Source organism: Candidatus Omnitrophota bacterium, assembly GCA_028715965.1.
GTDB lineage: Bacteria > Omnitrophota > Gorgyraeia > Tantalellales > Tantalellaceae > JAQUQS01.
This window is the reverse complement of sequence record JAQUQS010000002.1, coordinates 115,344-214,570: the sequence shown is the minus strand read 5'-3', so window position 1 is coordinate 214,570 and position 99,227 is coordinate 115,344. Positions and strand designations below refer to the sequence as shown.

General features: G+C 52.4%; 103 protein-coding genes and 1 pseudogene (1 of these 104 only partly in view). 93 read left to right on the top strand and 11 right to left on the bottom strand.

Translation table 11 applies throughout. The features are described 5' to 3' along the window. Positions 1 to 330 (top strand): hypothetical protein (locus tag PHH49_02230; GenBank protein ID MDD5487764.1); only part of this gene is annotated, 330 nt, incomplete at its 5' end. 262 nt (positions 331 to 592) lie between these two features. On the opposite strand, the gene PHH49_02225 is transcribed toward PHH49_02230, so the two are convergent. Beyond that, positions 593 to 1,072 carry a transposase gene (locus tag PHH49_02225; GenBank protein ID MDD5487763.1) on the bottom strand — a complete coding sequence of 160 codons (480 nt, stop codon included), beginning with the start codon at positions 1,070 to 1,072 and terminating at the stop codon, positions 593 to 595. 233 nt (positions 1,073 to 1,305) lie between these two features. Between PHH49_02225 and PHH49_02220 the strand changes: the two genes are divergently transcribed. The 15 genes from PHH49_02220 (at position 1,306) to PHH49_02150 (ending at position 13,143) form a co-directional block, all read left to right on the top strand. Beyond that, positions 1,306 to 2,148, top strand: a complete 843-nt coding sequence (locus PHH49_02220) for a lysophospholipase (protein MDD5487762.1) — start codon at positions 1,306 to 1,308, stop codon at positions 2,146 to 2,148. After that, a complete protein-coding gene (gene glpK, locus PHH49_02215) occupies positions 2,145 to 3,623 on the top strand; it encodes a glycerol kinase GlpK (protein ID MDD5487761.1) in 1,479 nt (492 codons plus the stop codon). The genes PHH49_02220 and glpK overlap by 4 nt, the downstream gene beginning before the upstream one ends. Beyond that, entirely contained in the window at positions 3,620 to 5,059 is a 1,440-nt protein-coding gene (locus tag PHH49_02210) for an NAD(P)/FAD-dependent oxidoreductase (GenBank protein ID MDD5487760.1), read from the top strand. The genes glpK and PHH49_02210 overlap by 4 nt, the downstream gene beginning before the upstream one ends. After that, the gene (locus tag PHH49_02205) at positions 5,046 to 6,023 is read left to right on the top strand and encodes an FAD-dependent oxidoreductase (protein MDD5487759.1); all 978 of its coding nucleotides are present in this window, start codon (positions 5,046 to 5,048) and stop codon (positions 6,021 to 6,023) included. The genes PHH49_02210 and PHH49_02205 overlap by 14 nt, the downstream gene beginning before the upstream one ends. Continuing rightward, positions 6,020 to 6,373 (top strand): DUF1667 domain-containing protein, encoded by a 354-nt coding sequence (locus PHH49_02200; protein MDD5487758.1) that lies wholly within the window; start codon positions 6,020 to 6,022, stop codon positions 6,371 to 6,373. Before PHH49_02205 ends, PHH49_02200 begins: the two co-directional genes overlap by 4 nt. Positions 6,374 to 6,388: 15 nt before the next feature. Continuing rightward, positions 6,389 to 7,207 (top strand): methyltransferase domain-containing protein, encoded by an 819-nt coding sequence (locus PHH49_02195; protein ID MDD5487757.1) that lies wholly within the window; start codon positions 6,389 to 6,391, stop codon positions 7,205 to 7,207. Between the two features lie 75 nt (positions 7,208 to 7,282). After that, on the top strand, positions 7,283 to 7,675 hold the full coding sequence (locus PHH49_02190) for a metalloregulator ArsR/SmtB family transcription factor (protein MDD5487756.1): 393 nt from the start codon (positions 7,283 to 7,285) through the stop codon (positions 7,673 to 7,675). Further along, complete coding sequence (locus tag PHH49_02185) at positions 7,666 to 8,844, top strand: permease (GenBank protein MDD5487755.1); 1,179 nt, start codon at positions 7,666 to 7,668, stop codon at positions 8,842 to 8,844. The genes PHH49_02190 and PHH49_02185 overlap by 10 nt, the downstream gene beginning before the upstream one ends. Positions 8,845 to 8,855: 11 nt before the next feature. Then, positions 8,856 to 9,638 carry an arsenite methyltransferase gene (gene arsM / locus PHH49_02180; protein ID MDD5487754.1) on the top strand — a complete coding sequence of 261 codons (783 nt, stop codon included), beginning with the start codon at positions 8,856 to 8,858 and terminating at the stop codon, positions 9,636 to 9,638. Positions 9,639 to 9,650: 12 nt separating this feature from the next. Next, positions 9,651 to 9,884, top strand: a complete 234-nt coding sequence (locus tag PHH49_02175) for a thioredoxin family protein (GenBank protein MDD5487753.1) — start codon at positions 9,651 to 9,653, stop codon at positions 9,882 to 9,884. A gap of 14 nt (positions 9,885 to 9,898) precedes the next feature. After that, positions 9,899 to 10,321, top strand: a complete 423-nt coding sequence (locus tag PHH49_02170; protein MDD5487752.1) for a nitrophenyl compound nitroreductase subunit ArsF family protein — start codon at positions 9,899 to 9,901, stop codon at positions 10,319 to 10,321. Beyond that, positions 10,321 to 11,007, top strand: coding sequence for an aromatic aminobenezylarsenical efflux permease ArsG family transporter (locus PHH49_02165; protein MDD5487751.1), 687 nt, complete (start codon positions 10,321 to 10,323; stop codon positions 11,005 to 11,007). Before PHH49_02170 ends, PHH49_02165 begins: the two co-directional genes overlap by 1 nt. A 14-nt stretch (positions 11,008 to 11,021) precedes the next feature. Next, entirely contained in the window at positions 11,022 to 12,101 is a 1,080-nt protein-coding gene (arsB, locus tag PHH49_02160) for an ACR3 family arsenite efflux transporter (protein ID MDD5487750.1), read from the top strand. Between the two features lie 102 nt (positions 12,102 to 12,203). Then, positions 12,204 to 12,533, top strand: coding sequence for a DMT family protein (locus PHH49_02155; protein ID MDD5487749.1), 330 nt, complete (start codon positions 12,204 to 12,206; stop codon positions 12,531 to 12,533). A 22-nt stretch (positions 12,534 to 12,555) separates the two neighbouring features. Beyond that, a complete protein-coding gene (locus PHH49_02150) occupies positions 12,556 to 13,143 on the top strand; it encodes a MarC family protein (GenBank protein MDD5487748.1) in 588 nt (195 codons plus the stop codon). A gap of 111 nt (positions 13,144 to 13,254) precedes the next feature. Here the strand turns inward: PHH49_02150 and PHH49_02145 are convergent, their stop codons facing one another. Next, positions 13,255 to 16,032: a PAS domain S-box protein gene (locus PHH49_02145; protein MDD5487747.1), complete on the bottom strand. Its 2,778-nt coding sequence runs from the start codon at positions 16,030 to 16,032 to the stop codon at positions 13,255 to 13,257. Next, entirely contained in the window at positions 16,029 to 16,565 is a 537-nt protein-coding gene (locus PHH49_02140) for a chemotaxis protein CheD (protein MDD5487746.1), read from the bottom strand. Before PHH49_02140 ends, PHH49_02145 begins: the two co-directional genes overlap by 4 nt. Positions 16,566 to 16,776: 211 nt before the next feature. Between PHH49_02140 and msrA the strand changes: the two genes are divergently transcribed. Then, a complete protein-coding gene (gene msrA, locus PHH49_02135) occupies positions 16,777 to 17,256 on the top strand; it encodes a peptide-methionine (S)-S-oxide reductase MsrA (protein MDD5487745.1) in 480 nt (159 codons plus the stop codon). Beyond that, complete coding sequence (locus PHH49_02130) at positions 17,253 to 19,049, top strand: hypothetical protein (GenBank protein ID MDD5487744.1); 1,797 nt, start codon at positions 17,253 to 17,255, stop codon at positions 19,047 to 19,049. The genes msrA and PHH49_02130 overlap by 4 nt, the downstream gene beginning before the upstream one ends. 7 nt (positions 19,050 to 19,056) lie before the next feature. On the opposite strand, the gene PHH49_02125 is transcribed toward PHH49_02130, so the two are convergent. Next, positions 19,057 to 19,443: a response regulator gene (locus tag PHH49_02125; protein ID MDD5487743.1), complete on the bottom strand. Its 387-nt coding sequence runs from the start codon at positions 19,441 to 19,443 to the stop codon at positions 19,057 to 19,059. Between the two features lie 160 nt (positions 19,444 to 19,603). On the opposite strand from PHH49_02125, the gene PHH49_02120 reads away from it, so the two are divergent. The 28 genes and pseudogenes from PHH49_02120 (at position 19,604) to hypE (ending at position 47,980) form a co-directional block, all read left to right on the top strand. Beyond that, entirely contained in the window at positions 19,604 to 20,617 is a 1,014-nt protein-coding gene (locus PHH49_02120; protein ID MDD5487742.1) for a diguanylate cyclase, read from the top strand. Positions 20,618 to 20,628: 11 nt separating this feature from the next. After that, on the top strand, positions 20,629 to 21,354 hold the full coding sequence (locus tag PHH49_02115) for a tetratricopeptide repeat protein (GenBank protein ID MDD5487741.1): 726 nt from the start codon (positions 20,629 to 20,631) through the stop codon (positions 21,352 to 21,354). A 33-nt stretch (positions 21,355 to 21,387) separates the two neighbouring features. Next, entirely contained in the window at positions 21,388 to 23,223 is a 1,836-nt protein-coding gene (locus PHH49_02110; GenBank protein MDD5487740.1) for an amino acid permease, read from the top strand. A 91-nt stretch (positions 23,224 to 23,314) separates the two neighbouring features. Further along, a complete protein-coding gene (locus tag PHH49_02105; GenBank protein ID MDD5487739.1) occupies positions 23,315 to 23,923 on the top strand; it encodes a redox-sensing transcriptional repressor Rex in 609 nt (202 codons plus the stop codon). An 8-nt stretch (positions 23,924 to 23,931) separates the two neighbouring features. Continuing rightward, positions 23,932 to 24,276, top strand: a complete 345-nt coding sequence (locus PHH49_02100; protein ID MDD5487738.1) for a hydrogenase maturation nickel metallochaperone HypA — start codon at positions 23,932 to 23,934, stop codon at positions 24,274 to 24,276. Positions 24,277 to 24,317: 41 nt separating this feature from the next. Beyond that, entirely contained in the window at positions 24,318 to 24,995 is a 678-nt protein-coding gene (gene hypB, locus PHH49_02095) for a hydrogenase nickel incorporation protein HypB (GenBank protein MDD5487737.1), read from the top strand. Positions 24,996 to 25,143: 148 nt separating this feature from the next. After that, positions 25,144 to 26,955 (top strand): NAD(P)H-dependent oxidoreductase subunit E, encoded by a 1,812-nt coding sequence (locus PHH49_02090; GenBank protein ID MDD5487736.1) that lies wholly within the window; start codon positions 25,144 to 25,146, stop codon positions 26,953 to 26,955. Between the two features lie 15 nt (positions 26,956 to 26,970). Then, complete coding sequence (locus PHH49_02085) at positions 26,971 to 27,678, top strand: 2Fe-2S iron-sulfur cluster-binding protein (protein ID MDD5487735.1); 708 nt, start codon at positions 26,971 to 26,973, stop codon at positions 27,676 to 27,678. A gap of 23 nt (positions 27,679 to 27,701) precedes the next feature. After that, positions 27,702 to 28,253 (top strand): NADP oxidoreductase, encoded by a 552-nt coding sequence (locus PHH49_02080; protein MDD5487734.1) that lies wholly within the window; start codon positions 27,702 to 27,704, stop codon positions 28,251 to 28,253. Between the two features lie 19 nt (positions 28,254 to 28,272). Continuing rightward, complete coding sequence (locus PHH49_02075) at positions 28,273 to 29,712, top strand: Ni/Fe hydrogenase subunit alpha (protein ID MDD5487733.1); 1,440 nt, start codon at positions 28,273 to 28,275, stop codon at positions 29,710 to 29,712. After that, positions 29,709 to 30,179 carry a hydrogenase maturation protease gene (locus tag PHH49_02070; protein ID MDD5487732.1) on the top strand — a complete coding sequence of 157 codons (471 nt, stop codon included), beginning with the start codon at positions 29,709 to 29,711 and terminating at the stop codon, positions 30,177 to 30,179. Before PHH49_02075 ends, PHH49_02070 begins: the two co-directional genes overlap by 4 nt. A gap of 22 nt (positions 30,180 to 30,201) precedes the next feature. Then, positions 30,202 to 30,573 (top strand): response regulator, encoded by a 372-nt coding sequence (locus tag PHH49_02065; protein ID MDD5487731.1) that lies wholly within the window; start codon positions 30,202 to 30,204, stop codon positions 30,571 to 30,573. A gap of 114 nt (positions 30,574 to 30,687) precedes the next feature. Then, positions 30,688 to 30,861, top strand: coding sequence for a hypothetical protein (locus tag PHH49_02060; GenBank protein ID MDD5487730.1), 174 nt, complete (start codon positions 30,688 to 30,690; stop codon positions 30,859 to 30,861). A gap of 241 nt (positions 30,862 to 31,102) precedes the next feature. Then, positions 31,103 to 32,938: a cache domain-containing protein gene (locus PHH49_02055; GenBank protein MDD5487729.1), complete on the top strand. Its 1,836-nt coding sequence runs from the start codon at positions 31,103 to 31,105 to the stop codon at positions 32,936 to 32,938. Between the two features lie 21 nt (positions 32,939 to 32,959). Then, positions 32,960 to 33,322, top strand: a pseudogene (locus PHH49_02050) (response regulator). A 51-nt stretch (positions 33,323 to 33,373) separates the two neighbouring features. Next, positions 33,374 to 33,850, top strand: a complete 477-nt coding sequence (locus PHH49_02045; protein MDD5487728.1) for an NAD(P)H-dependent oxidoreductase subunit E — start codon at positions 33,374 to 33,376, stop codon at positions 33,848 to 33,850. Next, complete coding sequence (locus PHH49_02040; GenBank protein ID MDD5487727.1) at positions 33,847 to 34,200, top strand: (2Fe-2S) ferredoxin domain-containing protein; 354 nt, start codon at positions 33,847 to 33,849, stop codon at positions 34,198 to 34,200. The genes PHH49_02045 and PHH49_02040 overlap by 4 nt, the downstream gene beginning before the upstream one ends. A gap of 25 nt (positions 34,201 to 34,225) precedes the next feature. Next, positions 34,226 to 35,956, top strand: a complete 1,731-nt coding sequence (locus PHH49_02035) for an NADH-ubiquinone oxidoreductase-F iron-sulfur binding region domain-containing protein (protein ID MDD5487726.1) — start codon at positions 34,226 to 34,228, stop codon at positions 35,954 to 35,956. Between the two features lie 3 nt (positions 35,957 to 35,959). Next, positions 35,960 to 37,705: an NADH-dependent [FeFe] hydrogenase, group A6 gene (locus PHH49_02030; protein ID MDD5487725.1), complete on the top strand. Its 1,746-nt coding sequence runs from the start codon at positions 35,960 to 35,962 to the stop codon at positions 37,703 to 37,705. Between the two features lie 153 nt (positions 37,706 to 37,858). After that, the gene (locus PHH49_02025) at positions 37,859 to 38,122 is read left to right on the top strand and encodes an iron-only hydrogenase system regulator (protein MDD5487724.1); all 264 of its coding nucleotides are present in this window, start codon (positions 37,859 to 37,861) and stop codon (positions 38,120 to 38,122) included. Next, the gene (locus PHH49_02020) at positions 38,119 to 39,495 is read left to right on the top strand and encodes a lyase family protein (GenBank protein MDD5487723.1); all 1,377 of its coding nucleotides are present in this window, start codon (positions 38,119 to 38,121) and stop codon (positions 39,493 to 39,495) included. Before PHH49_02025 ends, PHH49_02020 begins: the two co-directional genes overlap by 4 nt. Next, on the top strand, positions 39,479 to 40,756 hold the full coding sequence (gene hydF, locus PHH49_02015; GenBank protein ID MDD5487722.1) for a [FeFe] hydrogenase H-cluster maturation GTPase HydF: 1,278 nt from the start codon (positions 39,479 to 39,481) through the stop codon (positions 40,754 to 40,756). Before PHH49_02020 ends, hydF begins: the two co-directional genes overlap by 17 nt. Before the next feature lie 14 nt (positions 40,757 to 40,770). Next, the gene (hydG, locus tag PHH49_02010) at positions 40,771 to 42,252 is read left to right on the top strand and encodes a [FeFe] hydrogenase H-cluster radical SAM maturase HydG (protein MDD5487721.1); all 1,482 of its coding nucleotides are present in this window, start codon (positions 40,771 to 40,773) and stop codon (positions 42,250 to 42,252) included. Continuing rightward, on the top strand, positions 42,230 to 43,300 hold the full coding sequence (hydE, locus tag PHH49_02005) for a [FeFe] hydrogenase H-cluster radical SAM maturase HydE (GenBank protein MDD5487720.1): 1,071 nt from the start codon (positions 42,230 to 42,232) through the stop codon (positions 43,298 to 43,300). The genes hydG and hydE overlap by 23 nt, the downstream gene beginning before the upstream one ends. After that, the gene (gene hypF / locus PHH49_02000; GenBank protein ID MDD5487719.1) at positions 43,251 to 45,575 is read left to right on the top strand and encodes a carbamoyltransferase HypF; all 2,325 of its coding nucleotides are present in this window, start codon (positions 43,251 to 43,253) and stop codon (positions 45,573 to 45,575) included. Before hydE ends, hypF begins: the two co-directional genes overlap by 50 nt. 18 nt (positions 45,576 to 45,593) lie before the next feature. Next, entirely contained in the window at positions 45,594 to 45,845 is a 252-nt protein-coding gene (locus PHH49_01995) for a HypC/HybG/HupF family hydrogenase formation chaperone (protein MDD5487718.1), read from the top strand. After that, positions 45,832 to 46,932 (top strand): hydrogenase formation protein HypD, encoded by a 1,101-nt coding sequence (gene hypD / locus PHH49_01990; protein MDD5487717.1) that lies wholly within the window; start codon positions 45,832 to 45,834, stop codon positions 46,930 to 46,932. Before PHH49_01995 ends, hypD begins: the two co-directional genes overlap by 14 nt. After that, the gene (gene hypE, locus PHH49_01985; protein ID MDD5487716.1) at positions 46,922 to 47,980 is read left to right on the top strand and encodes a hydrogenase expression/formation protein HypE; all 1,059 of its coding nucleotides are present in this window, start codon (positions 46,922 to 46,924) and stop codon (positions 47,978 to 47,980) included. The genes hypD and hypE overlap by 11 nt, the downstream gene beginning before the upstream one ends. A 6-nt stretch (positions 47,981 to 47,986) precedes the next feature. Here the strand turns inward: hypE and PHH49_01980 are convergent, their stop codons facing one another. After that, entirely contained in the window at positions 47,987 to 48,430 is a 444-nt protein-coding gene (locus tag PHH49_01980) for a CBS domain-containing protein (GenBank protein ID MDD5487715.1), read from the bottom strand. A 153-nt stretch (positions 48,431 to 48,583) separates the two neighbouring features. On the opposite strand from PHH49_01980, the gene PHH49_01975 reads away from it, so the two are divergent. The 43 genes from PHH49_01975 (at position 48,584) to PHH49_01765 (ending at position 89,012) form a co-directional block, all read left to right on the top strand. Then, positions 48,584 to 50,794: a cellulase family glycosylhydrolase gene (locus PHH49_01975; GenBank protein MDD5487714.1), complete on the top strand. Its 2,211-nt coding sequence runs from the start codon at positions 48,584 to 48,586 to the stop codon at positions 50,792 to 50,794. Positions 50,795 to 51,104: 310 nt separating this feature from the next. Then, positions 51,105 to 53,207 carry a glutamine synthetase III gene (locus tag PHH49_01970; protein ID MDD5487713.1) on the top strand — a complete coding sequence of 701 codons (2,103 nt, stop codon included), beginning with the start codon at positions 51,105 to 51,107 and terminating at the stop codon, positions 53,205 to 53,207. 65 nt (positions 53,208 to 53,272) lie between these two features. Then, positions 53,273 to 53,974, top strand: coding sequence for a GAF domain-containing protein (locus tag PHH49_01965; protein MDD5487712.1), 702 nt, complete (start codon positions 53,273 to 53,275; stop codon positions 53,972 to 53,974). A gap of 146 nt (positions 53,975 to 54,120) precedes the next feature. After that, a complete protein-coding gene (locus tag PHH49_01960) occupies positions 54,121 to 54,648 on the top strand; it encodes a sigma-70 family RNA polymerase sigma factor (GenBank protein MDD5487711.1) in 528 nt (175 codons plus the stop codon). Positions 54,649 to 54,802: 154 nt separating this feature from the next. After that, complete coding sequence (locus PHH49_01955) at positions 54,803 to 55,729, top strand: hypothetical protein (protein ID MDD5487710.1); 927 nt, start codon at positions 54,803 to 54,805, stop codon at positions 55,727 to 55,729. 24 nt (positions 55,730 to 55,753) lie between these two features. Continuing rightward, positions 55,754 to 57,100: an ammonium transporter gene (locus PHH49_01950; GenBank protein ID MDD5487709.1), complete on the top strand. Its 1,347-nt coding sequence runs from the start codon at positions 55,754 to 55,756 to the stop codon at positions 57,098 to 57,100. Positions 57,101 to 57,162: 62 nt separating this feature from the next. Beyond that, positions 57,163 to 57,504, top strand: coding sequence for a P-II family nitrogen regulator (locus PHH49_01945; protein MDD5487708.1), 342 nt, complete (start codon positions 57,163 to 57,165; stop codon positions 57,502 to 57,504). 211 nt (positions 57,505 to 57,715) lie between these two features. Beyond that, the gene (locus PHH49_01940; protein ID MDD5487707.1) at positions 57,716 to 59,062 is read left to right on the top strand and encodes an ammonium transporter; all 1,347 of its coding nucleotides are present in this window, start codon (positions 57,716 to 57,718) and stop codon (positions 59,060 to 59,062) included. A 21-nt stretch (positions 59,063 to 59,083) separates the two neighbouring features. Further along, entirely contained in the window at positions 59,084 to 59,425 is a 342-nt protein-coding gene (locus PHH49_01935; protein ID MDD5487706.1) for a P-II family nitrogen regulator, read from the top strand. Between the two features lie 6 nt (positions 59,426 to 59,431). After that, positions 59,432 to 60,205 (top strand): type 1 glutamine amidotransferase, encoded by a 774-nt coding sequence (locus PHH49_01930; protein ID MDD5487705.1) that lies wholly within the window; start codon positions 59,432 to 59,434, stop codon positions 60,203 to 60,205. Positions 60,206 to 60,513: 308 nt separating this feature from the next. Further along, the gene (locus PHH49_01925) at positions 60,514 to 60,741 is read left to right on the top strand and encodes a helix-turn-helix domain-containing protein (GenBank protein MDD5487704.1); all 228 of its coding nucleotides are present in this window, start codon (positions 60,514 to 60,516) and stop codon (positions 60,739 to 60,741) included. Positions 60,742 to 60,764: 23 nt separating this feature from the next. Further along, entirely contained in the window at positions 60,765 to 65,312 is a 4,548-nt protein-coding gene (gene gltB / locus PHH49_01920; protein MDD5487703.1) for a glutamate synthase large subunit, read from the top strand. Further along, a complete protein-coding gene (locus PHH49_01915; protein ID MDD5487702.1) occupies positions 65,305 to 66,750 on the top strand; it encodes a glutamate synthase subunit beta in 1,446 nt (481 codons plus the stop codon). The genes gltB and PHH49_01915 overlap by 8 nt, the downstream gene beginning before the upstream one ends. Positions 66,751 to 66,914: 164 nt before the next feature. After that, the gene (locus PHH49_01910) at positions 66,915 to 67,505 is read left to right on the top strand and encodes a peptidoglycan-binding protein (protein MDD5487701.1); all 591 of its coding nucleotides are present in this window, start codon (positions 66,915 to 66,917) and stop codon (positions 67,503 to 67,505) included. Between the two features lie 54 nt (positions 67,506 to 67,559). Further along, positions 67,560 to 68,405 (top strand): sulfide/dihydroorotate dehydrogenase-like FAD/NAD-binding protein, encoded by an 846-nt coding sequence (locus tag PHH49_01905; GenBank protein ID MDD5487700.1) that lies wholly within the window; start codon positions 67,560 to 67,562, stop codon positions 68,403 to 68,405. A 25-nt stretch (positions 68,406 to 68,430) separates the two neighbouring features. Then, positions 68,431 to 69,798, top strand: a complete 1,368-nt coding sequence (gltA, locus tag PHH49_01900) for an NADPH-dependent glutamate synthase (GenBank protein MDD5487699.1) — start codon at positions 68,431 to 68,433, stop codon at positions 69,796 to 69,798. Positions 69,799 to 69,965: 167 nt separating this feature from the next. After that, a complete protein-coding gene (gene gdhA, locus PHH49_01895) occupies positions 69,966 to 71,303 on the top strand; it encodes an NADP-specific glutamate dehydrogenase (protein MDD5487698.1) in 1,338 nt (445 codons plus the stop codon). A gap of 521 nt (positions 71,304 to 71,824) precedes the next feature. After that, entirely contained in the window at positions 71,825 to 71,965 is a 141-nt protein-coding gene (locus PHH49_01890) for a rubredoxin (GenBank protein ID MDD5487697.1), read from the top strand. Positions 71,966 to 72,002: 37 nt separating this feature from the next. Further along, positions 72,003 to 72,515, top strand: coding sequence for a ferritin (locus PHH49_01885; protein ID MDD5487696.1), 513 nt, complete (start codon positions 72,003 to 72,005; stop codon positions 72,513 to 72,515). Positions 72,516 to 72,524: 9 nt separating this feature from the next. Beyond that, positions 72,525 to 73,700: an FprA family A-type flavoprotein gene (locus PHH49_01880; GenBank protein MDD5487695.1), complete on the top strand. Its 1,176-nt coding sequence runs from the start codon at positions 72,525 to 72,527 to the stop codon at positions 73,698 to 73,700. After that, the gene (locus tag PHH49_01875; protein ID MDD5487694.1) at positions 73,697 to 74,074 is read left to right on the top strand and encodes a desulfoferrodoxin; all 378 of its coding nucleotides are present in this window, start codon (positions 73,697 to 73,699) and stop codon (positions 74,072 to 74,074) included. The genes PHH49_01880 and PHH49_01875 overlap by 4 nt, the downstream gene beginning before the upstream one ends. Before the next feature lie 50 nt (positions 74,075 to 74,124). Further along, the gene (locus tag PHH49_01870; protein MDD5487693.1) at positions 74,125 to 74,700 is read left to right on the top strand and encodes a rubrerythrin family protein; all 576 of its coding nucleotides are present in this window, start codon (positions 74,125 to 74,127) and stop codon (positions 74,698 to 74,700) included. Between the two features lie 21 nt (positions 74,701 to 74,721). Further along, positions 74,722 to 75,204: a ferritin family protein gene (locus PHH49_01865; protein ID MDD5487692.1), complete on the top strand. Its 483-nt coding sequence runs from the start codon at positions 74,722 to 74,724 to the stop codon at positions 75,202 to 75,204. Further along, entirely contained in the window at positions 75,201 to 75,434 is a 234-nt protein-coding gene (locus PHH49_01860; protein ID MDD5487691.1) for a glutaredoxin domain-containing protein, read from the top strand. The genes PHH49_01865 and PHH49_01860 overlap by 4 nt, the downstream gene beginning before the upstream one ends. A 34-nt stretch (positions 75,435 to 75,468) precedes the next feature. Then, positions 75,469 to 76,383: an FAD-dependent oxidoreductase gene (locus tag PHH49_01855; GenBank protein MDD5487690.1), complete on the top strand. Its 915-nt coding sequence runs from the start codon at positions 75,469 to 75,471 to the stop codon at positions 76,381 to 76,383. Positions 76,384 to 76,387: 4 nt separating this feature from the next. Then, complete coding sequence (locus PHH49_01850; GenBank protein ID MDD5487689.1) at positions 76,388 to 76,630, top strand: hypothetical protein; 243 nt, start codon at positions 76,388 to 76,390, stop codon at positions 76,628 to 76,630. Next, positions 76,620 to 76,808, top strand: a complete 189-nt coding sequence (locus PHH49_01845; GenBank protein MDD5487688.1) for a hypothetical protein — start codon at positions 76,620 to 76,622, stop codon at positions 76,806 to 76,808. Before PHH49_01850 ends, PHH49_01845 begins: the two co-directional genes overlap by 11 nt. Beyond that, the gene (locus PHH49_01840; GenBank protein ID MDD5487687.1) at positions 76,805 to 77,437 is read left to right on the top strand and encodes an N-glycosylase/DNA lyase; all 633 of its coding nucleotides are present in this window, start codon (positions 76,805 to 76,807) and stop codon (positions 77,435 to 77,437) included. The genes PHH49_01845 and PHH49_01840 overlap by 4 nt, the downstream gene beginning before the upstream one ends. Positions 77,438 to 77,495: 58 nt before the next feature. Continuing rightward, on the top strand, positions 77,496 to 78,557 hold the full coding sequence (locus PHH49_01835) for an SO_0444 family Cu/Zn efflux transporter (GenBank protein MDD5487686.1): 1,062 nt from the start codon (positions 77,496 to 77,498) through the stop codon (positions 78,555 to 78,557). Further along, positions 78,554 to 79,255, top strand: a complete 702-nt coding sequence (locus PHH49_01830; GenBank protein ID MDD5487685.1) for a cytochrome c biogenesis protein CcdA — start codon at positions 78,554 to 78,556, stop codon at positions 79,253 to 79,255. Before PHH49_01835 ends, PHH49_01830 begins: the two co-directional genes overlap by 4 nt. 38 nt (positions 79,256 to 79,293) lie before the next feature. Then, the gene (locus PHH49_01825) at positions 79,294 to 79,782 is read left to right on the top strand and encodes a TlpA disulfide reductase family protein (GenBank protein ID MDD5487684.1); all 489 of its coding nucleotides are present in this window, start codon (positions 79,294 to 79,296) and stop codon (positions 79,780 to 79,782) included. Then, positions 79,779 to 80,726 (top strand): prenyltransferase, encoded by a 948-nt coding sequence (locus tag PHH49_01820; protein MDD5487683.1) that lies wholly within the window; start codon positions 79,779 to 79,781, stop codon positions 80,724 to 80,726. Before PHH49_01825 ends, PHH49_01820 begins: the two co-directional genes overlap by 4 nt. 31 nt (positions 80,727 to 80,757) lie before the next feature. Then, positions 80,758 to 81,153, top strand: a complete 396-nt coding sequence (locus PHH49_01815) for an Rrf2 family transcriptional regulator (protein ID MDD5487682.1) — start codon at positions 80,758 to 80,760, stop codon at positions 81,151 to 81,153. Between the two features lie 43 nt (positions 81,154 to 81,196). Then, positions 81,197 to 81,511, top strand: a complete 315-nt coding sequence (locus PHH49_01810; GenBank protein MDD5487681.1) for a cupin domain-containing protein — start codon at positions 81,197 to 81,199, stop codon at positions 81,509 to 81,511. Between the two features lie 55 nt (positions 81,512 to 81,566). After that, the gene (locus PHH49_01805) at positions 81,567 to 82,286 is read left to right on the top strand and encodes a hypothetical protein (GenBank protein MDD5487680.1); all 720 of its coding nucleotides are present in this window, start codon (positions 81,567 to 81,569) and stop codon (positions 82,284 to 82,286) included. Between the two features lie 49 nt (positions 82,287 to 82,335). Continuing rightward, positions 82,336 to 83,226, top strand: coding sequence for a DUF481 domain-containing protein (locus PHH49_01800; protein MDD5487679.1), 891 nt, complete (start codon positions 82,336 to 82,338; stop codon positions 83,224 to 83,226). 22 nt (positions 83,227 to 83,248) lie between these two features. Then, complete coding sequence (locus PHH49_01795; GenBank protein MDD5487678.1) at positions 83,249 to 83,740, top strand: zf-TFIIB domain-containing protein; 492 nt, start codon at positions 83,249 to 83,251, stop codon at positions 83,738 to 83,740. A gap of 188 nt (positions 83,741 to 83,928) precedes the next feature. Further along, positions 83,929 to 84,936, top strand: coding sequence for a class II fructose-1,6-bisphosphate aldolase (locus PHH49_01790; protein MDD5487677.1), 1,008 nt, complete (start codon positions 83,929 to 83,931; stop codon positions 84,934 to 84,936). Between the two features lie 95 nt (positions 84,937 to 85,031). Further along, positions 85,032 to 86,117, top strand: a complete 1,086-nt coding sequence (locus tag PHH49_01785; protein ID MDD5487676.1) for a mechanosensitive ion channel family protein — start codon at positions 85,032 to 85,034, stop codon at positions 86,115 to 86,117. A 52-nt stretch (positions 86,118 to 86,169) separates the two neighbouring features. Then, on the top strand, positions 86,170 to 86,850 hold the full coding sequence (locus tag PHH49_01780) for an HAD-IA family hydrolase (GenBank protein MDD5487675.1): 681 nt from the start codon (positions 86,170 to 86,172) through the stop codon (positions 86,848 to 86,850). Then, positions 86,819 to 87,211: an OsmC family protein gene (locus PHH49_01775; GenBank protein ID MDD5487674.1), complete on the top strand. Its 393-nt coding sequence runs from the start codon at positions 86,819 to 86,821 to the stop codon at positions 87,209 to 87,211. Before PHH49_01780 ends, PHH49_01775 begins: the two co-directional genes overlap by 32 nt. A gap of 24 nt (positions 87,212 to 87,235) precedes the next feature. Beyond that, on the top strand, positions 87,236 to 87,742 hold the full coding sequence (locus PHH49_01770; GenBank protein MDD5487673.1) for a TIGR00725 family protein: 507 nt from the start codon (positions 87,236 to 87,238) through the stop codon (positions 87,740 to 87,742). Beyond that, a complete protein-coding gene (locus PHH49_01765; GenBank protein MDD5487672.1) occupies positions 87,705 to 89,012 on the top strand; it encodes a B12-binding domain-containing radical SAM protein in 1,308 nt (435 codons plus the stop codon). Before PHH49_01770 ends, PHH49_01765 begins: the two co-directional genes overlap by 38 nt. Here the strand turns inward: PHH49_01765 and pabB are convergent. From pabB to PHH49_01750, 3 genes are read right to left on the bottom strand one after another with little or no spacing between them, the layout of a single operon-like run. Continuing rightward, positions 88,984 to 90,399 carry an aminodeoxychorismate synthase component I gene (pabB, locus tag PHH49_01760; GenBank protein ID MDD5487671.1) on the bottom strand — a complete coding sequence of 472 codons (1,416 nt, stop codon included), beginning with the start codon at positions 90,397 to 90,399 and terminating at the stop codon, positions 88,984 to 88,986. The two genes, PHH49_01765 and pabB, sit on opposite strands and share 29 nt — an antisense overlap. A 17-nt stretch (positions 90,400 to 90,416) precedes the next feature. After that, positions 90,417 to 91,292, bottom strand: coding sequence for a 4-hydroxy-3-methylbut-2-enyl diphosphate reductase (gene ispH, locus PHH49_01755; GenBank protein ID MDD5487670.1), 876 nt, complete (start codon positions 91,290 to 91,292; stop codon positions 90,417 to 90,419). Between the two features lie 4 nt (positions 91,293 to 91,296). Beyond that, a complete protein-coding gene (locus PHH49_01750) occupies positions 91,297 to 92,379 on the bottom strand; it encodes a polyprenyl synthetase family protein (protein MDD5487669.1) in 1,083 nt (360 codons plus the stop codon). A gap of 200 nt (positions 92,380 to 92,579) precedes the next feature. On the opposite strand from PHH49_01750, the gene PHH49_01745 reads away from it, so the two are divergent. Genes PHH49_01745 through PHH49_01735 form a run of 3 tightly spaced genes read left to right on the top strand, consistent with a single transcriptional unit; the run spans position 92,580 to position 95,738 of the window. Continuing rightward, a complete protein-coding gene (locus PHH49_01745) occupies positions 92,580 to 93,407 on the top strand; it encodes a methyltransferase domain-containing protein (GenBank protein ID MDD5487668.1) in 828 nt (275 codons plus the stop codon). Continuing rightward, positions 93,404 to 94,843 carry a coproporphyrinogen-III oxidase family protein gene (locus tag PHH49_01740; protein ID MDD5487667.1) on the top strand — a complete coding sequence of 480 codons (1,440 nt, stop codon included), beginning with the start codon at positions 93,404 to 93,406 and terminating at the stop codon, positions 94,841 to 94,843. Before PHH49_01745 ends, PHH49_01740 begins: the two co-directional genes overlap by 4 nt. After that, entirely contained in the window at positions 94,827 to 95,738 is a 912-nt protein-coding gene (locus PHH49_01735; GenBank protein ID MDD5487666.1) for a hypothetical protein, read from the top strand. Before PHH49_01740 ends, PHH49_01735 begins: the two co-directional genes overlap by 17 nt. Here the strand turns inward: PHH49_01735 and PHH49_01730 are convergent. From PHH49_01730 to PHH49_01720, 3 genes are read right to left on the bottom strand one after another with little or no spacing between them, the layout of a single operon-like run. Next, a complete protein-coding gene (locus PHH49_01730) occupies positions 95,735 to 96,502 on the bottom strand; it encodes an ABC transporter permease (protein ID MDD5487665.1) in 768 nt (255 codons plus the stop codon). The two genes, PHH49_01735 and PHH49_01730, sit on opposite strands and share 4 nt — an antisense overlap. Beyond that, positions 96,499 to 97,317, bottom strand: coding sequence for an ABC transporter ATP-binding protein (locus tag PHH49_01725; GenBank protein MDD5487664.1), 819 nt, complete (start codon positions 97,315 to 97,317; stop codon positions 96,499 to 96,501). The genes PHH49_01730 and PHH49_01725 overlap by 4 nt, the downstream gene beginning before the upstream one ends. A 14-nt stretch (positions 97,318 to 97,331) precedes the next feature. Beyond that, positions 97,332 to 98,231 carry a DMT family transporter gene (locus PHH49_01720; protein ID MDD5487663.1) on the bottom strand — a complete coding sequence of 300 codons (900 nt, stop codon included), beginning with the start codon at positions 98,229 to 98,231 and terminating at the stop codon, positions 97,332 to 97,334. 195 nt (positions 98,232 to 98,426) lie between these two features. Here PHH49_01720 and PHH49_01715 point away from each other — a divergent pair, with 195 nt between their 5' ends. Further along, positions 98,427 to 99,227, top strand: the 5' portion of a protein-coding gene (locus tag PHH49_01715) for a PP2C family protein-serine/threonine phosphatase (GenBank protein MDD5487662.1). Its footprint extends 615 nt past the window's final position; 801 of the gene's 1,416 nt are visible here — the first part of the coding sequence; its start codon is at positions 98,427 to 98,429; its stop codon lies off the right edge, out of view.

The window sequence follows — 99,227 nt, the reverse complement described above, 5'->3', positions numbered from 1 at the left end:
CAGGACAAAAAAGAAGCCAGGTTAGACAAAATGGACAGGAATGACGACGGTACGGTGGATAGGAAAGAAAAAATGATGGAAAGAAAGTGGGATAAAGAAAATAACCCTCCGGGGCCGAAAGGCGGCCCGGGCACCAATTGGGAGAACAAGCCGGGACCACAGGGCGGTCCGGGTGCCAGTCCGGATGTGAGGAAGCGAGATAACGACAATAACCCTCCGGGGCCGAAAGGCGGCCCGGGCACCAACTGGGAAAATAAGCCGGGACCACAGGGCGGTCCGGGTGCCAGTCCGGATCGGGGAAAGAAGAGGTCCGGGAAAAGATCTAAGTAGAGGAAGTAAGATAGCTGGACCGGATCGAAGGATAATAGCGGCAGTAACACCGGTGGATATAAGAGCACAACGCAAAGCGGCCGCAAAACTAAAAGCGGAAGATAATATAACGTTCAATAGGTAACGCGAAAGAGGAGGGGTTCTACCCCCTCCTCTTTTTTAAAACCGTTTCTAATATCAAAGCTAAATCCGTCACGGTTATTGAACTCAAACCTGTACCAAGAATCAAAGCTAAACCTGTACCTTGAAAGCGCTTTATGTCTTAAAATAAAATATCGTCAAGTAGGGGACTCGGAACTCCAAGAGTGCGACTGGAATAACTGCTCCATGGATATTCTTCGGCTCTTTGGCATATCTTGGCCCTGACCGGGTTAAATTCTACGTAAGTTATACAATTTACAAGATATTGATCCTTTTGCACTATGTAGCTCTTGTACCGTCCTTGCCATAAATGTCCGGATTGTTCGTATCTGGAGTTGTGCCATTTGCAATAAGATAGATTGATACAATGCATGATATTTTTTAGCGAATATTTGTCGTGAGGATCGATCACTAAGTGAACATGATTGTTCATTAGACAGTATGCATAGAGCCTAAACCCGTACCTATTTTTATATTTCCGTACAGTTTTAAGATATCGAACAAAGTCATCCTGGTGAGAAAATATCGTTTGTCCATGATTGCCTCTTACAATAATATGATAGACAACGTTATCGATAAGAACACGGGCTTTTATTGGCATGACAGCTCCTTTCTGGGGGCGTTTGACATAAATTTTCAAAATTCATTCCATGAAATGGCTACAATAGTGAGACAGAAAAAAAGACATGATTGCTGCAAAAAAATGTGAAGGGTACAGTTTTGAGAACGAAAACGGGAGCAGGTTTAAGATCGGAAGAGAAACAGGTTTAGCTTTAGGAATAGAAACGGTTTTGCTTCAATAACAAAAACGGTTTTTTATGATATACTTTAGTGATGCGGCATATTGAGGAGAATAAAAGCGCGGGGATAATGTATCGCAAGTGGCTTGCCCCTATACCGGAAGCTGTGGCGCTTCTTGTCCATGGGATGGGAGCCCATACCGGCCGCTGGGAAGCGTTCGGAGAGTATTTCAGGGGAGAAGGTATATCGTCTTACGCGCTTGAACTCAGGGGATTCGGCGCCACCCCTCCACCGAAAGGCCATGTCCGGTCCTTTAGGGTCTATCTGGACGATATAGATCCACTTATGGACATCATAAGTGCCGAAGCTGCCGGGAAAGATGTCTTTATCGTGGGTGAAAGTATGGGGGCGCTTATAGCGATGCTTAAAGTAATGGAACATCGCCGCGCGTTCAGCGGGCTCGTCTGTATGTCCCCGGCCTTCAAGGATATTATGCATGTTCCACTTTCTATGTATATGGCCATATTCGCCGCGCTTGCCTACAACCCCGAAAAGACATTCAGGATGCCTTTCGATTCGCATATGTGCACGCGCGACGAAAGATACAGGACGGCTATGGACGAGGACCATCTGGAAACCAGGCATGCTTCCGCGCGTTTGTGTTTCGAGCTATTGAAGGCACAGATTAAATGCGTGCGTGAGGCCGGATCCCTGGAACTACCGGTCATGTTCCTTTCCGCGGGGCAGGATAAGCTGGTGGATACGAAGGTGATCGGAGAGGTCTTCAAACGGGTGAAAAGCGGGAAAAAGACACTTTTGGCATATCCCGGCATGTATCACTCCTTATCCATCGATAACGGCAGGGAACAGGTCTTTAGGGATATACGGGAATGGATGCGGAGCGTAACGCGATCGGACGGAATGGAGAGGGGATGAAGTATATACTCGCGATAGACCAGGGGACCACGGGGAGCCGCGCCATCATATATGACAGGAAAGGCAGGGTGGTCGCGAGCTCTTATCGTGAATTCAAACAATATTTCCCGAAACCCGGCTGGGTGGAACATGACCCGCGTGAGATATGGGCAAGTGTAGATGGCTCCATACAGGATGTGCTGCTGAAAGTACCACCGGGATCGATAACCGCTATAGGGATAACAAATCAAAGGGAGACCACTGTTCTGTGGGATGCCCAGACCTCAAAGCCTGTTCATAGGGCTATAGTGTGGCAATGCCGGCGGACCGCGGAAAGGTGCGACCACATAAGAAAGAGTATCGGAGCGGCGTTTTTCCGGGAAAGAACGGGACTTCCGGTCGACGCGTATTTTTCGGCGACGAAGATAGAATGGATACTCAGGAACGTCAAGGGCGCCAGGGAAAAGGCAAGGCTCGGTAAGATACGTTTCGGGACAACGGATACGTGGGTGCTTTGGAACCTGACCGGAGGCAAGGTACACGCTACAGATTTCACCAATGCTTCCAGGACGATGCTTTTTAATATAAATAAAAAGGCGTGGGACGGCGGGATACTGAAAAAGCTGAATATACCCAGGAGCATCCTTCCAGAGGTAAGAACGTCCTCAGGGGTGTTCGGTTATACGGTCAAGAGAGGTCGTTTGCCTGCCGGGATACCTGTGTCCGGGATAGCGGGGGACCAGCAGGCGGCCCTTTTTGGCCAGGCGTGTTTCTCTCCCGGCAGTGTTAAGAACACGTACGGTACGGGTAGTTTTATACTTATGAATGTCGGGAAAAAGAAAGTTCGATCGGAACACGGGCTTATACTTACGCTTGGATGTGGCAGGCGCGGAGAACCTGTATATGTACTGGAGGGCGCGGTGTTCGTGGCCGGAGCGGCCATACAATGGCTTCGCGACGGGTTGAGAATAATAAGGAACGCAAGGGAAACGGAAAAGATGGCCGCGGGACTCAAGGACAATTACGGGGTGTATTTCGTTCCAGCGCTTGTTGGGTTGGGCGCGCCTTACTGGGACCAGGACGCCCGCGGGGCCATATACGGGATAACAAGGGGGACGACCGGAGCGCATATCGCCAGGGCCGCGATCGAGGCCATATGTTACCAGACCCGTGACGTCCTTGACGCCATGCGGAAAGATTCCGGGATAAAGATAAAAGAGCTCAAGGTCGACGGAGGCGCCGCGGCCAATTCGTTCCTGTGCCAGTTCCAAGCGGATATAACCGGTACGAAAGTGGTACGTCCACGTATCATTGAGACGACATCTGCCGGAGCGGCATACCTGGCGGGTCTCGCGGTGGGGTATTGGAAGAACGCGGATGAGATCAGGAAATTCTGGAGGGAGGACCGGGTGTTCACGCCTGCTATGGGCAAGGCGAAGGCCGGAACGCTCTATAAGGAATGGAAAGGCGCGGTCGGAAGGACGCTTACGAAATGAAAGAATACGATCTTGTTATAATAGGTGGAGGAGTATCCGGGGCTGCCATTGCCCGTGAAATGTCGAAATACCGACTTTCCATAGCTTTGCTGGAAAAAGAGGAAGAACTCGGGTTCGGTGTGTCAAAGTCCAATAGCGGGATAATACACCCCGGTACGCAGAATGATCCTTCTTCCATAAAAGGCCGCCTTTGTGTCCGGGGCAACAGGCTGGTGAGGAGGATCGCGCGGGAACTGGGAGTAGACCTCAAGGAGGTCGGTGAGCTTATTGTCGCGTTCAATGATGAGGAGGTCCAGCGTCTTTACGCGCTGAAAAAAGAGGCGGGATCTCTAGGGGTCCCCGGGTTAAAGATCGTAGACAGGAAATGGCTGGCGAAGAACGAGCCTAACCTGAACCCGGACGTAAAAAAAGCCCTTTACGCCCCGACCGCGGCCATAATCAGTCCATACAGGCTGGTATATGACCTTGCCGAGAACGCCGCGCGTAACGGCGTGGAAATATTCGCGCGCACATGTGTGGAAAGTATAGGAACGACCAGTAACGGTTTCAGGGTACATACGACCAGTGGTGAATTTCCCGCGAGATACGTCGTGAACGCCGCCGGGCTTTACGCGGACAGTATCGCCGCTATGGTCGGGATAAAGGATATATCCATAAAGCCACGGAAGGGGGAAGAGTTCCTGTTGGACAAGAAAAGGCAGGGCATTACCCGGCACCTCATATTTCCGTTGCCGACACCCTCCAGTAAGGGTGTCCTAGTTATCAAGACCGCTGATGGTAACCCTATGATAGGACCCACCGCCGACGATACGGAAGATAGGGAGGATCTGGCGACGACGAATGAGGGGTTAGCGAAAGTGGTTGACGCGGTAAGGAAGATGGTGCCGTCCATCGAGCCGGACGATATTATCGCCTATTTTGCCGGGGTCAGGCCGGTGGCTGGAAAGGATTTCATTATACGGCATGAGGATAGCGTGCCGGGATTCGTGAACGTGGCCGGGATACAGTCGCCGGGGCTCACGGCCGCTCCCGCCATCGCTGAAATGGTGAGGGATATCCTGCGCTCGTCCGGTCTCAGAACAAGACGCAAGCTTTTCTTCCATGGAAAAAGGAAGAGGACCACCCATCTTTTCGCTATACCGCTCAGGGCGGCCGCCGGTCTTATCCGGAAGGACCCATCTTACGGGGATATCGTATGTAGATGTGAGATGATATCGGCCAGGGAGATCAAGGACGCCATTGCCCGGGGGGCTCGTACGCTTGACGGTATAAAATTCAGGACAAGGGCCCAGGCGGGAAGATGCCACGGGAGTTTTTGTACAACGCGTATAATGAGGATATTGGCCGAAGCTACGGGCCGTAAGATGACGGATATCACAAAGCGCGGCGAAGGGTCGTGGATAGTCATGAAGGACAGGGCGGATGACGCGACGTGAGCTTGTTATAGTGGGGGGTGGACCAGCGGGGATGGCCGCGGCCGTTTCGGCGCGGGATCATGGCGTTGAGGATATACTTATCGTCGAACGGGACCAGTTCCTGGGCGGAATACTTAACCAGTGCGTTCATACGGGGTTCGGAATAGAATATTTCAAGGAAGTGCTTACCGGTCCGGAATACGCCGGGAGGTTCATTGAGATGGTGAAGAAGGCTCCCGGTATCGAAGTAAGCCTCAGGTCGTTCGCAGTTGACCTGTCAGCGGATAGGGTGCTCACGTATCTTAAGCCCGGGCGGCTTGAGAGAGTAAAGGCAGGAGCGCTTGTAATGGCCACCGGATGCCGGGAGAGGACGCGCGAGATGATACACATACCGGGGACAAGGCCCGCGGGTATATTCTCGGCGGGGCTCGCGCAAAAACTTATCAATATCGAGGGACTTCTTCCCGGCAATAGTGTCGTAATAGTGGGGTCCGGGGATATAGGGCTTATTATGGCCAGGAGGTTCACGCTGGAAGGGGCGCAGGTAAAAGCCGTGGTCGAGATACAGAACAGGGCTTGCGGGCTTGTACGTAACGTGGTGCAATGCGTTGAGGATCTTGATATTCCGTTCTATCTGCGTCATAAGATAAAGAAGATATATGGCAGGGATAGGGTAGAGAAGGTGGATATAGTTATGGTCGACGACGATTTCAACGAAGTTAGCGGTACGGGGTCCAGCATTGAATGTGATACGCTCCTGGTGTCAGTAGGCCTTATTCCCGAGAACGAGCTCATAGAGATGGCGGGAGTCAAGATCGACAGGAGGACTAATACCCCGGTATCCGATGGACGCGGGAAGACGTCCATACCGGGTGTTTTTGTCTGTGGGAATTCGTCGAAGGTATATGATATCGTGGACCGGGTCACACATGATAGTGTTGAGGTCGGGCGCGTGGCCGCGGAATTCCTGAAAAGGCGGATATGATAAAAAGAATGATCTGCACAGAATGTCCGGTCGGATGTGCCCTTACGGTAGATATGGAAGGTTGCGAGATAAGGGAAGTGACGGGCAATAAATGCGCTAAGGGTCAGGTATACGCCGTACATGAAGCGGTGAACCCCGAACGCGTCCTGACCACTACAGTGCTTACCCTGGGAATGCCGCTCAAGATGCTGCCGGTGAGGACGTCACGACCTGTCCCGAAGGACAGTATGCTTGAGCTCATGTCAGTGATCAGGAAAATGCGTGTTACTGGCCCCGTCAAGGCCGGTGACGTGATCGCTGGGGACCTTCTCGGTATGGGGATAGATCTTGTCGCCACGCGGGATATGTAGGCCGGCCATTTTTTTATGGCGGCGGAAAGGAATGAAATGGAATATGTACACGGATATTCGGAAAAACAGCTTAAACGTCTTGGGGACCAAGCGGGCGCGCTGGCGGGCATATTGCATGAGGGTGTCCGATACCCTGATAATACCTCACTTCTCGAAATAGGTTGCGGCACTGGCAGCCAATCCGTCATATTGGCCGCCAACAACCCGGGAGTGAAGATCACTTCGGTCGATATATCGGAAGTATCGCTCGAGGTGGCCAGAAAGAACGCCAAAAAACATAAGCTCGACAATATCACCTTTCTCCGCGCCGATGTTTATGCCCTGCCGTTCGATAAGGAAAGTTTTGACAACGTGTTCGTGTGTTTTTTTCTGGAGCATCTCAAGGACCCGGTGAAAGCTCTCGGCATAATAAGAGGGCTGTTAAGACCGGGGGGCGGCGTTACCGTGATCGAAGGCGACCACGGATCATGGTACGCGTATCCGGAAAGCCCGGAAGCGAGAAAAGCCGTCCAATGCCTCGTTGATATACAGGCCGCGCTGGGCGGGAACGGACTTATCGGCAGGGAGCTTTTCCCTCTCCTGAAAAAAGCGGCTTTCAGGGATATCAAAGTATCCCCGAAAGTAGTGTATGTCGACTCCGATAAGCCTGAGCTTGTCGAAGGCTTTTCCAAGAGGACGTTCATAGCCATGGTGGAAGGGGTCAGGAAGGATGCCATCGGGTCAGGCCTTATTGAAAAGAGCGCCTGGGATAAGGGCATGAAAGACATGTACCGGGCTACGGAAGAGGACGGAGTGTTCAACTATACGTTCTTCTCGGGAACGGCCGTAAAATAACATATCTTGTTCCATATTCAAGAAATGATTGACGACAGGCCGTTATTCTGCTAATCTATATAGCAGATTGGCTATATGGGAAAGGAATGTGGGATGGAAGAACTCTCTAAAATAATGAAAGCCCTGGCGGATATTAACCGCATAAGGATACTCAAGATGCTGGAAGGGAATAAGCTCTGTGTATGCGAACTGGCATATGTTCTGGGAATAACCCAGCCGAGCGTATCACGTCACCTGAAAAAACTCAAGAACGCCGGCATAATAAAGAATGAGCACGAAGGATTCTGGACGAATTATTATATCAACCCGGATAACGGATACTCAAAGGCGCTACTGGGGAAGCTGGAACAGTGGGCGAACTCGGATGAAATAGTGCTTTCGGACAGGGCAAAGATAAAAAAAGCCGACAGGAATAAGCTTTGCTGCCAGCGGACCACGCCGCAGGCGGGGAAAAAGAGGTGCCAGTGAAAGAGCGGAATAAATTGATATTGATGGTGGCGGCTTTTCTGGCGTGTTTTTATATGCCGATCGATCTCCTGCCGTTCAGGAATCCCGTGTTCGAGGCTATAGCCCTGGTAAAATGGTATGCGCGGGAACATGTGCTCCTTTGCCTTGTCCCGGCGTTCTTCATAGCCGGTGGCATTTCGGTATTCGTGAGCCAGGCCTCCGTGATAAGGTATTTCGGGGCTAAGGCCAATAAGTTCCTGGCATATTCCGTGGCGTCCATATCGGGCGCGATACTCGCGGTGTGTTCCTGCACGGTCCTTCCCCTGTTCTCGGGCATATATAAAAGAGGCGCAGGTCTGGGTCCGGCCACGGCGTTCCTCTATTCCGGGCCGGCGATAAACGTGCTAGCGATCATCATGACGGCGCGCATCCTCGGATGGGAGCTGGGTATCGCGCGAGCCGTAGGTGCCGTGGTGTTCAGTGTCGTGATAGGGCTTTTGATGCATATGATCTTTATAAAGGAAGAAAGCGCAAGGCAGGCCGGGGGGGATCTTTCTATCGGGGGAGAAAAGGAGGGGAGAACACTCGTCCAGAACGCGGTATATTTCGCTTCTATGGTGGCCTTCCTCGTGTTCGCGAATTGGGCCGCTCCGGCGGAAGGCGAGGGTGGCATATGGGCCGCGATATTCGCCGCGAAATGGTATCTCGCGGGTGGTGGACTTGTCGTAACGGGCCTTACGCTCTTAAAATGGTTCCGCGCAGATGAAATAACGGATTGGGTCGCGAGTTCATGGGCATTCGCCAAGCAGATAATCCCGCTACTCTTTTTGGGTGTTATCGCGGCGGGCCTTCTCCTGGGAAGGCCGGGACATGAAGGCCTTATCCCGGCATGGATCATCGCTAAAGCCGTAGGCGGGAACTCTTTACTCTCGAATTTTTGCGCTTCCTTCCTGGGGGCGTTCATGTATTTCGCCACACTTACGGAGATACCGATATTGCAGGGACTTATAGGCGCCGGGATGGGTAAAGGACCGGCATTGGCCCTGTTATTGGCCGGGCCCGCGTTAAGCCTGCCAAATATGCTCGTGATCAGGGGGGTCCTGGGCACGAAAAAGACGGTTGTTTATGTCGGCCTTGTCATAGTGATGGCGACATTTAGCGGAATATTGTTCGGCGCGATAGCCGGATAAGGGGGAGGATAATGGAGAAGGATAAAGAGCGTATCAAAAAGATCGTTAAAGAAGGATATGCAAAGGTGGCCCGGCAGGGGACATCGTGTTGCCCGTCCGGCGCATGTTGTCCTTCATCGGTCTCTGCCAGGGATATCAGCAGGACCATAGGGTACAGTGACGACGAGATGAACGCGGTCCCTGATGGCGCCAATCTCGGGCTTGGTTGCGGCAATCCGGTCGCCATAGCTTCCTTAAAAGAAGGTGATGTCGTGCTTGATCTCGGGAGCGGCGCGGGGTTCGACGCTTTCCTGGCGGCAGGGAAGGTGGGCAGGACCGGCAGGGTGATAGGAGTGGATATGACGCGGGAAATGCTGGATAGGGCAAGGCAGAACGCCGAAAGAGCGGGTTATGACAATATAGAGTTCCGGCTGGGCGAGATAGAAGATCTGCCGATCGAGGATAGTTCGATCGATGTGGTCATATCCAATTGCGTGATCAATCTTTCCCAGGACAAAAAAGCCGTATTTGAGGAAGCGTTCAGGGTGCTTAAGGCCAGCGGCAGGTTGATGGTCTCGGACCTGGTGTTGGCAAAAGATCTCCCGCAAGAAATCAAGGATTCTGTTGAGGCGTATGTGGGTTGCCTTGCCGGAGCGATCAAAAAAGAAGAATATTTGCGGTTTATTAAGCAGGCGGGATTTCAGAGTATCAAGATCATAAGCGAGGCAAGTTATCCAGTTGACGCCATGTTCGATGATCTTGAGGCCGCTCAGGACGCCATTGTCAGCATAAAGATCTCGGCGGTTAAAAAATAACGGAGGCATAAAATGAAGATCGAAATATTGGGAGCGGGTTGTCCCAAATGCAAGCAGTTATTCGCCAACGCGGAAGAAGCGGCTAAAGAGCTGGGTATCCAGGTCGATATCGACAAGATAACGGATATAGACGATATCATCGGAAGAGGCGTCATGATAACACCGGCCCTGGCCGTCGACGGAAAGATCGTTTCATCCGGCAAGTTGCTCAGCAAGGATGATATCAAAAATATACTCGTACGGTGAAGGGAGGGGGCGAAATGAGAAAGACGCTGTTCGCTTTTCTCGCGGTCCTGGTCCTTGCGAACGTTTGTGCCGCGGATACTGTTCAGGTCCGGTCGCCGGAAAAGGCGACTGTATATTATTTTCACGGGTCGTTCCGGTGCCCGACATGTAAAGCTATGGAACAATATTCAAAAGAAGCTGTCGAAACTAATTTCAAGGATGCCCTGGCTTCGGGGGAGGTCGAGTTCAAGTCGGTTAATGTGGAGAAGCGGGGCAATGAGCATTTCGTGGAAGACTATAAGCTGTACACCAAAACACTTATTCTCTCAATGACTAAGGACGGGAAGGAAGTTAAGTCGAAGGATCTCGATAAGATCTGGGAACTTGCCCGCAATAAGCAAAAGTTTATTGATTATGTGACGTCTGAGGTGAAGGCTTTCATGAAGGATGCGCAGTAATGGAATTATTGATCGCTTCCGGATCAGCCTTGTGGCTGGGCATTTTAACTTCGATCAGCCCATGTCCATTGGCTACAAACATCGCGGCGGTGTCGTTCCTGTCAAAGAAGATCGCTCATCCGGGCCTTGTCCTCGTTTCAGGGCTCGCTTACACGCTGGGCAGGGTGGTCGCTTACGCGGTATTGGGATGGATCATCATCAGCTCTCTTTTAAGCGTGCCGCAGGCGGCGCAGTTTTTGCAAAAATACCTGGTGAAGGCTTTAGGACCGCTTTTGATGATTACGGGATTATTTTTATTGGAAGTGATCACGATAAAGTTGCCTGGCGTGGCATTGTCCCAAAAGCATCATAATAAGCTGGTGGAGTCCGGCGCGCCGGGGGCTTTTCTTTTGGGTCTTATATTCGCCTTGGCGTTTTGTCCGGTCTCCGCGGCGTTATTCTTCGGAAGCCTTATTCCTTTGGCGCTTAACAGCAACGTGGGAACGATATTTCCGTTTATTTATGGGGTGGGAACAGGGCTTCCGGTCTTGATGTTCGCTATCGCGATCGCGTTAGGTGTTACTTCAATGAGCCATTGGTTTAATAAGATCACGAAGCTAGAACTTTATACCCGCAGAATAACCGGAGTGATCTTTATTCTTGTCGGGTTGTATTATTCCGGAATTTATATCCTGAAGCTGTTCTAGGGGGAAGAGAGCAAATGGAACATGTTATTCATGAAGAAAGACGGTTAAGTTTTTTTGAAAAATATCTTACCGGATGGGTTGTTCTTTGTATCGGAGCCGGAATAGCGCTTGGCAAGTTATTCCCTCAGGTCGCTGTTACGCTCGACCAAGTCTCGATCTATCAGGTGTCCATTCCAATTGCAATTTGCCTTTTTTTCATGATGTACCCGATCATGGTCAAGATCGACTTTGCCGAGGTTATTAAAGCGGGCAAGACGCCGAAGCCGGTCTTGCTTACGTTATTCGTTAACTGGTGCGTTAAGCCGTTCACCATGCTTGGTATTGCATGGTTGTTCCTGGGCGTGTTCTTTAAGGGATGGCTTCCGGGAGTGGAAATAGTGAAGGGCGGAGCGGAGGTCGAATTATTCAGATCGTATATTGCCGGGTGTATACTTTTGGGAATAGCTCCCTGTACGGCGATGGTGCTGATCTGGGGACATCTGGCCAAGGGTAATGATGGCCATACCCTCGTCATGGTCGGTATCAATTCCCTTACAATGCTTTTTCTTTACGCGCCTCTGGGCGGATGGCTTTTGGGCGTGAACAAAATGCCGATACCGTGGCAGACGATAGTCCTGTCCGTAGTTATATATGTCGGTTTGCCGTTACTCCTGGGGTATTATTCAAGAAAATGGCTGATCGCGAAAAAAGGCTTTAAATGGTTCGAGGAGAGATTTTTGCGTTATTTAACGCCGGTGTCAATATGCGCGTTACTTACTACGCTCATACTGCTTTTTTCTTTCAAGGGCGGACTTATTGTTGACCAGCCGCAGGTCATATTCCTTATCGCGGTCCCGCTTTTTATCCAGACATGCCTGATCTTCGGACTGACTTATGTTATTGCCAGGCGAATGGGGCTGTCTTACCGTGACGCCGCGCCATCGGCACTCATAGGGGCGAGCAACCATTTTGAGGTTGCTATTGCCACGGCTACGATATTGTTCGGGCTTTCCTCCGGCGCGGCCCTGGCCACGGTCGTAGGTGTCCTCATAGAGGTGCCGGTCATGCTGATGCTGGTCAAGGTATGTTCGCGGACCAGGGGCTGGTTCTGTTGATATTTTTTTTTGGGGGGGGGAGGGGTATCAAGGAAAAAGTTACGCGGCCGGAATATTTTTCTTTGGATAAAATAACCCTTGTTTGTGATAGAATATCCTCCTATGTGGACTATAATATTACTCACCGTATCAAATATATTCATGACCATAGCCTGGTACGGTCACCTCAAATACAAGCATTCCCCGCTTTTCAAAGTAATAGTGATAAGCTGGATGATAGCGCTGCTGGAATATTGTTTCCAGGTGCCCGCGAACAGGATAGGGCATGGCCAGTTCACGGCGGCCCAGCTTAAGACCATACAGGAGGTCATAACGCTGGTCGTGTTCTCCGTGTTCTCGATCCTTTACCTGAGGGAAGAGTTCAAGTGGAATTATTTTGTGGGGTTCGGCTTTATCATAGCGGCCGTATTTTTTATTTTCAAAAAGTGGTGAAAAAGCCCGGAGGGCAGCTGGAATGAGGAACATCTTTCTCGCGTTCATACCCGTGTTCGTAGCGGTCGACGCCATAGGCGTCCTGCCGATATTCGTTTCCCTTACGGTGGGGCTCAGGCAGAAAGAAAAACTGGCCATAATCGTACAATCACTTGTTACCGCAGTATGCCTTGCTGTGTTCTTCATTTTTCTCGGCCAGGCTGTTTTTAAACTTCTCGGGATAACAATGGGCGATTTCATGATAGCCGGAGGGGCCATACTTTTTTGCATAGCTATAATAGATATAATAACCCCGGGCAAGCAAAGAAGGCGACCGGTAAAGGACCTGGGCGCGGTGCCTATAGGGACACCGCTTATCGTAGGGCCCGCGGTCCTGACCACTTCGCTCGTAAGCCTCGGCCAGTACGGGCTAGTGGCGACACTTGTATCGGTGCTTGTTAACATACTTATAGCCGGGGCCATATTCTCTTTCTCGGGTATCCTGATAAAAGGCCTGGGCGAGGGCGGGGCGAAAGCGCTTTCCAAGGTCATGAGCCTGCTTCTCGCGGCAATAGCGGTCATGCTTGTTCGTAAAGGGGTGGTCATGATATTGTTATCCGCCCCACTTTGATGTGGCATACGGTAGAAGGAATGGGTATGGTCCTTCTCCGTTGTCCATAGCAGGAGGACCTTGTTCCTGATGAAAGAGAGGACAGACAACGATCCGCGCGGCGGTACGTCCTTAATCCGTATTACGTTCCCGCCGCGGACATATGCTTATGTTACAATTGGCGCCATTATGGTTAAAACATTCCACAGAGCCATCAAGCTGTTCCACAAGCGACCTTATTATCCTCATACCGAGGCTTTTTGACGTTTGTATGTCGAACCCCTTTGGGAACCCCGGCCCGTTATCCGCGTATACTATGTTATAGGCGTTCTTGTTCTCGCCGGTATAATGCGCGGAAATGTTGATCTTTCCCTGTTCTCCCGCGGTAAAGGCGTGTTTGAACGAATTCGAGAAAAGTTCCGTTATCACCAGTCCGCACGGTATGGAAGTGTCTATGTCGAAGAACACGGGTTCGGGCATATCCAGTTCTATGGAAACGGATGCCCCCGGGCTCGAGTATGTCGCGAGGAAGTGTTCTTTAAGCGAGCTCAGGTATTCCCTGAAGTCCATGGATCCGAGGGACGTGGAATTGTAGAGCTTTTCATGTATAAGGCCGAGGGCTACAATGCGCAGGCGCATGTCGGCCAGTAGCGACAGTACCTGGGGATCTTTGATCTGCTGGGCTTGCAGGTAGTTAATGCTGGATATGATCTGCAGGTTGTTCTTTACCCTGTGGTGTATCTCCCTGAGGAGAGTTTCTTTCGCTTTAAGGCTTGCCGCTCTTTCAAGCTCGATGTTCTTGCGTTCGGTGATATCCTCGAACACCGTGGCGAAACGTCCTTTATCGGGAGAAAAGGCTATTATGGAGAACCATTTACCCAGCACCGAGGAGTAGGCCTCGAAGCGGATATCACCCAGTCCCTTGGCTACCGCGCCGTATTTACCTATAAAATCGGTCGGGTCCTTATCCGTTCCCGGCAAGGCCTCCGTCACTTTTTTTCCTATTAGATCATGCCTTTTCAGCCCGGTCATATTCTCGAACGCTGTATTGACATTGAGGAAGACGTAATCGACGGGGGTATCATTTTCATCCAGCACGATCTCGTGCAGGGCGAAAGCATTGAGCATGTTCTCGAAAAGCGTGGTGTAACGTACGGAGCTTTCCTTTACGCTCTCAAAATATATGCCGCTGGTGATATGGTCCGATATCCGGTTGGATATTTCCTTTAGAAGTTTTTTATCGGTGTCGGACCAGGAGCGTTCTGCCGAACAGTTGTGAATGCCCAAGAGGTATGATCTCCCGGCAAGGGTCTGTATCGAGACCGCCATGAGGTTTTTTATGCCAGCGGGGAGTCCCGGGGCAAGTTCTGCCGGCAGGGGCCGGTCGTTGCCGGTACCGTATGTAATTGGTATGCCGTATGACTGGGTGTCGGAAAGGAGCTCTTCCAGCCCAGGCGAGATAGTGATCGCGTCCCTGGACTTCGTGGCGGATGGATGCTTGGCGCATGAACTTTCCGCTATTATCATGTGCGATCCTTTTCCCGGATCGCGTTTTTCGAGAAGCCACGCGTGTTCGACCCTGAAGATGGCCAGAAGCTCGGAGAAAACGCTTCTTATGGAATCTTCCAGGTCATAGGATCTAAGCTTGGCCGTATTCACGCGTTCCAGCCCCTCAAGGAAGAACAGGTAATCCGACAGGTCTTTCTCGGCTTTTTTACGGTTCGTGATATCATTCGCGTAAATATTGGCATACTCTTCCAGGGGCATCGGGGATATGTTGAAAAGGAACGTTCGGGGCGGGACCGATACTTCAAGGAAGAGAGGCTTGCCGGTATCCATAGCGTTAGTAATGAGCTCTTTCCAGCTGTCCGGTATATTCTTGCCCACTGAGGTGTCCCAATGCGTCAGGATAGCCGCGGACGCTTCGTTGGCGTACAGTATGTCGCCGCTTTTTGATATCCTGAGCACCGGGTTCGGGTTCTCTGACGGGAATTTAGCGAGGTTAATTATCTCGCGTTCCGCTCTTTGTTTTTCCGTTATATCCTCACCCGAACTCAGTATGCCCGAGATCTTTCCGGTACTTTCATCCTTGAGTAGTGTATTGTGCCACTTGATGCGACGGGTCTCCCCTTTGGCGGTAATGATATCATTCTCGGTATTTTCCATGAGTTCCAGTTGGCCCTTGATCAGGCCGTCAAAGAACCCGTGGACTTTCGTCCTTTCTCCCTCCGGAATGAATGTTTCGAACCAGTCCCGGGAATATATCTCTTCAGGCTGGCATTCAAGTATCTCACAGGCTTTTTTGTTGGCAAGCACTACCTTGCCGGTATTGTCAAGGATAAGGAGCATTGTCCCGGCCATATGAAGATAAAGGTCCGCTTTTTCCTTTTCCCTGAGTATCTCGTTCCTTGACGTGGTGAGCTGTTGGTTGGCGGCGCGAAGCTGCTGTTCGGAAGCGGATAGCTGCTGGTTGGTGGCGCGCAATTGCTGCTCGGAAGCGGATAGCTGCTGGTTGGTGGCGCGCAGTTGCTGCTCGGAGGCGGATAGCTGCTGGTTGGTGGCGCGCAATTGCTGCTCTATGGTCCTTTGGTGCCGGTTGATCTCCACGAGTTCGGCGTTCATGCTTTTAAGTTTGTTCTCGGAACGCTGAAGAGCGCTATTCCTGGAGTCCAGGATAACGGAGAGCTTGTAAAGTCTTCGTGTGTATACATACAGGATGACGCTGAACGCCAGAAAGAGCAGGGCGACAGCGCTCCTTGTATATATCTCATGAGTGGGGACACCGAAGAACATGAGGTCGAGCAAGGTGTTATCCCTGTAATATATGAAAAAATCCGCTAACGAGTCGATCAACCAGAAGAGCATCGCGCCGATCAAGCCATAGAGGAATATGATCTTATGTGGTCTCATTCCGAGCCTCTTTCCTCACGAAAAGGTTCCGGATCCCTGGCGAAAGAGTGCAGTAGTATGTTTTTTCCGTTGCCTTCCGTGGAATATAATTTGCCGAACCCTATGTTGAAGGTCACCGTTCGTCTCGCGGTGCCACCGACAGCCCGGGCTTTTATGGCAATGCCATTCTTTTCCAGATAAACGCTGCAGGAACGGATGTTCTCTGAGCAGATAATGTCATCCGTGGACTTCAGTACGTTAGCCCCCCCGATGAGGACGCCCTGTATCGAACGTATGTCATCCGCTCCTATAAGGGTCATTCTCCTCTTGAGTTCGTCCAGCGCGTTCACCGCGTACCTGGTCTTTTTTCTCTTTTCGATGTTATTTATGCTGGCTTTTCCCGGGAGCATAACATGAGCCAGGCCGCCGATCTTCTTTTTGGGGTCGTATAAGGCGACAACAACACATGAGCCTATGCCGTTGGAGGTAAGTATGGACCTTTCACGGCCCACTTTCACGATCCCCGTGGGGACATCAATATAGTGTTTCGCCATATAATAAGCCCTACCGGACAAGATGTTCAGTTCCTTATTATATGCCGTCCGTTACGGATTAGTCAATCAAACGATGAGTTTTTGTGTTCAACGGACTAAGGCAAGGTATGTGTGGTATAATAGCATGGAAATGACGACACAAATACGGCGTTCAATAATATGGGTGCTTCTGGCCATCTTGCTGGCTGGAGAGAGAACGAGCGGGGGAGAGATGGGGGACGGGAAAAAGGCCGTGTTCGCTGCCGGATGCTTCTGGGGTGTAGAAGAGGTTTTTCGCAAAGTGGACGGGGTGCGTGATACGGAAGTCGGTTATATGGGTGGGGTCACGGAGAACCCGTCATATGAAGAAGTATGTTCGGGCCGGACGGGGCACGCGGAGGCGGTAAAAGTCACGTACGACCCGTCGGTAGTCAGCTATGAGGATCTTCTCGGTGTCTTCTGGAAGAGCCATGATCCTACACAGGGGAACAGACAGGGGCCGGACGTGGGGACCCAGTACAGGTCCGTGATATTCTACTATGATGACGCCCAAAAAAATGCCGCCAGCGTTTCCCTGGATAAGTTGAACGCGACACCTTTGTACGGGGGGAAGATAACGACAGGGATAGAGCCGGTTTCAGTGTTCTACCCGGCCGAGGAATATCACCAGAGATACTATGAAAAAAGAGGACAGGGGGGATGCCATATATGAAGCGTTCGGGCACATTCGCTCCCGGTAGATGGCTTATATATCTTCTGCCAGCGTCAGTGTTCGTCGTGATGCTCAGGCTGACGTGGTTCCGATGGGGCGATTTTATCATTGATACGTTCCGCGACCAGTGGGTGTTCTTAAAACTGTCCCAGGGGGCCGTGCTTTATAGGGATGTACTGTATTTTTACGGGTTCCTTCCTCCGTATATCATCGCGTTCCTGAACGCGTTTTTCGGTGTCCACATAAAATGGACGGTTTATGCCGGTATCGCGGTCTCCGTAGCGACTTTGGTGGCGTTATACCGTGTATCACGCTACTTTTTCGACCGATATATATCCGCGCTCATACTGGTGCAGGTCATATGTGTATGTTTTTTCTCGAGCTGGGGGATATTCAATTTTATCCTGCCATATAGCGTGGCCTCGACTTTTTTCACGTGTTTCCTGTTCTTCGCGCTTTTCTTTTTCCTGGGATTTGTCAGGAAAGGGAGAAGAGTGAAGCTTGTGCCATGGGCGTTCTTTACGTGTCTCGCCATGCTTTCCCGCCCGGATTATGGACTTATGTCGTGGGGCGTGTTCTTTCTTGTCGGGCTTATGCGCGCAAAACGGTCCGGAGGATGGAAGGACATGTTCGGTCTCGCCTTACCCCCGGCGTGTGCAGCCTTCCTTTTCGCGGTGTTCTTCTCGTATGCCGGGGGAGCGGGTTCATTCTTGAAGATAGTCGGGGGATACTCGGTCTTTGCCTGCAGTAAAAGCCAGTTTTCCTACGCGCTTACAGGGTTCGATAACATCCCCGGGAATTTGTTGCTGGTGTTCGGTGTTTTTGTGGTATTCGCGGGAAGTCTTATGTTGTTCCGCGTTATATCCCCACGGATATCGAAAATGTCAGAGCATCAAGGGATGACAAGCGGCGTATATTTCGCCTATGCGTTCAGCGCGGCCGTGGGCCTTTTCTGTGGGAGTTGGTTCGGTAATGTTCTTGGCATAGCGCAGTACTCCATGCTTCCGCTACTTCTTGTGGCCGTTATAGTCTCAGCGGGATATGGTAACACGAAAGAAGATGGCCGGGCACAGGCCTTAATGACGCTTTGTGTGGCTCTGCTCTCCCTGGTGCTTATAGGCAGGATACTCCTGAAAGTCCATCCCCAGGGTTACGGTTTCTTTCTCCTTATCCCTTCTATGGTAAGTATGTATGTATTCACGTTCCGTATGGTCCCGGGGGCTGTACGGGGGTTCGACCCGCTATCAGCCCGGGCCGCGTACATATATAGGATATTTGCCGCGTGTTTTCTTATGATGAGCATGACATTCTTTCTCAGGGGTAACATAATGTACTACCGCGACAGGAACGTTGGTATCGATCTTGGTGGAAAAGGGGAACTGTTCTTTTCGCCGACCGAAAGGACGTATGTATTCATATTGCTGGCGGAATATCTGGGAAAGGTAATGGGGCCGTCAGATACCCTGGTGGTGTTCCCGGAAGGGGTGGCGCTTAATTACTTGCTCGGGAAGGATAATCCTCTCTGGATGGAAACATACGTGCCGGATTGTGTCAACATTATGGGACAGGAAGCGTTGGCCGCGGCCATAAAAGATAAAAGAGTAGATTATGCCGTCGTTTTTGAGAGGGATACGACCGAATACGGATATCCGGTATTCGGTGTTGATTATGCCCCTGATATAAAGAACCTGTTGAAGGAAGATTACCACCTGGATAAGGTAGTGGATGAAATACCGTTCACCGGCTGGGGATACGGGGCCATAGTCCTGAAACGGAACGATCGCGATAAATGAGCTAATATTACTTTTTTGGGGAAGAAGCGTCTTTCAACGCGTTCTCGATCGCGTCCTTCAGGGTGTCTTCCTCGAATGGTTTCAGCAGGAAGGCATAAGGGGAGGTCTCTTCGGCGCGTTTAAAGGTTTCCTTATCGGAGTACGCGGTTATGTAGATAATGGGGGTGGTGTGCTTTTTCCGTATCTCCTTTACGGTCTCTATGCCATCTATCTCGCCTTTGAGTATTATATCCATGAGGATGACGTCCGGAATGATCTCGTCAGTTCTTTTTATCGCTTGTTCCCCGGAGGAGACGATCCCCACGACGTTATATCCCGAATTTTCAAGGCGCGAGCCTATCTCCATCGCGATTATACTTTCATCTTCCACAACGAGTATTTTCGCTTTTCGCATATTCGCCTCCCTTAAAGAATATTATAACATCGTATGCGGTATTTTGCATCATCATCGTTAAATAAATGTTATTGTTCTTATGCCCTGATAGATGGTATATTTACTAAGTAGGGCCTGTGGATGCCGGGATGCGGATCAAGACAAAAGGACAAGGACTGACATGGGGGAAATAGCGGCGTGGATGGTGAAAAGCGTGGCAACGGTGTCGCCGGGGACATCTATTGGTGAGGTATGCGCTCTTATGAAGGAGAAAGACATAGGGGCGGTAGTGATAGAAGAGAACGGTCGTCCGACAGGTATTTTCACGGAAAGAGATGTCGTGAAACGTGTTGTCGTCGGAGGGATCGACGCGGATACTACGCCCGTGGGCGATGTGATGACCAGGGATATCATCACTGTGAACATAGGTGCCGGGCATAAAGAGGCGTATGACCTTATGATGCGTCACACGGTAAGACATGTCCCGGTGGTGGAGGATGACGGTATGCTGGCAGGGATCGTTTCCATGCGAGACGTTCTCAGGTATAACATGCGTATAATGGAATACAAGATCGAAGAGCTCACTAAAGAGGTCCAGTTCGTCAACGGTATGCTGGACGAGACTAACGACAGCCGCAACAAGAAATTGCAGATAGAGAATAGCCGTCTCGAGAAGCTGGTGATGGTCGACGCGCTTACAGGGCTTTATAATTACAGGTATTTCGACACTGTTTTCGCCAACGAGGTCGCCAGGGCCGGCAGGTACTCGAGGCCGCTCACTGTGCTTTTCATCGATATAGACCATTTCAAACAGTATAACGACATCAACGGTCATGACCTGGGGAACATAGTCCTCAAGCAGGTAGCGGATATACTTAGGGCTACCTCAAGAGGGTCGGACGAGACCTTCAAAAGTGACGGGATAGACATAGTCGCCAGGTACGGCGGGGAGGAGTTCGTTATCGTGCTTCCCGAGACCGAGAGGATGGGAGGGATGGCCCGGGCGAGGAGGATACTCAGGGACGTGCGTAATTACGATTTCTACAACAAGGAGTCGCAGCCTTTGGGCCGGCTTACCGTTTCCATAGGAGTGGCGGAGTTCCCCCGGGACGCTTCCGGCTGGCAAGAGCTTATCAGGAAAGCGGACAGTTCATTGTACAAGGCCAAGAGCGCCGGGCGTGACCGTGTAATGTAAGGCGTAACTTAATGAGACGCGGATATCCGATCATATTGTTGTCTGTTCTGGTGGTCACGGCGATGATGGCCGTCCCGTCGGCTTATACGGAAGAGGGCCCGGAGGATATATACGGGTCGGTCGTCCTCATGATGATCGATAAGGATAGCGGAACAGCCGAACGCATGTGCCTGAGCATGCTCAAACGCGATCCGCGGGACGCCCGGGCCATGGTCCTTTTGGGCGAGTTGTACTGGAGCGCCGGCGAAAAAGGCCGCGCTATAAAGATGTTCAGGAAAGCCCTGAAGTACGACAGGGCTCTTCCGGACGCCAGTTTTTTCCTTGGCAAGGCGTATTTTTCGGAACGCAAACCCGAAAAAGGCCGGGAGTGTTTCGACAGGTACCTGGACCTTACTAAGGACATGGTGGTGGGTGAGGATATCTGGACGTACCTGCACCTTAGCAGATTGAATGCCATAGCGTATATTTACTATAACCACAGGTATTATGATGACTCGACGGACATATATGACCGGATAATTAGTCTGTGGCCGGACGACCAGAAAGCGCATTATAACCGGGGGGTGTTGTATTATAACGGGTATAAGAAGGTCTCCGAGGCATACAAAGAGATGAAAAAGGTCATCGATATAGATCCGGCGTCAGACATGGCCAGGAAGGCCGAGTTCTACATAGATTATATGCGCAGGAACCCGGATCCGCGTATGGCCGGGGACCTTTCTTTCATGTATGAGTGACCATCACGTTCCAGGTGTAAGGAAAAGGAGTTTATGGGGCTCAAGAAAAAGCTGAAACTTCTGGATGTTTTTTGTATAGCTTCCGGCGCGATGATAAGTTCCGGGCTCTTTGTGCTGCCGGGGCTCGCGCATGCGCAGGCTGGTCCTGCCGTGGTACTTTCATATTTTTTCGCGGGACTTCTCGCTATGACGGGGATGCTCAGCCAGGCGGAACTGGCTTCCGCCATGCCTAAGGCGGGAGGGGATTATTTCTATGTCACCAGGAGCATGGGCCCGGCCCTCGGGACCATAGACGGGGTCCTTACCTGGATGTCGATATCCCTGAAGAGCGCGTTCGCCCTTATCGGTATGGCTGCTTTCATAAAGATCATAGCGCCCATGGAAGTGCATATTATCGCGGTGGCCTTATGCGCGGTTTTCGTGGTAGTGAATGTATTGGGAGTGGAGGAGGCCGGCAAGTTACAGGTCGGGGTGGTCATTGTCCTGCTCATACTTCTGGTGATATATATCGCCGACGGTATAAAGGCTGTTGAACTTTCTAACCTGAGACCTTTCATGCCTTACGGGTGGGGGAAGGTATTCTCCACCGCCGGGTTCGTGTTCGTCTCGTACGGAGGGCTTCTCAAGGTGGCCAGCGTGGCCGAAGAGGTGAAGGACCCGTCAAGGACCGTACCCAGAGCGATGGTATTATCGCTTGTGACCGTAAGCATACTGTACAGCCTTGTAGTTCTGGTAACCTCCGGCGTGCTTGCCAACTCGGACCTCAACAGTTCCATTATGCCCATTACCGACGGCGCGGCTGTATTCATGGGGGAATGGGGAAGAAAAGCGCTCAGCCTGGCCGCTATCCTGGCGTTCGTTTCGACCGCGAACGCGGGTATCATGTCCGCGGCAAGATATCCTTTTGCCCTGAGCAGGGACAAGCTCCTGCCGCGCATGTTCTCGAACATACATGAGCGGTTCGGGTCGCCGTATGTGTCCATACTGGCTACCGGTCTTTTCATGGTGCTTGCGTTGTTCCTTGACCTGAACATCCTTGTAAAGGCCGCTTCCACCGTGCTTATATTCACCTTCATATTCTCCTGCCTTTGTGTAGTGATAATGAGGGAGAGCGGTGTGCGTAATTATCGCCCGAAATTCAAGTGTCCCTTTTACCCGTGGATACAGATACTTGGTGTGTTCGGGTTCTGGCTGCTTGTGGTGAACATGGGCCAGGACGCGCTCTTGACCGGGACGTGGCTTTTCGCGGCGGGACTCCTGCTGTACTGGTTCTACGGGAGGGTACAGGGCAAAAAGGATTACGCCCTTTTATACCTCGTGAAAAAAATGGCCGCGCGTGAGCTTGAAAGCGTCACGCTTGAAACGGAACTCAAGGACATAATAAGGGAAAGGGATAACATAGAAAGGGACAGGTTCGACCGTATCATCGAGGAGAGCGTTCTGCTTGATATAGAAGAGGAGATGACGGAAAAAAAGCTTTTCGAACTTGTGTCCGAAAAGATATCGGCCAGGCTGGATATAGAGAAAGACGTGATGTTGAGCGCCCTGGTAGAAAGGGAAAAGCAGGCAAGTACCGTACTTATGCCGGGACTTGCCGTGCCGCACATAATAATAGAAGGCACGGGAAAGTTCAGCATACTCCTGGCAAGATGCCGTGGTGGGGTAACGTTCCCCGGCGCGCGGGAGAAGGTCCATATCATATTCGTGATAGCCGGGACACGGGATGAGAGAAGCTTCCATCTCAAGGCGCTTTCCGCTATAGCCGAACTTTCGCAAAACCCGCATTTTTTCGATAAATGGATAAAGGCGGGTGACCCGGAGGAGCTGCGTGACATGATCCTCCTGGGACAGAGAAAAAGACATAATTGAGCCCGCCGCGAACATATATTTTCCTCTTGCATTCCCCCGGAAAAAAGCTATAATAATCGTTACAAGTTTCACAATTAATGGTGGCAGGAGAATGAAAAAAGTACCAAAGAACACTATAAACAGGTCATTCCTATATATCAGGACCCTGGAGAAGCTTATCGCCGCGGGGAGGGACCAGGTCTCATCCGGGCAGATCGCGGAGCTTACGGGCCTTACGGATGTACAGATCCGTAAGGACATATCCAATTTCGGGAAGGTAGGTAAGCCCAGGGTCGGGTATAGTACGAAGGAACTTAAGAAGATCCTCGAGGAATTCATTTCCTATAATGTGGCGCATGTGGTACTTTTCGGGGTAGGGAATCTGGGATCTGCCATATTGAAATATCCCGGTTTCCACCAGGACAAGATAAAACTCGTGGCCGCGTTCGACCGTGACAGCAGGAAGGTCGGGCGCGAGATCAACGGGGTGAAGATATATTCCGTGGACAAAGCGATGGAAGTGATCCCGCGGAACCACGCGGATATAGGTATAATAGCCGTTCCGGAAGAACACAGCCAGGCCATAGCGGATATTATGGTCTCATCCGGGCTCAAGGGTATAGTGAATTTTTCGCCTACCACGGTGAGCGTCCCGGGGAAGGTCAAGATAAGGAACATAGACCTGGCGATCGAGTTCCTTTCGCTTTTCTGCCAGCTTTAAGGGGGCGCATGCACGAGCTGTCCATAGCCGAAGGTCTTATCGACGAGATAATGAGGATAGCCGTAGAGAACGGGCTTTCGAGGGTGGATGAAGTGGAGATCGAAACGGGGACGTTGAGGCAGGTAGTGCCCGAGGTCATGGCCGAAGCGTTCCGCGCGGTAAGCGAAGGGACTCCGGCCGAAAGGGCCCTGCTCAGGATATATGAGAAAAAAGCTTCCGCCGAGTGTAAAGCGTGCGGGAGCGCGTTCGAACCGCAGCCTAACGATATTACCTGTACGGTATGCGGGGCGACCGATACAAAGATAACCGGCGGGGATGAGATAATCCTTAAAGCGGTGGTAGGGGACAGGTAAAGGGAACACTTTTGCGCTGTCCTGAAGAGGAGTGGGTCGGTATGAGGATAAACGTCGTAAAGAACGTATTGAATTCCAATGATGTGGTCGCGGAAAAGAACCGCGAGATGTTCAGGAAAGCGGGTCTTCTGGCGGTGAACCTGATAAGTTCGCCCGGAAGCGGTAAGACCACTTTGCTCGAAAAGACCATACCGGAGCTCGGCCGGGATAAAAGGTCAGTCGTTCTTGTCGGGGACCTGGATACTACGCGTGACGCTGAAAGGCTGGAGCCGCACGCGGCCGAAGTCACGCAGATCAATACGGGAATGAGCTGCCATCTTTACGCGAACCAGGTATCGGGAAGCCTGGAAGAGGGAAAACTTAAAGGCATGGATTATCTTTTCATTGAGAACGTGGGGAACCTTGTATGCCCGGGAGAGTTCGATCTTGGGGAAAATGTCAAAGTAGTGCTTTTAAGCCTGCCGGAAGGCGACGATAAGGTCGCGAAATATCCCACGGTGTTCAGGGTGGCGGACGTTGTCCTGCTTACCAAGGTCGATCTTAAGGACGCCCTTGGCATGGATACGGCCAGGATATACGAAGATCTTGGTAAATTGAACCCGGGTGTGAAGATATTCGAGATATCCGCCCGCTGCGGCAAGGGGATGAAAGAGTGGATAGACTGGCTCAAGACAGAGAGGAAAAAGGGCGTAGGTGTGAAAGCGCGTAAGGTCGAATAACATTTTTTCCGGCCTGTATCATTCTGGTAGATCTTGATTTATCTTGAATAAAAACATAAACGTGATATAATGTTTACTCGTAATCGTTCGTTTTTTCACGATTAAGCCGGTTATATTGTTTAACAATATTAAAGAGAAGGTATGACTTATGACCGAAAATCCCGCAAAAACCATCAAAAAAATATGCCTGGAACACGGAAATGACAAAGCCAGGCTCATGGATATCGCGATAGACGTCCAGAAAGAGCTGGGATATATATCAAAAGAGGCCATGAAAGAGATAGCTGCCGCGACCGGTTCCCATTTCGTAGAAGTGGAAAGCCTTGTCACGTTCTACTCATTCCTTACGGAAAGACCCAAAGGGCGTATCATAATAAGGTTGTGTAACGATATCGTGGACAAGATGCAGGGGGTCGACGCGGTCGCCGACGCTTTCACCGAAGAGCTTGGTATGGGTTTCGGCCAGACGTCCCGGGACGGCCTGATAACACTTGAATACACGCCCTGCATAGGTATGTGTGACCAGGCTCCGGCGGCACTCATAAACGATGAGGTGTTCACGCATCTTTCCAGTGACAAGGCGCGTGCTATAGTAAAAGAGCTGAAAAAGCACAAGGACCCCGCGAAAATATCAAAAAAGCTCGGGGACGGGAATAACGCCCACGAACTTGTAAAGTCCATGGTGAACAACGGGATAAGGAAGAAGGGGCCCGTTATCTTCGGTGAATACGAACCGGGTACAGGACTGAAGAAGGCCCTGTCCATGAGCCCCATAGAGGTCATACGCGAGATAAAGGCCGCCAGGTTGCGCGGACGCGGCGGAGCGGGGTTCCCCACCGGGATGAAATGGGAATTCACGCGCGCGGCCGATGGGGAGAAAAGATTCACTATCTGCAACGCGGACGAGGGCGAACCGGGAACGTTCAAGGACAGGGTCATACTTACGGAGAAATATGACCTTTTATTCGAGGGCATGACGATAGGCGGATATGCCATAGGCGCGGAAGAAGGGATATTGTACCTTCGGGGCGAGTACGCGTACCTGAAGAAACTCCTTGAAAAAATGATAGAGGAAAGAAGGAAAAAAGGTCTTCTGGGCAAGGATGTGATGGGAAAGAAAGGTTTTACTTTCGATATAAGAGTGCAGCTTGGCGCCGGGGCATATGTCTGCGGCGAGGAGACTGCCCTGATCTCTTCCTGTGAGGGACTCCGGGGCGACCCGAAAACACGTCCGCCTTTCCCGGCACAAAAGGGATACATGGGGTATCCCACCAGTGTGAACAACGTGGAGACCTTCTGCTGTGTGGCCAGGATAATGGAAAAGGGGGCGGCGTGGTTCGCGGAGATAGGCTCCAAGGGCAGCCCCAGCACAAAGCTTCTCAGCGTGTCGGGTGATTGCGCCGGACCCGGGGTATATGAGTTCCCGTTCGGGGTAAAGGTCAAGGACCTGCTTAAGGCGGTTGGCGCGGAAGACGCCAAAGCCGTGCTTGTTGGCGGTCCGAGCGGTACGCTTATCGGGCCGGGAGAATATGAGCGGACAGTATGTTATGATGATCTGGGGACAGGAGGCGCGGTCGTGGTGTTCGGGCCGGAACGGGACCTCCTGCAGCTTGTCAGTTACTATATGGAGTTCTTCATAGAGGAAAGCTGTGGTTATTGCACGCCGTGCCGTGTGGGTAACGTGCTATTGAAGGAGCGTCTGGACAGGATCATCGCCGGCAAAGGCGAACCTGAGGACCTGGATTATCTGGAATCCCTGGGGAAGACCGTTAAGATCTCGTCGAGGTGCGGGTTGGGGCAGACCTCACCTAACCCGATCCTTACCACGCTTAAGAATTTCAGGGCGGATTACGAGTCAAGGGTAAAGAAGAACGAGGACGGTATGCAGCCGTCATTTGATATCAAAAAGGCCCTGGGCGACGCCCAGGACATAACGGGCCGGGAATCTGTCATATTCTAACGAAAAGGACATGATATGAGCGGGAAAATAACTTTTACTATCGATGGGAAAGAGATAGAAGCGCGCCAGGGGCAGACCATACTTGAAGCCGCGGAGGACGCGGGTATATACATACCGAAGCTGTGCCAGATGAAAGGTCTCGTGCCGCATGGGAGCTGCCGGGTGTGTACGGTCATGGTCAACGGCAGGCCACAGGCCGCTTGTACCCAGCCGGCTACGGACGGTATGGTGGTGGAGAATGATACGCCCGAGCTCAAGGGTATGCGCAGGGACATAATAGATATGCTATTCGTCGAAGGGAACCATTTCTGCATGTTCTGCGATAAGAGCGGGAACTGCGAGCTCCAGGCCATAGCGTATAGGCTGGGCATATGCGCTCCCAAATTCCCTTATCTTTTTCCGAACAGGGACCTTGACGCGTCGCATCCCGACATATTCATAGACCGTAACAGGTGCGTGTTGTGCGGCCGGTGCGTAGAGGCTTCCAGGGATATTGACGGAAAATGCGTTTTTGAGTTCGTTGGCAGAGGGCCGCATAAAAAGATCGCGGTCAACGCTGAGGCCAAACTGGTCGATACCGATATTGACATAACGGACAAGGCTGTCAATGTATGCCCGGTCGGGGCCATAATCAAGAAACGGGTAGGATACGCGGTCCCTATAGGCGAAAGGCTCTACGACAAAGAACCCATAGGGTCTGATGTGGAGAACAACAAAAAATAACAAGATATCAAGGTGGGCCTGAAATGAGCAAAGATAAACCAAAAGTAGCTACCGCGTCCCTGGCAGGGTGTTTCGGATGCCATATGTCACTCCTGGATATTGATGACCGTATACTGAAGTTGATAGAGCTTGTCGATTTCGACAAATCACCGGTGGACGACATAAAGGAATTCACCGGAAGATGCGCTGTGGGGCTTATCGAGGGAGGGTGCTGCAACGAAGAGAACGTGAGGGTCCTCAAGGATTTTCGCAGGCATTGCGATGTCCTGGTATCGGTCGGGGATTGCGCGATAAACGGCGGTATCCCGGCGCTACGGAACGGGATACCCCTGAAAGAATGTATGGACGAGGCGTATCTTAACGGGCCTACGGTACATAATCCGTCGGGACAGGTCCCCAATGACAGGGAAATACCACTTGTGCTTGATAAGGTCTATCCGTGCCATGAGGTGGTCAAGATAGATTATCACCTGCCGGGGTGTCCGCCTTCCGCTGATACTCTATGGGCCGCGCTTGTGGCCCTTCTGGAAGGAAAACCGCTGGAACTGCCTTACGAGCTTATAAAATACGATTAACAGTCGAGGAGAGAGAACCGTGAAAACAAAAGACAGTAAAAGAGTGATAATAGAACCGGTGACCCGGGTAGAGGGGCACGGAAAAGTATCCATCTTACTGGATGAAGAGAACAGGGTGAAACAGGCCCGTCTTCATATAGTGGAATTCAGGGGCTTCGAGCGGTTCATACAGGGACGGCCTTTCTGGGAAGTGCCCGTGCTCGTGCAGAGGCTGTGCGGTATCTGTCCCGTAAGCCATCATCTCGCGGCGGCAAAGGCGATGGACAGGATAGTGGGAGCGGATAAACTCACGCCTACGGCGGAAAAAATAAGGCGCCTCATGCATTACGGCCAGACGTTCCAGTCCCATGCCCTGCATTTTTTCCATCTGGTTTCCCCTGACCTATTGTTCGGGTTCGACGCGGACCCGGCGATACGTAACGTTATAGGCGTGGCCAGGAAATACCCAGATCTCGCGGTCCAGGGTGTCATGATGAGGAAATACGGCCAGGAGATAATAAAAGCTACGTCCGGGAAGAAGATACACGGTACCGGCGCCATTCCCGGCGGGGTGAATAAGAACCTTACGATAGAGGAACGTGACGGGTTCCTGAAAGACATTGACCAGATGGTAGAATGGTCTCGTTCCGCGCTTAAGATCGCAAAGGATTATACCACAGAGCATCTTGACGAGCTCAAGGACTTCGGCTCGTTCGAGTCCAATCACGTCGGGCTTGTTCGGGATGACGGGGCGATGGACCTTTATGATGGCAAGCTCAGGGCCGTGGACGCTGCCGGGAAGAAGATATTCGACCATATGGACCCGCAGGATTACTTGGAGTACATAGCCGAGGACGTAAAGACGTGGTCCTACATGAAATTCCCGTTCATAAAGTCCATAGGTCCGGAAAAAGGCTGGTACAGGGTCGGTCCGCTGGCGAGGGTCAATGTGTGTGACTTCATTGATACCCCGGAGGCGGAGAAAGAACGTAAGGAATTCATGGCGCTCACTGGTGGAAGGCCGAATAACATAACGATGGCTTATCACTGGGCGCGGATGATAGAGACACTTCACTCCATCGAGAAAATAAAGGAGCTTTTGCACGACCCGGACCTGCAGGGCAATGACCTCGTGGTCAAGGGGGAAAGACGGGAGGAAGCGGTATCCATATTAGAGGCGCCCAGGGGGTCCTTGTTCCACCACTACAAGGTGAACAAGGATGACCAGGTCGTTATGGCGAACCTTATCGTCTCGACCACCAATAATAACGAGCCGATGAACCGCGCGGTACAGAAGGTCGCGGAGGACTACCTGAGCGGGAAAGAGATAACGGAAGGCTTGCTTAACCGCATAGAAGTGGCCATAAGGGCTTATGACCCGTGTTTGTCGTGCGCTACGCACGCCATGGGAAGGATGCCGCTTGCGGTGAGCCTGTTCGACCATAACGGGGCGCTTATTGACAGGAAAAGCAAGGGATGATGGACGGCGTGAAGAAGATATTGATCATAGGGTACGGTAACCCGGGCAGGCTGGATGATGGCATCGGACCGTACTTCGCCGGCCTGGTGGAGGAAAGGGCTCTCCCGGGTGTGACAGTGGACGCCGATTACCAGCTTACCGTGGAAGATGCCGCGAACGTAGCGGAACATGATGTAGTGATATTCGCGGACGCGTCCCTGGAAGGTAAAGAACCGTTCTTTTTTGAAGAGGTAAGACCCGGTGATCCTAACTCGTTCACGACGCACAGCGTGGAACCACCGGCGGTAATGGCGCTCGCGCATGATCTTTTCGACGCCGAGACAGAGGGATATGTGCTCGGGATAAGGGGGTACGAGTTCGACGAGTTCGGAGAAAAATTATCCTCCCGGGCCAGAAAAAATGTCGAGAAAGCGCTGGACTTCATACTGGATTTCGTTGGGAAGAACACGGTTTCCCCAAAAAAATAGGGTGGTTTTTAAGGAGGAGAACATGGCCGACGGGAAGAAGATACTTGTAATAGATGACGACCAGGACCTGCGACAGGCTTTGAGGGCATTCCTGGAAGCTAATGGTTATGTGATATGTGAAGCCGACAGCGCCGAGAACGGCATAAGGGTATATAAGGCGGAACGACCGGACGCCATAGTAGTGGACCTCATGATGGAGGAAGTGGATTCGGGCGTGAATTTTGTCAAAGAGTTGAGGTTGCAAGGCAATACGGCTCCGGTATTCCTGCTCTCCGGGGCCGGGGACAGCGTTTCGACCGGTACGGATTACAGCCAGCTGGGGTTCAGCGGTGTGTTCCAGAAACCGCTCAACCATAACAGGCTGTTGAACGTTCTCGAAACGAAACTTAAGTAAAAGGCGCGGCAGTGGAAATAAGATGAATGGAAAGCCGCGAAAAATACTTGTAATAGATAACGACGCGGGGAAAAAGCGGAGATGTCTTCCTCGATCTAGAAAAAAGGATATATATTGATAGGGGCCGAGAACGTTGTGGGAGGCCTGGAAAAGCGTGGAACGTTCGTGCCGGATGTAGAGATAACGGGCCTAATGATGGAAGAGGTCGATCCCGGCATGCTTTTCATGAAAGAAACGAAAATAAGGGGTATTAACATTCCTGTCTTTCTTCTCCCTTCCGGGGGATGAGGAAGCGAAAGTATGTTGTACTGGTCATACGCAAGCTGGCATAAGCGGCGCTTTAACAGGCCCGTTGGCATTAATACGGTACTTGGCGTGATCGGGGATAAATTGCGGCAAGCTTGAACCCATATAGTTCCTTTCTTTCGACGCAAAAAACATAAAACATCAAGATCACGGATCATGCGTGTGTGGCGTATACGCTTCTGTCCTTTAGCGGGACATGGTCCGGAGGTCGATAGGGGTAAAAATGAGAAAATATAGCCTGCAGTCCAGGCTTATGGGCTCTTTTCTGGTGGTGGTACTGGCCATGGGGGTCGTGATAACCCTTCTCGGGGTATATGTCATCAGGAAGGATATCATAGAGCGCGCCCAGAAAGAGGTCAAGAACGGGCTTGAATCGGCACGTACGGTCTACAACAGCCGGATAACAAGGACGTTGCGTATGCTGTCGCTTGCCGGGGATGTTCCCAGCCTTGACGTGCTGAGGAAAGGATCAGGGCTCGACTATGTCAGGGTGGCGTATACTCCGCAAGATTCCCCGAGCGATATAGTGGAAGCGGCTTTTTCGGGTAAAAAGGCCGGGGGGAGCAGGTTGATGGACCTTGGCGAACTCGCGAAGATAGACGATGGGGCGCTTGAGCGGACGCAGATAGAGATAAGGTCTACGCCCAGGGCCAGGCCGACAGAACGGAAGATCCTGGAAAATGTCATGGTGATAGAAAGCGCAGTGCCGCTGTTCTCCGCGGACGGAAAAGTGGAACGCGTGGTCTACGGAGGGCGCATAATTAACCGCGATACCGAGCTGGTGGACCAGATAAGGGACCTTGTTTTCGGTGAAAAACTTTACAGGTCCAAGCCCATGAGCACCGTTACGGTCTTCCAGCGGGACGTGAGGATATCCACGAACGTGCTGGACCCTGACGGCGAGAGGGCGGTGGGAACGCGTGTGTCGGAGAAGGTGTACGACGCCGTGATAGGGCAGGGCCAGACATGGGTCGACCGTGCCTTTGTAGTGGCGGACTGGTATCTCACGGCGTATGAACCGATAAAGGATATAAAGGGGACCACGATCGGGATGCTGTACGTAGGGCTCCTGGAAGCGCCGTATCTTGATATCGAAAGAGAGATACTCCTGGCGCTTTTTATTATAACGCTAGTGGTCACCGGAGCCGCGGTCGGGCTGTCCTGTTTTCTCGCCTCCTCGATATCCAGGCCGCTTAACGCTATCCTGCTGGCTACGTCCAAGATATCCGCTGGCGAGTTCGACTACAGGGTGGACGAGGAAGCAACGAGGATCACGGAACTTAATAAGCTGGCCATGGAATTCAACATGATGGCGTATATGCTGGACGAGCGCGGCAAGAACCTCAGGATATCCAATGAGCAGCTTATGGTCATGAACAAGAGATACCTGGACCTTGTCGGGTTCGTTTCGCATGAGCTCAAGGGGATATTGTCGTCCATTGTGCTCAACTCTTACAACCTGCAGAACGAGATACTGGGGCCGCTCAACGACCCCCAGAAAAAAGCGCTTAAATCGATGTCGAAGAACCTGGATTACCTGGCGGAGACCGTGCGGAATTTCCTCAACCTCAGCAGGATAGAAAAGGGCGAGATGACCGTAAGGAAGACGCAGGTACTTTTCGGCAGGGACATACTTGAGACCTCCATTGAGTCGTTCAGCCAGGTGGCGGGGGAAAAGGAAATGAGTATCCTCGTGTCGATGGCATCCGACATAGAGCTTGCCGCGGACCCGTCGCTTATGCTGATAGTGATGAACAACCTGATGTCCAACGCCGTAAAATACGGCACCAGGGGCGGCCAGATAAAGGTCAATGTCACAAAGCGGGAAGGCGAGGTAGAGGTCGAGGTGTATAACGATGGCAGGCCCATACCCTCGGTAGATCTTGACAAGCTCTTCAAGAAGTTCTCCCGGCTCACATACGCCGGGATGGAAAAGGTCAAAGGTACGGGTATAGGGCTTTTCATCACCAAAGAGATATTGCAGGCGCACGACGGTGTGATATGGCCCGAACCGCGCGAGAAAGGTAATTCGTTCATTTTCAAGATAAGGACCGCATAAACGCAAGGAGAACAGGGGACGATGGAAAACGAGCTCAAAAAAAAGATATTGATCATAGACGATGACGTGGATTTCGTGGAAGCGACGAAAATGTTGCTCGAGTCTAACGGGTATGAGGTGCTTACGGCGTTCACCGGACAGGAAGGGTTCGCGAAAACGAAAAGCGAAGCGCCGGACCTGGTGCTCATGGATATGATGATGAGCTACAAGACCGAAGGCATGGTGACATCTACGGCCCTGTCCCAGGACGCTTCGACCAAGGACATCCCGATAATACTGATCTCGGGAGCGCAGAGGGGTACGGACCTGCCGGAGGACATGTGCCAGCATAATTCATCCCGCCCCGTGAAGGCTTTTGTCGAAAAACCGGTAAAACCCGAGGCTTTCCTCAAACTTGTGTCCAAGGTGTTCGAGGAGTCGGGTGGCGAGGACCGGATGCAGGAGATACACCAGGTGGAGGAGATCATCAAGGAATGGAAGGGCAAGGAAGGCAATCTTATAATGATACTCCACGCCATAGAGGACCATTACGGATATATACCGAGGAACATATCGTTCACCCTGTCGAGGATACTGGGTACGCCTATGGCCAGGATATACGAAGTGATAACGTTCTACAACTACTTCAAACTGGACCCTCCGGGGAAGCATACCATCTCGGTATGTATGGGGACGGCATGTTACCTGAAGGGGGCTCCACAGCTTTTGAGGGAACTCAAGAGGCAGCTTAAGGTGGAAGAAGGACAGACCACGGCCGACGGACTTTTCCACCTGCAGGTAGTACGCTGCCTGGGATGCTGTGGACTGGCCCCGGTCATTACGGTGGACGAGAAAGTGTATGGGAAGATAAAGGCATCGAACATTAAAGGGATACTTGATAAGTACGTAAAAGAAGGAGCTGAGGTGAAATGACGCGGTTGACAAGAGAGTCCCTAAAGGGTAAAAAGGAAGAGCTGGCCCGGGGAAGAACGTCCGGGAACTGGATAAAGGTAGGCATGAGCACATGTGGCATTGCCGCCGGCGCCGACGAGGTTTTCCTCGCGCTATCCGATGAGGTAAAGAACAAGGGTCTTGGAGTAAAGATACTCAGGACGGGATGCGCGGGTATGTGCTATGCCGAGCCTCTTGTCGAGGTGTGTTGTGATAGCCTGCCGCGTGTCATATACGGCGGCGTGGACGCTAGAACAGCGGTGGAGATACTCGACAGGCATATCGAAAAAAAAGAGATAATAGATGACCATGTTTATAAGATCATAAAATAACGCTACGAGTGGGAGAATGAAGAACATGAAAACGGTTTTTATATGTGATACGGACGGAAAAGGACGCCATGACGAGATCTACGGTCTTATGGTAAAGGAGATAGAGCGCGTGGGCCTGGCCGAAAAAGCGCGTGTAGTGCGGGCGGTCGAGCTTGATGTGTACGGCAAGGGGATCGCCGTTCATGTAGCCGGTACAGGGGTGACATATACCGGAGTGGAGGCCAAAGACGTGCCGAGTATGGTCAAGAATGCCATCGCGGATGGTAAGGTCATCAAGGACATGCCCGTGGCTGCCGGTACCAGGCAGGTGAAGATCGTGCTAAGGAATTGCGGGGTCGTCGACCCGGAGAACATAGATGATTACATCGCCAGTGACGGGTACCAGGCCCTTTCGACCAAGATCATCGGACGGAAACCCGAGGACCTTATCGATGAACTAAAAAGGAGCGGTCTTCGCGGACGTGGCGGCGGAGGTTTCCCCACGTGGCTGAAATGGAATTTCGCGCGTAACGCCAAAGGCGAACAAAAGTTCATAATATGCAACGGGGACGAAGGTGACCCCGGCGCTTACATGGACAGGAGCGTGCTTGAGGGAGACCCGCATTCGGTGATAGAGGGCATGATAATAGCCGGTTATATGATCGGAGCCACGAAAGGATATTGTTATATCCGGGCGGAATACCCACTGGCGATAAAGAGGGTGCAGAAGGCCATAGACCAGGCATATGAGTACGGGCTTCTCGGGAAGGACATATTGGGTACCGGGTTCGTGTTCGATCTTGAGATAAGACTTGGCGCGGGCGCGTTCGTGTGCGGGGAGGAGACGGCCCTGATCGCTTCTATCGAAGGAAAGAGGGGGTGCCCAACGCCGCGGCCGCCGTATCCGTCCATAAAAGGGTTGTGGGGATGCCCGACCGTAATAAACAATGTCGAGACCCTGGCGAACGTACCCTATATATATCTTTACGGGGGGGACAATTTCGCCTCGGTGGGAAGCGCCACGTCCAAGGGGACCAAGGTATTCGCGCTTACCGGCAAGGTCAGGAATTCCGGGCTTATCGAAGTGCCTATGGGTACGACGATCAGGGACATCGTGTATGAAGTGGGCGGCGGGGTGCTGGACGATAAGAAGATAAAAGCCGTACAGACGGGAGGGCCTTCGGGCGGGGTTATTCCCGAAGAGTACATAGACACGCCGGTGGACTACGAGAACCTGCAGAAACTGGGGTCCATAATGGGTTCCGGCGGGATGATAGTCATGGACGAGGATGATTGCATGGTGGATATCGCTAAATTCTACCTTCGTTTCTGTGTTGATGAATCATGCGGTAAGTGCGCGCCGTGCCGTATCGGCGGATACCAGATGCTGCAATACCTGAAGAAGATATCGCGTGGCGAAGCGACGGAAGAGGATATCAAGAAGCTTGAGATGATAGCGGGGGCGGTAATGAAGGCTTCTCTCTGCGGGCTGGGCCAGACGGCGCCGAACCCGGTAATATCCACGCTTAAGTATTTCAGGAAGGAATATGATGAACATGTCAGGGAGCACAAATGCGCGGCCGGTAAATGCGCGGCGCTTCTTAAGTACTCCATATCGCAGGCGAAATGCAAAAAATGCGGGCTGTGCGCCAAGGTCTGTCCGGCGGACGCCATAACAAAGAACGAGAGAGGGGAATGGTTGATATCTGCCGAAAAATGCGTAAAATGCGGTAAATGTCATGAAACTTGTAAATTTGACGCAATAATACAGGGGTGATAAATGAGGACTGCGAAGATCAACAACATATCGGTTACCGTGGAAGAAGGTACCACCATACTTGACGCCGCGAAAAAAGTTAACATTAAGATACCTACTCTCTGCAAGCATCCGGACCTGGACGCTACCGCTTCATGCGGTATATGCGTGGTTAAGGTCAAAGGAACGAACAAGATGCTGAGGGCGTGCTGCACGCCTATCGAGGAAGGCATGGAGATCGTGACCCATGACAGGGAACTGCAGGACATCCGACGCACGGTCATAGAGCTCATCCTGTCAAACCATCCTAACGATTGCCTGCAGTGTGGTCGGAACAACAATTGTGAGCTGCAGGACCTGGCCGCCGATTTCGGCATAAGGGAGTTCCCGTTCAAACAGGTGCTGAGGGAGCTTCCCGCGGACAGTTCTACCGGTACCATAAGGCTGGTGCCGGAAAAGTGCATTCTTTGCGGACGGTGTGTGCAGGTGTGCCAGGGGATACAGGATGTGTGGGCATTGTCCTTTCTCGAAAGAGGGATGAATACCAGGATATCATCCGCGGGAGACATACAGCTCGCGGACAGTCCCTGTATCAAGTGCGGACAATGTTCGGCGCATTGCCCGACAGGCGCTATTTTCGAGTTCGACCAGACGCGCCAGACATGGGAAGCGCTTTATGACGAAAATAAGTACTGTGTAGTACAGATAGCGCCGGCCGTCAGGGTAGCCATAGGAGAGGCGTTCGGGTTCCCGAAGGGGACCGACCTTACCGGAAAACTTTACGCGGCGCTCAGAAAGCTTGGATTTCGCGCGGTCTTCGACACTAATTTCGGGGCAGACCTTACAATAATGGAAGAAGCCAACGAGTTCGTGCAGCGCTTGGTGAATAAAAAGGGGCCCATGCCCCTTATAACCACATGCTGTCCATCGTGGGTGGATTTCATGGAAAGGTCTTATCCTGACATGATAGAGTATTTCTCTTCCGCCAAATCGCCGCATGAGATGGTGGGGGTATTGTCCAAGACATATTACGCCGACAAGAGCGGGCTCGATCCGGCGAAAATATGTATGATATCCATAATGCCGTGTACTTCCAAGAAATACGAGATCACGCGGAGTGAACATATGTTCGCTTCAGGGCACCAGGACATAGATATAGTGCTCACGACACGCGAGCTCGCGCGTATGATAAAACAGGCGGGGATAGATTTCAACTCGCTGGAGGAAGAAGAACCCGACCACATATTGGGCGATTATACGGGGGCCGGGCTTATTTTCGGGGCCACTGGTGGTGTCATGGAAGCGGCGCTCAGGACGGCATATTTCCTCGTAACGGGCAAGAACCTCGAGAAGGTCGACTTTAAGGATGTAAGGGGACTTAAGGGCGTGAAGGAAACGGAGATAGACATAGCCGGCAGCATTATACGTATCGCCGTGGCGCACGGCCTGGGTAATGTGGAATACGTGATAAAACGTATCGAGGACGCGGTAACTTCGGGCAGCGAGCTCCCGTATCATTTTGTGGAAGTGATGGCGTGTCCCGGCGGGTGTGTCGGCGGGGGCGGCCAGCCTTACGGGGCTACGGACGAACTCAGGAAAGAAAGGGCCGCCGGTCTTTATAAGGGCGATGTGGATAGCAAGATCAGGGTGTCCCATGAGAACCCGTACGTGAAACAGTTGTACGATGAGTTCCTGGGGAAACCCCTTGGGGAAAAGGCGCATAAGCTCTTGCATACGAGGTATACGCCAAGACCTCTTTACAGGAAGTGAGACAGAATAAATTACGTCTATAGAATAATAGCCTGCGGTGAGGGACACATGTCCTGATCCTAGGGAAGTGGACATGAGGCCATATGAAAAAGGCCCTGTTCCTTCCGCGCGGGCGGGATGAGGAGCAGGGTCTTTTTGTTTACGGGAGGGATAATGGATAAGAGGTTGGGATTCGTCGGGATAATAATCGAGGACAGGCTCACGGGCGCGGAAAAAGTGAACCATATACTCTCGGAATTCGGGGATATCATAATAGCCAGGACGGGAGTCCCGTATAAGGGTAAGGAATGCTGTGTCATCACACTTATAGTGGACGGGGATACTGATACGATAGGCGCGCTTACCGGGCGGCTCGGGTCGGTAGGAGGGGTCTCCGTGAAATCCGCTCTGGGAAAGAAGAACGGAGGGGCGAAATGATGTCCGGGGAAGAGCGTGGGATGCCCGCCCAGATGGAGTTGCCGGAAGGAACCCTATGGGGTGAACATACCGAAAGAGCGAGAAGGAATTTCGCGGTAAGCGGTATGGCGGTGAACCCGGGGCTTATAAAAGCGATGGCGCTCGTGAAAAAGGCCTGCTGCATGACCAATCGGGAGCTTGGATATATCGGTGGGGATAAAGCCACGGCCATCTTGGCCGCTTGTGAAGCCATAGCCGCGGGGGAGCACGCCGAGGCCTTTCCGTTGGACGCCATGCAGGGCGGCGCAGGCACATCCACCAACATGAACCTGAACGAGGTGATATCACGCCTGGCTTCGGTCTCGTGCGATCCGGGCGTGACGATAGACCCGATAGAGGACGTGAATATGCACCAGTCCACCAACGACGTTTATCCCACGGCCCTCAGGGTGGCCGCGATAACGGGCGTGAGGCGGCTAAGTGCGGCGATACAGTTACTCCAGGGCGCTTTGCAGCGAAAAGAAAAAGAACTGGCCGAAGTGGTAAAGACCGGAAGGACCGAGATGCAGGAAGCGGTCCCTATAACTTTAGGAGCGGAGTTCGCCTCGTTCGGCGAGGCGATAGGACGTGACAGGTGGCGCGCGTTCAAGTGCGAGGAAAGGCTCAGGGTGGTCAACCTGGGAGGGACCGCGGTAGGCACCGGACTGGGCGCCCCGAGGGAATATATATTTCTCGTAATAGAAAGGCTCAGGGAAGCCACCGGCATGGGTCTTTCCAGAGGGGAGAACCTCATGGCCCAGACGGCTAACGCCGATGAGTTCGTCGAGGTCTCCGCTATTTTGAAAGCACACGCGTGCAATATCATAAAACTATCGGAAGACTTGCGGAAGATGAACCTTTTGAAGGAGATATCCCTGCCGGCGTTACAAAAAGGATCGTCCATAATGCCCGGGAAGGTCAACCCGGTCATGACGGAATGCGCCATACAGGTATCGGTGGCCGTGATAGCCAATGACCTTATGATAAGCGAAGCGGCGTCGAGGGGGAGTTTCGAGATAAACGAGTTCCTTCCGCTCGTCTCACACGCGCTTCTGGGGTCACTGGATATGCTGGCGGAACTCAACGCCCGGATGGCTTCTTATGTGGAGGGGATAACGGCCGATAAGGGAATATGCCGCGCTTATATGGACGCCAATCCGGGGATCATAACCGCTTTCGTGCCATATATAGGATATAACCGCGCGGAAGGGCTTGTGGAGGAATATAAAGTATCGGGGAAGGCATGTATCCGCGTGTTCCTCGAGGAAAAGCTGGGGAAAAAGACAGTCGACGAAGTGTTGTCGCCTTATAACATTCTATCGCTGGGGTACACGAAAAATGAGAAAAACGCCTAAAGCCCTAAGACTACAGATAGGTATATTCGGAAGGACCAATGTGGGGAAGTCCAGTTTCCTCAACATGGTGGCCGGACAGGACGTGGCTATAACCTCCCCTGTGGCGGGGACCACTACCGACATAGTGGAGAAAAGCATGGAGCTTTTGCCGATAGGACCGGTAGTGCTCCTGGACACGGCAGGTATGGATGATACCTCGGAACTATCAGGACAGAGAACGAACCGTGCCAGGAAGATATTTTCCAGGGCGGATGTCATATGTATCGTCGTGGAGCCGGGGATATGGAACGAGTATGAGGATAATATCATAAGCGAAGCCGCCGCGAACGGAGTGCCCGTGATCGCCGTGGTGAACAAGATAGACGCTATGGAGGTAACAGGACCTTTTCTTGAGGCCGTGCGCCGTAAGACCCGGCACGTTGTGCTTGTTTCCAGTACGGACCAGTCCGGCAGGGATAGATACGTCGATGCCCTGAAGAAAAGCCTTATCGACGTATGCCCCGAAGGTATACTTTCTTCGGCGCCGCTTATATCCGATCTTGTCCCGTCGGGAGGGCTGGCCGTGCTGGTGGTGCCTATAGATCTTGAGGCCCCCAAGGGGAGGCTTATATTACCGCAAGTGCAGACCATAAGGGACGCGCTTGATAACGATTCGATGGTCCTTGTGGTAAAGGAAAGGGAATACCGGATGGTGTACGAAACGCTCAAAAGGGAACCGGACCTCGTGGTATGCGACTCACAGGTCGTGCTCAAAGTTGTAGCGGATACGCCCCGGAACGTGAAATGCACGACCTTTTCGATACTAATGGCCAGACACAGGTCGGACCTTAACGAAATGGTGAGAGGGGCGGCCGAGATAGCGAAACTCCGTCCGGGTGACCGTGTGCTTATAGCCGAAGCGTGCAGCCACCACGCGCTTGAGGACGATATAGGACGCGTAAAGATACCACGATGGCTCCGCCAGCATACGGGAGGGGATATAAAGGTGGATGTGTGTTCCGGCAGGGACTATCCGGATGACCTCAGCTCATACCGGCTGGTCGTCCATTGCGGAGGATGTATGCTTACCCGCAGGGAAATGCTGCATCGCGTGCGGATGGCAAAAGAGGCCGGGGTGTCCGTCACGAATTATGGTGTATGTATAGCTTGTACGCAAGGCGTGCTCGGCCGTGTGCTGGAGGCGTTCCCGGCGGCGCTTGATATTTATAACAGGAACGGACATGACGCGAAAGGTGTTCTTAACGAACAGGAGACGAGATGAAAAGCACCGCAGGAATGAATATCAGGGAATGGATGGACAGCAGGGTGGTCCCGGCCGAGAAAATGAGATATATGACGGGTGGCAGGGATTTCATAGATGACGCGGAAATAGCCGAAAAGCTGGAACGGAACAGGTCCAACGATCCCGGCAGGATAAAGGGAATACTTGATAAGTCACTTTCGATAGAGACCTTGTCCCCGGACGATACGGCTGTACTCCTTAATGTTACGGACGATGGGCTGCTCGAGGAAATGAGGGAGACCGCGGCCAAGGTCAAGCGCAAGGTATATGACAACCGTATAGTGACGTTCGCGCCCCTGTACATGGGTAATTACTGCGTGAATAACTGTTCTTACTGCGGGTTCGGTACCCGTAACGCCAGAATGGAAAGAAAGATCCTGTCCCCGGCTGAGATCCGTGGGGAAGTAGGGACGTTAGCGGGCGCGATAGGGCATAAGAGGCTTATAGTGGTGTACGGGGAACATCCGCTTACCGGGGCCGAATATATCCATGATTCGGTAAAAGAGATATATTCGGTCAAGGTACCAGCGCGAAAAGGATACGGGCAGATACGCCGATGTAACGTCAACGCGGCGCCCATGCCGGTCGATGAGTTGAAGCTCTTGAAAGAAGCCGGGATAGGGACATACCAGGTCTTCCAGGAAACCTATCACCATGACACATATTCCAGGGTACATCCGCGCGGCACTATAAAAGCGGATTACGCGTGGCGGCTTTATGCGGCCCACAGGGCTATGGAAGCGGGACTGGATGATGTGGGTCTGGGCGCGCTTTTCGGGCTTTACGACTGGAAGTTCGAGGTGATGGGGCTTCTTTACCACTCCAGGGAGCTTGAAAACACTTTTGGCGTCGGTCCGCATACCATATCTTTTCCCAGGATAGAGGAAGCCGACGCTTCGCCAATAACGCGTAAGGTGCCTTATGCCGTGAGTGATGATGATTTCATGCGTTTGGTGACGGTCCTGCGCCTGTCCGTGCCGCATACCGGCATGATACTTACCGCCAGGGAGAACGCCGGTATCAGGAGGAAAATAATACCCCTGGGTTGTACCCAGACGGACGCTTCGACCAGGATAGGGGTCGGAGGATATGGAGCGAAGGAGGAAGGCCAGGATATGTCCGACCAGCAGTTCACGCTCGGGGACACAAGAAGCCTCGATGAAGTGGTACGTGAGCTTGCCGATATGGGATACATCACGTCATTCTGTACCGCCGGGTACAGATGTGGTCGTACCGGAGGATGTATAATGGAACTTTTGAAGTCAGGGCAGGAAGGCCGGTTCTGTAAGCTTAACGCCGTGCTGACGTTCCGGGAATGGCTGGATGATTTCGCCTCGGAAGGGACAAGGGCCGCTGGAGAGAAGATCATACGTAAAGAACTGGATGAGATCGCCTCCCGGATGCCGGAAACGGTCCCTATCCTGACAGAATACTATAAAAGGGTGGAGAACGGTGAAAGAGATATATATTTCTGATGAAGTTAGGGCGCCCGGCGACGCGTACGCGTTCGAGGATATCCTTGCCGTATTACTGTCCGAGGACGAGGAAGCCTTGCGGGTCATATATGACCAGGCGGACCGGATGCGGTCGCGCCATGTTGGGGAAGGCGTGCACTTAAGGGGTCTTGTGGAGTTCTCCAACAATTGTTCCGCGGTATGTTCCTTCTGCGGGATCAACGCCCTTAACCGTGGCGCACGACGTTACAGGATGACGCCGGACGAGATATATGGTTCCGCCGCGTTCGCGACCGGCCTTGGATACAGAACGATAGTATTGCAGTCCGGAGAGGACGCGTTATACGGCACGGACGATATATGCCGTATCGTGGAAAGGTTGAGAACACGGTATGGCGTGGCCGTAACGCTTTCCCTGGGCGAAAGAACGGGTCCCGAGTACGAGAGGCTGAGGGGCGCGGGGGCGGACAGGTACCTGATGCGTTTCGAGACGTCCGACAGTGCGCTTTACAGTAAGCTGAAGCCTGGAAGTTCGCTGGAAAAGAGGCTGGAACATATAAGACGGATCAGGGACGCGGGTTTCCAGACAGGTTCGGGTATAATGGTGGGTATCCCGGGGCAGAGCGTGGAGAGCATCGCGCGTGACATAATGCTTTTCCGCCAGCTTGATCTTGACATGGTGGGGAGCGGGCCGTTCGTACCGCATCCCGACACCGGAATGGGGCAGGGGCCCGCCGGGTCCTTGTCTCTTGTCATGAAGGTCACGGCGCTTACCAGGATAGTGCTTCCCGGCGCGCATATACCGGCGACTACCGCTACGGGTTCTATCGACCCGTGCGGGCAGGAAATGGCGCTGCGCGTGGGGGCCAATGTGCTTATGCCGAACATGACGCCGCCGGGGTATAGGGAGAAATACGCCATATATCCCGGGAAGATGTGCGTAAAGGAAAGTCCGGCGGACAGTGACCGGACCGCACGCGCACTTATATCGAGGATCGGCCGTCATGTGGCGGAAGGGTATGGACATGGCAGGAGCTATTACCTGCGCGAAAAGGGGAAAAATGGATGAGCCCAGATTAAGGGTGAGGGTCCTGATGCGCGGAGCCGTGCAGGGTGTGGGGTTCAGGCCATTCGTGTACAGGCTTGCCTCGGACCTCGGCCTTGACGGATGGGTGAAGAATTCTGGCATAGGTCTGGTCGCGGAAGTTGAAGGAAGAAGGCCCGCTCTTGAGGAATTTCTTGTGCGGGTCGAGCGTGAAAGACCCAAGAGGGCGTATTTGGCGAGCATGGAACCTGTTTTCCTGGATGCGGCCGGATATTCGGGGTTCAGCATAGAAAAGAGCGACGACAAGACCGAAGGAACGTGTGTGATGCCGGACATCGCTACGTGTCCTGAATGCCGCCGGGAGATATGTGATCCGTCGGATAGGAGGTACGGCTATCCTTTTAATAATTGTACCCTGTGCGGTCCGCGATACAGCGTGATAGAGACCATGCCATATGACAGACCGGGCACTACAATGAAAAAATTCGAAATGTGCGATGATTGCAGAAAGGAATATGAGGATCCGGGTAACAGGAGGTTCCACGCGCAACCTATAGCGTGTCCCGTGTGCGGACCCTCGATAAGGCTGCTTGATAGAACGGGTACATGTGTGGCCACCAAGCATGAAGCGATGGAAAAGGCCGTTCTCCACATAAAGGATGGGAAGATCCTGGCGGTAAAGGGCCTGGGCGGGTTCCATCTCATGGTCGACGCAACTGATGACCACGCTGTAAGGAGGTTGAGGGAGTATAAAAAACGTGACATGAAGCCGTTCGCCCTTATGTACCCTGACATTACCGCCGTTAAACAGGATTGTAACGTCTCAGCCCTTGAGGAGCGGCTCCTGATGTCGCCGGAAGCGCCGATAGTTCTTCTTGAAAAGAGACCCAAAGCGGGCGTATCCGCGCATATCGCGCCAGGCAACCCGTATCTCGGGATAATGCTCCCGTATACTCCGCTTCACATCATTTTGACCGTGGCCCTGGGGGTGCCAATAGTAGCGACCAGCGGGAACATAAGCGAAGAGCCTATATGCGCGACAGAGGAAGAGGCCCTAAGGGACCTTGGCGGGATAGCGGACGCTTTTCTCACGCATGACAGGCCGATAGCCAGGCGGATAGATGATTCCATCGTACGTGTCGTAAGCGGCCAGGAACAGGTGCTCCGGCGCGCGCGAGGGTACGCGCCGCTACCGGTAGGCATTGAAAATAATGACAGGAAGATAATAGCCCTGGGGGCGCATCTCAAGAACACGATAGCCATCACCGGAGGCAGGGAAGTTTTTATAAGCCAGCACATTGGTGATCTAAGTAATGAAAAAGCCATTATGTCCTTTTCGGCATGCGTGAAGGATATGCGCGAACTTTACGGTGTGGAGCCCGAAGTGGTCGCGCGTGATATGCACAAAGCTTACGTGTCGTCTATGTACGATATCGGACGCGACCACGTTCCGGTGGAAGTCCAGCACCACCACGCGCATATACTTTCATGCATGGCGGATAACTCCATAGAAGGGCCCGTTACCGGGGTCGCGTGGGACGGTACGGGGTATGGACCCGACGGCACGATATGGGGAGGGGAATTCCTCCGTGTTGACGGGGCATCGTTCGAAAGGTCGGGACATTTCCGTTTATTCCCGCTTCCCGGAGGGGAAAAAGCCATCGTCGAACCGCGCAGGGCGGCTATAGGGGCGTTCTATGCCGTGTCCGGGGCCGCCGCGTTCGGGGATGAACGGCTCCGTGGCCTTTTGGGGTTCGCGGAAGCGGAATATTCGAACATACTTATCATGCTGGAGAGGAAGATAAATTCCCCGCTTACTTCGAGCGCGGGCCGGGTCTTTGACGCGGTAAGCGCCTTGACCGGTATCTGCCACAGGTCGGCGTTCGAGGGGCACGCGGCCATGAGCCTTGAGTTCGCAATGCGTGGTGACATGAGGCCGCCCTGTTATGGTATCGATATCAACAGGTCCGGGGAGGTGTATCATGTCGGGCTTTCTTTCCTTAAGGAAGTGCTCGATGACGTGCTTAATGGTAAGCCGGCTTCCTATATAGCGAAACGTTTTCACGATACGATGGTGGAGATCATAGTCTCAATGGCCGGGAAATGCGGTAATGAGAAAGTCGTTCTTAGCGGCGGGTGCTTCCAGAACAGGTATCTTACCGAAAGGACGGTCAACAGGTTGCGGGAGGAAGGGTTCAAGCCTTACTGGCACCAGCGAGTGCCACCGAATGACGGAGGTATATCGCTGGGTCAGTTGCTGGCCGCTTCCCGCGCGGATATTGGAAGAACGGACAAATAACATGGAAAGAAGGGTAACATGTGCTTAGCTGTGCCGGGCAGGATACGGGAAATAACCGGTTCCGATCCGTTCTCCAGGATGGGTATGGTGGACTTTGGCGGGGTATTACGGGAAGTCAACATGGCGTATGTGCCCGAGGCCTCAGAGGGTGATTACGTTATCGTACATGCCGGATTCGCCTTGAATACGGTGGACGCGGATGAGGCGGAAGGACTTATAAGGGATATAGGGGAGTTGCGCCCTGAAGGCGGGGATGATGAAATACGTTGATGAGTTCAGGGACCGGGTGTCCGTGGAGACCCTTGCCACGGCTATCCGCGGGATAACCACTCGTGAGTGGACGATAATGGAAGTGTGCGGCGGCCAGACACATTCGATAATGCGGTTCGGTATAGATGAACTCATCCCTCGTGGGATAACACTTGTGCATGGCCCGGGATGTCCGGTATGTGTAACGCCGGTCGAGGCGATAGACCGCGCTATACGTATGGCTTCGATGAAAGACGTGGTGTTATGTTCTTTCGGCGATATGCTCAGGGTGCCGGGTTCGTCAAAGGACCTTCTGGGCGTTAAGGCGGAAGGCGGTGATGTGAGGGTGGTCTATTCCCCGATGGACGCTCTCAAGATGGCCGTGGATGATCCGGGTAAGAAGGTCGTGTTCTTCGCGGTAGGGTTTGAAACGACCGCTCCGGGTAACGCCATGGCGGTCTATCAGGCGAAAAAGAACGGAGTGGATAATTTCTATATGCTGGTCTCGCATGTGCTGGTCCCGCCGGCGATGAGGTTGATACTCTCTGATAGCAATAACAGGGTACAGGGGTTCCTGGCCGCGGGGCATGTGTGTGCCGTAATGGGATATGATGAATACGAAGGGATCGCCAAGGACCATTGGGTCCCTATTGTGGTTACGGGGTTCGAACCCGTGGATATAATGAAGGGTATATACATGTGCGTGAAACAGCTTGAGGAAGGACGTTTTGATGTGGAGAACCAGTATTCGCGTGTAGTGAAAAGAGAGGGGAACCCGGAAGCAAAACGTATCATGAAAGAGGTTTTCGACCTATCCGACCGTAAATGGCGCGGGATAGGCAATATACCGTTAAGCGGTCTTGTGCTGAACGGAAGATACGAGGGATATGACGCTGAGAAAGTGTTCGGCCTGGACGCGGTCACTGCCGAGGAGGACCAGGGTTGCATGAGCGGTAAGGTGCTCAGGGGGATAATAAGGCCGGACGAGTGTGGGAAGTTCGGCGGGGCATGTACCCCGGAACATCCGCTAGGCGCGCCGATGGTGTCGTCGGAAGGGGCCTGCGCCGCGTATTATAACTACAAGGATCGGGAGAAAAATGAAGGATAATAGTATATCCGATGGATATAGGACCTGTCCCGTGCCCGTGAGTTCCTACAAAAAGGTGCTTTTAGGACACGGTTCCGGAGGGAAGCTCACGAACGACCTTATTTCCAGTGTGTTCATGCGGATATTCGATTCGCCGGAACTGGACACACGCCACGACGGGGCTGTTATGTCCCTGGGCGGGGAAAAAATAGCGATGACAACGGATTCGTACGTTGTAACCCCGCTTTTCTTCCCGGGAGGGGACATCGGGTCCCTTGCCGTGCACGGTACGGTGAATGATCTGGCCATGTGCGGCGCCAGGGCCAGGTTCATGACCGCGGGGTTCATTATCGAAGAAGGGCTTGATATGGAAGTGCTCGAGAAGGTGGCGGCTTCCATGAAACGGTCCTGTGACGAGGCGGGGGTCAGGATAGTCGCGGGGGATACAAAGGTGGTTGAAAAAGGTAAAGGCGACGGACTGTTCATAAATACTTCCGGTGTCGGGACGCTCATGTCGGACGAACCCTTACTGCCTTCCGGTATCAAGGAAGGCGATGCCATAGTGATCAGCGGTGATGTCGGCCGGCACGGGATCGCGATAATGTCCGCCAGGGAAGGTTTGGCCCTCAAGACGTCACTGGAAAGCGATTCGGCTCTTCTTTCCGGTATGGTCGAGGACCTGATCTCGGAAGGCGTGAATGTCCATTGCCTGAGGGATCTAACACGGGGAGGGCTCGCCAGCGCGCTTATAGAGTTGTCGTCCGTTTCCGGTACCGGTATGAGGATAGACGAGGCTTATATCCCGGTCAGCGAGGAAGTAAAAGGCGTATGTGAGATACTGGGGCTTGATCCGCTGCAGGTGGCCAACGAGGGCAGGTTCATATGTTTTGTCCCGGCAGGAGAAGCGGAAAAGACCATTAAGATACTTTCAAGGCATAATGCCGGCAGGAACGCGTGCCGGATAGGTCATGTCGATGGGAGGACAAGCGGTGTGTACATGAGGAACCTTGTCGGCACCATCCGAAAGATAGACATGCTCACGGGAGAGCAGCTGCCGCGTATCTGCTGACCGGGTTCAGAACGGATGGCCGTAGATGTAATCCTTCATGTGGCGGTTCTCCGTGACCGTTTCGTCCAGAAGCTTCCAGATAACGTCGCGGATGGAAAGCAATCCCACCACTTTCTCCTCGTCCATCACCGGGATATGCCTGACATGGTTGTCCGACATTTTCTGCATGATATCAGATATCCTGTCGTTCTTTGCCGCCAGTACCAGCTGGCCGCGCGGTATCATGATGTCCTTTACTTTCAGGTGCGGCTTCAATCCGAACTCGTCGAAAGCTTTCCGGATGATATCCCTTTCCGAAACGATGCCCTCAAGGCGGCCGGAATCGTCAAGGACCATAAGGACCCCGATATTCTTTTCGCCCAAGGACCTTACGCATTCCAGGATGGTGGCGTCGTCATGGGTGAAGTAGATCTCATTGCCTTTTTCTCTTAGAAGGATATCCAGTGTCATACTGTCCTCCTTTTTTTGTGGGTAGGTTGGCCCGGGACAACACATATAGTATAGCTCTTATATATCGTTAATTTCAACATAAAAAAATAACGATATTGTCCGTGCTGAAATAGATTGTTTAAAAGCCCGCGTATTTGTGATAAAATCCACAGCATGTCCAAGAGGCCTATAAAAACCATTCTTGTGTTCCTTCTGGTATGCTCTTTCGTTTGCTGCCGTCATGCGCGGGCGGAGGCCGCCGAGATAGCGTTCGCCGGGAAGGTCCCCGGGGAAGCGGTATGTTATGAGACCGTAAAAGTCCGGTTCATCCTGCCTTACATAAAAGGCAATCCTGACGATATAGCGGATATGGACGCGTACGCGGTGATAATAGGGCCGGACAGGGAGACGATCTCCATGCCCGCCTATTCCGTGTATAACGATAAGAACAAGAATATGTCGGTATGGGAGGTAAGGTTCACGCCTACCAGATCCGGGGAATACAAATACTATGTGAAGGTAAGGTCCAGTGCCGTTTCCGGGAATACGCCCGCGCATGACCTTTTAGTGGGGCCGGGATCCGGTGACGGGTTCTTAAGAAGGGCCTCCGGGAACGATCATTACCTTGTGTTCGATTCCGGCCGGCCGTTCTTTGGTATCGGGCACAACGTGGCGTGGGTGAACAAAGGCAGTACGAAACTTTTTGAAAGATACTTCACGGAACTCGAGAATAACGGATGTAATATGGCCAGGGTGTGGATGTGCAACTGGTCTTTCCCCCTGGAATGGGGGGATCTGGGACGGTATGACAAAGAGGCCGCGGAAGCGCTGGACAGACTTCTGGACCTGGCCGCTCAGAAGGGGATATACCTTATCCTATGTCTCGATACGTATGGCAGCCTTATGAGCGGGGAAGGCGGTTGGGATGAGGACAAGTGGGGGGCCAATCCCTACAATGTGTGCCGGGGAGGCCCCTGCAGGACCCCGGAAGATTTTTTCAAGGATCCAGATGCCATACGTTTTTACAAGAACAAGCTCAGGTACATAGTCGCGAGATACGGTCATTCACCGAATATACTCGCGTTCGAATTATGGAACGAGTACAACGCCCCGGTCGAATGGCTTGAGGAGATGACGGTATACCTGAGATCGATAAACCCTCACAGGCAGCTCATAACGACCAGTCTCGGGTATCCTCACAGGCCCGGTAAAAAAGCCGCGGGGAAGGTCTGGGACCTGAAGAGGATGGATATAGTGTCGGAACACCTGTATTCCAATGACGCGGGACCTGATTACAGCCGTGTAATGATAAACGAGGGCAGGACCGGGCTGTCCGGGTATTCGAAACCTTTCATTTTCGCGGAATTCGGCATGGACGCGTCCAGGGACGACAAGTTCATCGACCCCGACGGTAAGGGGACGGCGCTCCATAACAGTATATGGGCTTCACTGGTATCCGGAGCCATGGGTACGGCCATGAACTGGTGGTGGGACAGCTATATAAGGCCTAAAAAACTCTATCACCATTATAAGGGGCTTTCACTTATCCTGTCGGGACTGGATTGGAACGGTCCCTTCAAATATATCGTAACATCCGGGGTAATGAGACCCTATGAGGTGGCGCGCAACACTTCTCCCCGGGACGTTGAGATATCCACGCGGAATGAATGGGGGGAAATAGGTCCCAACAGGTTCTTTGTCTCGCGTGACGGGTCATTGTCGGGGACAGGCAACCCTAATAAATACCTGCATGGCACTGATAAGATGTCCATAAAAAAGGACATGATATTCGACTATGACGGTTCCCGACCCGGGAAAGCGGTCATAAATATAGGAAAGGTGAGCCAGGACGCGGAACTCGTGGTCCTGATCGACGGCAAAGAAGTGCTGAAAAAAAGGTTACCGACAGGCCCGGGAGAGGGCCCGTGGAAAAAAAGCCGATACAAAGAGGAATGGGACCTTTACCAATGCGAATATGATATGGATATCGACGTGCCTTTGCCTCGCGGCAGGCATACGTTGACCTTGAGCAACAAGGGCGGGGACTGGGTAAGCATTGAGAAAGTGACGTTCAAGGGATATGTCGACAGTATTTACGAGAACGCTATGTGTGCAGGCATACAGGTTGGCGGGAAGATGCTCTTCTGGGTGAAGAACAACGCCGTGTCGATGCCCACTGACACGGTGGGCAGGATAGAAGGCGCTTTCTTCGATGTGATGGACCTGACAGGTAGGTATGACTATAACGTGGAGTGGTACGATACGGTATCAGGTAAGGCTGTTTCGTCCTGTGTGGCCACCCCTTATAGGGGAAAATTGAGGCTGGAAGTGCCTCCCTTTGACACGGATATAGCTTGTATAGTGTCCCCGAAAGAGGTGGAATAAGGCCCGTCACGGGGCCGCCTGATATCCGGGCAATTGCTGAAAAAGAACTTGACAAAAACCGTTTTTTGGGTAAAATAATACTTGCACGAAGTAGTGCGTGTCATAAGAAGCAAAGAGGCATCCTTAGGAAGCCTCTTTTTTTTTGCCGTACGAGGGAAGTACGGCCCAAGGTAAGGATAAAGACGTCCTTTCGGCCAAGTTGGGATATTACCGGCCGTAAAGGGCGTTTTTTTATACGCGCGGTCGTTAATTATGTTGAATTAAAAAATATAATTGTTAAAATGTTAGTGGTATGGAACACAAAAGGGGGATGACCATGAAAGACAATAGGATCAGTGTTGAGACAGTGGCTGATTATTACGGTGAAGAGGTTTTCGGTACGAAGACCATGCGTAATTACCTTTCGGAAAAAGCGTACAGATCACTGCTGTCGACGATAAAAGAAGGTACGTCCATAGATCCAAGCATCGCCAATGAGGTGGCCGACGCAATGAAGACCTGGGCCGTTTCGAAGGGCGCGACGCATTTTACGCACTGGTTCCAGCCTCTTACGGGTTCTACCGCCGAAAAGCATGATTCTTTTATACAGCCGGATGATGAAGGCGGGGTCATAATGCAGTTTTCCGGCAATGAGCTCATAAAGGGGGAACCGGACGCGTCGAGTTTTCCGTCCGGCGGTCTCAGGGCGACTTTCGAGGCCCGTGGATATACCGCATGGGACCCGACCAGCCCGGCATTCATAAAACGCGGTGAGAATAGCGCCACGCTTTGTATCCCGACGGCGTTCTGTTCTTATCACGGCGAGGCCCTGGATAAGAAAACACCGCTTCTCAGGTCGGTAGCCGCGCTTTCGAAGCAGGTATGCCGCCTCGCGGGCCTTTTCGGGATAGACACGAAAAATAAAAGGGCTTATGCTACGCTTGGCCCTGAACAGGAATATTTCCTTGTAGACCAGTCTTTCTACGAAGCGCGGCTGGACCTTATCCAGACCGGCAGGACGCTTTTTGGCAAGGCTCCGGCAAAACATCAGCAGATGGAGGACCATTATTTCGGGGCGATAAGGACGCGTGTGATAGAGTTCATGGAAGACCTCGATAGGGAGCTTTGGACGCTTGGCATCCCCAGCAAGACCAGGCATAACGAGGTTTGTCCCGCCCAGTTCGAGATAGCTCCGGTCTTCGAGGAACAGAACCTTTCCGTGGACCATAACATGATAATAATGGAGGTACTGCGGAAGATAGCCGAGAAACACGGGCTCGTGTGTCTTATGCATGAAAAGCCCTTTGCCGGCGTGAACGGGTCGGGTAAGCATAACAACTGGTCGGTCGTGGGTCCGGACGGTAAGAACTGGCTCTCTCCGGGGAACAATCCGCATGAGAACGCCAAGTTCCTTACGATGATATGCGCGCTTATGATGGCCATAGACACCAATGCCGATCTCTTGAGGGCGAGCGTCGCTACGGCGGGTAATGATCACAGGCTCGGCGCTAACGAGGCGCCTCCCGCGATACTTTCTATCTTTCTCGGGGAACAGCTCACGGATATAATCGAGCAGATAGAAAAAGGCGGGGCCAAGACCTCGAAAGAAGGCGGCACCCTGGAGATAGGAGTGACGTCACTTCCGCCTCTTCCAAGGGATGTCACCGACAGGAACAGGACAAGCCCGTTCGCTTTCACGGGCAATAAGTTCGAGTTCCGCGCTGTGGGGTCCAACCAGAGCTGTTCCGGTTCGAACATAGTGCTCAACACTATAGTGGCGGACGCGCTGGACGAGATATGCACGCGGCTGGAGAAGAACGTAAGATCCAAGAAGGACTTTAACGAGGCTCTCCAGAAGATAATCAAGGATATAGTCAAAAAGCACAAGAGGATACTTTTCAACGGTGACAACTACACGGAAAAATGGCACAAAGAAGCCGAGAAAAGAGGGTTGCCGAACCTTAAGAAAACGCCCGAGGCCCTTGAGAGCATGGCGTCGGAAAAGGCCATGAAACTGTTCGAGAAACACAAGGTGCTGTCCCGGACCGAGCTCAGGTCCAGGAACGAGATATACAAGGAACAATACGAAAAGACAATAGCCATAGAGGCCAGTGTGGCTCTGGACATGGCTAAGACGCTTATAATACCGGCCGCGCTGGAATACCAGGGCGACCTTGCGGGGACCATCATGGACACCAAGGCCCTTAAGATAAAGGTCGACTCTTCAGAGGCCCTGCTCAGGGAGATATGCGGCTATATCGAAGAGACGATGAAAGGGGTCAAAGTCCTGGAAAAGGCCATACAGAGCCATTCTCCGGAGAAGATGTTAAAGGCCATGGAAACGTTGCGCGGATCGGTGGACGAGCTGGAAAGTGTAATACCGGAAGATATATGGCCGCTTCCGTCCTATACCGAGATGCTCTTTTTAATGTAGGCATGAGTTCGGGCCTGGTGCCGTCAGGCGCCAGGCCCGGTAAATATAACAGGGGACGGTCGAATATGAACAAATCTCCCGAAAAAGAATATCTGGCGACCTTGAACAGGATAAGCAAGGCTATCACGTCCGACCTTTATCTGGAGGATATACTCCGCTTGATAGTCAACCTCACGGCGAATGTGATGGGCGCCAAGATATGCGCGTTATGGCTTCTGGATGAGGAAAAAGGGGAGCTCCGGATAAGAGCCACGCAGGCCATGAGCCAGGAATACCTGAAGGAACGCGCTATAAGGGTAGGCGAGGGTATAGTCGGGCTTGTGGCCAGGGACAAAGAACCTGTGGCGATATCGGATATACTGAATGACAAGAGGTATAAACAGAAGGCGCTGGCCAAGAAAGAAGGTTTTGTCTCGATGCTCAGCGTTCCCATGATGGTGAAAGACAAGGTCATAGGCGTGATAAACGTCTATACCGTTGATATGTATGAGTTCACGAAGGACGATATACATCTTTTAAGCACCGTGGCCAACCAGGCGGCCGTGGCAATAGAGAACACGGAGCTGATGGTGAAAAGCAAGATCATACAGGAAGAGCTAGAGACGAGGAAAAAGGTCGAGAAGGCAAAAGGCATATTGATGAAGGAACAGAGTATTTCCGAGGAAGAGGCATATACCATGCTGCGAAAATCCAGCATGAACAAACGCGTCTCCATGAAGGAGATAGCCGAGGCCGTGATATTGTCCCAGGAAATACGTAAGTGGTGATACGGTACGTCCCCCCGACAGGGCCGTCGGGTATCCGCTAAGAGGCGGTAACGGTTTAATGCTCCATGCGGGAGATAGACAAAGGCTCTGAAGCCCTTTTTGAGCGGTGACGCTCGGAAAGGGCTTTTTTCTTAAGGGGGTGTGATATGAAGTATGAAGAAATGGTGACCAGGCTGAAACCGAGGCTGAAGGCTATATCACACAAGGTGTGTACGAGGTATACATATTGTGATTCGGATGATTTCCTGCAGGAAGCGCTTCTGCATTTGTGGCTTATGCATGGCAATGGCAGTCTTGAGGATAAAACGGAAAGTTATATCCTGCAGGGATGCTATTTCTTCCTTAAGAACTACATACGCAAGATATGTAAGTCTGTCGACGCGAATTCCGTAAGTCTTTTCGCGCTCGTAGAAGATGGCGAATATACACTGGGGGATACGCTGGTGTCTGACGCGTATATAAAGGATACCGCCTCCGTAGAGATCTTTCTCCTGCTTGACGAAGTGGACCGTAATTTCACCGAGAGGGAGAAAGACGTGTTCTATTACCAGATGGAAGGGTATACAACGCGTGAAATAGGGGAAAAGATCGGCATATCGCACGTGATGGTCGTTAAGACCAGGAGCAGGATAAAGGAAAAATGCGAAAAGCTCCGCGATGAGCTTGAATGGTAATAGAACCTGGTTACCAAGCGCGCGCGCGGTCTACTTGTACTAGTGTAAGCACATTGATGTGATAAAATATACGAAGATGTTCATTCGATGTTGAAAAAGAGCTCAACGGAGAGGGATGTCTTTTTTTTTGTCTGACGCAGGCGTCTTTAGGCCCATGGTGGGGTTTGAAGACGCTTTTTTTGTTGGGGTGGATGTGAACGGGAGTATAATGAAAAAGGAAAAGGGGGAAGATATGTTCAAGAAAAGAAGCACGCGTGTTATCGCAGGTATTTGTTGTCTGGCCTTCGCTTTGGCCACGACCGCCGTAGCCGTCGATCTTAACGGCGAATGGCTTGGGGAAAGACCGGAGTGGGCGCCGGATGTGTCCTTGTCCACAACGTTCCTGACAAAGTACATATGGAGGGGACAGAACCTGGGGGACGAGCCCGTGATGCAGTTCGACGGGTCGTTGTCCAAATGGGGGCTTACCTTTGACATATGGGGTAACTACAGCACTAACCACGATAAGACCATGGACGGCGGGAGATATCAGGAGATAACGGAGTTGGATTATACCGTCGACTATACGTTCAACGTGGGCGAAATGGCCGAGAAGTTCGAGATGGGTAGCCTTGGCTTTGCCGATCCCCTCAGCGTTTCGATGGGATATACTTATTACACTTTCCCGAACGTGGATAGCGGGAACAAATATTTCTCGTCACATGAGATGTATCTGGGGGTCGCGTACGATACTTTACTGCAGCCGTCGTTCACATGGTACTGGGATATCGGCCATGGAAAAGGTTCAGGCGGGAGCGGTGGCAGTGGTTCGTATTTCCTGTTCGGCCTGGGGCATACGTTCGAGTTCGAGAATGATATTACCGCGGACCTGGGCCTTACGTTCGCGTATAATGACCAGCAGTGGACCGACAAATCAGGTTGGAGCGACATGAATATATCGGGCGGCGTCAATATCCCGGTATTCAAGTATTTCACGATAACGCCGACAGTATCATATTCCGTTATACTTGACAGGAAGACCTATAATGATGCTCAGAGCAACGAGTTCTACGGCGGCGTTACTATAGGGTTCGCGTATTGAAATATGCTAGGTTAAACAAGGGGGATGGACATGAAGATCATTAAGAGGATACTAAAAATGCTGCCGCTCGCCTTTATTGGCGTAGCCGCGTCCGCATGGGCCGAGGATGCCGCTACGCCGGCTTCCAACGCGGTAGCGATAAATACGGTCTGGACGCTCCTGGCGGCTTTTCTCGTATTTTTCATGCAGGCCGGGTTCGCGATGGTCGAGACCGGGTTCACCAGGGCAAAGAACGCCTGTAACATCATGATGAAGAACCTTATGGATTTCGCCGTAGGATCGCTGGCTTATTGGGCGGTAGGGTTCGGCATAATGTTCGGTACTACGGTGCTCGGGTTGTTCGGGAAGGACGGGTTCTTCCTGGCCGCGGGAGATCCCTCTACAGGGGAAGGGCTTTGGCAATTCGCTTTCTGGATATTCCAGGCTGTCTTCGCGGCCACTGCCGCGACCATAGTTTCAGGCGCTATGGCGGAACGCACTAAGTTCAGTTCATATATGGCGTACAGCGTGTTCATCACAGCCCTTATATACCCTGTCGTGGGACACTGGATATGGGGTGGCGGATGGCTTGCCGCTAAAGGTATGATAGATTTTGCCGGTTCTACTGTAGTGCATTCCACCGGTGGATGGGCGGCTCTGGCGGGCGCGATACTGTTGGGACCAAGGCTGGGTAAGTATAACAGGGACGGCAGCTCTAACGCCATACCCGGACATAATATCCCACTCGCGGCACTCGGGGTGTTCATATTGTGGTTCGGATGGTTCGGGTTCAATCCCGGAAGCACCACGGCCGGGACCAACCTTTCGATAGCTGTGATAGCCGTTACTACTAATCTTGCCGCGGCCGCGGGAGCGGTAGCTGCCATGGTGGTGGTATGGTTCCAATTCGGCAAGCCGGATGTCAGTATGACGCTTAACGGGGCCCTGGCGGGCCTGGTCGCCGTGACCGCGCCTTGCGCGAATATCTCCCCGCTTAGCGCTATCATCATAGGGGCGATAGGCGGTATCCTGGTCGTATTCAGCGTGGAGTTCATTGATAAGGTACTGAGGATAGATGATCCTGTCGGCGCCATATCCGTTCATGGCGTGTGCGGGGCATGGGGGACGCTTTCCGTGGGCCTTTTCGCCGAGAAAGCCTACGGCGGGGTCGACGGGCTATTCCACGGCGGAGGGTTCGGGCAGCTTATAGCACAGGCTACCGGGGTCCTAAGCGTGTTCGCGTGGGTATTCGGGACAGCGTTCCTTCTCTTCTACGTCATTAAGGCCACTATGGGCCTCCGGGCGTCGGATGAGGAACAGCTCAAGGGGCTTGATATTTGCGAACATGGTATGGAATCCTATTCGGGGTTCCAGGTGTTTTCCAACGAGTAGATGTTGAAAACCGGTCCCGCGCCCGGGTATAGGGCCGGGACCCTTTTACAGGGGGTACGGTGATGAAGCTCATAATAGCGATGATACAACCGCATAAACTGCCGGACGTTAAAAAAGCGCTTTTTGAGGCGGATGTGCACAAGATGACGGTCACGAATGCTCTTGGTTGCGGTCAGCAGAAAGGTTATACGGAAACGTACAGGGGTGTGATACACGACGTGAACCTGCTGAAAAAAGTAAGGCTGGAAATAGCCGTTAACGAGGATTTTGTCGAACCTACGGTAAACGCGATAATCAAAGGCGCGCGTACCGGTAAAATAGGCGACGGAAAGATATTCGTGACGGACCTTGGCCAGTGTATAAGGATCAGGACCGGAGAGACCGGAGGCAAGGCGATAGGCTGAATTCCCGGAAGGGGGGAGGACGCCCCCTTTTATGCCTGAAAAGTTACCAGAACCGTCCCCGGTTTTACTTGTACGGTTAAGGGTACGCGGTAGTGCCCGGAGCAGTACAAGTAATTGGTAACGACGAAGGCGTCATAAGCCCTTTTATGGGTTATGGCGCCTTTCGTTTTTTACGGACATGGTAGGACTTGCAACTGTTTAAGGAGGAGAAATGTTGAGGGGACGGTTCAAGAGAGGGTTAGTGTTATTATTGTCAGCCGCCGCGGTGGTCGTTATCCCGACCGGTATCGCGGCAGCGGAAGCGGCGGAAGGGTACGCGTCGGTATCGGGTATCGATACGCTGTGGGTACTTCTCGCCGCTTTCATGGTGTTCATAATGCAGGCGGGATTCGGTATGCTTGAGGCCGGGCTTATCCGGACCAAGAACACGTGTAACGTGCTTATGAACAATTTCCTGGATTTCTGTATGGCTTCAACGGCGTTCTTCGTTTTCGGGTACGCTATAATGTTCGGCCACGGCAACGGGTTCATGGGCTGGACAGGATGGATGCTCGTGGGCGCCACACATCAGGGGACCATACCGCTGGAGGCGGCATGGCTTTTTCACGCGGTATTTTGCGGAGCGGCCGCTACCATTGTGGCCGGGGGAATAGCGGAGAGGATGAAATTCAAGGCGTATCTCGTCTATTCGTTCCTGATATCGGCGGTGGTATATCCGTTCGTTGGCCACTGGATCTGGGGCGGAGGATGGCTTGCCCAGATGGGATTCAGCGATTTCGCCGGGTCCACCGTGGTCCACGCTGTAGGAGGTACGGCGGCGCTTGTCGGCACCATGATAGTGGGGCCGAGGATAGGTAAGTATAACAGGGACGGTTCGGCCAATGCTATAGAAGGCCATTCAATGCCGCTTGCTTCGCTAGGGGCCCTTATACTGTGGTTCGCCTGGTTCGGGTTCAATCCCGGGTCCACTCTTTCGGTCGGGGACGGTAGCCTGATGGCCAAGGTCGCGGTCAATACTAACCTTTCCGCTGTCAGCGGCGCGCTTGTCGCGATGTTCTTCGCATGGAAAAAATGCGGCAAGCCGGACCTTACCATGACCATGAACGGCGCGCTTGCCGGACTTGTGGCCATAACGGCTCCCTGCGCTTATGTTATACCGGCCGAAGCACTGGCGATAGGGGCGGTAGCCGGGATCCTTGTGGTCATGGCCACGCTTTTACTGGATAAGATACATATAGACGACCCGGTCGGGGCTGTGCCGGTACACATGGTCAACGGCACCTGGGGGACCCTGGCCCTTGGTCTTTTCGGGCATAAGTCCCTTGGCCTGGCTCGCGACGGTCTTTTCCATGGCGGAGGGTTCGCGCAGCTTGGGGTCCAGGCTTTAGGCGTATTCACTGTCATAGCTTTCGTTGCTGTAGCGATGACCATAATATTCAAAACACTTGACATAGTGGTAGGCCTAAGGGTATCAAGGGAAGAAGAGCTCAAAGGTCTGGATATCAGCGAACACGGCATGGAAGCCTATGCCGGGTTCCAGGTATTCACGGCCCAATAACAGAAGAAAGGGGCGATAGCCATGAAACTTATAATCGCGATGATACAGCCGCATAAGCTGCCGGACGTTAAAAAGACGCTTTTTGAGGCGGAAGTGCATAAGATGACGGTCACGAACGCTCTTGGTTGCGGCCAGCAGAAAGGATATACGGAAACGTACAGGGGCGTGATACACGATGTGAACCTGCTTAAGAAAGTAAGGCTGGAAATAGCCGTTAACGAGGATTTCGTCGAACCTACGATAAAGGCCATAATCAAGGGCGCGCGCACGGGTAACATAGGTGACGGCAAGATATTCGTGCTGGACCTTGGCCAGTGCATAAGGATAAGGACGGGGGAAACAGGTAGTGAGGCGATCGGTTAACATGTAATGGATGGGACCGTGGCCATCGATAAGGTCCATAGATCGATGGCCACGGCTTTATGTCCAGGCAGGCGTGGTATGGTGCTCATAATAAAACACATAGAGATAGAAGGACCCGGGATCATAGGTGAAGTGCTTGACGGTAAAGATTGCCGTATCAGGACAGTTGAGCTTTCCCGCGGGGAAGCGCTTCCCCGCGGACTTGGGGGCGTCAGGGCCGTTATATCCCTGGGGGGGCCGATGAACGTGTATGAGGAAAAGAAGTACCCGTTCCTGGCCGAAGAGGATAAGCTCATAAAAGAAGCGCTTGCGAAAGAGGTTCCATTCCTTGGCATATGCCTGGGGGCGCAGTTATTGGCGAAAGCGGCCGGTGCGAAGGTAAAAAAAGCCAGGGACAAGGAGATCGGGTTCTATACGGTAGAGCTTACGCTTGAAGCTTCGATCGATCCAGTCATGAAAGGGCTTCCGGGAATACTGGACGTTTTCCAGTGGCATGAGGATACTTTTGACCTGCCGGTCGGGAGCGTGCTCCTGGCCAGCGGAGAGACCAGCCGTAACCAGGCGTTCCGGCTGGGAAAGAACGCTTACGGGTTCCAGTTCCATCTTGAGGTGGATGGGGAAATGGTTAAGAACTGGATAAATGAGTATATCGCGGACCCGGGGCCGGAAAGGTCCAGGCACGGCGCCCGGATAATGGAAGAGCACTCTCTTAAAGGGGTAAGACTTCTTGGTAACGGGAAGAGAATAAGCTCGAATTTCGCCGCGCTTGCCGGGCTTTAAGATCCTCCCCACGGTACATATCCACATACAAATAACGCATTATATGCATATATTTTGGCCTATTTTAGACTTGACAGGCATGTCGGATAGTGATAATATAACTTACGTGAGGCAAAGGAGCCCCTGGAAACTACGCAGTTTCTAGGGGCTTTTTTTGTCTATGTACGCTGTTTTTTCCAAAGAAGGAAACCTGGCAAGGATGCCGTGTTGGGCGCGCAAGAACGAAGTTTGCCGCTTACGAGTTGGATGTCCGATCATTATCATCGGACCTGTGATAACTCTAACAGGCCGGAGGGCAGGAGTTTCTTATGAAGGATAACAGCGAGAACAAGCTGGATATGATGTTCCTGCAGTATCGCCAAGGAAAGGTCTACAAGACCGTCATTGATCACACTGAAAAAGAACTCATAGAAAAAGCGCTGAAAAGGTCTTTCGGGAACCAGTCAATAGCGGCAAAATTGCTTGGTATCAACAGGAATACCTTGAGGGCGAAGATCGGCAAGCTGAAAATAGATGCTGCCATGTACAAGATATGATGACCGTTACGGAAGGTAATTAAATGGGGCAAAGTCGTTTTCCGGAAAAACAGGGGCTCTACGACCCGGCTTTTGAGCATGACAGCTGCGGGGTCGGGTTCGTTTGCGATATAAAAGGCCGTAAGAGCCATGACATAATCGAGAAGGCGATCAAGGTGCTTGAGCATATGAGCCACAGGGGGGCCGTGGGCGCGGACCCGGCCACGGGGGACGGCGCGGGTATCCTCATGCAGATACCACATGAATACTATAAAAAAGAGTGTGCCGCGTTCAATATAGATCTGCCGGGACCCGGGAAATACGGCACGGGGATAGTGTTCCTACCGACGAAGGGGGAAGAACTTTCGTCATGCACAGAGATCTTTGACAGGGTTATAGAGGAAGAGGGCCAGGAGCTTCTCGGTTGGCGGGATATGCCGGTGGACGATTCCGCGATAGGTAAAGGTGCCCGGGCGACCCAGCCCAGGATAAGACAGGTGTTCATCGCAAGCAAGACCGGCAAGGAAGACCCTCTCGCTTTTGAAAGAAAACTTTACATCATACGAAAAAGGGTGGAGAACGAAGTAAGGGCTTCCACCATTGAACAGAAAAGCTATTTTTATATAACTAACATTTCCGCCCGTACGGTAAGTTACAAAGGGCTTTTGATGCCGGAGCAGGTGAGGAATTTCTACCCTGAATTAAGCGACGAAGATGTTAAAAGTTCTCTTGCGCTTGTGCACTCCAGGTACAGTACAAATACCTTCCCGACATGGGACCTCGCCCAGCCGTTCAGATTCCTCGCGCATAACGGGGAGATAAATACCTTAAGGGGGAACATAAACTGGATGAAGGCAAGGGAAGGCCTGCTTGAGAGCGCTCTCTTCGGCGATGACATAAAGAAATTGAAACCGGTAATAGTGCCTGGCGGCAGTGATTCGGCGACCCTGGATAATGTGCTGGAGCTGCTGGCGCTTTCAGGAAGGTCTCTTCCCCATGCGATGATGATGCTGGTACCCGGGGCCTGGGAAAGGGACGACAGGATAGACCCGGAACTTCGCGATTTCTACAGGTTCAACGCGTGCATTATGGAGCCCTGGGACGGTCCGGCGGCGTTAGCGGTCACGGACGGTACCAGGATAGGCGCCGTACTCGACAGGAACGGCCTGAGACCGGCGAGGTATATAGTGACCAGGGACGACATGGTGGTAATGGCGTCCGAAATGGGGGTCCTGGATATCGATCCGGCGACCATAGCATGTTCGGGCCGGTTGGAGCCTGGTAAGGTATTCCTTATTGATACCGAACTGGGCCGTATCATACAGGATAAAGAGGTGAAGAACGGGATATCCCGCGGCAAGCCATATGGGGAATGGCTTCGCGGTAACATTCTCGAGCTTGCCGATGTCAGGAGGCCGCAGGACGCGGCGTCGGACCCTTCAATGGATATGGACGCGCTTACTTACCTTAAGGCTTTCGGGTATACGAGAGAGGATATGAAAGAGATAATACTCCCCATGGCGGAAGAAGGGAAGGAACCTGTAGGCGCCATGGGTAACGACGCGCCGCACGCGGTGCTTTCGCGTATTCCCCAGAGCATATTCAACTATTTCAAGCAACTTTTTGCCCAAGTCACGAATCCCCCGATAGATCCTATTCGCGAGGAACTTGTGATGAGCATGACGAGCTATCTTGGCTCCCAGAAGAACCTGCTCGAGGAAACGCCGGAACATTGCCATAAATTGATCCTGGACCGGCCTGTGTTGACCGACGATGAGATGGCGAAGTTACGGCATATAAACGAGTCAGGGTTCAAGACCCGGGTCATCTCGACACTTTTCGACGTGAGAAATGCCGGGGACGGTTTTGAGAAGGCCATAGATAGGATCTGTGCTGAGGCGGTCCGCGCTGTCGAGGACGGGTACAGTTTCATGATCCTCAGTGATCGCGGGATATCGAAAGAAAAAGCCGCTGTCCCATGTCTTATCGCGATGGGCGCGGTACACCACTATCTTGTGGCGAAAAAGATGAGAACGAGGATAAGTACCATAGTGGAAAGCGCGGAGCCGCGCGAGGTACATCATTTCGCGCTGCTTTTCGGGTACGGCGCGGGCAGCGTCAACCCTTATCTGGCGTATAAGGCCATCGACAAACTTATCGGAGAGGGCCTGCTGGGCGTGGAAAGGCAGCAGGCGATCGAGAATTATCGCGACGCCGTAGAGAAGGGGATACTGAAAATACTCTCCAAAATGGGGATATCCACGATCAAAAGTTACAGGGGAGCGCAGATATTCGAGGCGCTGGGGATCGGGGAAGAGGTCATGGATAAGTGTTTTTGCGGGACACCTTCGAGGATAGGAGGGGTGGGATTCCGTGATATCGAAAAGGAGACCCTGCGAATGCATTCCGAGGCGTATCCTGATAACGAGAACCTCAAGACGCCTTACCTGTCTACCGGTGGGTTCTATCAATGGAAAAAGGACGGGGAGTTCCACCTCTGGCGGCCGGAAAGTATAGCCGCCCTGCAGGACGCGGTAAGGACCGGGGATCGTGGCAAGTACAGGGAATTCGCGCAGCTTATCAACGACCAGTCGGGACAACCCGTTACGCTGAGGGGCGTATTCAAGTTCAAGGACACGCAAAAACCCATATCCATCGATAAGGTGGAACCGGTTCCGGATATCCTAAAGAGGTTCGCCACAGGCGCCATGAGTTTTGGTTCCATATCCAAAGGCGCGCATGAATCTCTCGCTATAGCTATGAACAGGCTGGGCGGGCGGTCCAATACCGGCGAGGGAGGCGAGGATCCGGCGAGGTTCCAGCCGCTGCCGAACGGGGATTCCATGAGGAGTGCCATAAAACAGGTGGCTTCGGGCAGGTTCGGTGTTTCCACCAATTACCTGGTCAATGCCGATGAGCTGCAGATAAAGATAGCCCAGGGGGCGAAGCCTGGCGAGGGAGGGCAGCTTCCAGGGCATAAGGTCAGCGCGATCATAGCTAGGACCAGATATACGACCCCGGGAGTGACATTGATATCACCTCCTCCGCATCATGACATATATTCCATAGAAGACCTGGCGCAGCTCATATTCGACCTGAAGAACGTCAACCCCCGGGCAAGGATAAGCGTGAAACTGGTATCTGAGGTCGGAGTGGGAACGATAGCGGCCGGGGTGGCGAAAGGCCACGCGGATATGATACTCATATCCGGAGGGGACGGCGGTACGGGAGCCTCCCCGCGAAGCTCTATACGCCACGCCGGGCTGCCGTGGGAACTGGGGCTTTCAGAGACCCACCAGACGCTGGTCCTGAACGATCTCAGGAGCAGGGTCAGGTTGCAGACAGACGGACAGATACGCACCGGCAGGGATGTGGCCGTGGCCGCGCTCCTGGGTGCTGAAGAATACGGGTTCTGCACCGCGGCGCTCATAACGCTGGGGTGTGTCATGCTCAGGCATTGCAACCTCAACAACTGTTCTCTGGGCGTGGCGACCCAGGATGAGCTCTTACAGAGGCGTTTCCAGGGTAAGCCCGAATATGTGGAGAATTACATGGTGTTCGTGGTAGAGGAACTGAGGGAGATAATGGCGCGTTTGGGTATGAGCACGGTCGATGAGATGATCGGTCGTACGGACCTTCTGGAGGTCAACAGGGCCATATTGCCGGAAAAATCCGGGGGGATAGATCTTTCGAGGATACTTTATCAGCCCAAGGCGCCCGGGGATACGGGTACATATCGCGTGATAGAGCAGGACCATAAAATTAACGAAGTGCTTGACCGCAGGTTGATCGAGATGGCGAAAGAAGCGGTGGCCAAGGCGGAGCCGGTCAGGATAGAGATGCCCATAAGGAACGTGAACAGGACCACCGGGGCCATGCTCAGCGGGAATATATGTTCTGTGTATGGGGAAAGAGGACTTCCGGAAGATACCGTACATGTCAAATTCAACGGAGTGGCCGGGCAGAGTTTTGGGGCGTTCCTCGCAAAAGGTGTGACGTTCGAGCTGGAAGGACTGGCCAACGATTATGTTGGTAAAGGCATGTCCGGAGGTAAGGTCATCATATACCCGGACAGGAGGACGACCTATCCCGCGAAAGAGAACATATTGATAGGCAACACGACATTTTACGGCGCGGTGTCCGGCGAGGCCTACATCAGTGGATTGGCCGGTGAACGTTTCTGTATAAGGAATTCCGGACTGTACGCCGTCGTCGAGGGTGTGGGGGACCACGGTTGCGAGTATATGACCGGCGGGAGAGTGGTCATACTGGGACGCACCGGAAGGAACTTCGCCGCGGGTATGTCGGGTGGCATCGCCTATGTTCATGACGTGTCCGGCGATATCAGTACGCGATGTAATATGGAGATGGTGACCATAGAGGAGCTTGACGATAAGGACCGCGTACTTGTGCGCGACCTTGTGAGGAACCACTTAAAATATACCGGAAGCGATATCGCGAAGACCATTCTGGACGATCTTCCCACGCATATAGCGAAATTCGCCAAAATAATGCCGGTCGAATATAAAAAGGTCCTTGAAGCAAGTAAGGGCGAGGGGGCCCTGGGACTTCTGGAGGTGTCGGATGGGTGATCCAAAAGGTTTCATGAAGGTCAAGAGGCAGGCATCGGGATATCGCCCGGTCTGCGAGCGCGTCGCTGATTACGGGAAAGTGAGCCTGGAAAGAGAAGATCCTGAGTCCGAGCGGCAGGCCTCAAGGTGCATGGACTGCGGTGTGCCGTTCTGTCACTGGGGATGTCCCGTGGGTAATTATATCCCCGAATGGAACGACCTCTTGTTCAGGGGCCAATGGGAAAAAGCGTTCGAGCTTCTTGATGCCTCGAACAATCTTCCAGAAATGACCGGACGGGTCTGTCCGGCCCTCTGTGAGTACGCATGTGTGCTTGGCGTGAATGATGACGCCGTCACCATCAGGGAAAATGAGCATGATATCATAGAACACGCGTTCCGCGAGAGGATCATAAAACCCAGGCCGCCGAAGATAAGAACGGGCAAGAAGGTGGCTGTTATAGGCTCAGGTCCCGCGGGTCTTTCCTGTGCCGCGCAACTCAATAAAGCGGGACATGAAGTAACGGTGTTCGAGAAGGATGACCGTGTGGGGGGGCTGCTGCGCTACGGGATACCGGATTTCAAGCTGGAAAAGAGCATAGTGGACAGGCGAGTTAAACTCATGTCGGATGAAGGCGTAAAGTTCATGACAGGAGTATGCGTCGGTAAGGATAAACCCGCGCGCGATCTTTTAAAGAAGTTTGACGCGGTATGTCTTGCCGGAGGATCGCGGGTCCCAAGGGACATCAAAATAGATGGGCGTGAACTCTCGGGTATATGTTTCGCCATGGACTATCTTTCACAGGCGAACCGGAGGGTACAGGGTGACAGGATGCCCTCAGGGGAGGCCATGGACGCCAAAGGGAAAAAAGTGGTGGTAATAGGCGGCGGGGATACGGGATCCGATTGTGTGGGCACGGCCCACAGGCAGGGCGCGGCATGTGTGGTGCAGATAGAACTTATGCCCAGACCGCCGGAATGTCGTACGGATGAATATCCATGGCCCCGCTATCCGTTGATATTAAAGACATCCACCAGCCATGAGGAAGGTGGCCAGCGTCAGTGGTCTGTCCTTACTAAGAGGTTCACCGGCTCCGGTGGGGTTGTTAACGGGCTTGATTGCGTTAACGTTGAGTTCGAAAAGTCCCAGGCGGGCTCCTGCCCGATGATGAAAGAGGTCCCGGAAAGCGGATTTCACGTGGACGCGGACCTTGTGCTCATAGCCGCCGGGTTCCTCCATCCCGAACCTGAAGGCCTGTTGTCCGAACTGGGTGTTGAGCTTGATAAAAGAGGTAACGTCAGGACGGACGACACGTACAAGACTTCGGTCGACAAGGTCTTCGCCGCCGGCGACATGCGAAGAGGTCAGTCGCTTGTCGTGTGGGCAATACAGGAAGGGCGTAAGGCCGCACGTTCTGTAGATGAATACCTCATGGGTGCCAGTGGACTTCCATCTGCCTGATACCGGCTCATCATATAGCATGTGAGTCTCCTGATCGGGGTCCGTTGACGGAAAAAATTTTTTTGTTATAAAAATAATTGCCGTTAACGCCGATATCCCGTACAATACTATATCAAATAATATGTACCGTTCGATCTTTACCTTTCCTTTCAAAAGGGGGACAAATGAGATATCTTTTTTCCGGTATGATCATATGTTCGTTGGTATTATCGGGATGCGCTTCGTACGCGAAGAGATCCCACGTGGAAGACCTGGAACAGAGGATATCCGCTCTTGAGGGCGGGTCCGAGGGGCAGTCGGGACAGATAAGGCACTCAAGCGGCGCGGTGACCATGGTCGCGGACTCTTCCGCTTACGGCGGGTCTTCCGGTAGCGTGTCAACCTCCGCGAAATACGAGAAGATCGACAAAAGCCTGCAGAGGGCCCTGAAGGACATGGGCTATTACAAAAGCGATATAGACGGGGAACTGGGGCCCGGAACCAGGAAGGCCATCATGGATTTCCAGCGGGACCATGGCCTTAAGGTGGACGGGAAAGCGGGGCCGAAGACACGGGCGGCGCTTTTCAAAAGAACGGACCTGTCCGCGCGGGATGTACAGACCATACTCAAGAACGCCGGTTATTATGACGGCGCCATAGACGGTAAACTGGGGCCCAAAAGCATTGAGGCGATAAAGGCTTTCCAGAAGAACAAGGGTTTGAAGGTGGATGGCAAGGTCGGGGCGGAGACGAAAAAGGCCCTTTTAGGGATCTAGGCGCGACGGCGTATGACGCTTCCAGGCGTTATGTACCGGCTGAAAGGATGTTATATGCACAGGATAGTAAGGAAAGAACAGTTGTCCCCTGAAATATGTCTCGTAGAGTGTGAAGCCGGGGATCTGGCCGCGGCCGCCCATGCGGGGCAGTTCGTCATACTCAGAATAGATGAGAATGGAGAAAGGTTCCCTCTTACACTGTATGACTGGGACAGGGAAAAAGGCACGATAACGGTCGTATGTCAGGCTGTGGGCGTAAGCACAAAAAAACTTTGCGCGCTTGAGCAGGGCGATAACGTGCTCGATATAGCTGGACCTCTTGGACATGCCGTGCGATCGGGGACATCGGGTAAGGTGATATGCATAGGAGGAGGGGTAGGCACGGCCGAAGCGTATCCGGTGGCGCGTTTCTTGCGTGAGGAGGGCTGTGATGTTACGGTCATAATAGGCGCGCGGAACAAGGATATGGTGATATGCGAGAGCGATATAAGGAAAATATCGGATAAAGTATACGTGACCACGGATGACGGCACGTATGGGCGTAAGGGGTTCGTTACGGATGTGCTGGCGGAGCTTGTTGGTAAGGAGCGATACGACCTGGTCTATGCCATAGGCCCGATCCCCATGATGAAAGCGGTGTCCGATATGACCCGTGGTAAGGGGATAAAGACCATGGTGTCGCTTAATTCCATAATGATAGATGGTACCGGTATGTGCGGCGGATGCAGGGTGATGTATGACGGGGAAACGCGTTTTGCCTGCGTCGACGGGCCGGAATTCGACGGACACCTCGTGGATTTCGACGACCTGATGTTAAGAGGGCGCAGATACAGGGACAAGGAAAAAATATCTCTAGACCGTTATGAGAAGGATTGCCGTATAGGGCTCGGTCTAAAGTGAGAATATCAGCAGAAAGGGAATCGAGATGAGACAACAGGACCCCAGGGAGAGGGTTAAGAATTTCAGGGAAGTCCCCTTGGGATACAGTGAACAAGAAGCCGTATCCGAGGCTATGAGGTGTCTTCAGTGTAAGACCAAGCCATGTGTGAAAGGCTGTCCCGCGGAAATAGACATACCCAGGTTCATCAAGGCTATCAAGGAAGAACGCTTCAGTGACGCGATATCCGTAATAAGGGAAACGAACAGCCTGCCGGCCGTATGCGGAAGGGTCTGCCCGCAGGAGGACCAATGTGAGAAGATGTGCGTACTCATGAAGACGGGAAAACCCATAAACATCGGGAGCCTTGAAAGGTTCGTGGCCGATCGCGAAAGGGAAGGCGCGTCCCTGCCGGAAGACCACTCCCCGGGGATGCGCGGGAAAGGTAAAAAGGTCGCGGTCATAGGCGCGGGGCCCGCGGGTCTTACTTGTGCCGCCGACCTGGCGAAAAAAGGCCATGACGTGACCATTTTTGAGGCGTTGCACCAGCCGGGAGGCGTGCTTACGTACGGTATACCCGAGTTCCGTTTGCCGAAAGATATAGTGAACGCGGAAGTAGAGTCGATCAAGGCGCTTGGCGCGGACCTTAAGCTTAACTATATAATCGGAAAGATCAAGGGGATAGAAGAACTGAGGGCCGATGGGTTCAAGGCGTTCTTTGTCGGGGTCGGCGCCGGTCTTCCTTATTTCATGGGCATCAAGGGCGAGAACCTGAACGGCGTCTATTCCGCCAACGAATTCCTTACCAGGGTCAACCTGATGAAGGCCTACAGGTTCCCCGAATACGATACCCCGGTGACCGTGGGTAAACGTGTGGCGGTCATAGGAGCGGGGAACGTGGCCATGGACGCGGCAAGAAGCGCTCTCAGGCTGGGGGCCGAAAAAGTCATGATAGTATACAGACGTACCGAGGCTGAGATGCCGGCAAGGATAGAGGAGATACACCATGCCCGCGAAGAGGGGATAGAGTTCAACCTTCTTACCACGCCCATAAGCATCGAGGATGACGGCAATGGTAATATACGGAAAATGGTCTGTCTCAGGAACGAATTGGGAGAACCGGACCAAAGTGGCAGGCGCAGGCCCGTACCTGTGGACGGCTCTGACTTCGATATGGAGGTCGATACGGTGATCGTGGCTATAGGGAACGGTCCGAACCCGCTATTAATAGGGAATATACCGGGTCTGGAGCTTACGAAAAGAGGTTATGTAAAAACTGAGGAACATGGGGCTACGAACATCCCGGATATCTTCGCGGGTGGGGACATCGTTACGGGCTCGGCCACGGTCATAGCCGCTATGGGTGCCGGAAAATCGGCCGCCAGGGCCATAGACACGTATTTGGCGGCATTGTGATGGAAAAGGAAGGACGGGGAACGGGTCGTTCTCCTTTTTTTTGGCGGTTAATGCATAAAAAACACTCTAAAAAAGATATTATAATGTCCTGTTTTTGCTGTAAGGCGGGGCTTGGCTCCGGGGGACAGGATCCAAACATAAGGTAAAATAAATCGGAAAGGAAAAACATGAGCCAGAAGATCAATGAAATGATGGAAGCTGTTACCAAAAAGAACCAGGGCGAGCCGGAATTCATGCAGGCCGTGCAGGAAGTAGTGGAGTCTCTCGCGCCGTACATGGAGAAGAACCCGAAATATAAGAAGGCTAAGATACTGGAGAGGATGGTGGAACCGGAAAGGGTGATCATGTTCCGCGTTCCGTGGTTAGATGATAAGGGCGAGGTACAGATAAACAGGGGATATCGCATAGAGATGAACAGCGCGATAGGTCCGTACAAAGGGGGCATCAGGTTCCATCCGAGCGTTAACCTGAGCATACTGAAGTTCCTGGCCTTTGAGCAGGTGTTCAAGAACAGTCTTACCACGCTTCCTATGGGTGGGGGAAAAGGCGGTTCGGATTTCGACCCCAAGGGTAAATCCGATAACGAGGTCATGAAGTTCTGCCAGAGCTTCATGAGCGAGCTTTTCCGGCATATCGGTCCGGATACGGACGTGCCGGCCGGGGATATAGGGGTCGGTGGCCGCGAGATAGGTTTCATGTTCGGTCAGTACAAGAAGTTGAGGAACGAATTTACCGGAGTCCTGACCGGCAAGGGATTGAGCTGGGGAGGAAGCCTTATAAGGCCGGAAGCGACAGGATACGGTTGTGTGTATATGGTCGAAGAGATGCTGAAGACAAAAGGGGAATCTCTTAAAGGCAAGGTTTGCGCGGTGTCGGGTTCCGGCAACGTGGCGCAGTACACCGTGGAGAAATTGCTTGAGCTCGGGGCAAAAGTCGTTACCCTGTCGGATTCGAACGGTTTCATACACGACGAGGGCGGTATTGACCATAAGGAACTGAAATGCGTTATGGACCTGAAGAACGTCCGTCGCGGGCGTATATCAGAATGTGCCAAGGAGTTCAAATGTAAATATTATCCCAATAAGCGGCCTTGGCAGGTAAAATGTGATATAGCTTTCCCGTCGGCTACGCAGAACGAGATCTCCGGGGAAGACGCGAAAGCGCTCATAAAGAACGGGTGTATCGCTGTCGGGGAAGGCGCCAATATGCCGACGACACCGGAAGGCGTTAAAGTGTTCCAGAAGGCCCGTATACTTTTCGCCCCCGGCAAAGCGGCGAACGCTGGCGGTGTGGCTACTTCCGGCCTGGAAATGAGTCAGAACAGTATGAGGCTATCCTGGTCGCGTGAAGAAGTGGACAAGAAGCTCCATGACATCATGATCGCCATACATGAGAATTGCGTAAAATACGGGAAGGAAAAGGACTATGTCGACTACGTAAAGGGAGCTAACATCGCGGGCTTTGTCAAAGTCGCCGATGCCATGATGGCCCAGGGCGTGGTATAGACGTCACAAGGTCGATGTAAAGGAATGGTCCCTCCTGCCGCCAGGCAAGAGGGACCATTTTTTTTGCGGAGGTTGATATGTTCATAAGATTGCGGTACCATAATAGATATCGTAATAGCGCGTATAGGTACTATTATACGCGCGCATGGAAGGACGGAAAAAACGGATAAGGACTTGACAAATGATACCCTTATGGTATCATTATTATATGGTATACACAATGTTAACGGAGGGAAGAAAGGAGGCAGGGATGGAAATCACGATCAGATATATGCTCCGTCCGGTCGCCCATTGTAAAGAAGGGTGCTGTACAGAGTCCCGGGCAAGACACTAAACTGCCCTGTCCGGTATGGACACGGCTCCGTCAGGGCGGGTACGCTATGAAGGAGCCGCGTTCATACCTGGTGCTCCCCGGATGACCAAAAAACATAGAAAGAGCCGACAGTTTAGTATAGAATATGAGATATGAATAATATCATTCCTTAAGTTCTTTAAGTTCTTTTTTCCCGAAAGGAGTCATTATGCAGAAATACAAGTGTACGGTATGCGGTTATATCTATGATCCGGCCGAGAACGGTAATGTATCCTTCGAGTCGCTACCTGACGACTGGGTCTGCCCGGAATGCGGTGTAGGTAAGGACCAGTTCGAGCCACAAGCCTGACCGGACCGGTACTGATGGTCTAACAAAGGAGAAAGCCATGCTTAGCGATAAAATGGTAAAAAGTATTAATGACCAGATCAATAAAGAGATATACTCGGGATACCTGTATCTGGGTATGGCGAGTTACGCGGCGCAGGCCGGTCTTCCCGGAGTAGCTAACTGGTTCACGGTACAAATGCAGGAAGAGCTCGCTCACGCGCAGAAGTTCTATGATTACGTCAACAGACAGGGAGGGAGAGTGCTCCTGAAGTCCGTGGATGAGCCCCCCCAGAAATTCAGTTCTCCGCTCGAACTTTTCAAGAAGACCCTGGCGCATGAGAAAATAGTAACAGGTCTCATAAATAAACTTGTGGATCAGGCGCGCGCGGAAAAGGACCATGCTACGGAGATATTCCTGCAATGGTTCGTAACGGAGCAGGTCGAGGAAGAAGAGAACGCTACGAGCAATATGAACAGGCTGAAACTGACAGGACAGGACGGCAACGGGCTTTTAATGATAGACAAGGAGTTGGCCGCCAGGGTATTCACGCCTCCTCCGGCCGCTAAATGATAGAAAGAGGTGGAAAGGGTGAAGAGATCCGTAGAGATAAAAAAGGGTGTTCACTGGGTGGGTGGCATAGATTGGGACCTGAGGGATTTCCACGGGTACAGTACGAACCGCGGATCCACGTATAATGCCTATCTTCTCCTGGACGATAAGATAACACTTGTGGATACGGTCAAATACTACCTTTATGACGAAATGATGGAAAGGATAAGTTCTGTCGTTGACCCAGCCAAGATAGAGTATGTAGTATCCAATCACGTGGAAATGGACCATTCGGGATCCTTACCCATGATGATGAAGGTCTGCCCGGACGCTACGGTCATTACTTCCCCTAACGGGGAAAAAGGGCTCAAAAAACATTATGGCGGGGATTGGAAGTTCAAGGTAGTGAACACGGGCGATACCTTGAACATAGGGGCCAGAACACTCAATTTCGTACTTATGCAGATGGTGCATTGGCCGGATTCCATGGCTACGTACATCCCGCAGGATAAGTTGCTCCTTCCGAACGACGCGTTCGGACAGCATATCGCTTCCCCTGAGAGGTTCGACGACGAGCTGGGATGGGGGATATCCCGGGAAGAGGCGGCGAAGTATTACGCCAATATAGTGCTTCCCTACGGAGCGCAGGTCAAAAAAGCCCTTGGTGAGCTGGGGGGATTGGATATAGACATGATAGCGCCCAGCCACGGTATCATATGGAGGGAACACCTTAAGGAGATAATTTCGGAATACGTGAAATGGTCGGACAACGCGACCGAGAAAGCGGCCGTTATTGTTTACTCGACCATGTGGGGATCTACCGCGAAGATGGCTGGGGTGATACACGACGCTTTTACCGCCAGGGGATACAAGGCATACCTTATGGACCTCAAGACCAATGACATTTCGGATGTAATGACAAAAGCGCTTACCGCGGAATATATATGTGTAGGGTCGCCGACGCTTAATAACGGCATGATGCCGCCGGTCGGGGCTTTTCTTACATACCTGAAAGGCCTGGCGCCTAAGGGCAGGAAAGGTCTCGCGTTCGGGTCTTTCGGCTGGGGAGGGCAGAGTGTCCCCCAGATAGAGGGAATATTGAAGGGGATGGGGTTCGACATGATGGAAAGCGCAAAGATGAATTATATACCCGCCCCGGACGAACTAGTGGGATTACAGAAAAAAATGGAAGGAGCGTTATCATGACGGGACTCAGGGACGTTTATAAATGTAATGTGTGCGGGCATGTGGTCGAGATCGTTAATGAGGGACAACCGACGCTGGTATGTTGCGGGCAGCCCATGGTGAAGCTCGAGGAAAAGACCGCCGACCAGGGCCTGGAAAAACATGTACCTGTCGTGGAGGACGCCTCGGGTGGAGTGAAGGTGAAGGTGGGAAGCGTCGCGCATCCCATGGAGGAAAAACATTATATAAAGTTCATAGAGGTGGAGACGGATACGGAAGTGCTGCGTTCCGAGCTTAAACCGGGGCAGGCGCCGGAAGCTGTTTTTTGCGTGGATAAAGGGAAGATAAGGAAGGTGCGGGAATATTGCATAATACATGATCTTTGGAAAGCGTGAACATGGAAAATGCCGTGGGAAGTTGTCACGGCTGTATCGAAGGAGGAGAAATGGCAAGTGTAAAAGGAACAAAGACGGAAAAGAACCTTTTGGCGGCATTCGCGGGCGAGTCGCAGGCCCGGAACAGGTATACCTTTGCCGCCAGTGTGGCGCGTAAAGAGGGCTACATGCAGATAGAGGCGATATTCCTGGAAACCGCCGATAACGAGAAAGAACACGCCAAGCGTTTCTTTAAGTATCTCGAGGGAGGCATGCTGGAGATACAGGCCTCGTACCCGGCGGGTATCATCGGCACTACGTTGGAGAACCTCAAGGAGGCGGCGTCCGGGGAGCATGAGGAATGGACGAAACTCTATAAGGAAGCCGGGGAAACAGCTAAAAAAGAAGGATTTGAAGATATCGCGGCGTGTTTCCTGAATATCGCCAAGGTCGAGGAAAGGCATGAGGCCAGGTACCGCAAGCTCATAGAGAATATCGAGAAGTCCAAGGTGTTCAAGAAGGACGCGCCCGTTATGTGGAAGTGCCGTAATTGCGGGTATGTGCATACGGGCGATAGCGCGCTTGAGAAATGCCCGTCGTGCCTTCATCCCATGGCGTATTTCGAGCTTTTCTGTGAGAATTATTGACGGCAAACGACAGGAGCACATATGGACAAGAGATTCTCTGCGTGCGAGGTCGTGGAGCTGGGGGTCCAGATAGAGAAGAACGGCAGGGCCTTCTATTCCGAAATGGCAAAAAAGGCGGGTAACCAGAAAGCCGCGGCGATGTTCGAATTCCTTTCGGATGAAGAGAAAAAACATATCGCCGCTTTCAGGGAGATATCCGCCGCCGCGTGCGATTACGAGCCGGAAGGCGCCTATCCGGATGAGTATTTCGTGTACATGAACCAGATGGCCAGCCAGAACGTTTTTACGCGCAAGGATAGCGGCGCCCAGATCGCCCGTGATGTCAGGGATTATATAGACGGTATTGATGTCGCCCTGAAATTCGAGAAGGATTCCATCCTATTCTATGAAGAGATGAGGAAGATGGTGCCTGAGAATAACCGTGATCTGGTGGACAAGCTTATAAGCGAGGAGAAAAAGCATGTTGCTATGCTTTGTGAGATGAAAGGAGGATGTGCCATATGAAGACGGTCAAAATATACAGCACTCCAACATGTCCGTATTGTATCAGGCTCAAGGATTTCCTGAAATCCAACAACGTTGAGTTCGAGAACATAGATGTATCCGCCGACCAGGCAAAGGCGAAGGAAATGGTAGAAAGGTCCGGCCAGATGGGTGTGCCTGTTGCGGATATAGACGGTGAGATAATAGTCGGGTTTGATAGGGCCAGGATCTCCCAAGCGCTTGGGATATAAGCGAAACTCATGTTCCGTTCACGGAAAGTCCATTATGTCCAGAGTTCGTGACCTGATCATCATAGGGGCCGGCCCGGCCGGCATAACGGCTGCGGTTTACGCCGCCCGAAAAAGGATGGACTTTGTCGTTATAACCCTGGATATCGGCGGGCAGACAGCTTGGAGCGGGGATATAGAGAATTATACCGGGTATCAATTCATATCGGGGACGGACCTTGCCGCCAAGTTCGAGGAACACGCCAGAAAATACGATGTAGACATCCATATGCCTGAATCCGTATCGGATATCTCCTCCGGGGACCGGGTCGTGACCGTCAGGAGCGATAAGGGGGAATACAGCGCGAGAACCTTGATAATTGCGTCGGGAAAACATTCCCGCAAGCTAGGCGTACCGGGCGAGGAGAAATACAGGAACAAGGGCGTAGCTTATTGCGCTACCTGCGATGGCCCGATCTTCTCCGGGAAAAAGGTGGTCGTGGTAGGAGGAGGGAATTCCGGGCTTGAGGCCGTTCTGCAGCTTGTCAGGATAGCCAGTGAGGTCACCATTGTCAATGTGGCCCCGGCCCTTACGGGAGACGCGATCCTGAAAGAGAAGATCGAAGCGGATGGCAGGATAAAAGTGATGAACCGGAGCGTCGTGAAGGAGATCAAGGGTGACAGGTTCGTGACCGGTATACTGGTCGACGTTTCGGGCAAAGAGGAAGAAGTGCCCGCTGAAGGCGTGTTCGTCGAGGTCGGGCTTACACCTAATGCGGAGTTCGCCGGGATCGTCGGGAAGAATGAGCTTGGAGAGATCAAGATCAACTGTGCTTGCGAGACCGATATCCCGGGGATATTCGCGGCGGGGGACGTGACCAATGTACCGGAAAAACAGATCGTGATAGCCGCGGGAGAAGGCGCAAAGGCGGCGCTTGGCGCGTTCCGCTATGTGTCGAGGATGAAAGGATGAGCGTATGATAAGCCGGGAAAGGCTCATAGCGGGGCTTCAGGAGGTCATATATGTCGAAGAAGGCATGGTCACTATGTTCACGAAGTTCTCCGAAGGGCTTCTGGCCCATGCCGAGGATATCGACGATGTGACCAAGGGAAAAATAAAGAAGATACTCCACAAGCTACATAGTGATTCAACGCGCCATAAGGCCGCGGTAGAGGGCATAGCGCGTCGCGTAGAGGCGGGAGGGCGCAGTGAATATTGACGTGATGAGGAAGGAATTCCGGGAGATATTGGAACATGAGAAAAGAGCCAAGAACTTCTATGAGCATTACATCAGCCAGCTGGAAGATCCCCAGATAAAGGAAGAGCTCACCGCGATAAGGGATGACGAGATCGTCCATATAAAACTCGTGGAACAATTGATAGATTACGTGAAATGAAACATCAACTGAAGGCCGAATACGCGGCCAAGAAAAAGAGCATCCGGCGCCGTCTTTCCGAATTCAAGAAGATATGGGCGCTGGGTGATGAGGAGATCTTCGCCGAACTTTGTTTCTGTGTATGTACCCCCCAGTCCAAGGCTGTGGTATGCGACCGGGCCATAAGAACCCTTGTCGGGACACGTGTGCTTTATACCGGGAATGAAGATGAGATCAGAGAACACCTTGTAGGCGTGAGGTTCCCCAACAACAAGGCCCGTTTCATTGTGTATGACCGCGATCTCCTTTCGAAAGGCGGAAAGATAGAGATAAGGTCCAGGATAGACGGAAAGGACGTTCTTTCGTCTCGGAAGTGGCTTGCGGACAATATAAAAGGTGTCGGGTATAAGGAGGCCAGTCACTTCCTGCGGAATATCGGTTTCGGCGGGGACCTGGCCATATTAGATGTCCATATACTCAGGAACATGAAGAGGTTGGGGCTGGTAAAGGAGATACCTTCGAATATTACCGTACAGAGGTATGCTGAATTAGAGGCCCGGCTCAGGTGTTTTTCCCGCGATATCGGTATAGCCATGGATGAACTGGACATATTGTTCTGGTCAAGGGAGACGGGCGAGATATTCAAGTGATAAGGCCGGTAGACAGCCGGTCGCGGCAGTGGAACGGCTGGAAAGGATGAGGATATAGATGGCCATGATAATGGGCGTGTTCAGGGAATCATATCTACTGCTTAACCGGATGGCTCCGTATCTTTTGTTCGGGTTCCTTTTCGCCGGTCTCCTGAGAGGGTTCCTGGACCCGCGTTTTATAGCCCGGCGCTTGGGGGGGAAAGGGTTCCTGTCGTCCGTGAAGGCCTCGATATTCGGGATCCCCCTGCCTCTGTGCTCGTGCTCTGTCATACCCACGGCCATGGCCCTCCGCAAGTCCGGGGCCAGCAGGGGGGCGGTCCTGTCTTTCCTTATCTCGGCGCCTACGACCGGCGTGGATTCCATCTTCGCGACATATTCCCTCATGGGGGGTATATTTACCGTGTTCAGGATGGTAGCGGCGTTCATAAGTGGCGTGCTGGCCGGTACGGTCATGGACCTTATCCCGGCCGGGAAGGATGATGGCCGCGACCAGGTCGAACATGCCGAGTGTCTTTTGTGCGACGCGCGTAAGGAACACCCTCATACTATCGGCGAACGTGTCCGGCATATTTTCACGTACGCTTTCGGCGAGCTCATGAAGGATACGGGTGGAGCGATACTTATCGGTATACTGGTGGGAGGGATCATAACCTATTTCATGCCGGAGAACATCATTTCAAAATATCTAGGGCATGGGCTTATGTCCATGGTCATAATGCTTTTAGCGGGGATCCCCATGTATGTGTGCGCGACAGCCTCTATCCCCATAGCGGCGGCCCTTATCATCAAGGGCATGTCACCCGGGGCGGCGCTGGTATTCCTGATGGCCGGGCCGGCGACCAATATAGTCACGATGTCCGTCGTATGCACTAATATGGGCTACAAGGCGCTCGCGGTATACATAGGGTCCATTGTGGCATGCGCTCTTTTTTTGGGTACCGGAATGGACGTTCTTTACGGACGATCCATGAGCCTGGATATAGTTACCGCTTCCGGCGCGCATGATATGGTGCCGGCGTGGCTGGGCTCGGTCTCGAGCGGCATACTTGTGGCCGCTATATCATGCAGCAAGTTATATGGGATGATAAAGGGTAAAGAACGGGAAAGGAGAAGTTCATGATAGGGAATATATCTTACGAGATAACCCAGGTCTCGCTTTTGACATATCTTGTCGTATACGCGGGCGGTGTTATCACGTCCCTTACTCCGTGTATCTATCCGCTGATACCTGTTACGGTAAGCGTTATCGGGATAAACAAAGAAAGGTCCAAGCTCGCGAACCTGGCGTTATCGTGTCTTTATGTCCTGGGGATGGCATTGACATTTTCGGTCCTGGGCATGGTGGCGGCGTATACGGGACAGCTTTTCGGTGGGGTGCAGTCCAGCCCGATAGCGCATCTTATCGTGGGCAACATAATGATATTTTTCGCCCTCTCTTTTCTTGGTGTGGTCCCGATACCGGCGTTCCTGCTCAATAAGGCCGGCGCGGGAAAAGTGATAAGTGGCGGCAGCGGGCTCTCGGTGTTCTTCATGGGCATAGTATCGGGGCTTATCGCTTCACCTTGTTCCGTTTCGGTGCTGGGGGCCGTGCTGGCCTTTGTGGCCACCACAAGGAGCATAGTTGCCGGGTTCTCTCTGCTTTTTGTCTACGCCATAGGGCTGGGCACCATGCTGGTCGTGGTCGGGACGTTCGCGGGTATAGTGACCGGCCTGCCGAAGTCCGGTAAGGCCCTGGAAGTGTTGCAGAAGGTCTTCGCGTTCGTGATGATATTATTGGGTGAATATTTCATTTTCAAGGCCGGGATGCTGAGCGTATAAGCGCCGGGGCCGGAAAGGATATGGATATGGGACCTTTAATGTTCTTAAGGAGAAACCTCACCGCGTTCGTGCTCTTGCCTGTACTTTTGTTCTGTTCCTGCGCCAGGGCCGGAAATGAACCTGTAAGCCCGGCGGGCAAAGGCGCTGATTTTTCACTGAAGGCCCTCAACGGCAGCGAGGTCAGGCTTTCGGACAAGCTCGGGCCCGGGAAAAAAGCGGTCCTCGTGTTCTTCGCGACATGGTGCCCGCCGTGCCAGAGGGAGGTCCCGTATGTGAATGATCTCAATACCCGCAAGGGCGCGGATATCGCTGTGCTGGGTGTGAACATACAGGAAAGCCCGGCAAAGGTCTCGAGTTTTGCCGAAAGTAAGAAAATAAACTACACCGTGCTTCTCGATGCTGACGGTGAGGTCGCCAATAGCTACGGGGTAAGGAGCATTCCCACGATAATAGCGTTAGACGGGGATATGAACATTTTGTATGAAGGACACGATATCGTGGATATGGAAAAAAAGATAAAGATATGATGAGCACGGGTGCGCGGGTACGGAAAGGGCTCAAGGTCTTCCTGGAGATGACGCGGTTCAACTTTATCCCGGCCAGTATATTACCTTTCCTGGCCGGGGTGATGTTCGCCGTGTATAAAGGATATGAGGTATCCGTGATGCCTGTTGTTGCCGGGTTCCTGGGGGTCATATCGGCGCATGCCGGAGGGAACGCGCTTAATAACTATTTTGACTACAGGATGGGAGCGGATAGCCTTTCCGTTCATACAAGTCCCTTCTTCGGGGGGAGCAAGGTCATCGTTAGCGGCAGCGCGGCTCCGGCACTTTGCCTGATGACGGGGGCTTTTTTGATGGTCCTGGCGCTGGGAGCGGGCATAGCCGTGTATATCATGACGGCCGGTATCGGCGTTCTCATGTTCATGTTGGCCGGAGGCGCGCTTACGGCAGCCTACAGCATGCCACCGATGAAATTAGCTTACAGGTACTATGGGGAACTCGTGATATTCCTCCTGTTCGGGCCTATGCTGATATGCGGTGCTTTTTACGTGGTAACGGGTACTGTCACCGGTAGCGCTATCGCCATGTCGCTCCCGTTATCGTTCCTGATAACTTCCGTTATAGTGTGCAATGAGGTACCGGATCATGGAATGGATGTGGTGGCGGGAAAGAAGAACCTTATCAGCCTGATAGGACCGGATAATGGATATAAGTTGTTCTGGACCCTGGCCGTTCTTTCCGTGGCCAGCCTTATCATTGATGTGTTATCCGGGATATTGCCGCCGCTGGTACTTTCATGCGTGCTTTTGTATTTCCCGGCCCTTAGGGCCGGGAAGGTGCTCAAGAAAAGGTCCGGGGACCCGGAAGGCCTGGTGGAAGCTGGCGCAAATACGATTTTGATGTATAATATTGTTGGAGTTTGTCTTATAGTGTCCGTACTAGTGTCGACGCTGACCTGGAACGGGTAGTTCGCAAATCGAGGAGGATAAAGTGAAATTCATGACCAGGGACACGGATTACGCGGTAAGGGCGCTGGTGTGTATCGCCGGCTCGGGGAAAAAGATAGTTTCCGTTAAGGAGCTGGCGGAGGAACTTGAAATACCCAGGCCGTTCCTCAGGAAGATATTCCAACGCCTCAATAAAAAAGGTGTCCTCAAGTCATGCAAGGGCAAGGGTGGGGGGTTTTCCCTGGTCTTGAGCCCGGATGATATCAACATATTTGATATCCTTGAAACGTTCCAGGGTACCATGCACCTGAACGACCATATGTTCAAGGGAAAGGTCTGTCCGCATATAGCGGAATGTGTCTTCAAGGACAAACTGGACGCGATCGAATCTTACCTGACCGGTGAGTTCAAGGCGATAAGTATAACGTCCCTATTGAAGAAGAAATAAGGCGCGCGCCAGGAGATCATGGCGCGATAACATGTGGAGGGATATGGAACCGGCAAGAGTATTTTCACTTTCGGACATGGTCAGTTTTGGGGAATCATCGATAGTAAGCAGGGTGATCGCCAAGGAGCCGGCGGGGAACGTGACCATGTTCGCGTTCGATAAGGGCGAGGGGCTCAGCGAACATACCGCGCCTTTCAATGCCATTGTATATGTGCTCGAGGGAAAAGCGGCCGTCACCATATCTGGAGGGGAACATCAGGTCAGTTCCGGGGAGGCCATAATCATACCCGCGGGGGAACCCCATGCGCTTAAGGCCATGGACAGGTTCAAGATGTTGCTCATAATGATAAAGGGGTGATGCGGGCGTGAAATGGCCTGGAACACGACTCAAAAGATTATTCGGGTGGAAAACGGTGCTGGGGATAGCCCTTGTCCTGTTATCGGCACTGCTATATGGCCTGCATTACCTAATTTTCCATGACGCGCACCATATCTATATCTACCTGTTGGGGGATATCGCGTTCGTTCCCGTTGAAGTGCTCATAGTGACCCTGATAGTACACCGGTTCCTGAGTTCCAGGGAGAAACGTATCTTCCTGGAAAAGCTCAACATGCTTATCGGTGTTTTTTTTAGCGAGATCGGTACCGATCTTATCAGGACATTCGCCGCTATGGACCCGGATGTACATAAACTCAGGGCCAAGCTCCAGATCGACACGGATTGGCCTGATGACAAATGGGAGAGGATCGAGCTGTTCCTGAGGAACTACGGGTACAGCATCGAGCCCGACGTCGCGGGTTTTGAAAGAGCCAGGGACATCCTTAAAGTAAAACAGTTCCTGCTTCTCGAGCTCCTGGCTAACCCTAACTTGCTGGAACATGACAAATTCACCGGACTGTTGTGGGGTGTTTTCCACCTTATGGGGGAATCGATGGCCCGGCCGTCGTTCGAGGCGTTGCCCAAAGCGGATATGGAGCATATCGCCGGTGATATAAAGCGGGCTTATGCGCTGCTTGTGCATCAATGGCTGGATTATATGCGGCATCTCAAGAAAAATTATCCCTACCTGTTCTCGCTGGCGGTAAGGACTAATCCTTTTGATCCGGACGCGTCCCCGGTGATAGAAGGGTGAACGGCGGGGCGAAATTAAACGGAAGGTAATAGTGAAAACTGTGTTTTTTATGACAACTATCTTGTTCACGCTGGCCATATCCGGCACCGTTCGCGGGGATGAGCTCGTCCTGAATAACGGGGACAGGATCACCGGGGAGATATTGGAGGAAAGTGATAGCGGCGTTACGGTGAGGACCGGATATATGGGGGAAGTGGAGATAGATAGCTCGGCGATAAAGAGCATGAAAAGGTCCGGGGCTCGGCCAGCGGAGGAGGAAGCTCCCGCCGGCAAGCCCGCGGCCCGGTGGAAAAGGGAGATCAGCGCGGGGTACAACGCCGCAAGGGGGAATACTGATACGGATGAGTTCAGCGGGAGCGTGCTTGTGAACCGTAAGATAGAACACGAGGATGAGATGACCGCCGCGGGGGATATCTATTATTCCGCGGTCGATGGGAAACCGGATGCTCAGAAGTGGAGCGCGATGGGGCGTTACGCTTACAGCTTCGGCCGGACCAGGAAATGGTACCAGTTCTACCGGTTCGACTCGGACCATGATAAGTTCGCCGAGATCGACATAAGGTACACCCCGTCCACGGGTGTCGGATACTGGTTCTACGACCTGGAAACCCTGGGACTTTTCGCTGAGATCGGTATCGGCTGGCAACACACGGAGTATAACACGGCGAAAAAAGATGATGACGCGGCCATAATAAGGCCCAGGATATTCCTGGAGAACAAGATCCTGGACAAACTGACCTTCACCAATGACCTTGTCCTGTACCAGGAACTCGAGGATATGGATTCTTACAGGCTGCAATATAAAGGGAGCCTGACAGCGCCTTTGTATAAGGGCGTTTCGGTAAGATTAAGTGTCGTGGATGAGTACAACGCGTCCCCGCCGCCGTCGACGGAAAAGAACGATATACGCATAACGTCGTCGCTTGTGGGTTCGTTCTAATGTCATAATGAAAGGAGACGTCATGAATTGCCCGGTATGCTCTGGGAAGATGGTAGAAAAGAATTTCGGGGTAAAGGTCGATGTGTGCGAGAACTGTAAGGGTATCTGGTTCGATAATATGGAGCTAAAGATGCTTGATGAACATTCCGAAGGGCTTGGCGGGGCCCTGGAAGAAGCCCTTAAGATGCCGCGTACCAATGACGAGAACAGGGGACAGATCCCGTGTCCGAAGTGCCAGATGCCCATGCACATACATAAGTACAAAAGGTCCCAGGAAGTCAACGTGGATGAATGCTATAGTTGCGGCGGGTTCTTCCTGGACCCGGGAGAGCTCAAGGAAATAAGGGACTCATACATGAGTGACCGGGATATAGACGCTTATGTGGAGAAGATGCTGAACGATATCCCGGAATACCGGGCCGCGAAGGAACTGATAGCTGCCGCGGAAAAGGATCGCGGGCAGGCCATAAGGAAGCTGGCTGGCGCGTTCAGGGCTACTATATGGAACAGGTGAGCGTGAGCGTTAACACTTTACTGTGGCGATAGTTACGGAAATATCCAGGATCGGGTGATGTCCGGCCAGGAGGAGGAGTTATCCGATTTTTCCCTTGTATTGTGTGCCGAAATTGATACAATAGTCACTTAAAAAGATCCCGGTGGTTTCCCCGGATATTACCAACAAACATAAAGAAAGGGAGTAAAATGGCAAGTTACAAAGATCTAGGGCTGGTAAATACCAAAGATATGTTCGCCAAGGCCATGAAAGGCAAATATGCCGTACCGGCGTATAATTTTAATAATATGGAACAGATCCAGGCTATAATCGTGGCCTGTGTGGAAACACAGTCACCGGTGATACTGCAGGTGTCGAGCGGCGCGCGTAAATACGCCAACCAGACGCTTTTGAGGTATATGGGGCAGGGTGCCGTGGAGATGATGAAGGAACACGCCAAGGCGAAGGGGCTTAAGGATATTCCCATAGCCCTGCATCTTGACCATGGCGATACGTTCGAGCTTTGTGTGTCATGTATAGAAAGCGGTTTTTCCTCGGTCATGATAGATGGATCACATCACCCATACGAGAAAAATATCGAACTCACCAAGCAGGTGGTCGAGTACGCGCATAAATATGACGTTACCGTGGAAGGTGAGCTTGGGGTACTGGCGGGCATAGAGGACGAGGTCTCGGCCGAGAAGTCGACCTATACCCAGCCTGAAGAGGTCGAGGATTTCGTTAAACGCACCGGGGTGGATTCGCTGGCGATATCGATAGGGACATCGCATGGCGCCAACAAGTTCAAGCCGGAACAATGCACCAAGAACGCCGATGGAGTGTACATCCCGCCGGAACTCAGGTTTGATATCCTCGAGGAAGTGGAAAAAAGGATACCCGGGTTCGCCATAGTCCTGCATGGGTCGTCTTCGGTGCCGGTAGAGGCGGTAAGAATAATAAACCAGAACGGCGGCGCGCTTAAGGATTCCGTCGGCATACCCGAGGAACAGATCCGTAAAGCCGCGAAGTCGTCGGTATGCAAGGTCAACATAGATTCCGACGGTCGCCTGTGGATGACCGCGGCTGTGCGTAAGCTATTCAACGAAAAGCCGGCGGAATTCGATCCACGCAAGTATCTCGGTCCGGCAAGGGACGCCCTGATAGCTATGTACAAACATAAGAACGAGCATGTTCTAGGCAGCGCCGGCAAGGCTTAAGCCCGTTATGGATAAGCGGGGGGGCGGAAAGACCGCCCCCCCTTTTCAATGCGTCCCGGTAAATGGGGCCCAAGAACCGGTCACGGAGGTAGGAAGTGAAGAATATCGTCCTTATGGGGTTGGAGATACCGGGATCCATTTATGTGCCCGTGATCTATTTCCTGTGGATAACCGTATTCCTCCTGGTCAAGAAGGTATTCTATATAAAAGTGGTGAGCGTCGCGCGTAAGACCAAGACCAAACTGGATGACGTATTGCTGGAATCTCTTGATACGCCGCTCATTCTCCTTATATTCGTTTCCGGCATAGCGTTCGTCGAGAACGTATTCGACTTTGGGGGCGAAGGCGGGGACATAATCAAGTTCGTGGACATAACGTTCAAGGCTACCGCCGTAGTGGCCATCATACTTTTCCTGGACCGTATGTTCAAGGGCCTCATAGCGATATATTCGGAAAAAATACCGGTCCTGAAGACCTCAAAAGGGGTGTTCTCCGGTCTGGTCCGTTTTCTTGTTATCGGTATAGGCGTACTTATATTACTGGACAGCTTCGGGATATCCATAACGCCGCTTCTCGCTTCACTGGGCATAGGATCCCTGGCGATAGCTCTCGCGCTGCAACCTACCCTTGAGAATTTCTTTTCGGGTGTTCAGATAGTGATGGACAAGCCCATATCTCTAGGACAATTCATAAAGCTGGATACGGGGGAAGAAGGGTATGTCACTAAAATAGGGTGGCGGTCGACATGGATAAGGATGCTCCCGAATAATACCGTGGTCATACCGAACAAGGTGCTGGTGAACTCTAGGGTGCTCAACTATTATTACCCGGAGACGGAACTTGCCGTGCTTGTGCAGGTAGGGGTGCATTATGATTCCGACCTGGAACAGGTGGAGAAGGTGACCATAGAGGTCGGCAGGGACGTACTTAGGACCGTCCAGGGCGGTGTGCCCGAATTCGAGCCTTTCATACGTTACCATACCTTTAACGATTTCAGGATAGATTTCTCGGTCATACTGAGGGCCAGGGAGTTCGTGGATAATTACCTGATCAAACATGAATTCATAAAAAGGCTTCATAAGCGATATAAAGAGGAAGGTATCGTGATACCTTATCCTATAAGGACGCTTGACTGGAATCCGGGTTCGGACCCTATAAGAACGGACCGTAAAGATCCCTGACAGGCTCTATTCCGCGGCAAGAACAATAACTTCTTACAGGCATAGGTGCAAGATGGCAGGACTAGAGGTAGTGTTCTTCGACCTTGACGGTACTCTCGTAGATTCAAGCCGGGATATCGTTTCTTCGGTGAATCACATGTTGTCCTCTATGGGGCTTCCGGAAAGGCCATATGACGAAGTGATATCGTATATAGGCGGCGGCGTGGTCGAGCTTCTATCGGATGCCCTGGGGGATGGGAATGGACAAAGGCTGGAGGAGGCGAGAAACGTTTTCCGGGAATATTACGGTCGGCATTGCCTAGATACTACCGCGTTATATCCGGGGGTCAGGGATACGTTGCCTCTTTTGGGTCGTCACAGGGTCATAGTTACCAACAGGTCAAGAGCCTCGGCGGAAAAGACATTGAGAACGCTGGGGGTTGGAGAGTATTTTTCGGATATTATCGGCGGAGATGACGAGAACTGCCTTAAACCCTCCGCGTGCCCCATAAATAAGGCTCTGGTCGGCGGCATGCGGAAAGAAAAGTGTCTTATGGTGGGGGACATGGATGTAGATATCAAAGCCGGGAAAGCCGCGGGGATAATGACGTGCGGGGTCACTTACGGCATCGGGGATAAGGGGAAGATGATTGATGCCGACCCGGATTTTATCGTGGATGAATTTTCTGACATATGTAAGATAGTCCGGCAAGGGGGGCGATATGGGGATGGAGATAAGTTTCAGGGGAGGTAAGAAGTTCGAGGTAAGGACCAGGGGTCATGAACTTACGGTGGACCTTTCTCCGGAAAAAGGCGGATCGGATGAGGGGATGACCCCGCCCGAGCTCTTTATCGCTTCACTGGGTACGTGCATAGGCGTGTATGCCGTAAGTTATCTTAATACGGCCGGCATAGACCCGGCGGCGCTCAAGATGGATGTGGATTGGTCCGAGAGTGAGGACCATAAAAAGATATCTTCGATCAAGGTGATGGTAGGCCTGGCGGGTACTGAACTTGGGGGACGCAAGAAAGCTCTCATGGCCGCGATGGACAAATGCCTGATCCACAATACATTGAGGGAACACCCTTCTGTCGAAGTCATTATATCGGAATAAGAAAGTTACCTCGGGAGGTTAGTTATGGCAGGTAGACTGGTCGTGTCGGTCGTAGGAGGGCACGAGTGCGGCGCGTCCGTATACGCGATGGCCGAAAAGACGGGGCGTATCATAGCGGAAGAGGGAGCGGTGCTCATGTGCGGCGGACTCTCCGGTGTGATGGAGGCCGCGTGTAAAGGCGCGAAATCGGTTGGCGGCCTGACCATAGGCATGTTGCCGGGTGACGACAAACATGACGCCAACAGGTATGTGGATATAGCTATCACTACCGGCATGGGGTATTCACGTAATACGCTTGTCGCCGGAGGACCGGATGTGGTGGTCGCCCTGCCGGGTAAATGCGGGACACTTTCGGAAATAGGTTTTGCCCTTGGGGCCAAGAAGCCGGTCTATACGTTCGGAGGATGGAAGATCGACGGTGTGCATGAGTTGGTGTCACCCGAGGAACTTCGGGCGATACTTTCAGGTCATGAACACCCGGACAGACACGAACATGAAGAGAATACTCCTCATAAATCCATGGATATATGATTTTGCCGCGTATGACCTATGGATGAAACCATGGGGACTCCTGAAGCTCTCATCCATACTTAAAAAGGGCGGTCATGAGCTGTATATGGCTGATGCCATGGACCGGCACGCGCCCGAAATGGCCACTTTCCTCAAGGAACATGGGGACGGTACGGGTAAATTCTTTTCAGAGGAGGTCGAAAAACCGGATGTCCTCCGCGATGTCCCCAGGGCCTATAAGAGGTATGGTATGCCTGATGAGGTGTTCGAGCGGGTATTGCCGGATACCGACGTGGATATCGTTCTTGTTTCTTCCGGCATGACATACTGGTATCCGGGCGTATTCAGGGTTATTCGCATGGCCAGGGAGAGATACGATAAAGCGGTAATAGTGCTGGGGGGCGTGTATGCCACACTTTGTCATGATCATGCTGTAAGGCACAGCGGCGCCGATCATGTCATAGCCAGTCAGGATATACGGGAACTTGGCAGTATAACGGGTGGAGGGGAAGAGATATCCTTCGCGCGCATACTGGACGAGGACCTGGATTACAGCTACTATCCGAACACGCCGTACGCCGTGCTCAGGCTTTCGCTGGGGTGCCCTTTTGACTGCGCGTATTGCGCCCAGAGGAGGCTATCGCCGCCGCTTATGAGGAAAACCGCGAGCAGGGCTTTTGCCGAGATAAAAGGTCTTTATGAAAAAGGCATAAGGAAGTTCGCTTTTTATGACGACGCCCTGCTCTCGGACGGACAGCATTTCTGCGAATATCTGGACCTGCTTGAAAAAGGGGGGATAAAGGCGGACTTTTACACGCCCAACGGCCTTCATGCCCGGTTTATGACGGATGAAATAGCGCGTAAAATGCGCGGGGCGGGCTTTGTCCGTCCAATACTCAGCCTGGAAACGGCGGATGACATTAAAGGGGCGGGATGGCATGAGAAGGTGACGAAAGACGAGCTGGAGGGGGCCGTGCGGTATCTCTATGACGCGGGGTACCGGCGTGGGGACATCACGGTATATCTCATGCTCGGGGTGCCAGGAAGCACTTTCTCTGACGTAGAGGGAAGCATCGCGTACATAAACTCTCTCGGAGCCAGGATATCGTTGAGCGAGTTCTCTCCGGTGCCGGGGACCAGGCTCGCGGGTATTTCAGGTGAACGTATAAATGAGCCGCTTCTCCAGAATAACAGCGTGTTCCCTTCCTTCGCGCCGGAGGAGTGGGACAAGGTCTCGAGGATAAAAGAGAAAGCCAGGATGTTCAATCGTTCACTGGACGAACGGCGTTGATAAGGGCTTTTGCCTTGATAAGGGTCTCCTCGAACTCCTTTTCAGGATCGGAATCGACCACGATCCCTCCACCCGCGTGGAAATAAGCGTATCCATTCCTTATCGTTATCGTGCGGATGGCGATATTGAGGTCCAGGGTGTCATGGAAGCTCAGATACCCGATAGCCCCGGTATAAACGCCTCTTGCATGCGGTTCGAGCTCGTCGATCATCTGGAGGGCCCGGATCTTGGGGCAGCCAGAGATCGATCCTCCGGGAAAACATGCCTTGATGATGTCGGAGGTAGAAGTTCCTGTTCTCAATGTGCCCTGTACGATCGAGATGCTCTGTATGACGGTCGGATAGGTCTCTATCCGCCGGTGTTCCTTCAGGATCACACTGCCGTGCTCAGATACTTTTCCCAGGTCGTTGCGTTCAAGGTCCACTATCATGGAAAGTTCGGCTTTTTCTTTTTCGTTCTCTGTGAGTTCGCGTATCATTCGGCGGGTCTCTTCCTCTGTGCCGCCTATGGGTCTTGTTCCCTTCATCGGCCGTGTTTCTATCGAACGTCCACGGACCCTGAGGAAAAGTTCGGGGGAGGACGAGACCACTTTTATCCTGTCGAAGTTAAGATAAGCCGCGAATGGTGAGGGATTATCGCGGTTAAGCCGCAGGAACAGATCGTATGGCTCGCCACTGAAAGATGAGGAGAACCTTTGGGCCAGGCAGACCTGGTAGATGTCGCCCGCGCGTATATGTTCAAGGGCCTTGTTGATGGATGCGATGTAGTCCTGTTTGGCGAAATTGGAAGCTATTTTCCCGCGGGAAAAGCCCCTGAGGGATATGCGCCCTCCCCGGTATGCCATTATCTTGAGCTTGGTGTCCTCAAGCAGCTCGGCGGGGTCGAGGCGGCCGTTATCTTTCATGTCAAGAACGGATATTCGTATCCTGCCGGGTCTTGTCGCGTCAAAGGTAAGTATCACCCGGTAGAACACAAAATAGATGTCGGGGATCGAAGTGTCGTCCATGGCGTTAGATGGGAGCAGCTCGATCGAGTTCTTGAGGCCGTAAGAGAAGAACCCCATACAGCCAGCGGCCAGGGGCGAGTCCGTTGTGTTGATAACGCGGGTCGATGAGATCAGGTGGTCAAGTACCTCCAGGGGTGGTTCCCCGATATTGCGCGTTTCGCTTTTAGTCGAGAGAACTGTCCTATCCTTGCGGCCGGTGATCTTGGCAAAAGGATGAAGGCCTATAAAGGAGAACCTCCCGGCGTCCGATGTGAGGGAACTGTCCAGGATCGCGGTATCCATCTCGCCGGAGAACAAGGCATAGATCTCGTCAGGACGGTATGGGCTTGAGATGTCCTCCTGAAGCAGCTCCTCTTTAATGTCGGGAAAAAGTTTGTCCATGGCGTATCGGGATGGAACTATTTCGCGCTCTGCCGGGAAGGCCGCTTACCGGTGCTATTCCCGAATGACTTGAGCTTTTTGACCACGGCATCCGTTATCTTGTCGGGTGTGGACGCCCCGGCCATTATGCCTACGCTTCGCGCTCCGGTCAACCATGAGGAACGCAGGCCCCTGGAAGACTCTATCCAGTATGTTTTATTGTTGATCTTACGTGATATCTGGAACAGTCTTTTTGTGTTCGCGCTTGTCTTGGAGCCGATTATCAGGACGACGTCATTGTTGCGTGGTAGTCTATTGATCTCCTCCTGTTTTATGTGGGTCGTCCGGCAGGTCGTATTATAAAGTTCCACATCAGGCAGGACCGACCTGAGAACGTCCATAGTGCTGTTTATGTTGTCCAATGTCTGTGTGGATTGTGTTATTACCGCTGCCTTCCTGAAATTCCTCAACTTGCCGAAGGGGACGGTCCCGGGGGATTCGACCACTATGGGTTTATGCTCCAACTGTCCGGCTATGCCCTTGACCTCGTCATGCCCGGCATCGCCTATGATTATTATCCTGTGGGACTTCTCCAGCTGGCGGGCTATCTTGTATATCTCTTTTACCTTGGGGCAGGTAGCGTCGACTATCTTGAACCCACATTTTTCAGCTTTGAGGAAAGTGCTCTTTCCGGCACCATGGGCCCGAATAATGAGGGTCGCGTTCTTCATGGGGCGTATCTGTTCGATCTTTTTGATGCCTTTTTTCCTAAGGTCCTCGACTACAAAGCTGTTATGTACTATATCGCCCAGCACATATACTTTTTTGCCCGGGCAGGCCAGGGAACTGCTGATCTCTATGGCCCTTTTGACCCCGAAACAGAACCCGGAACTTTTAGCGATGTTTATTTTCATGTGTTCAAGAAGGTATGCGAAGTTTTTCGGTCTTTTTCGCCAAACGGATTATCATGGAAACGAGTTCCTCTTTGTATCTGGCGTTTATTTTCAGTTCAAGGCAGGAGTCCATCGCTTTGTCCAACAGGGCGATAGTCTCCCCGCGGCAGAATTCCCCGGCTCCTGTGCCCGTTATCATGTTGTAAAGCCTTTTGAGGTCGGCGGCTGTTTTGTTCTTTTTTCCCAGGACCTTCCTGAAGGAATCCCGGTCCTTTCCCCTGAGGGAATGGCATGTTCTCCACGCGATCAGCGTTTTTTTTGATTCATTTAGGTCTGAGAACATGGGTTTCCCGGTGTCTCCCGAAGTGGAGAAGATATCGATAAGGTCGTCGTGTATCTGGAAGGCCTGGCCAAGGGAAAGGGCCATTTCCGATATCCGTTCCTGTTCTTTTACGCCTACGCCGGCGAGTACGGATCCCGCCAGCATGGGGCCCTCGAAGGTATATTTTGCTGTTTTGAGTATATAGGTGCTCGCGATATCGTTGTGGGAGAGCTTGTCGATATTCCTTGTGTTGTTCACCACGTCGATATATTCGCCTATGCCGGTCAGTACGGCCGAACCCGTGAAGATACGGAGGGCTTTTTCCTTGAGTTCGGGGTCCTCGTCCACGGACAGGAAGTTCTCGATCGCGAGGGCGTAAAGTATGTCGCCGGCCACTATGCTGAGGTCATACCCCAGCCTGTCATGGGCTGTTACGCGGAACGTCTTGTTGAACACCCTGTGCAGCGACGGTTTTCCGCGCCTCAGGTCCGAATTGTCGATAACGTCGTCATGTACCAGCAGGAAATCGTGCAGCAATTCTATCGAGGCGGCGGACCTCAAGAGCCCCGGATAATTCATTTTTCTCCTGGGAGTATATCCCAGATAGCTTATGAGGAAAAGGAGCGGGCGGATACGTTTACCCTTACGGGTGATGAAACCATGCAGGTTCTTCGCCAGTTCCGGAGAGGTGGATTTCATTTCGGGAAAGCCGGAAGAGCCGGATAATATCCCTTCGAGAGTGTCGTTGATATCTTTTCTGAGGTGGTCTATCGGATAATACGGCATGACCAGGTCTTTCTGCTATAATTATGTGTCTTAATGAGATACTATATGTATAATATTACTCTAAGGGGAATGATCCCTTGTCGGCACATCATACATTATAAACCATAAGACCGTTTTAGCAAGAAAGGAATTTACCTGTGAGCGGCGTGTCCCGGAAGGATCCATGCGTGTGTTCGTTTTTGGTGCTCCTGTGCGTATCCATGTTCATTGGATGCGCCGGGGAAAAGACGCCGGATATCCAGGGTGACCGGGAGGTCGAGAATGCCTACAGATACTGGGAATACTGGGTGATGCCCGATCGGGATATGGTGTTCTATCCGGAGAAGGCCGTCAGCTTGCTGGCTCTTGGACAGGGAGATGTGGTGGCGGATGTAGGGGCGGGCGCCGGGTATTTCACTTTCCCTCTGGCCAGGGCCGTAGGCCCGGCCGGAAGGGTATACGCGGTGGATATAAGGTGGCCGTACGACCTCAAGAATTATTTTGAGGAGCGCATGTCTGACAGAAAGGCCAACCCTTACGACAACATTACGCTTGTAAAGAATGAGGTCAGGGATATAACCTTGCCGGAAAACTCCGTTGACATGGCTTTTTTCCTCTTGAGCGCTATTTTCCTCTTTGACCCGAATGACGAAGCGTTACCATATGACCTGAGGAGCACGTTCAACGACCAGCGTATATTCATGAAAAGCGTGTATAAGGCCTTGAAACCCGGCGGCAGGATAGCCGTGATAGATCTTGTGGATGATCCAAGACAGGAAGAGATAAGTATGCCCGGCGGCAGCGCGTACGGAATGCTGGTGATAGCGCGTGACCTGGATATCGTGAAACGGAATTTTGAGAGTATAGGATTGCGGTTCGTAGAGGAGCAGGATCTTTACCTTTCCGCGGAACATGGCCGGCAAATGGGAAGATTCAAGGATACGGATATGTACAGGATGATGAGCGAAAAACAAAGGTTCTTCCATGGAAGGTATATGTTCTTCTTTATTTTTGAGAAACCAGCGGCTAGCGGGGATGGCGATATATGAAAAGCGCGCAAAATGACCAGATAGATCACGCCGTAGCCATGCTTGAGGCTTTTGATCTTAACGCGCTCCAGGGGGCCGGGATGATCGCGTCCGGGGATATGTTCGCCCCGTCCATACACTATCCCCCGATAGAAACATATCCGGAAATCACGCCGGAAGGGTATTTCAGCGGTTATCGTCCTGAAGGGGACGGCAAGGTGGTCGTATACGCGCATATACCTTTTTGCCGGAAGAAATGCGTGTTCTGCCATTTCGCGGTATGTGTCAATTGTCCTGAGGAGGAGAAAAAAACATATATAAGGTCCATGTTGAGAGAGATGGATATGTATATGGCGGCTACCGGGGTGGAGAGGGTCAAGGCCAGGTCCATACTGGTGGGGGGAGGGACCCCGACCGATATGTCCCCGGAGCTCTTGTCGTTCTTTATGGCTGGGTTCATGGACCGCGTGGACATTTCCTCCTGTTCTCAGCTCTCGTTCGACGTGGACCCGACCACTTTGCTCGGGCCTGAGGGTTCTGAAAAACTCAGGATACTGCGTGAATATGGTGTGGACAGGTTGACTATCGGGATGCAGTCCTTTGACGACAGGATACTGGAAGGCATGGGACGGGCGCATAACGCCGCCGACGCGGTCCGCGCGTTCGAACAGGCACGCGTGGCCGGCTTCAATAACATATGTATCGAACTTATTTACGGTTATCCGGGGCAAACGGTCAAGGGATGGATGGACGATATGGGGAAGGCCGTGGGCCTTGAGCCCGAGGAGCTTCAGTTATATCGTTTGCGCGTCAAGCCTTACGGCCCGGAAGAGGGGGCGATAAAGACGCTGTATCCCGGGCTTGTGGCGGAAGAGGGACATATAAATGACATAAGGTTGATGAAGGCCCTCGGCATAGTGATCAGCGGGCAGAAGGGGTATAAGGAGAACCTTACGAGGGTTTTTGCGAGGGACGTCGCGGCGATGTCGCGATACGCCAGGGATTTCAGCTGTTTGTTGCATGACGTTATGGGAGTAGGGCTTTCTTCCTGGAGCGGATACGCCAGGAAGATCGCGTGGAACGTGCGAAAGGATATGAAGGAATACTGCGCGCGTGTAGCGGCGGGTAGGATGCCTATCGTATCGGGAAAGGAACGCACACAAGAAGAGGATGCCATAAGGGCCCTTGTAATGCCTCTCAAATGCTGGGGCAAAGTATATAAAGAGATGTACAGGACCCGGACAGGCATCGACATATCGGAACGTTTCGCCGATGGGATAAAGACGCTCGAAGGATACGGGCTCATCGGGGTGGACGATAAAAAGATCTACCTTACGGGAAAAGGACGTTTTATAGCTGATGAGGTTTGTGAGTACTTTTACCAGATGGAATATATCCCATTTCCGCGTGAAGTGTACGCGGAAGGAGAATTGAACCCTTATGCGAAATATAGATAAGGTCATGCTTAATTTTTCAGGAGGATACGATTCCCTCACCGCGGCCACCGTACTGGCCGGCAAGGCAAAAGAAGTACATCTTGTCACATTCAGGGTGCTGACGGAGGTGTTCCTGGGACTTTCCCGGAGCAACCTGGCGCATCTCGAACGGGAACACCCGGATACTAAGTTCGTGCACAAAATAGTGGACATAAGGGGCGTGCAGAAAAAACTGCTTGAAAAATATCCTGAGAACTGCGCTTCGTTCGGGAGTGAATGGTCCCCCCTGGGGATGTGGTGCTGTACCTGCCAGCTTTCCATGCGCGCCGCGTCAATATTGTACTGCCTGGAACACGGGATCACGGTATGCGCGGACGGGGCCACAAGGGCGGAGTATCACCATAGTTCCCATAAGGTCGGGTTCATAAACGCCATAAGGGGACTGTATCACGGATATGGGCTGGAGTTCATCAATCCGATATATGATCTCAATGTCAAAACCAGGAAATACCTCAAGGATAAAGGGTACAGGACCGGGTTCGAGGTCTTTAGCACTAAATACATACAGCCGTTGTGCTGGTTCACGTTCTTTTCGAACTTAAGACAGCGCGTGAGCCCGGCGGCTACGCGTGAAGGGACGGTCGCGAAGTATGTAGAGATGATGATGCCGGTGATAAGGGGCGTAGTGGAGGATGGAATAAAGAAAAGAGGAATGGATATTGCGGCCCCTGGCGGGGAAAAGAGGTGCCCGGCAGACCTTCTTGAGGAGGAATATGTCCCATCAGATGCCGAGGTAAAGACCGTATCAAGGACCGCGTTGTGCCTGAGAATGATCTTCGCCCCGTTCTACATCATTTTTAACTGGCTTGTGAGAAGAAGATACCTTGAGGGCAGGGAACGCGGCGAGTTCCGCTAAGTCCGGGCCTTCCAGGGCATGGCGCGCTCTCCGATCATGTCTATGATCGCGTTGAAGGCCCATCCCATAAGGGATATCACTATTAGCGAGACGAACATGCGTTTTATATCAAAAGCCTCCCATGATGTCCAAAGCCTGTAGCCTATCCCTGATGACCCGCCGATGAACTCAGCGGCCACTACCAGTGAAAAGCACAGCCCGGATGAGAGCCTTATCCCGTTGAACATGGAAGGCATGGACGCGGGAATGATGATATCCAGCCATCTGTCCATGGCGGAGAACTTATAGACCCGGGCCACATCGAAATACCGGCGATCAATAGAGGATACGCCGTGGCATGTATTTATAAGCATTATGAAAAAAGCCCCGAGGGCGATAACGGTTATCTTTGAAGCTTCCCCGATGCCAAGCATGAGTATTATGAACGGGATCAAGGCTATTTTGGGTACCGGATAGGCCATGTTCACAAGCGGGTTCATGAAGAGATATACGGACCTTTTCCGGCCCATGAAAACGCCGAGGATAAGGCCGGGCAGGCCGCCCACTACGAGTCCCGCGAGTATGCGCATAAGGCTTATGCCGCAATCTTTTGCCAATGTGCCAGCAAGGACGAGACGGGAGAACTCGGAGAAGAGGGAAGAAGGGGTAGGGATGAATATGCTGTTCACGAATCCACATCTTACGGACACTTCCCACAGTACCAGGAGTATGAGCGGGGAGTATGTGTTCATGAGCATATGTTTCAATCCGCGTGCGAACCTCATCTTATCCTTTTCCTCCCGACCCGGTGTTCCAACAGGTATTCCTCCTCTTTCCTGAAAGTTTTTTTGACCTCTTCCCTGAGCAGCGAATCTACCGAAGAGTATATGTCATGGAAACCGTCGGCATGCAACAGGTCGCCGATATCGCGCGGGTATCCGAACGGGACGTCTAGGCCTGATTTTATATGGCCCGGGGACGAGGACATGACGTATATATGAGAACTCAATATTATCGCTTCGCGTATGTCATGCGTAACGAAAAGCACGGTGGTCTTTTCCTGTGAGTACAGGTCGAGTACAAGATTGTGCATCGATTCCCTGGTCTGGAAATCAAGATACACGAAAGGTTCATCCATGAGTATCACGGCAGGCCTGACCGCTATGGCCCGCGCAATGGATAATCGTTTAAGCATGCCTCCGGAGAGTTCGGAAGGATAAAGGTCCCTGAACTTGAGGAGGCCGACCCTGTCGAGGCTTTCTTCGATAGTTGCGCGGTCCTTTTTTACGGATACGTCGGCATGCTTCAATACGACTTCCACGTTGTCATATACGGTGAGCCACGGGAAAAGAAGTGTGTCCTGGAAAACGTAAGCGAACTGGGCGTTCTTGTCCCCGGAGAACATGACCCGGCCGGATGAAGGCTTTTCCAGGCCGGATATTATCCTGAGCAGCGTGGTCTTGCCGCAGCCGGATGGGCCGATGATACAGGAAAAGCTTCCTGCCGGTATGGACATGGAAACGTCAGCCAGGGCGCTTATGCGTTCGTCGCCCGCGCAATAATCTTTTGAGACATGTTCAATATCGATCATATGGTCCATATACACATCATCCTTCAACTGAAAAGCAAGACCAGGGTCACGCCCGCTACGGTCATGAAAGCTCCGACCATGGACCTCTGTGAGATCCTTTCCCCGAACACCAGGTACGCCATGGGAATAACGAATATCGGGCTTGTGGAGTTAAGCGGTACCGCCAGGGACGCCGCCGTATATTTTAACGCGATAACAGAGAAGAGCAACCCGATACAAGTACCTATCATGACGGCGGAGAAGAACCGGAGGCATACCCGGCCTTCCCTGAACGGGGCTATCCATCCCAGAGGCTCTTGCCTCAGTATGGCGAAGATGAATAACACGGTCCCGCCCGAAATAAGCCTTATTACTGTCGAGGTCACCGGGCCGGACGAAGTGACGCCGATCTTCGTGAGTATTATGCCGATGGAAGTGAAGAACACCGAAAGCACCCCGAATTTGACCCCTTTCGCCCAGTTCTCCTTAAGGAGTTCTTTCGGCCCTTTTTCCCATATCACCCAGCTGACGCCGGAGATTATAAGCAATATACCGGTCCAGGCCTGTATGGTGGGCCGCTCACCAAGGAATATGACCGCCAGGATAACGGTCACGGCCGGGCAAAGTGTTTCCATAACGACGGCCATACGGGGTCCTATATGGAATAGTCCCTTGAAGAAGAAGGTGTCACCCAGGGCTATGCCGAATACGCCGCTCAGGACCAGGAAAAGGACCGAACGGGCGGATAATGGCTGGACGCCGAAGAACAGCATGACGGCCGACAGGAGTAGCGCGCCGAGAACGCATCTTGCCAGGTTGAGGCTCGCGGGAGTGAAGCGACCGCTCAATCCCCTGAACAGTATCGGACCGTAAGCCCATGCCGCCGCGGATATAAGTGCGGCAACGCCTCCGAATATGTGGTCATTTATATGCATACCTGACATGTCCGCATCATTACGTCTTATGAGAACACTAACGGGTGAAGACGGTGCTTAAGTAATCATATTTCAAACAGGGGCCAAAAGCAAGAGATTTTGGGGAAAGGAAATCACGCATAAGCTTGAAATAAGGCGATTATTGTGCTATTTTCATTTAACAAAGCCATATTCGCGTGATCCCATATCAATAAAAGGAGCAGGATGCCGGCGTTCCAAAAAGAGATACCCGCTGAGTTCAGGGATGAGTTCATCCAGGGATATATCAGTCTCATCAGGTCCCGGATGGGCCTCTTGTGCCGGTTGACGATAAGTATCTATTTGGTGGTCGACGCGCTCTACTACATGTTCTTTCCCGAAGGGTATAAACCGGAAGAGATATTGGTGGGTCTTCTGCTGGCCCTGGGCGGCGCGGTAATGCTTTTCATAAGCAATAAGGCGAAGTCGCTGTTCTCGGCGAAGCTCAGTGTTTATCTGTATACGGCTTTCCTCCTGGCGCTCATGGTCCAGCTCAACCTTGTTTTTGGCGATGAGTCCGGCAAGGAAGCGATGCTGGCCGGTATAGGGCCGTTATTCGTTTTTTCCTTCTTTCTTGTCTCCGTGACGATACCATGGCGTCCTTCAGAGACAGTGGTGCTCGGCTTCATGCATTTCATGGCATATACGTTGCATTTCATGACCAGCATGTTCCTTTTCCAGATCGAGGGAGCGGAGGCGGAATTCGAGCTTTATTTCAACGGTATCATCTTTCTTCTCATGTCGTTCATCATCTGTTTCACCGTGCGTCGTTATGAGATGAACAGGGACATACAGAATTTTCTCCTCCTGAAAGAGGTGGAGTCCAGGAACGAGCAGGTGAACAGGGAGCTGGAACTCGCGTCCAGGATACATAAGAGCATCATCTCCCATTCCGTCAGCACCCGTAAGTTCGATGTTTCCATTGACTATGTGCCGGTCTATTATATCGGGGGGGATTATGTGAAATATGTGCTCCTTCCGGGGGAA

What these genes read in the sequence shown, in the direction of transcription:
- PHH49_02225 (MDD5487763.1), bottom strand. Translation starts at nt 1,072, where the DNA reads ATGCCAATAAAAGCCCGTGTTCTTATCGATAACGTTGTCTATCATATT.
- PHH49_02220 (MDD5487762.1), top strand. Translation starts at nt 1,306, where the DNA reads ATGCGGCATATTGAGGAGAATAAAAGCGCGGGGATAATGTATCGCAAG.
- glpK (MDD5487761.1), top strand. Translation starts at nt 2,145, where the DNA reads ATGAAGTATATACTCGCGATAGACCAGGGGACCACGGGGAGCCGCGCC.
- PHH49_02210 (MDD5487760.1), top strand. Translation starts at nt 3,620, where the DNA reads ATGAAAGAATACGATCTTGTTATAATAGGTGGAGGAGTATCCGGGGCT.
- PHH49_02205 (MDD5487759.1), top strand. Translation starts at nt 5,046, where the DNA reads ATGACGCGACGTGAGCTTGTTATAGTGGGGGGTGGACCAGCGGGGATG.
- PHH49_02200 (MDD5487758.1), top strand. Translation starts at nt 6,020, where the DNA reads ATGATAAAAAGAATGATCTGCACAGAATGTCCGGTCGGATGTGCCCTT.
- PHH49_02195 (MDD5487757.1), top strand. Translation starts at nt 6,389, where the DNA reads ATGGCGGCGGAAAGGAATGAAATGGAATATGTACACGGATATTCGGAA.
- PHH49_02190 (MDD5487756.1), top strand. Translation starts at nt 7,283, where the DNA reads ATGGGAAAGGAATGTGGGATGGAAGAACTCTCTAAAATAATGAAAGCC.
- arsM (MDD5487754.1), top strand. Translation starts at nt 8,856, where the DNA reads ATGGAGAAGGATAAAGAGCGTATCAAAAAGATCGTTAAAGAAGGATAT.
- PHH49_02175 (MDD5487753.1), top strand. Translation starts at nt 9,651, where the DNA reads ATGAAGATCGAAATATTGGGAGCGGGTTGTCCCAAATGCAAGCAGTTA.
- PHH49_02170 (MDD5487752.1), top strand. Translation starts at nt 9,899, where the DNA reads ATGAGAAAGACGCTGTTCGCTTTTCTCGCGGTCCTGGTCCTTGCGAAC.
- PHH49_02165 (MDD5487751.1), top strand. Translation starts at nt 10,321, where the DNA reads ATGGAATTATTGATCGCTTCCGGATCAGCCTTGTGGCTGGGCATTTTA.
- arsB (MDD5487750.1), top strand. Translation starts at nt 11,022, where the DNA reads ATGGAACATGTTATTCATGAAGAAAGACGGTTAAGTTTTTTTGAAAAA.
- PHH49_02155 (MDD5487749.1), top strand. Translation starts at nt 12,204, where the DNA reads ATGTGGACTATAATATTACTCACCGTATCAAATATATTCATGACCATA.
- PHH49_02150 (MDD5487748.1), top strand. Translation starts at nt 12,556, where the DNA reads ATGAGGAACATCTTTCTCGCGTTCATACCCGTGTTCGTAGCGGTCGAC.
- PHH49_02145 (MDD5487747.1), bottom strand. Translation starts at nt 16,032, where the DNA reads ATGAGACCACATAAGATCATATTCCTCTATGGCTTGATCGGCGCGATG.
- PHH49_02140 (MDD5487746.1), bottom strand. Translation starts at nt 16,565, where the DNA reads ATGGCGAAACACTATATTGATGTCCCCACGGGGATCGTGAAAGTGGGC.
- msrA (MDD5487745.1), top strand. Translation starts at nt 16,777, where the DNA reads ATGGGGGACGGGAAAAAGGCCGTGTTCGCTGCCGGATGCTTCTGGGGT.
- PHH49_02130 (MDD5487744.1), top strand. Translation starts at nt 17,253, where the DNA reads ATGAAGCGTTCGGGCACATTCGCTCCCGGTAGATGGCTTATATATCTT.
- PHH49_02125 (MDD5487743.1), bottom strand. Translation starts at nt 19,443, where the DNA reads ATGCGAAAAGCGAAAATACTCGTTGTGGAAGATGAAAGTATAATCGCG.
- PHH49_02120 (MDD5487742.1), top strand. Translation starts at nt 19,604, where the DNA reads ATGGGGGAAATAGCGGCGTGGATGGTGAAAAGCGTGGCAACGGTGTCG.
- PHH49_02115 (MDD5487741.1), top strand. Translation starts at nt 20,629, where the DNA reads ATGAGACGCGGATATCCGATCATATTGTTGTCTGTTCTGGTGGTCACG.
- PHH49_02110 (MDD5487740.1), top strand. Translation starts at nt 21,388, where the DNA reads ATGGGGCTCAAGAAAAAGCTGAAACTTCTGGATGTTTTTTGTATAGCT.
- PHH49_02105 (MDD5487739.1), top strand. Translation starts at nt 23,315, where the DNA reads ATGAAAAAAGTACCAAAGAACACTATAAACAGGTCATTCCTATATATC.
- PHH49_02100 (MDD5487738.1), top strand. Translation starts at nt 23,932, where the DNA reads ATGCACGAGCTGTCCATAGCCGAAGGTCTTATCGACGAGATAATGAGG.
- hypB (MDD5487737.1), top strand. Translation starts at nt 24,318, where the DNA reads ATGAGGATAAACGTCGTAAAGAACGTATTGAATTCCAATGATGTGGTC.
- PHH49_02090 (MDD5487736.1), top strand. Translation starts at nt 25,144, where the DNA reads ATGACCGAAAATCCCGCAAAAACCATCAAAAAAATATGCCTGGAACAC.
- PHH49_02085 (MDD5487735.1), top strand. Translation starts at nt 26,971, where the DNA reads ATGAGCGGGAAAATAACTTTTACTATCGATGGGAAAGAGATAGAAGCG.
- PHH49_02080 (MDD5487734.1), top strand. Translation starts at nt 27,702, where the DNA reads ATGAGCAAAGATAAACCAAAAGTAGCTACCGCGTCCCTGGCAGGGTGT.
- PHH49_02070 (MDD5487732.1), top strand. Translation starts at nt 29,709, where the DNA reads ATGATGGACGGCGTGAAGAAGATATTGATCATAGGGTACGGTAACCCG.
- PHH49_02065 (MDD5487731.1), top strand. Translation starts at nt 30,202, where the DNA reads ATGGCCGACGGGAAGAAGATACTTGTAATAGATGACGACCAGGACCTG.
- PHH49_02055 (MDD5487729.1), top strand. Translation starts at nt 31,103, where the DNA reads ATGAGAAAATATAGCCTGCAGTCCAGGCTTATGGGCTCTTTTCTGGTG.
- PHH49_02045 (MDD5487728.1), top strand. Translation starts at nt 33,374, where the DNA reads ATGCAGGAGATACACCAGGTGGAGGAGATCATCAAGGAATGGAAGGGC.
- PHH49_02040 (MDD5487727.1), top strand. Translation starts at nt 33,847, where the DNA reads ATGACGCGGTTGACAAGAGAGTCCCTAAAGGGTAAAAAGGAAGAGCTG.
- PHH49_02035 (MDD5487726.1), top strand. Translation starts at nt 34,226, where the DNA reads ATGAAAACGGTTTTTATATGTGATACGGACGGAAAAGGACGCCATGAC.
- PHH49_02030 (MDD5487725.1), top strand. Translation starts at nt 35,960, where the DNA reads ATGAGGACTGCGAAGATCAACAACATATCGGTTACCGTGGAAGAAGGT.
- PHH49_02025 (MDD5487724.1), top strand. Translation starts at nt 37,859, where the DNA reads ATGGATAAGAGGTTGGGATTCGTCGGGATAATAATCGAGGACAGGCTC.
- PHH49_02020 (MDD5487723.1), top strand. Translation starts at nt 38,119, where the DNA reads ATGATGTCCGGGGAAGAGCGTGGGATGCCCGCCCAGATGGAGTTGCCG.
- hydF (MDD5487722.1), top strand. Translation starts at nt 39,479, where the DNA reads ATGAGAAAAACGCCTAAAGCCCTAAGACTACAGATAGGTATATTCGGA.
- hydG (MDD5487721.1), top strand. Translation starts at nt 40,771, where the DNA reads ATGAATATCAGGGAATGGATGGACAGCAGGGTGGTCCCGGCCGAGAAA.
- hypF (MDD5487719.1), top strand. Translation starts at nt 43,251, where the DNA reads ATGGACATGGCAGGAGCTATTACCTGCGCGAAAAGGGGAAAAATGGAT.
- PHH49_01995 (MDD5487718.1), top strand. Translation starts at nt 45,594, where the DNA reads ATGTGCTTAGCTGTGCCGGGCAGGATACGGGAAATAACCGGTTCCGAT.
- hypD (MDD5487717.1), top strand. Translation starts at nt 45,832, where the DNA reads ATGAAATACGTTGATGAGTTCAGGGACCGGGTGTCCGTGGAGACCCTT.
- hypE (MDD5487716.1), top strand. Translation starts at nt 46,922, where the DNA reads ATGAAGGATAATAGTATATCCGATGGATATAGGACCTGTCCCGTGCCC.
- PHH49_01980 (MDD5487715.1), bottom strand. Translation starts at nt 48,430, where the DNA reads ATGACACTGGATATCCTTCTAAGAGAAAAAGGCAATGAGATCTACTTC.
- PHH49_01975 (MDD5487714.1), top strand. Translation starts at nt 48,584, where the DNA reads ATGTCCAAGAGGCCTATAAAAACCATTCTTGTGTTCCTTCTGGTATGC.
- PHH49_01970 (MDD5487713.1), top strand. Translation starts at nt 51,105, where the DNA reads ATGACCATGAAAGACAATAGGATCAGTGTTGAGACAGTGGCTGATTAT.
- PHH49_01965 (MDD5487712.1), top strand. Translation starts at nt 53,273, where the DNA reads ATGAACAAATCTCCCGAAAAAGAATATCTGGCGACCTTGAACAGGATA.
- PHH49_01960 (MDD5487711.1), top strand. Translation starts at nt 54,121, where the DNA reads ATGAAGTATGAAGAAATGGTGACCAGGCTGAAACCGAGGCTGAAGGCT.
- PHH49_01955 (MDD5487710.1), top strand. Translation starts at nt 54,803, where the DNA reads ATGGTGGGGTTTGAAGACGCTTTTTTTGTTGGGGTGGATGTGAACGGG.
- PHH49_01950 (MDD5487709.1), top strand. Translation starts at nt 55,754, where the DNA reads ATGGACATGAAGATCATTAAGAGGATACTAAAAATGCTGCCGCTCGCC.
- PHH49_01945 (MDD5487708.1), top strand. Translation starts at nt 57,163, where the DNA reads ATGAAGCTCATAATAGCGATGATACAACCGCATAAACTGCCGGACGTT.
- PHH49_01940 (MDD5487707.1), top strand. Translation starts at nt 57,716, where the DNA reads ATGTTGAGGGGACGGTTCAAGAGAGGGTTAGTGTTATTATTGTCAGCC.
- PHH49_01935 (MDD5487706.1), top strand. Translation starts at nt 59,084, where the DNA reads ATGAAACTTATAATCGCGATGATACAGCCGCATAAGCTGCCGGACGTT.
- PHH49_01930 (MDD5487705.1), top strand. Translation starts at nt 59,432, where the DNA reads ATGGATGGGACCGTGGCCATCGATAAGGTCCATAGATCGATGGCCACG.
- PHH49_01925 (MDD5487704.1), top strand. Translation starts at nt 60,514, where the DNA reads ATGAAGGATAACAGCGAGAACAAGCTGGATATGATGTTCCTGCAGTAT.
- gltB (MDD5487703.1), top strand. Translation starts at nt 60,765, where the DNA reads ATGGGGCAAAGTCGTTTTCCGGAAAAACAGGGGCTCTACGACCCGGCT.
- PHH49_01915 (MDD5487702.1), top strand. Translation starts at nt 65,305, where the DNA reads ATGGGTGATCCAAAAGGTTTCATGAAGGTCAAGAGGCAGGCATCGGGA.
- PHH49_01910 (MDD5487701.1), top strand. Translation starts at nt 66,915, where the DNA reads ATGAGATATCTTTTTTCCGGTATGATCATATGTTCGTTGGTATTATCG.
- PHH49_01905 (MDD5487700.1), top strand. Translation starts at nt 67,560, where the DNA reads ATGCACAGGATAGTAAGGAAAGAACAGTTGTCCCCTGAAATATGTCTC.
- gltA (MDD5487699.1), top strand. Translation starts at nt 68,431, where the DNA reads ATGAGACAACAGGACCCCAGGGAGAGGGTTAAGAATTTCAGGGAAGTC.
- gdhA (MDD5487698.1), top strand. Translation starts at nt 69,966, where the DNA reads ATGAGCCAGAAGATCAATGAAATGATGGAAGCTGTTACCAAAAAGAAC.
- PHH49_01890 (MDD5487697.1), top strand. Translation starts at nt 71,825, where the DNA reads ATGCAGAAATACAAGTGTACGGTATGCGGTTATATCTATGATCCGGCC.
- PHH49_01885 (MDD5487696.1), top strand. Translation starts at nt 72,003, where the DNA reads ATGCTTAGCGATAAAATGGTAAAAAGTATTAATGACCAGATCAATAAA.
- PHH49_01875 (MDD5487694.1), top strand. Translation starts at nt 73,697, where the DNA reads ATGACGGGACTCAGGGACGTTTATAAATGTAATGTGTGCGGGCATGTG.
- PHH49_01870 (MDD5487693.1), top strand. Translation starts at nt 74,125, where the DNA reads ATGGCAAGTGTAAAAGGAACAAAGACGGAAAAGAACCTTTTGGCGGCA.
- PHH49_01865 (MDD5487692.1), top strand. Translation starts at nt 74,722, where the DNA reads ATGGACAAGAGATTCTCTGCGTGCGAGGTCGTGGAGCTGGGGGTCCAG.
- PHH49_01860 (MDD5487691.1), top strand. Translation starts at nt 75,201, where the DNA reads ATGAAGACGGTCAAAATATACAGCACTCCAACATGTCCGTATTGTATC.
- PHH49_01855 (MDD5487690.1), top strand. Translation starts at nt 75,469, where the DNA reads ATGTCCAGAGTTCGTGACCTGATCATCATAGGGGCCGGCCCGGCCGGC.
- PHH49_01850 (MDD5487689.1), top strand. Translation starts at nt 76,388, where the DNA reads ATGATAAGCCGGGAAAGGCTCATAGCGGGGCTTCAGGAGGTCATATAT.
- PHH49_01840 (MDD5487687.1), top strand. Translation starts at nt 76,805, where the DNA reads ATGAAACATCAACTGAAGGCCGAATACGCGGCCAAGAAAAAGAGCATC.
- PHH49_01835 (MDD5487686.1), top strand. Translation starts at nt 77,496, where the DNA reads ATGGCCATGATAATGGGCGTGTTCAGGGAATCATATCTACTGCTTAAC.
- PHH49_01830 (MDD5487685.1), top strand. Translation starts at nt 78,554, where the DNA reads ATGATAGGGAATATATCTTACGAGATAACCCAGGTCTCGCTTTTGACA.
- PHH49_01825 (MDD5487684.1), top strand. Translation starts at nt 79,294, where the DNA reads ATGTTCTTAAGGAGAAACCTCACCGCGTTCGTGCTCTTGCCTGTACTT.
- PHH49_01820 (MDD5487683.1), top strand. Translation starts at nt 79,779, where the DNA reads ATGATGAGCACGGGTGCGCGGGTACGGAAAGGGCTCAAGGTCTTCCTG.
- PHH49_01815 (MDD5487682.1), top strand. Translation starts at nt 80,758, where the DNA reads ATGACCAGGGACACGGATTACGCGGTAAGGGCGCTGGTGTGTATCGCC.
- PHH49_01810 (MDD5487681.1), top strand. Translation starts at nt 81,197, where the DNA reads ATGGAACCGGCAAGAGTATTTTCACTTTCGGACATGGTCAGTTTTGGG.
- PHH49_01800 (MDD5487679.1), top strand. Translation starts at nt 82,336, where the DNA reads ATGACAACTATCTTGTTCACGCTGGCCATATCCGGCACCGTTCGCGGG.
- PHH49_01795 (MDD5487678.1), top strand. Translation starts at nt 83,249, where the DNA reads ATGAATTGCCCGGTATGCTCTGGGAAGATGGTAGAAAAGAATTTCGGG.
- PHH49_01790 (MDD5487677.1), top strand. Translation starts at nt 83,929, where the DNA reads ATGGCAAGTTACAAAGATCTAGGGCTGGTAAATACCAAAGATATGTTC.
- PHH49_01780 (MDD5487675.1), top strand. Translation starts at nt 86,170, where the DNA reads ATGGCAGGACTAGAGGTAGTGTTCTTCGACCTTGACGGTACTCTCGTA.
- PHH49_01775 (MDD5487674.1), top strand. Translation starts at nt 86,819, where the DNA reads ATGGGGATGGAGATAAGTTTCAGGGGAGGTAAGAAGTTCGAGGTAAGG.
- PHH49_01770 (MDD5487673.1), top strand. Translation starts at nt 87,236, where the DNA reads ATGGCAGGTAGACTGGTCGTGTCGGTCGTAGGAGGGCACGAGTGCGGC.
- PHH49_01765 (MDD5487672.1), top strand. Translation starts at nt 87,705, where the DNA reads ATGAAGAGAATACTCCTCATAAATCCATGGATATATGATTTTGCCGCG.
- pabB (MDD5487671.1), bottom strand. Translation starts at nt 90,399, where the DNA reads ATGGACAAACTTTTTCCCGACATTAAAGAGGAGCTGCTTCAGGAGGAC.
- ispH (MDD5487670.1), bottom strand. Translation starts at nt 91,292, where the DNA reads ATGAAAATAAACATCGCTAAAAGTTCCGGGTTCTGTTTCGGGGTCAAA.
- PHH49_01750 (MDD5487669.1), bottom strand. Translation starts at nt 92,379, where the DNA reads ATGCCGTATTATCCGATAGACCACCTCAGAAAAGATATCAACGACACT.
- PHH49_01745 (MDD5487668.1), top strand. Translation starts at nt 92,580, where the DNA reads ATGTTCATTGGATGCGCCGGGGAAAAGACGCCGGATATCCAGGGTGAC.
- PHH49_01740 (MDD5487667.1), top strand. Translation starts at nt 93,404, where the DNA reads ATGAAAAGCGCGCAAAATGACCAGATAGATCACGCCGTAGCCATGCTT.
- PHH49_01735 (MDD5487666.1), top strand. Translation starts at nt 94,827, where the DNA reads ATGCGAAATATAGATAAGGTCATGCTTAATTTTTCAGGAGGATACGAT.
- PHH49_01730 (MDD5487665.1), bottom strand. Translation starts at nt 96,502, where the DNA reads ATGAGGTTCGCACGCGGATTGAAACATATGCTCATGAACACATACTCC.
- PHH49_01725 (MDD5487664.1), bottom strand. Translation starts at nt 97,317, where the DNA reads ATGGACCATATGATCGATATTGAACATGTCTCAAAAGATTATTGCGCG.
- PHH49_01720 (MDD5487663.1), bottom strand. Translation starts at nt 98,231, where the DNA reads ATGTCAGGTATGCATATAAATGACCACATATTCGGAGGCGTTGCCGCA.